101 protein-coding genes and 2 pseudogenes are annotated in these 110,924 nt (G+C 46.1%); 43 read left to right on the top strand and 60 right to left on the bottom strand.

Annotated elements, in window-relative coordinates; all coding sequences use genetic code 11:
• Positions 1 to 70 precede the first annotated feature (70 nt).
• From QUA47_RS30935 to QUA47_RS06460, 3 genes are all read right to left on the bottom strand, one after another.
• Entirely contained in the window at positions 71 to 292 is a 222-nt protein-coding gene (locus QUA47_RS30935; protein WP_445302487.1) for a DUF5615 family PIN-like protein, read from the bottom strand.
• Positions 293 to 295: 3 nt separating this feature from the next.
• Positions 296 to 637, bottom strand: a complete 342-nt coding sequence (locus QUA47_RS06465; protein WP_333430123.1) for a DUF433 domain-containing protein — start codon at positions 635 to 637, stop codon at positions 296 to 298.
• Between the two features lie 124 nt (positions 638 to 761).
• The gene (locus QUA47_RS06460) at positions 762 to 2,021 is read right to left on the bottom strand and encodes an NB-ARC domain-containing protein (RefSeq protein WP_333430122.1); all 1,260 of its coding nucleotides are present in this window, start codon (positions 2,019 to 2,021) and stop codon (positions 762 to 764) included.
• 352 nt (positions 2,022 to 2,373) lie between these two features.
• On the opposite strand from QUA47_RS06460, the gene QUA47_RS06455 reads away from it, so the two are divergent.
• The gene (locus QUA47_RS06455) at positions 2,374 to 2,715 is read left to right on the top strand and encodes a hypothetical protein (protein WP_333430121.1); all 342 of its coding nucleotides are present in this window, start codon (positions 2,374 to 2,376) and stop codon (positions 2,713 to 2,715) included.
• A 61-nt stretch (positions 2,716 to 2,776) separates the two neighbouring features.
• Here the strand turns inward: QUA47_RS06455 and QUA47_RS06450 are convergent, their stop codons facing one another.
• Positions 2,777 to 3,088 (bottom strand): hypothetical protein, encoded by a 312-nt coding sequence (locus QUA47_RS06450; protein WP_333284002.1) that lies wholly within the window; start codon positions 3,086 to 3,088, stop codon positions 2,777 to 2,779.
• A 235-nt stretch (positions 3,089 to 3,323) separates the two neighbouring features.
• Positions 3,324 to 4,025, bottom strand: a complete 702-nt coding sequence (locus tag QUA47_RS06445; protein ID WP_333284003.1) for an alpha/beta fold hydrolase — start codon at positions 4,023 to 4,025, stop codon at positions 3,324 to 3,326.
• 152 nt (positions 4,026 to 4,177) lie between these two features.
• Here QUA47_RS06445 and QUA47_RS06440 point away from each other — a divergent pair, with 152 nt between their 5' ends.
• Positions 4,178 to 4,657, top strand: coding sequence for an NUDIX domain-containing protein (locus QUA47_RS06440; protein ID WP_190662957.1), 480 nt, complete (start codon positions 4,178 to 4,180; stop codon positions 4,655 to 4,657).
• 568 nt (positions 4,658 to 5,225) lie between these two features.
• Positions 5,226 to 6,989 (top strand): hypothetical protein, encoded by a 1,764-nt coding sequence (locus QUA47_RS06435; protein ID WP_333430120.1) that lies wholly within the window; start codon positions 5,226 to 5,228, stop codon positions 6,987 to 6,989.
• A 246-nt stretch (positions 6,990 to 7,235) separates the two neighbouring features.
• Here the strand turns inward: QUA47_RS06435 and QUA47_RS06430 are convergent, their stop codons facing one another.
• Together QUA47_RS06430 and QUA47_RS06425 are read right to left on the bottom strand one after the other, a co-directional pair.
• A complete protein-coding gene (locus QUA47_RS06430; RefSeq protein WP_333430119.1) occupies positions 7,236 to 7,973 on the bottom strand; it encodes a class I SAM-dependent methyltransferase in 738 nt (245 codons plus the stop codon).
• Positions 7,974 to 7,980: 7 nt separating this feature from the next.
• Entirely contained in the window at positions 7,981 to 8,178 is a 198-nt protein-coding gene (locus tag QUA47_RS06425; RefSeq protein ID WP_333143062.1) for a hypothetical protein, read from the bottom strand.
• Between the two features lie 570 nt (positions 8,179 to 8,748).
• On the opposite strand from QUA47_RS06425, the gene QUA47_RS06420 reads away from it, so the two are divergent.
• Entirely contained in the window at positions 8,749 to 11,295 is a 2,547-nt protein-coding gene (locus QUA47_RS06420) for a mannose-1-phosphate guanyltransferase (protein WP_333430118.1), read from the top strand.
• A gap of 42 nt (positions 11,296 to 11,337) precedes the next feature.
• On the opposite strand, the gene QUA47_RS06415 is transcribed toward QUA47_RS06420, so the two are convergent.
• Positions 11,338 to 11,493: a hypothetical protein gene (locus QUA47_RS06415; protein WP_190736389.1), complete on the bottom strand. Its 156-nt coding sequence runs from the start codon at positions 11,491 to 11,493 to the stop codon at positions 11,338 to 11,340.
• Between the two features lie 9 nt (positions 11,494 to 11,502).
• On the opposite strand from QUA47_RS06415, the gene QUA47_RS06410 reads away from it, so the two are divergent.
• Entirely contained in the window at positions 11,503 to 12,060 is a 558-nt protein-coding gene (locus QUA47_RS06410) for a single-stranded DNA-binding protein (protein ID WP_333284010.1), read from the top strand.
• A 162-nt stretch (positions 12,061 to 12,222) separates the two neighbouring features.
• Here the strand turns inward: QUA47_RS06410 and QUA47_RS06405 are convergent, their stop codons facing one another.
• From QUA47_RS06405 to QUA47_RS06375, 7 genes are all read right to left on the bottom strand, one after another.
• On the bottom strand, positions 12,223 to 12,570 hold the full coding sequence (locus QUA47_RS06405) for a hypothetical protein (RefSeq protein ID WP_333402120.1): 348 nt from the start codon (positions 12,568 to 12,570) through the stop codon (positions 12,223 to 12,225).
• A gap of 935 nt (positions 12,571 to 13,505) precedes the next feature.
• A complete protein-coding gene (locus tag QUA47_RS06400; RefSeq protein ID WP_333430117.1) occupies positions 13,506 to 14,564 on the bottom strand; it encodes a potassium channel protein in 1,059 nt (352 codons plus the stop codon).
• 264 nt (positions 14,565 to 14,828) lie between these two features.
• Positions 14,829 to 17,663, bottom strand: coding sequence for an AAA-like domain-containing protein (locus tag QUA47_RS06395; RefSeq protein WP_333430116.1), 2,835 nt, complete (start codon positions 17,661 to 17,663; stop codon positions 14,829 to 14,831).
• 10 nt (positions 17,664 to 17,673) lie between these two features.
• Positions 17,674 to 18,201: a type IV pilin-like G/H family protein gene (locus QUA47_RS06390; protein WP_333430115.1), complete on the bottom strand. Its 528-nt coding sequence runs from the start codon at positions 18,199 to 18,201 to the stop codon at positions 17,674 to 17,676.
• A 106-nt stretch (positions 18,202 to 18,307) separates the two neighbouring features.
• On the bottom strand, positions 18,308 to 18,826 hold the full coding sequence (locus tag QUA47_RS06385) for a type IV pilin-like G/H family protein (protein WP_333402123.1): 519 nt from the start codon (positions 18,824 to 18,826) through the stop codon (positions 18,308 to 18,310).
• Positions 18,827 to 18,946: 120 nt separating this feature from the next.
• The gene (locus QUA47_RS06380; protein WP_006633489.1) at positions 18,947 to 19,507 is read right to left on the bottom strand and encodes a paraslipin; all 561 of its coding nucleotides are present in this window, start codon (positions 19,505 to 19,507) and stop codon (positions 18,947 to 18,949) included.
• 124 nt (positions 19,508 to 19,631) lie between these two features.
• Positions 19,632 to 20,177, bottom strand: coding sequence for an NfeD family protein (locus tag QUA47_RS06375; RefSeq protein WP_333430114.1), 546 nt, complete (start codon positions 20,175 to 20,177; stop codon positions 19,632 to 19,634).
• A 175-nt stretch (positions 20,178 to 20,352) separates the two neighbouring features.
• On the opposite strand from QUA47_RS06375, the gene QUA47_RS06370 reads away from it, so the two are divergent.
• The 5 genes from QUA47_RS06370 to QUA47_RS06350 all read left to right on the top strand — a co-directional run bounded on the left by QUA47_RS06370 (position 20,353) and on the right by QUA47_RS06350 (position 26,060).
• Positions 20,353 to 22,176 carry an AAA-like domain-containing protein gene (locus QUA47_RS06370; RefSeq protein WP_333430113.1) on the top strand — a complete coding sequence of 608 codons (1,824 nt, stop codon included), beginning with the start codon at positions 20,353 to 20,355 and terminating at the stop codon, positions 22,174 to 22,176.
• Positions 22,177 to 22,747: 571 nt separating this feature from the next.
• Positions 22,748 to 23,389, top strand: coding sequence for a type IV pilin-like G/H family protein (locus tag QUA47_RS06365; protein ID WP_333430112.1), 642 nt, complete (start codon positions 22,748 to 22,750; stop codon positions 23,387 to 23,389).
• A gap of 23 nt (positions 23,390 to 23,412) precedes the next feature.
• Positions 23,413 to 24,183, top strand: coding sequence for a sterol desaturase family protein (locus QUA47_RS06360; RefSeq protein ID WP_333430111.1), 771 nt, complete (start codon positions 23,413 to 23,415; stop codon positions 24,181 to 24,183).
• Positions 24,173 to 24,787: a rhodanese-like domain-containing protein gene (locus tag QUA47_RS06355; protein ID WP_333430110.1), complete on the top strand. Its 615-nt coding sequence runs from the start codon at positions 24,173 to 24,175 to the stop codon at positions 24,785 to 24,787. The genes QUA47_RS06360 and QUA47_RS06355 overlap by 11 nt, the downstream gene beginning before the upstream one ends.
• A 172-nt stretch (positions 24,788 to 24,959) precedes the next feature.
• The gene (locus QUA47_RS06350) at positions 24,960 to 26,060 is read left to right on the top strand and encodes an iron-containing redox enzyme family protein (protein ID WP_333430109.1); all 1,101 of its coding nucleotides are present in this window, start codon (positions 24,960 to 24,962) and stop codon (positions 26,058 to 26,060) included.
• Between the two features lie 182 nt (positions 26,061 to 26,242).
• On the opposite strand, the gene QUA47_RS06345 is transcribed toward QUA47_RS06350, so the two are convergent.
• Entirely contained in the window at positions 26,243 to 26,962 is a 720-nt protein-coding gene (locus tag QUA47_RS06345; RefSeq protein ID WP_333430108.1) for an SAM-dependent methyltransferase, read from the bottom strand.
• Positions 26,963 to 27,212: 250 nt separating this feature from the next.
• Between QUA47_RS06345 and QUA47_RS06340 the strand changes: the two genes are divergently transcribed.
• Positions 27,213 to 27,845: a hypothetical protein gene (locus tag QUA47_RS06340; protein ID WP_333284037.1), complete on the top strand. Its 633-nt coding sequence runs from the start codon at positions 27,213 to 27,215 to the stop codon at positions 27,843 to 27,845.
• Positions 27,846 to 28,068: 223 nt separating this feature from the next.
• Here QUA47_RS06340 and QUA47_RS06335 read toward each other — a convergent pair whose 3' ends face one another.
• From QUA47_RS06335 to QUA47_RS06325, 3 genes are all read right to left on the bottom strand, one after another.
• Complete coding sequence (locus QUA47_RS06335; RefSeq protein WP_190662935.1) at positions 28,069 to 28,311, bottom strand: ChaB family protein; 243 nt, start codon at positions 28,309 to 28,311, stop codon at positions 28,069 to 28,071.
• A gap of 64 nt (positions 28,312 to 28,375) precedes the next feature.
• On the bottom strand, positions 28,376 to 28,513 hold the full coding sequence (locus QUA47_RS06330) for a hypothetical protein (RefSeq protein WP_333284039.1): 138 nt from the start codon (positions 28,511 to 28,513) through the stop codon (positions 28,376 to 28,378).
• 176 nt (positions 28,514 to 28,689) lie between these two features.
• Positions 28,690 to 28,854: a hypothetical protein gene (locus QUA47_RS06325; protein WP_333430107.1), complete on the bottom strand. Its 165-nt coding sequence runs from the start codon at positions 28,852 to 28,854 to the stop codon at positions 28,690 to 28,692.
• 610 nt (positions 28,855 to 29,464) lie between these two features.
• On the opposite strand from QUA47_RS06325, the gene QUA47_RS06320 reads away from it, so the two are divergent.
• On the top strand, positions 29,465 to 30,262 hold the full coding sequence (locus QUA47_RS06320) for a hypothetical protein (RefSeq protein ID WP_333430106.1): 798 nt from the start codon (positions 29,465 to 29,467) through the stop codon (positions 30,260 to 30,262).
• 71 nt (positions 30,263 to 30,333) lie between these two features.
• The gene (locus QUA47_RS06315; protein ID WP_333402135.1) at positions 30,334 to 31,170 is read left to right on the top strand and encodes a DUF4142 domain-containing protein; all 837 of its coding nucleotides are present in this window, start codon (positions 30,334 to 30,336) and stop codon (positions 31,168 to 31,170) included.
• Positions 31,171 to 31,648: 478 nt separating this feature from the next.
• Here QUA47_RS06315 and QUA47_RS06310 read toward each other — a convergent pair whose 3' ends face one another.
• On the bottom strand, positions 31,649 to 32,017 hold the full coding sequence (locus QUA47_RS06310; RefSeq protein WP_333430105.1) for a Lin0512 family protein: 369 nt from the start codon (positions 32,015 to 32,017) through the stop codon (positions 31,649 to 31,651).
• 291 nt (positions 32,018 to 32,308) lie between these two features.
• Here QUA47_RS06310 and QUA47_RS06305 point away from each other — a divergent pair, with 291 nt between their 5' ends.
• Positions 32,309 to 33,223 carry a branched-chain amino acid transaminase gene (locus QUA47_RS06305; protein WP_333430104.1) on the top strand — a complete coding sequence of 305 codons (915 nt, stop codon included), beginning with the start codon at positions 32,309 to 32,311 and terminating at the stop codon, positions 33,221 to 33,223.
• A 190-nt stretch (positions 33,224 to 33,413) separates the two neighbouring features.
• Here QUA47_RS06305 and fghA read toward each other — a convergent pair whose 3' ends face one another.
• Complete coding sequence (fghA, locus tag QUA47_RS06300) at positions 33,414 to 34,268, bottom strand: S-formylglutathione hydrolase (protein ID WP_333430103.1); 855 nt, start codon at positions 34,266 to 34,268, stop codon at positions 33,414 to 33,416.
• Between the two features lie 195 nt (positions 34,269 to 34,463).
• On the bottom strand, positions 34,464 to 35,573 hold the full coding sequence (locus tag QUA47_RS06295; protein WP_190662928.1) for an S-(hydroxymethyl)glutathione dehydrogenase/class III alcohol dehydrogenase: 1,110 nt from the start codon (positions 35,571 to 35,573) through the stop codon (positions 34,464 to 34,466).
• A gap of 79 nt (positions 35,574 to 35,652) precedes the next feature.
• Here QUA47_RS06295 and QUA47_RS06290 point away from each other — a divergent pair, with 79 nt between their 5' ends.
• From QUA47_RS06290 to sppA, 3 genes are all read left to right on the top strand, one after another.
• Positions 35,653 to 36,336 carry an SDR family NAD(P)-dependent oxidoreductase gene (locus tag QUA47_RS06290; protein ID WP_333430102.1) on the top strand — a complete coding sequence of 228 codons (684 nt, stop codon included), beginning with the start codon at positions 35,653 to 35,655 and terminating at the stop codon, positions 36,334 to 36,336.
• A 144-nt stretch (positions 36,337 to 36,480) separates the two neighbouring features.
• On the top strand, positions 36,481 to 37,530 hold the full coding sequence (gene fni / locus QUA47_RS06285) for a type 2 isopentenyl-diphosphate Delta-isomerase (protein WP_333430101.1): 1,050 nt from the start codon (positions 36,481 to 36,483) through the stop codon (positions 37,528 to 37,530).
• 260 nt (positions 37,531 to 37,790) lie between these two features.
• A complete protein-coding gene (sppA, locus tag QUA47_RS06280) occupies positions 37,791 to 39,611 on the top strand; it encodes a signal peptide peptidase SppA (protein ID WP_333430100.1) in 1,821 nt (606 codons plus the stop codon).
• Between the two features lie 228 nt (positions 39,612 to 39,839).
• Here the strand turns inward: sppA and QUA47_RS06275 are convergent, their stop codons facing one another.
• Positions 39,840 to 40,109 carry a GlsB/YeaQ/YmgE family stress response membrane protein gene (locus QUA47_RS06275; protein WP_333037423.1) on the bottom strand — a complete coding sequence of 90 codons (270 nt, stop codon included), beginning with the start codon at positions 40,107 to 40,109 and terminating at the stop codon, positions 39,840 to 39,842.
• A gap of 299 nt (positions 40,110 to 40,408) precedes the next feature.
• Here QUA47_RS06275 and QUA47_RS06270 point away from each other — a divergent pair, with 299 nt between their 5' ends.
• Positions 40,409 to 41,596, top strand: coding sequence for a tetratricopeptide repeat protein (locus QUA47_RS06270; protein ID WP_333430099.1), 1,188 nt, complete (start codon positions 40,409 to 40,411; stop codon positions 41,594 to 41,596).
• Positions 41,597 to 41,719: 123 nt separating this feature from the next.
• On the opposite strand, the gene QUA47_RS06265 is transcribed toward QUA47_RS06270, so the two are convergent.
• A complete protein-coding gene (locus QUA47_RS06265; protein ID WP_445302486.1) occupies positions 41,720 to 42,406 on the bottom strand; it encodes a carbonic anhydrase in 687 nt (228 codons plus the stop codon).
• Positions 42,407 to 42,672: 266 nt separating this feature from the next.
• Here QUA47_RS06265 and QUA47_RS06260 point away from each other — a divergent pair, with 266 nt between their 5' ends.
• On the top strand, positions 42,673 to 43,488 hold the full coding sequence (locus QUA47_RS06260; RefSeq protein WP_333430097.1) for an MOSC N-terminal beta barrel domain-containing protein: 816 nt from the start codon (positions 42,673 to 42,675) through the stop codon (positions 43,486 to 43,488).
• Positions 43,489 to 43,507: 19 nt separating this feature from the next.
• Here QUA47_RS06260 and ylqF read toward each other — a convergent pair whose 3' ends face one another.
• Together ylqF and QUA47_RS06250 are read right to left on the bottom strand one after the other, a co-directional pair.
• Complete coding sequence (gene ylqF / locus QUA47_RS06255; RefSeq protein WP_333430096.1) at positions 43,508 to 44,362, bottom strand: ribosome biogenesis GTPase YlqF; 855 nt, start codon at positions 44,360 to 44,362, stop codon at positions 43,508 to 43,510.
• Positions 44,363 to 44,702: 340 nt separating this feature from the next.
• The gene (locus QUA47_RS06250; RefSeq protein WP_333216596.1) at positions 44,703 to 45,116 is read right to left on the bottom strand and encodes a universal stress protein; all 414 of its coding nucleotides are present in this window, start codon (positions 45,114 to 45,116) and stop codon (positions 44,703 to 44,705) included.
• 183 nt (positions 45,117 to 45,299) lie between these two features.
• Between QUA47_RS06250 and QUA47_RS06245 the strand changes: the two genes are divergently transcribed.
• Positions 45,300 to 46,499, top strand: coding sequence for a phosphoglycerate kinase (locus QUA47_RS06245; RefSeq protein ID WP_333216594.1), 1,200 nt, complete (start codon positions 45,300 to 45,302; stop codon positions 46,497 to 46,499).
• A gap of 198 nt (positions 46,500 to 46,697) precedes the next feature.
• The gene (locus QUA47_RS06240; RefSeq protein ID WP_333430095.1) at positions 46,698 to 47,414 is read left to right on the top strand and encodes a pentapeptide repeat-containing protein; all 717 of its coding nucleotides are present in this window, start codon (positions 46,698 to 46,700) and stop codon (positions 47,412 to 47,414) included.
• A gap of 226 nt (positions 47,415 to 47,640) precedes the next feature.
• On the opposite strand, the gene QUA47_RS06235 is transcribed toward QUA47_RS06240, so the two are convergent.
• The 4 genes from QUA47_RS06235 to QUA47_RS06220 all read right to left on the bottom strand — a co-directional run bounded on the left by QUA47_RS06235 (position 47,641) and on the right by QUA47_RS06220 (position 52,803).
• Positions 47,641 to 48,303 carry a response regulator gene (locus tag QUA47_RS06235; protein WP_333284143.1) on the bottom strand — a complete coding sequence of 221 codons (663 nt, stop codon included), beginning with the start codon at positions 48,301 to 48,303 and terminating at the stop codon, positions 47,641 to 47,643.
• Positions 48,304 to 48,616: 313 nt separating this feature from the next.
• Complete coding sequence (locus QUA47_RS06230) at positions 48,617 to 49,963, bottom strand: EAL domain-containing response regulator (protein ID WP_333284068.1); 1,347 nt, start codon at positions 49,961 to 49,963, stop codon at positions 48,617 to 48,619.
• A 585-nt stretch (positions 49,964 to 50,548) separates the two neighbouring features.
• Positions 50,549 to 50,818: a hypothetical protein gene (locus QUA47_RS06225; protein ID WP_333216588.1), complete on the bottom strand. Its 270-nt coding sequence runs from the start codon at positions 50,816 to 50,818 to the stop codon at positions 50,549 to 50,551.
• A gap of 80 nt (positions 50,819 to 50,898) precedes the next feature.
• A complete protein-coding gene (locus QUA47_RS06220) occupies positions 50,899 to 52,803 on the bottom strand; it encodes a serine/threonine-protein kinase (RefSeq protein ID WP_333430094.1) in 1,905 nt (634 codons plus the stop codon).
• 302 nt (positions 52,804 to 53,105) lie between these two features.
• On the opposite strand from QUA47_RS06220, the gene QUA47_RS06215 reads away from it, so the two are divergent.
• The 3 genes from QUA47_RS06215 to QUA47_RS06205 all read left to right on the top strand — a co-directional run bounded on the left by QUA47_RS06215 (position 53,106) and on the right by QUA47_RS06205 (position 55,460).
• On the top strand, positions 53,106 to 54,635 hold the full coding sequence (locus QUA47_RS06215) for a phenylacetate--CoA ligase family protein (RefSeq protein WP_333430093.1): 1,530 nt from the start codon (positions 53,106 to 53,108) through the stop codon (positions 54,633 to 54,635).
• Between the two features lie 85 nt (positions 54,636 to 54,720).
• Entirely contained in the window at positions 54,721 to 55,137 is a 417-nt protein-coding gene (locus tag QUA47_RS06210) for an element excision factor XisH family protein (protein WP_333402148.1), read from the top strand.
• On the top strand, positions 55,125 to 55,460 hold the full coding sequence (locus tag QUA47_RS06205; RefSeq protein ID WP_333402149.1) for a XisI protein: 336 nt from the start codon (positions 55,125 to 55,127) through the stop codon (positions 55,458 to 55,460). Before QUA47_RS06210 ends, QUA47_RS06205 begins: the two co-directional genes overlap by 13 nt.
• A gap of 42 nt (positions 55,461 to 55,502) precedes the next feature.
• Here QUA47_RS06205 and QUA47_RS06200 read toward each other — a convergent pair whose 3' ends face one another.
• From QUA47_RS06200 to QUA47_RS06175, 6 genes are all read right to left on the bottom strand, one after another.
• A complete protein-coding gene (locus tag QUA47_RS06200) occupies positions 55,503 to 56,240 on the bottom strand; it encodes a Uma2 family endonuclease (protein ID WP_333284082.1) in 738 nt (245 codons plus the stop codon).
• A gap of 153 nt (positions 56,241 to 56,393) precedes the next feature.
• Positions 56,394 to 57,488 carry a Rho termination factor (modular protein) gene (locus QUA47_RS06195; protein ID WP_333430092.1) on the bottom strand — a complete coding sequence of 365 codons (1,095 nt, stop codon included), beginning with the start codon at positions 57,486 to 57,488 and terminating at the stop codon, positions 56,394 to 56,396.
• Between the two features lie 602 nt (positions 57,489 to 58,090).
• Positions 58,091 to 58,804 (bottom strand): ParB N-terminal domain-containing protein, encoded by a 714-nt coding sequence (locus QUA47_RS06190; protein WP_333430091.1) that lies wholly within the window; start codon positions 58,802 to 58,804, stop codon positions 58,091 to 58,093.
• Positions 58,804 to 60,306 carry an AAA family ATPase gene (locus QUA47_RS06185; protein WP_333430090.1) on the bottom strand — a complete coding sequence of 501 codons (1,503 nt, stop codon included), beginning with the start codon at positions 60,304 to 60,306 and terminating at the stop codon, positions 58,804 to 58,806. Before QUA47_RS06185 ends, QUA47_RS06190 begins: the two co-directional genes overlap by 1 nt.
• A 182-nt stretch (positions 60,307 to 60,488) precedes the next feature.
• The gene (locus QUA47_RS06180) at positions 60,489 to 61,541 is read right to left on the bottom strand and encodes a fatty acid desaturase (RefSeq protein WP_333430089.1); all 1,053 of its coding nucleotides are present in this window, start codon (positions 61,539 to 61,541) and stop codon (positions 60,489 to 60,491) included.
• Between the two features lie 257 nt (positions 61,542 to 61,798).
• Positions 61,799 to 62,080, bottom strand: coding sequence for a hypothetical protein (locus QUA47_RS06175; protein WP_333430088.1), 282 nt, complete (start codon positions 62,078 to 62,080; stop codon positions 61,799 to 61,801).
• 120 nt (positions 62,081 to 62,200) lie between these two features.
• Between QUA47_RS06175 and thrC the strand changes: the two genes are divergently transcribed.
• Together thrC and purU are read left to right on the top strand one after the other, a co-directional pair.
• Positions 62,201 to 63,325 carry a threonine synthase gene (gene thrC / locus QUA47_RS06170; RefSeq protein ID WP_445302488.1) on the top strand — a complete coding sequence of 375 codons (1,125 nt, stop codon included), beginning with the start codon at positions 62,201 to 62,203 and terminating at the stop codon, positions 63,323 to 63,325.
• 260 nt (positions 63,326 to 63,585) lie between these two features.
• Positions 63,586 to 64,440: a formyltetrahydrofolate deformylase gene (gene purU / locus QUA47_RS06165; protein ID WP_333402157.1), complete on the top strand. Its 855-nt coding sequence runs from the start codon at positions 63,586 to 63,588 to the stop codon at positions 64,438 to 64,440.
• Positions 64,441 to 64,576: 136 nt separating this feature from the next.
• Here purU and QUA47_RS06160 read toward each other — a convergent pair whose 3' ends face one another.
• Entirely contained in the window at positions 64,577 to 65,566 is a 990-nt protein-coding gene (locus QUA47_RS06160) for a mechanosensitive ion channel family protein (RefSeq protein WP_333430087.1), read from the bottom strand.
• A gap of 309 nt (positions 65,567 to 65,875) precedes the next feature.
• A complete protein-coding gene (locus tag QUA47_RS06155) occupies positions 65,876 to 66,508 on the bottom strand; it encodes a hypothetical protein (RefSeq protein WP_190662902.1) in 633 nt (210 codons plus the stop codon).
• A gap of 150 nt (positions 66,509 to 66,658) precedes the next feature.
• Here QUA47_RS06155 and QUA47_RS06150 point away from each other — a divergent pair, with 150 nt between their 5' ends.
• From QUA47_RS06150 to QUA47_RS06140, 3 genes are all read left to right on the top strand, one after another.
• Positions 66,659 to 67,684, top strand: coding sequence for a YihY/virulence factor BrkB family protein (locus tag QUA47_RS06150; protein WP_333430086.1), 1,026 nt, complete (start codon positions 66,659 to 66,661; stop codon positions 67,682 to 67,684).
• Between the two features lie 231 nt (positions 67,685 to 67,915).
• The gene (locus QUA47_RS06145; RefSeq protein ID WP_333284101.1) at positions 67,916 to 68,578 is read left to right on the top strand and encodes a hypothetical protein; all 663 of its coding nucleotides are present in this window, start codon (positions 67,916 to 67,918) and stop codon (positions 68,576 to 68,578) included.
• A 92-nt stretch (positions 68,579 to 68,670) separates the two neighbouring features.
• Positions 68,671 to 69,330, top strand: coding sequence for a hypothetical protein (locus QUA47_RS06140; RefSeq protein WP_333430085.1), 660 nt, complete (start codon positions 68,671 to 68,673; stop codon positions 69,328 to 69,330).
• Positions 69,331 to 69,483: 153 nt separating this feature from the next.
• Here QUA47_RS06140 and QUA47_RS06135 read toward each other — a convergent pair whose 3' ends face one another.
• Positions 69,484 to 69,717: a hypothetical protein gene (locus tag QUA47_RS06135; RefSeq protein ID WP_333430084.1), complete on the bottom strand. Its 234-nt coding sequence runs from the start codon at positions 69,715 to 69,717 to the stop codon at positions 69,484 to 69,486.
• 215 nt (positions 69,718 to 69,932) lie between these two features.
• Between QUA47_RS06135 and QUA47_RS06130 the strand changes: the two genes are divergently transcribed.
• The 3 genes from QUA47_RS06130 to QUA47_RS06120 all read left to right on the top strand — a co-directional run bounded on the left by QUA47_RS06130 (position 69,933) and on the right by QUA47_RS06120 (position 71,888).
• Positions 69,933 to 70,097 carry a ribbon-helix-helix domain-containing protein gene (locus QUA47_RS06130; protein WP_333430083.1) on the top strand — a complete coding sequence of 55 codons (165 nt, stop codon included), beginning with the start codon at positions 69,933 to 69,935 and terminating at the stop codon, positions 70,095 to 70,097.
• Positions 70,098 to 70,150: 53 nt separating this feature from the next.
• Positions 70,151 to 70,357, top strand: coding sequence for a ribbon-helix-helix domain-containing protein (locus tag QUA47_RS06125; protein WP_333430082.1), 207 nt, complete (start codon positions 70,151 to 70,153; stop codon positions 70,355 to 70,357).
• A gap of 35 nt (positions 70,358 to 70,392) precedes the next feature.
• Positions 70,393 to 71,888 (top strand): IS5 family transposase gene (locus tag QUA47_RS06120; RefSeq protein ID WP_333430081.1). Its coding sequence is split into 2 segments (ribosomal slippage): positions 70,393 to 71,658 and positions 71,661 to 71,888, totalling 1,494 coding nucleotides; the frame shifts between segments, so codons are not numbered across the junction.
• Positions 71,889 to 72,122: 234 nt separating this feature from the next.
• Here QUA47_RS06120 and clpB read toward each other — a convergent pair.
• On the bottom strand, positions 72,123 to 74,738 hold the full coding sequence (gene clpB / locus QUA47_RS06115; RefSeq protein ID WP_333430080.1) for an ATP-dependent chaperone ClpB: 2,616 nt from the start codon (positions 74,736 to 74,738) through the stop codon (positions 72,123 to 72,125).
• A gap of 407 nt (positions 74,739 to 75,145) precedes the next feature.
• Here clpB and QUA47_RS06110 point away from each other — a divergent pair, with 407 nt between their 5' ends.
• Positions 75,146 to 75,838 carry a DUF2259 domain-containing protein gene (locus QUA47_RS06110; RefSeq protein WP_333430079.1) on the top strand — a complete coding sequence of 231 codons (693 nt, stop codon included), beginning with the start codon at positions 75,146 to 75,148 and terminating at the stop codon, positions 75,836 to 75,838.
• A 130-nt stretch (positions 75,839 to 75,968) separates the two neighbouring features.
• On the opposite strand, the pseudogene QUA47_RS30930 reads toward QUA47_RS06110, so the two are convergent.
• The 6 genes and pseudogenes from QUA47_RS30930 to polA all read right to left on the bottom strand — a co-directional run.
• Positions 75,969 to 76,320, bottom strand: a pseudogene (locus QUA47_RS30930) (transposase); the annotation flags it as partial.
• Between the two features lie 256 nt (positions 76,321 to 76,576).
• Positions 76,577 to 78,139 (bottom strand): calcium-binding protein, encoded by a 1,563-nt coding sequence (locus QUA47_RS06100; RefSeq protein ID WP_333430078.1) that lies wholly within the window; start codon positions 78,137 to 78,139, stop codon positions 76,577 to 76,579.
• A gap of 365 nt (positions 78,140 to 78,504) precedes the next feature.
• Positions 78,505 to 80,220, bottom strand: coding sequence for an ATP-binding protein (locus tag QUA47_RS06095; RefSeq protein ID WP_190662893.1), 1,716 nt, complete (start codon positions 80,218 to 80,220; stop codon positions 78,505 to 78,507).
• 421 nt (positions 80,221 to 80,641) lie between these two features.
• A complete protein-coding gene (locus QUA47_RS06090; RefSeq protein WP_333430077.1) occupies positions 80,642 to 81,163 on the bottom strand; it encodes a hypothetical protein in 522 nt (173 codons plus the stop codon).
• Positions 81,164 to 81,716: 553 nt separating this feature from the next.
• Entirely contained in the window at positions 81,717 to 82,289 is a 573-nt protein-coding gene (locus QUA47_RS06085) for a thermonuclease family protein (protein WP_333430076.1), read from the bottom strand.
• A gap of 11 nt (positions 82,290 to 82,300) precedes the next feature.
• Positions 82,301 to 85,324, bottom strand: a complete 3,024-nt coding sequence (gene polA / locus QUA47_RS06080) for a DNA polymerase I (RefSeq protein ID WP_333430075.1) — start codon at positions 85,322 to 85,324, stop codon at positions 82,301 to 82,303.
• Between the two features lie 203 nt (positions 85,325 to 85,527).
• Here polA and QUA47_RS06075 point away from each other — a divergent pair, with 203 nt between their 5' ends.
• Positions 85,528 to 86,859, top strand: a complete 1,332-nt coding sequence (locus tag QUA47_RS06075; RefSeq protein WP_333430074.1) for a J domain-containing protein — start codon at positions 85,528 to 85,530, stop codon at positions 86,857 to 86,859.
• A 48-nt stretch (positions 86,860 to 86,907) separates the two neighbouring features.
• Here QUA47_RS06075 and QUA47_RS06070 read toward each other — a convergent pair whose 3' ends face one another.
• The 3 genes from QUA47_RS06070 to QUA47_RS06060 all read right to left on the bottom strand — a co-directional run bounded on the left by QUA47_RS06070 (position 86,908) and on the right by QUA47_RS06060 (position 92,739).
• Positions 86,908 to 88,659, bottom strand: coding sequence for an EAL domain-containing protein (locus QUA47_RS06070; protein ID WP_333430073.1), 1,752 nt, complete (start codon positions 88,657 to 88,659; stop codon positions 86,908 to 86,910).
• A complete protein-coding gene (locus QUA47_RS06065; protein ID WP_333430072.1) occupies positions 88,631 to 91,030 on the bottom strand; it encodes a PAS domain S-box protein in 2,400 nt (799 codons plus the stop codon). The genes QUA47_RS06070 and QUA47_RS06065 overlap by 29 nt, the downstream gene beginning before the upstream one ends.
• A gap of 518 nt (positions 91,031 to 91,548) precedes the next feature.
• Complete coding sequence (locus QUA47_RS06060; protein ID WP_333430071.1) at positions 91,549 to 92,739, bottom strand: WD40 repeat domain-containing protein; 1,191 nt, start codon at positions 92,737 to 92,739, stop codon at positions 91,549 to 91,551.
• A 310-nt stretch (positions 92,740 to 93,049) separates the two neighbouring features.
• On the opposite strand from QUA47_RS06060, the gene QUA47_RS06055 reads away from it, so the two are divergent.
• Together QUA47_RS06055 and QUA47_RS06050 are read left to right on the top strand one after the other, a co-directional pair.
• Complete coding sequence (locus QUA47_RS06055) at positions 93,050 to 93,424, top strand: DUF1257 domain-containing protein (RefSeq protein WP_333430070.1); 375 nt, start codon at positions 93,050 to 93,052, stop codon at positions 93,422 to 93,424.
• A gap of 9 nt (positions 93,425 to 93,433) precedes the next feature.
• Positions 93,434 to 93,610, top strand: a complete 177-nt coding sequence (locus tag QUA47_RS06050; RefSeq protein WP_333430069.1) for a hypothetical protein — start codon at positions 93,434 to 93,436, stop codon at positions 93,608 to 93,610.
• Between the two features lie 29 nt (positions 93,611 to 93,639).
• Here the strand turns inward: QUA47_RS06050 and QUA47_RS06045 are convergent, their stop codons facing one another.
• Positions 93,640 to 94,263: a hypothetical protein gene (locus QUA47_RS06045; protein WP_333430068.1), complete on the bottom strand. Its 624-nt coding sequence runs from the start codon at positions 94,261 to 94,263 to the stop codon at positions 93,640 to 93,642.
• Between the two features lie 562 nt (positions 94,264 to 94,825).
• Between QUA47_RS06045 and QUA47_RS06040 the strand changes: the two genes are divergently transcribed.
• Positions 94,826 to 95,326: a pentapeptide repeat-containing protein gene (locus tag QUA47_RS06040; RefSeq protein WP_333430067.1), complete on the top strand. Its 501-nt coding sequence runs from the start codon at positions 94,826 to 94,828 to the stop codon at positions 95,324 to 95,326.
• A 190-nt stretch (positions 95,327 to 95,516) separates the two neighbouring features.
• Here the strand turns inward: QUA47_RS06040 and QUA47_RS06035 are convergent, their stop codons facing one another.
• Both QUA47_RS06035 and ilvA read right to left on the bottom strand, forming a co-directional pair.
• Positions 95,517 to 96,014, bottom strand: coding sequence for a DUF29 domain-containing protein (locus tag QUA47_RS06035; RefSeq protein ID WP_333430066.1), 498 nt, complete (start codon positions 96,012 to 96,014; stop codon positions 95,517 to 95,519).
• A gap of 164 nt (positions 96,015 to 96,178) precedes the next feature.
• On the bottom strand, positions 96,179 to 97,711 hold the full coding sequence (gene ilvA, locus QUA47_RS06030; RefSeq protein ID WP_333430124.1) for a threonine ammonia-lyase, biosynthetic: 1,533 nt from the start codon (positions 97,709 to 97,711) through the stop codon (positions 96,179 to 96,181).
• Positions 97,712 to 97,946: 235 nt separating this feature from the next.
• Here ilvA and QUA47_RS06025 point away from each other — a divergent pair, with 235 nt between their 5' ends.
• Positions 97,947 to 98,501, top strand: a complete 555-nt coding sequence (locus tag QUA47_RS06025) for a GNAT family N-acetyltransferase (protein ID WP_333430065.1) — start codon at positions 97,947 to 97,949, stop codon at positions 98,499 to 98,501.
• Positions 98,502 to 98,592: 91 nt separating this feature from the next.
• Here the strand turns inward: QUA47_RS06025 and QUA47_RS06020 are convergent, their stop codons facing one another.
• From QUA47_RS06020 to QUA47_RS06000, 5 genes are all read right to left on the bottom strand, one after another.
• Positions 98,593 to 99,162 (bottom strand): hypothetical protein, encoded by a 570-nt coding sequence (locus QUA47_RS06020; protein ID WP_333430064.1) that lies wholly within the window; start codon positions 99,160 to 99,162, stop codon positions 98,593 to 98,595.
• A gap of 188 nt (positions 99,163 to 99,350) precedes the next feature.
• Positions 99,351 to 100,208: a bifunctional class I SAM-dependent methyltransferase/HIT family protein gene (locus QUA47_RS06015; protein WP_333430063.1), complete on the bottom strand. Its 858-nt coding sequence runs from the start codon at positions 100,206 to 100,208 to the stop codon at positions 99,351 to 99,353.
• A 109-nt stretch (positions 100,209 to 100,317) separates the two neighbouring features.
• The gene (locus QUA47_RS06010; protein WP_333430062.1) at positions 100,318 to 101,949 is read right to left on the bottom strand and encodes an Hsp70 family protein; all 1,632 of its coding nucleotides are present in this window, start codon (positions 101,947 to 101,949) and stop codon (positions 100,318 to 100,320) included.
• A 20-nt stretch (positions 101,950 to 101,969) separates the two neighbouring features.
• Positions 101,970 to 102,752, bottom strand: coding sequence for an XRE family transcriptional regulator (locus QUA47_RS06005; RefSeq protein ID WP_333430061.1), 783 nt, complete (start codon positions 102,750 to 102,752; stop codon positions 101,970 to 101,972).
• Positions 102,753 to 102,763: 11 nt separating this feature from the next.
• Positions 102,764 to 102,976, bottom strand: a complete 213-nt coding sequence (locus QUA47_RS06000; protein WP_333062395.1) for a DUF2997 domain-containing protein — start codon at positions 102,974 to 102,976, stop codon at positions 102,764 to 102,766.
• Positions 102,977 to 103,058: 82 nt separating this feature from the next.
• On the opposite strand from QUA47_RS06000, the gene QUA47_RS05995 reads away from it, so the two are divergent.
• Positions 103,059 to 104,084 carry a low specificity L-threonine aldolase gene (locus QUA47_RS05995; RefSeq protein WP_333430060.1) on the top strand — a complete coding sequence of 342 codons (1,026 nt, stop codon included), beginning with the start codon at positions 103,059 to 103,061 and terminating at the stop codon, positions 104,082 to 104,084.
• Positions 104,085 to 104,168: 84 nt separating this feature from the next.
• Here QUA47_RS05995 and QUA47_RS05990 read toward each other — a convergent pair whose 3' ends face one another.
• Both QUA47_RS05990 and QUA47_RS05985 read right to left on the bottom strand, forming a co-directional pair.
• On the bottom strand, positions 104,169 to 104,567 hold the full coding sequence (locus tag QUA47_RS05990) for a DUF4112 domain-containing protein (protein WP_006633568.1): 399 nt from the start codon (positions 104,565 to 104,567) through the stop codon (positions 104,169 to 104,171).
• A 70-nt stretch (positions 104,568 to 104,637) separates the two neighbouring features.
• A complete protein-coding gene (locus QUA47_RS05985) occupies positions 104,638 to 104,976 on the bottom strand; it encodes a helix-turn-helix domain-containing protein (RefSeq protein ID WP_333078784.1) in 339 nt (112 codons plus the stop codon).
• A gap of 116 nt (positions 104,977 to 105,092) precedes the next feature.
• On the opposite strand from QUA47_RS05985, the gene QUA47_RS05980 reads away from it, so the two are divergent.
• Positions 105,093 to 105,791 (top strand): pirin family protein, encoded by a 699-nt coding sequence (locus QUA47_RS05980; protein ID WP_333430059.1) that lies wholly within the window; start codon positions 105,093 to 105,095, stop codon positions 105,789 to 105,791.
• Positions 105,792 to 105,900: 109 nt separating this feature from the next.
• On the opposite strand, the gene QUA47_RS05975 is transcribed toward QUA47_RS05980, so the two are convergent.
• The gene (locus tag QUA47_RS05975; protein ID WP_333430058.1) at positions 105,901 to 106,248 is read right to left on the bottom strand and encodes a DUF2442 domain-containing protein; all 348 of its coding nucleotides are present in this window, start codon (positions 106,246 to 106,248) and stop codon (positions 105,901 to 105,903) included.
• A 189-nt stretch (positions 106,249 to 106,437) separates the two neighbouring features.
• Here QUA47_RS05975 and QUA47_RS05970 point away from each other — a divergent pair, with 189 nt between their 5' ends.
• The 3 genes and pseudogenes from QUA47_RS05970 to QUA47_RS05960 form a co-directional block, all read left to right on the top strand.
• Positions 106,438 to 106,644, top strand: a complete 207-nt coding sequence (locus QUA47_RS05970; RefSeq protein ID WP_006633572.1) for a hypothetical protein — start codon at positions 106,438 to 106,440, stop codon at positions 106,642 to 106,644.
• A gap of 164 nt (positions 106,645 to 106,808) precedes the next feature.
• On the top strand, positions 106,809 to 108,452 hold the full coding sequence (locus QUA47_RS05965) for a trypsin-like peptidase domain-containing protein (protein WP_333430057.1): 1,644 nt from the start codon (positions 106,809 to 106,811) through the stop codon (positions 108,450 to 108,452).
• Positions 108,453 to 108,866: 414 nt separating this feature from the next.
• A pseudogene (locus tag QUA47_RS05960) lies at positions 108,867 to 109,937 on the top strand (ABC transporter ATP-binding protein); the annotation flags it as partial.
• Positions 109,938 to 110,924: the final 987 nt, after the last annotated feature.

The raw sequence follows: 110,924 nt of genomic DNA, 5'->3' as shown, positions 1-110,924 counted from the left end.
CTTTTAGGCGCTTTTGGTCTTCGGGTGTCATTTTTTTCCCTCATCTTTTTTCACAGTTTTACTAGCTTTTTCATTTTGGCGCTTTTTTCATATATTTGCAAAAGTGAGATGCACCCGATTCTTCTGCTGTAATAGCCGCGTTGATTCGGTTAGCAAAAGCTAAAACATCCGGGTCAGGAATTTTCTGATTCGCTCTACCTGCTTCTTGGACAGTCAAAACATCGTGTCCTAAAGCTCTCAGTAATTCTACAACAGGATAAGGGTATTGCTCATCGGCATAAAGACGTGCCATCGGCTACAAATCCTCGTCCATCACTTCATCGTTTTCCCGAATTTGTGTTTCAATTTCATCGGAGAAAGCTTCAGCATAGGCCCAAGCGTTAGCAATATCAGTAGCAGAGAGTAATCGATAGCTTGTGAGTAAGTCTGCTTCGCTATAACCCATACGACGAGCTTCTACAAGTCCCCAAACGGTGATGCGAGTTCCAGCAATGCAAGCACTCCCGCCACAGACATCAGGCGTTTTTTCAATACCACGCCAAGGAGTGATTTTGCCTTGAGTGAGGAGTTGAACGACTTGAGCTTTTTCGTCGTCAGAGAGTGCCAGGAGTTGAGGCTCTAATTCTTTCAGCGTCATGACAAACAATGGAATTGCGACTACCGATCATTCTATCGAACCGATCGCCCTATTTATCCGATCGCCCATTGCCACTTCTAGTAATTGGGGTGAAGCGCGACAATGTAAGCAATGGTTGTATAAATTACACTGTATGGGCGATCGCATATTGCCTCAGTACAGGTGAAATGGTGTAAAAATTTGCTTGTTGTTCTATCAAGCAGCGCCGCGATAGAGATTGCAGCGCATTTAGCAAATCTGAAGCCGGAATTCGGTCATTTTCTAGCAATTTTGCCCGGTTGATTGGCTGGCTTTCTTTCGCTAACAAGGAGATGACTTGTTTTTCCAGTTCGCATAGGCGATCGAACTGCTGCTGTAAAACATCTTTCAAATCTTCCGGCAACAATAGCGTATCATTTGGTAATAGCTCTGTCAAGCCTCCTCCCAAGTCTTGAATCAGAGTCGCCACGCTTTTTAACCATAGGGGGTTGCCTTGGTAGCGATGAATGAGTGCTTCACTGTTGTCGCTTTCTTCTAACCCATAATCTCTGAGTATTTCCCGTGCGGCGGCGATGTCTAAACCTTTGATTTGTAAGGTACGAAGGGCAGTATTTTGGCTTTTAACTTGAGTAACTTCTCTGGGTTGTTCCCAACCGATTAACATCAAGCAGCTTTGATGGGATAATTTTTCTATTTGTTTGAATAAAGAGCGATAGTCTTCGTATTCTGGTTTATATTTTCCTGCCAGTTCGCCGCTACAGAAAAGGTTGTGAACGTCATCTAAGATTATTAAACAGCGATGGTTTTGTAAATACTTAATCAGCGGTAAGCGTTTCTGGTTGGTTGGGGATGAATCTTGTTTTTCTGAATTTGAAAAAAGCTGTATTAGGTTAGATTGAAATTTTTCTATGGTGGGGAATTCGTCTAGTGTGTACCAAACTGCGTACTCAAACTCGTCTTTGATTTGTTGTACGAGTTGTACTGCTAGGGTGGTTTTGCCGATACCGCTAATGCCGGTGAGGGTATGGAGTTCGGGAGTGCGCGAGTAGAAATCGCCTAACTCCGGCATTTCGTTTAAATCTTGATATAGAGTTTTAGTTGGTTTTGAGTTAGATGTTTCTTGATTGGGTGGGTGTGAGTTTGGTCTATTTAGCGGGTGTCTAGCTTCTCCACAGATGTTGAAATTACCGATGGCTACAACATCTTGTGCAAAGTTTAAAGAATGAGAGACTTGGAACCTCTCCATTGTGGAGCGAAAATTTGTTTTACTGACATCTTCCCCTAACTCCTCTGAAAGTATCTGCCATAATTCCGAGCTGATTTCCCTGATGTGGCTTTCAGAACAGTCAAAGTCTGTCGCTATTTCTTTGTATGTCTCGCGTTGTAGAGTTCCCCGCAGTACCACTGCTTGTAAATCGTCAAGGTGCTGACCTGTTTTCTCGAAAACTATGCGCTCGGCCGGGGAGGGTTAACACTTCTTTAAGATTCCTCTGGCTAGCAAGATGTGAGAATTTTGTATATTAAAGCACTTTTTAACAAAATTGTACAACACTGTACAAAATAAATTTAAACCGAGTAAAAATTTTGCAAATTGTGAAGAAAATTGAACTTTTTTTTATAAAAACTATCCTGATTTCTAAGAACCATACGAGAAACATTAAAAAGTAAATTGAGGGATTAAACGCTTGTCGTTTACGTTTAACCCCTGTAATAGTGTATTAAGTCGCATATTGAGTATTAGGGCATGGTGTAAAGATATGAACGGGCTGATTAAGTTCTTAGATCATAATGGGATGCGTCCTATTATTGCTTTGGTTGTGATTATTGGTGCTCTTGCGATAACTCTCAAGAGTGATAAAATTTGTGTAGTGCAAGTAGAATACCCCCCAGCTACTTCAAGACCTGCTGCAACTCAACCCCAAATCATTTTTAGAGACAATCCTGTTTGCTCAAAGTATTTTGAAATAGCAGCATTGGTACTGGGTGGACTTCTGGGATTAACCGCATCAGGTAAATCGAGCATATATCAACCGGAAGATGAGGCAGCAAGAGAACAGCAAACAACATTGCCGAAGAACAAATCACCGAGGCAGGATTGATTTATGAGCTGGTAGGTTGGGTTGATGCAATGAAACCCAACCTCTTTTTCCACTCAGAATCTTACCCATTTCTACCATTCCAATGCGATGATTGCCCTAATAGCGATCGCCCCATCACCCATAAAGAGCGATCGCCCCTCACACCCAATACCAAACAATCCGATGATTGTACGGATAGCGAGGCCTGAGTAAAAAAAGAGCGATCGCCCCTCGCACCCAATACCACATACGGCGATGATTCTACGGAGTGCGATCGCACATAATCATCATCCCTAATTTGCGATCGACCTCCCGCATCAATTCTCCACAAAGCATCCGGCTGAAATTCGTTATCTGCGTCCAAGCGCACAGTAGCATTCTCGCCCAATTCCACCCAGCCAACCTCTAATTTGATTGTGTGGTTCGCCGTGACTTCGGAATCTTACCGATAATGCCACATAAAATATTTTTCAATCTATTCAGTTAGCGATAAAAATTTAAGCAAACATAGCATCGCGGGGGCGAGTTTTGCCGCACTAAACTCGCTCCTAATATAAATATTTAACTCAATCCTTCCCTTAAACCTTCTGCTTCTTCCTTCGCGTCCTTCGCGTCTTCGCGGTTCGTTTCTAACGCAAATATTCAATCCAAGTCGGCAAAACCTCCGGCGAACCGTACCACTTCCCCGGAGAACGAGGCGAATGCCAAACCCCCTCCAACACCAGATTTTCGGCCCCGTCCAAAACAGCAGCTTCCACCGGCGTAATTCCATCTCCCCAAGTTTCACCTTTCCCCACAGTCAACTCGTAACTTTTATAAGCCAGCCAAGTCCCTAAACCGCGCTTGCCAAAAACAGCCTTCCCAGCAGCGCACACGTAGCGCACCTGCGGGTGAAAAGCTCCCGGATAGTGAATTTTGACAAAATCTAGATTTTTGCGCGTCCACCGCTCTTGAGAGACGTGCGGCGTGCCTAAAGTGATTAAAGTATTCACATAAGGGTGAGCTTCCCACAAACCCGCGTCCTCAAGCACGTCGCCGTGAATCGTGTAAGGCTTTTCGCCCAAATAGATGCGAGAAATCCAGCCGCCGGCGGAATGACCGACGAGATTGATCTGGGGAACGCCGTATTGCTGTAACATTTGTTTGACTGTGCGATCGAGCTGTCGCAAAATTGGCACCATCGACCGCCCGCCAAAAGTTGGCAACCAATCTCCCTTGCCCAGAGGAACTGTTACTGTTGGGAAACCTCGATCGACCAGAGACTTTTCTAATTCGCGATAGTCGGAAGCAGCAGCAAAATATCCTGGTAAAATCACGGTTGGTAATGGCATTGTCAATTTTAGATTTTAGATTTTAGATTTTAGATTTTGCGGCCGGAGTGCTACGATCTGTTTTTCAAGTTCAAAGACGCTTGCCGAAGCATCCTTTGGATTGCTAACATCTGCCGCTGGTTAAACCTTTTGCTTAGGGAATATCTACTTCTATGGCTCGCGAGCCGATTCAAACATGGTATTTTACCCTAGTTGTCGTTCACTTAGAAGACCGTTTTCTACTGGTACAAGAGCGCAAGTACGAGCAGCAGTGGTATCTCCCAGCAGGGCGAGTGGAAAAAGGGGAGACTTTGCTCGAAGCTGCTATGCGTAATACCCTTGAGGAAGCGGGCATTTCCATCATCATTGAGGGAATTCTCCGGGTAGAGCACACAGTGATGCCTAAGGGTAATGTGCGCCTCCGAGTCATTTTTGTGGCTCGTCCACAAGATAAGACGCCGCCCAAGAGTAAGCCGGATGAGCATACTTTGTGCGCGGGCTGGTATTCTCTCAAGGAATTAGACCAGTTGTCGTTGCGGGGAGAGGAAGTTCGAGAAATGTTTCAATATATGGCAAGCGGCGCTCCAATTTATCCCATCGACTTGCTCACCATCGAGGGAGCTCCTTTTAAAAATTACCGCTATCGCTGGTGAATCCATCGATTTTGGATTTTGGATTTTCGATTTTCGATTGAATAATTACTTCCACGGATGAATCCGGTTGTGTAACCGAATTGGAAACAGGGGTCGATCGAACGGATCGATCGTGTTTAATGAATTAGTGGCCCTCCAGATCCCGGAAAAAGACGGTATAGCAGCGGTGCAGTCTGTTTTTGAGATCGCGCCAGTCCTGCCCGCCTGACGCCCGCTGACGATTCTCAACAATACCTGAGAAACCGTGTATAGGATTTGGCCAAAGGCATTCGGCAAGAAAAACAATGGTTTGAGCAATTAACAACGTCCTCACCCTATTTGCGGTTGCTATACAAGCGTGGAAGCAGGCAAAAAACCGGGTTTCTACGCTTGAGTGCTTGATGTGAGGGTCGCGAAATCTCAATAAAAGTCGATCGGGCAATTTCGATACCGACCGTGCTAAAATTATACCTTTGAATTCTCCAACAGCCTCTTTTAAAATCACTCAAAAAAAATATCAATTAATAACTATTAACTTCCAATTATCAATTCTCAATTACCAATTACCAATTCCCCATTCCCCATAGTCATGACTGACTCTTCCTCCCTAGCCAACACCCTTTCCGAACCGCTGCGCCAGCCTTATTGGTGGGCAGCCCTAGCTTCTGTCAGCCTTCACGGAGTGCTCGGAGTAAGTGCCCCGACGCTCTCAAGCGTACTTTATGGTGGAAATTCCTCAAAAAATATTCCCGGTTCTGTCGGCTTGGTAGAACTAACTCCCGCAGAAGCCGGCCGGCTGCCACAAACCGTACCACCGCGCGCGTCTAATACGCGATTTACGCCATTTTCGATCGCACCAGTTCCCCTTCGACCCGCGCCAAAGTTAGCCCCGCCCTTGCCCCCCCCACCTGATACCATCAACTTGCCCGCCATGCCGCCGGGAATGCCCCCTCCTGGGTTCTTTTCCCCTCTGCCTTATCCCTCTCTCCCGCCGTTAACGGCCGCAACAGCCCCGCCACCTCCCCAAACTCCATCATCCCCAACAGTCAGAACCCCCTCCCAGCCAACAACACCGACTATCATCCCACCCGTACCTCCCAGCGGTTTGATTTTCCCGCCCTTACCTAGTAATTTCGATGATCGCAATATCCCGCCGCCACCATCGCTGAGTGAAGCGCCCCAGCTTCCCGGTGGGGCCTCCGAAGATGAGGCAGAGACGCTCAAAAAGATCATAGCCAGTAGAGGGGGACTCCCACTATTTCCAGACGGAGCTCCAGTCTTTACCCCGGAATTCCCAATTGGCAGGAATGTGGGACCCGATGGAGTACCAAAATTGACTCAAAAAGATCCCAATAAAAGGAATCTCATCGCAGAAACTCCCGAAGAAAGAATCAGGAGACAACAATTTGAAGAGGGACAGCGACAGCTAGGACAGTCGGGCGAACCGGGTTCAAACTTACCCACCGACAGAGAGACACTGCTTGCGGCTGCAAATACCTATGTTGCTTTGTTTGAGAAATTCAAAAAGGCTTATCCTGACTTGGAAATGACAGGCCCGACTCCTGTGCCTGTCCCTTATCCCGTAACAGCTTGCTCGGAAAAACTCCAAGGAAGAGCTGTTTTTGGAGCAGTTGTCAGCCCTCAAGGCTTGCTCAAGGCCGAGCCTCAGCCGATCGTCCCCACGGGTTACGGTATTCTCGACAATGCGGCTAAAATTGCGATTATTAGCCCTTCTCTAACATTTGAAGCAGCCAGCACGCACAAGCTTTACCAACTGGCTGTCGAGTTTAAGTACGACGAAAAAGTTTGCAGTGGCATTCCTCTCACCCCAACCAGGCCCAACCCACCAGGCCAGCAGCCAGCGCCCACCCCGACATGGCCCAGCAGACCAACAGGCCAGCCGCCATCCCCAGCGCCTATTGAAGTGAAACCGCAGTTTGAGAAGCCGCCGGCCCCGGCCACCAAACCGCAGCCAGGGGCCAAACCGTCGTCGCCCGCACCCAAGCCTGCGGCTCAACCGTCACCCTCGCCTGAACCGAAACCAGCAGCGGAACAGTCGCCTTCTCCTCAACGGCAACCCGCCGAAGAGTCCCCGCAGCCGGAAGCTGCGCCATCTCCTGCCGCCGAAGAGTCTCCGCAGCCGGAAGCTGCGCCATCTCCTGCGGCCGAAGAGTCCCCGCAGCCGGAAGCTGCACCATCTCCTGCCCCGGAAGTGTCGCCCTCGCCGGAAGCTGCGCCATCTCCTGCCGCCGAAGTGTCGCCATCTCCTGCCGCCGAAGTGTCGCCATCTCCTGCCCCGGAAGTGTCGCCGTCGCCGGAAGCAGCGTCATCTCCTGCAGCTACCGAAAATTAATTGGGCATCGGTAATTGGCAATCCGGTAGGGGAATGGGTAATATCCAATCTGCTTGCTTGACTCTTGTGAGTTAGTAGTTAGTAGGGTGCGTCAGCTTGAATATTTGTTGCTTCTCAAACTAATTTCTACTTGCTGACGCACCCTACTTTATCCACTAAGAATGAAGTTGTTTTTCGTCCCCCCGAGCAGGCTTTGGACGATTGAAGTTTTGACTGCAAAGCTAACTACCTATTCCCCTTAACCTCTCAAGTGTATTGAACTTTATACATTTGAAATAAGTCGCCGCTTTGCTTTTTTACTACCTTAGCGCCCGCAGCTTTAATCATTTTTTCCCAATCTTCAATTGTCTCTAAAAATACTTCGCCGGCTCGATAAGTTTCCAAAATTGCCCAATCTTCTGCTAGAGGAGCATCGGGGTTGAGGACATCAAAAACAAAATGACCGCCCGGTTTTAGTACCCGCTTTACTTCTCCCATGACAATACTCCAATAGTCTATGGGATAGTAACAGCTAAAGCCTGTAGCGATGCATAAATCGAACTGAGCCTCCTCGTAATTTAACTGGTGAGCGGGAGCCCATTCTACGCCTTTGAACAGCTTAGAATTGAGCTGAGGGCCGCGAGCGTTTAAGGCGTCTCGCGCTGCGCTGCTGATTTCTTGACCGTAAAAATATGCCTCCCAATCCCGCCAAGGGTAGATGAGAAAGCTGACTCCGCAGCCAATGTCTAAACAGCGCTGATTTTTTTGAGGTTTGGCAATTTTCCAGAAGGGAGAAACTGTTTTTGCTTGGAGAGTTCCTGCAACTGATTCTAGGAAAATCGGCATTGCTTCGACTTCTTCGGGTAAAGCGAAAGCTTCTCCCCGGTATTCGCGATCGAATCGAGAAGCGACTTGCGACAGTAAAACTTGCCAGCTATCTGATTTTCCTTTAGCAAACCAAGTCTGCTCCTGACCCGCTACTGGGCGATCGGACTTTTTAGACATTCTTGAATTACCTTTTAGAGGCTTTGAGAGCTTTTGTAAAGTTTTGGCGGTAAGGCTTATTAAAAATTAACGCGGGCCAGAGCAGCGAGAGCTTCAGGCGATTTGTAAAACTTCTGTCGAAGTTAGTGCGATTGAAACCATTCCAAAATTTCCAAATACCGCCACCGTAAGCGATCAGCAATGCCAAGCTAATTAACGTACTCATTTAAAAAACCCCTAAGCAATGGATAGGATTTTGGGTCAGCTAGTCAAAGCGCTACCATTAATCTATCATTTATCAGACGCCAAGGCGCACCGATAGCCGTAGTAATTCCACCTTCAGAAAGAGACTTCAAAATCCCCGCTGGCGACAAACTTAAAAATAACACCCCCAAAATAGCTTTCACCGAGCAAGCAAGAAGGGACTTCTGCCAAAAGTCGAGGATTCTGAGGACTTATACGATTGAAGAATTGAAGAATTAAAGAATTCGGAATGACTCATGACAGAAGGGTTTCGAGCACGGGCCTACAGTTGCATTCTTTTTTTTAACTGGTATTACCCAACATCCCCTACAAATCCGAGCTCGACCGGGGGATGGGTGCGATGCCACCAGTTCTAATTCGGTTGAAATCGGTTGCTGTAGGGGGACGGCCTGACCGAACGGGATTTCCCAGACGTGTCACTACTCGAAGATATTTAAGTAAGAACTGATTGCTGGTGGTCGACGAATTACAGCAGGCAAACTTTTTCTAGCGGACAATGGCGGTAGAGAGCTTTCTAAGCAAGGAGGATTTTATGCGTGCAGTGCTAATGGCTGGTGGGTCGGGAACGAGGCTCAGACCCCTGACGTGCGATTTGCCCAAACCGATGGTGCCGATTCTCAATCGCCCGATCGCAGAACACATTATTAATTTGCTAAAAAGGCATCAGATCACGGAAATTATTGCGACGCTGCACTACCTTCCCGATGTCATGCGCGAATATTTTACTGACGGGGCAGAGTTTGGCGTTCAAATAACTTACGCTGTGGAGGAAGACCAACCGCTGGGTACGGCTGGTTGCGTCAAAAATATTGCTGAACTGCTCGATCAAACTTTTCTGGTCATCAGCGGCGACAGCATCACAGACTTCGACTTAACCGCAGCGATCGAATTTCACCGCAGCAAGCAATCCAAAGCCACGTTAATTTTAACTCGCGTTCCCAACCCGATGGAATTCGGGGTCGTGATTACCGAGGAAAATTACCGCATCAGTCGCTTTCTGGAAAAGCCTTCTAGCAGCGAAATTTTCTCCGATACAGTCAATACGGGTACCTACATTTTAGAACCCGAGGTCTTGGATTACCTGCCGGCAAATCAGGAGTGCGACTTCTCGAAAGACTTGTTTCCCATGCTACTGGAAAAAAACGAGCCGATGTACGGGTACATCGCCGAGGGTTACTGGTGTGATGTCGGCCAGCTAGATGTTTACCGGGAATCTCAGTACGACGCGCTGCGGGGAAAGGTCAAACTGGATTTGAGCTACTACAACGAAGTTCGATCGGGACTTTGGGTAGGTCAAAATACTTTTATTGACGATAGCGCGATCGTCGAAGTACCGGCCATGGTCGGCAACAATTGCCGGATTGGAGCCCGAGTTAAAATCGATGCCGGTACAGTGATCGGAGATAACGTGACAGTAGGGGCGGACGCCAACCTCAAACGTCCCATCGTCTGGAACGGAGCAATTGTCGGTGAAGACGCTCATCTTAGGGCCTGCGTGATTTGCCGGAGCACCCGCGTAGACAGGCGCGCTCACGTCCTCGAAGGTGCTGTCGTCGGTTCAATGTCCATCGTGGGAGAAGAAGGACAAGTGGGGCCAAGCGTGCGCGTCTGGCCGAGCAAAAATATTGAATCCGGCGCTCTGTTAAATCAAAATTTAATTTGGGGAGAACAAGCTAAGCGGAATTTGTTCGGTCAGCGTGGGGTTCAAGGACTGGCAAATGTGGATATTACTCCGGAATTTGCGGTGAAATTGGGCGCGGCTTACGGCTCGACTTTGAAACCCGGGACTGCGGTATCGGTTTCTCGCGACCAGCGGAGCATTTCGCGGATGGTTTCGAGGTCTTTGATTGCGGGTTTGATGTCGGTGGGAATAAATGTGATCAATTTGGAATCGACGGCAATTCCGATCGCGCGCACGGTTTCGTCTACGATATCAATTGCCGGCGGCATTCACGTTCGCATTTCTCCCGATCGCTCCGACCACATTTTAATTGAATTCTTCGATATCAAAGGCATCAATATTACTAAAGGAGCTGAGAAAAAAATTGAGGGGGCTTATTTTAAGGAAGATTTGCGGCGAGCTCTAATTCCGGAAATTGGAGAGATGACGTACTTTAACCAAGCTCTCGATGTTTACAACCGCATTTTTGAGCGGCAGATGAATGTTGAGGCAATACGCTACAGCAATACTAAGGTGGTAATCGATTACGTTTACGCGGTTTCTGGAGCCATTTTGCCCCAAATGCTTGCCAAGTTCGGCTGCGATGCGGTGGTCCTCAATGCCAGTCTCAAGCAGACTTCTCTAAGCAACGGAGAACGGGAATATTTGCTCGACCAACTCGGCCGGGTGGTGAAAGCACTCAGCGCTAATTTTGGAGTGCAGGTATCGGCTAACGGCGAACAGCTCATTTTGGTAGATGAGTCTGGGATAGCAATTCGCGGGGAAATGCTGACGGCGCTGATGGTAAATTTGATGCTGACTTCTCATCCCACAGGTACAGTAGTAGTGCCGGTTCATGCGTCTTCTGCGGTGGAGGCGATCGCCCGACGCTATCAAAGCAAGGTAATCCGCACGAAGGCGAACCCAACTGCTTTGATGGAAGCCGCTAACAGGAACCCGAATGTAGTTTTGGGCGGCAGCGGCCTTATGGGTTTTATTTTCCCGCAGTTGCATCCCGGATTTGACGGAATGTTCTGCATTGCTAAAGTGATAGAAATGATGACGATTCAGGAGCGATCGCTCGGACAGATCAAGGCGGAACTTCCCCGCATCACCCACCGCAGTTACAGCGTCCGCTGTCCTTGGACTATCAAGGGTTCGCTGATGCGACATTTAGTAGAAACTCATTCGCCCGATCGTTTAGAATTATTAGATGGAGTGAAGATTTTTAACTACAGCGACGACAATTGGGTATTAGTTTTACCCGATGCTAGTGAACCGACGGTTCATATCTTCGCCAACAGTGAGGATCGAGATTGGGTATCTGAAACGTTGAAGGAGTACCGCACCCTCGTTCACGATTTTGTCAGTCAAGCCGAGGCGGCGGTTCTCCAAGATAAATTTGGTAACAACGTGTAATCCGTCATCGGCGACAAATAATAGCGATCGGGCGCATAAAAATCAGTAATTACCAATTACCAATTGGCAATTGGCAATTGGCAATTCCCCAAAGCAAGACGAACAAGTCATCGGTACACGGATAGCTATTTCTTCCTTCTTCCTTCTTCCTTCTTCCTTCTTCCTTCTTCCTTCAACATCCAATTCCCAATTACGCACAGATAACAGATGAATAGCTGCATTTTGATGGCGGAAATAATTCAACAACCGCAACTCCGTTATACTCCTGACAATCAACTTCAAATCGCTGAGATGTTGGTGCAGTTTCCCGGCCCCAAACCCGAAGATCCGCCCGAACATTTGAAAGTGATAGGATGGGGAAATTTTGCTCAAGAAATTCACGAGAAATATCACGAGGGCGATCGCGTGATTATTGAGGGACGGCTGAGCATGAATACGATCGAAAGAGATGGTATTAAAGAAAAGCGCGCTGAGCTGACAGCTCAAAGGATTTACAGTGTCGGGGCTGATGCAATGAGTTCGGCTCCCCCTACTAGAACCGCCCCGGAACCGGCTCAAATTCGCGACAGCGCGCCGGCTAATGTGCCGAGCAATGTGGTTCCCATGAGTTCGCGAGGCCGCAGTTCTAACAGCGCTCCAGGTGGCGCTAACCGCACGTCTAGTTCGGATTGGAACTCGCATCAGTCTTCAAATTCTGAGTCCGATCGATCTTCGAGTTCGCCTAACGAGCCGGAAAATCCCGATTACGATCCGATTCCGTTTTAAAAAGTAGAGTGCGTCACTTTACGAGCGATCGCAAAACTTCGCCCTTCGATCGCAAGTGACGCACCTTAATTTAAGGGCGATCGCACTTCAGGAAAAAAAGGGCGATCCTCTTCGAGGGCTGCGCTAACGAATTTGGCTGAACTACGAGCTAAATTGCAAATTTTACAGCTTGATCGTCACAACTTTTTTCTTGCTTTTTTCGTCGCGCAGCACGACGGTATTGTAGGGTGATGTATCCGTCCCCAGCGGAATTGGCAGCTTAAAGCTGCTGCTCTTATGCTTAACTTCGCCTAAATCAATGCTTTTCGTTATATTGCCATCTGTTGCCAGATAAGCGGTAAGTTCGCCTTTATAATCTTCAATCAAAAAGTCTCTGAAGAAAAGGACTTCCCCAGCACCCTCGACATCGATACCAAGGATGACCGTACCGCTAAACGTTGCGCCTTTTTCTTGTTCATCAACCGTCGCCATTTTAATTTCCGAGGGGTCTTGACCGGACATATCTGCCATAAATTTTTTCTCCTGAGCGGAGCGCAATAATTAACAAGAATCTTACCTGACGCTAGGGGCGATCGCAAAACTCTTAGGACGTATTTCTGCATCGGTCTTGCTTCTCTCTGAGGTTAGAGAAGCCCGCGAGCGCGAATTATACCACCAATTCTCTCAATTCTTGAGTCAGTAAGTACAGACCGTTAAAATTATGTCTATAATACCCCCAAGTCTCGCCAACACCGCCGCGTTAATTAGATTCGATATTTAGCATCCTTAGTCGGGAGTTTTTAAGTGATAGGGTGGAGAATTAAGCCTGATGTTTTTGATAATTTAAGAGCGCTCGCCCTTAAAGATTATTCTTTCCAGTAACGGGTGAAAATCCGCATTACTTCTGGAAGCAATTGTTGTAACCGTTCATATTCCAGACCAATTAATCGCTGTGTTTCTTTCTGATCTATTCAATATGATTCAGAATGTCGCTCCTGTTTCTGTGTCAGGGTAAACGCATCTAATTTCTAAATTCCCATATATAGCGTTTGAGTAGAGACAAAAGCGCTACAGGTGGAAAAACTGTTCTCAATAAACAACAATAAAGCCGAGTTATTGCTCTAAAACCCCTCGTTATTGACAAGATGCGTTTACCCTGGTTTCTGTGTAAAAAAATGTCTCTTATGTTCTTTGACCACATACTGTTACTATTTTGGAGATGTCTATTGAATCTACAACAGAGGATCGCGAGATACTGCCTCAGCTATTGCTTATAAATGGGTACAAATTTTTAGCTCAACAGTTGTATTTTTTGTGGAGTAAAAGTTTGAGGACTGTTAGTACATTTGTAGGGGGGAAGTCCAGGTTAAAGAATCCCCGTGCGTTTACGCCATCGAGTGTCAATTGTTATGGGAAGCATTGATCGAGAGAGGACTTGCATTCCTGACTAGAAACTTGACATCGTATTAGTTCGGGGGCCGGGGGAGGCGAAAACTCAGGGGACTGAGGATTTGATTGAGAGTTCGCAGTTGTTCCGCAGTACCCAAACAAATCAGCATATCTCCTCCTTCGATCGCTGTTTCTCCGGTAGGCCCCACAATCAAATTCCCGCCAGCGCGCCGCACTGCTAAAACCAACGCCCCCGATTGCGATCGCAACTTGGCATTTCTCAAAGTTTGCCCGACGTAGACACAACTATTGGGATCGACCAGAAATTCTTCCATGTAAAAAGAACTATCAGTCCCGGTCAAAACACCGTCTAAAAAATCCATAACTTGAGGCCGCAAAGCCGCCGCCGCCATGCGCTTTCCCCCGGTAATGTAGGGGGATACGACGGCATCGGCGCCGCCCCGCTGCAACTTCTTTACAGCTTCTTCTGTGGTGGCGCGGGCGATCGCCCGTACCTTCGGATTCAGAGTTTTCGCCGACATGACAGTATATAAATTCTCGGCATCCGAAGGCAAAGCTGCTACTATGCAAATTGCGCGATCGATCCCCACATTCACCAAAGTTTCGTCCAGAGTCGCGTCTCCTTGGACAGCCGTGTACCCCAGCGCCAAAGCAGCCTCAACCGAGTGTACCGCCGAATCTATCACCACAAAAGAGATATATTCGGCCTGAAATTCCAAGGCAATTTGGCGGCCAGTGCGCCCAAAACCGCAGAGAATGTAATGCCCGCTCAAAGAATCTACCAATCGTCGCTGCTGCCTAATTCTTGCTCCTTCTTGAAAATATCCTTCAATCAGCGCTTCTGTAAAGCGGTTGACGATGAAACCTATCACAATCACGCCCATCAAAATCAGGCCTATGGTAAACATTCGCCCGCGTTTGCCGAGGGGGTGAAGTTCACCGTAACCGACAGTTGCTAGGGTAAATACTGTCATGTAAACGGCATCTAGCAAAGACCATTTTTCCACCAGGCAATACCAGAGAGTACCCGTGCATACAATGCCCCCAAGGGCGATGACTCCGTTTCTTAAGTCTTTTTGCAGGCGCTGGTACTTTTGTTCTAGAGTTGAATACACCGATCTCGCTGACCTATTACCTATTAGCTGCTACCAATTTTAACCATATCAGCCCTAGACGCAGGGGCGGTCAATCGATTTTAGATTTTAGATTTTAGATTTTAGATTGACCCCACGGATAAATGCGGGGGCTTGAGGATTTTCGATTTTAGATTTTGGATTGATTCCACGGAGAAATCCGGGGGCTTGTACCATCAAGAAATTCTTGGTCAAAAAGCCAGTTTCTGCCTAGATAGTTTGCTGCCCAACTCAACATTTTGACTCTTAACCCGGTTTTTTTTGCGTGAGTTCCGACTTAGTTCCAATCCCGTCGCAGAGGTGGCGATTGTTGTGATTTGCGCTCGGATTTGTCTGAAAATAATTGCGGGCTCCATCGCAACCCTGCAGCAACAAATCGTCAAGATTAAAATTCCACAGCATCACCGTACCGTCAGCGCTAGCACTAGCGATCGCCTTGCCGTCTGGACTAAAACTCGCACTCCAAACAGCATCCTTGTTACCTTTTAAAGTTTGGAGCAACCTACCGTCAATATTCCACAGCCTCACCATTTTGTCTGTGCTTGCAGAGAGCAACATTTGACTGTCGGGACTAAAGCTGATATTTGTCACTCCACTTGTATGCTTTAAAATACTTAGCGGTGTGCCGTCTTTGCTCCAAATTCTCGCCGTTCCCCCAGCACTTGCAGCCGCCAGCATTGCTCCGTCTGGACTGAAAGTTACACTCATAATTTTATCACTTTCCATCTGTAAAGTTCGGAGCAATTTGATATCGGTGCTGGCTTCAATTGACTGCTGTTTTTGCATTTTTTCCGCAACCTTTCTCAAACTCCAAAGTTTAACAGTGCCATCAGTGGCAGCCGCAGCAATTATCTGACCGTCTGGGCTAAAACTGGCGCTGGTTATCCAACCTCGCTCCACTTTTAAACTTGACAATTCTTCCCCGTTTATTTTCCATATTTTAACTGTTCCATTGGTACTTGCTGAAGCAATAATTTTACCATCGGGACTAAAAGAGACGCTTGTTATTTGACCGCTGTGTCCTTTTAAATTATGAAGCAATTCGCCATTTTTTTGCCAAATTTTGACAGTTTGGTCGTCGCTTGCCGAGACAAGCATCTGACCGCTAGGACTGAAAATTGCCATCCTAATTTTATCAGTATGCCCTGTCAAGGTTGCTTGCAAAGCTCCATTAGTTTGCCAAAGCTTAATATAATTATCATCGGTAGCAGTCACAAGTGTTTGACTGTCGGGACTGAAACTCACGAAAGCGAGGGTACTCGCTTGACTCTGCAAGCGGCGGCGTTCCCGAAAGTTGTAAACTGCCTGTTCCAGGGCGATCGCCACTCGCATCTGAATATCTGAACTCACTCCGAGCGATCGTTTCATTTCTGTAACAGCTCTGATGCTTTCTAGCAAAGCTTCTTCTTTTTTATCTGCGGCAAATAGCGTTTCTGATAGCAAACTGAGAGTGAGAATTTTGTTGTTTCTTTCTTCGATTGACGGTTTTACCCAAAAAGCTACTATCAGGATTGATATTAAGATGACTGCGGCTCCTGTAACTGTTTGCACTCTCAGTTGTTGCTCGCGCCAAAGTTTAACTGCAATCGCTTTTTTCTGCTTTTGTGCTTCGCTTAGTTCCTCTAGTAACTTTTTTTCGCGGCGCAGTTGTTCAATTTCCGTTTGGGTTTGTTTTTCGCGATCGCGCAATTTGGAAAATTCCGCTTCTTGACTCGCACCTAAAAATTGATAATCTTGGGTGCTCAAGCTTTTATTTGCCGCCCACTGTCGGGCATCTTCCAGTGCTTGACCGCGCAACAAGCGAGATTCGTCTTGACAATTTGTAGCTATCCATGCTGTTAGGGATTCAGCATAGGGGCGCAAGTCGCCGAGCGCTTTTTCTACCCAGTCATGGCTGAATATAGCTGCGTAAATGCGGTTGGATACGGTTAATTTTCCGGCTCGTTTTACTACTAATCCGCTCAGCCGCAATTCTGTTTGTTCGGGAGTATCATCCGCCCAGATTCCCCCACCCCCCTTTAACAAGGGTAATGCTGGCATTTTCTCGCCCCTGATTAAGGGGGGTGGGGGGGGATCGCAGGGTGGCAATATTTTTTGATATAGTCCTAATAACCTACTGGCGTGGTGGTGACTTCTGAGAAGGCGATCGCGAATTGTTTTGATGTGTACTGGTTCATCGGACGATTCCCAATTATCAATAATATGAGATTGCACTATCTCGCTAATTAATAATGGATTGGTAGTAAAATTTTCAGTTTGGCTTTCATCCGTTGAGTCTGATATAAGAGAAGCCGAAGCTAAGCTTTTTACATGGTGCAGAATCAGCTTGCAAAGCTTTTGAGTCAGAAAGGGCTGCCCTCCAGTCCAGTCCAAAATCTCTTTTAAAACCTCTTGAGGATTGTCTACTTTTCCCTCAAACCCCTTTGCTAAAGGCAGAGCTTCCTGTAATTTAAAACCGTGCAATTCAATAGCTAAACCGATATTAAAGGGCGTGCGAGTTGCATCGCTAATTAAATCCGATGGCGTAGCTACTCCCAGCAAAGCAAATGTAATGCGCTGGTATTCTGAATTGTGAGCGCGTTTATTGTAGCAACATCTAATTAATGCAAAGAAATCGTCTAGCGGTTCTTGGAAACTCAGAACGCTATCAATTTCATCAATAAAAATGACCAGGTTTTGAGAAATTTTGACCAGCAGCAACTCTTCAATTAACTCTCCTAAGCGCTGCACCGGCGGCATCAACTCTCTCTCCCGCCACCAAGTCATAAACTCGACTGGGTTAAACAGGTTGAAACTGCACAATAGCTTGTAAGCGACGCCGCCGTACCACTTATCTAGAGAGACTTGCTGGTTGCCAATGTCCGAAAGGTCGATCGTAGCACAGGCAATGCCATCAGCCGAGAGTTTTTGTACAGTTCGCACTAGCAAACTGGATTTGCCCATTTGTCGGGAATTGAGCACGTAACAAAACTCTCCGGCTTTGAGGGCTTGATAAAGTTCTGAGTCAGCTTGTCGCACTACATAAGTAGGTGCATTTTGCGGGAGACTGCCGCCGATTTGATATTGGTAATCGACTGTCATTATATTGCCTCTAGTCATAAGTTTGTCTCAGTTCTATGGTGCCTGTAGCACAAGCAATCTTACCATTTTGATTGGTGGGTTCTGGTGGTTTAATTGTACCAGGAGAATCAGATCGGCACAATATAGATGTGGTCGTTATTTTATTTTTAGAAGGATTTAACTCAACTTTTGTAGCAGTAATTACAAAAACTCCACCGACAAAGCTTTTAAGATCTTTATGCTTTGAGACTCCATAATTAAATGTTGCTTTTTTTGTTGTATGGTGGGAATATTTGTAATTTTCTGTCTCGGTTTTAATAATGCGAATTCTTAAAGCCTTAACAGAAGTGCTAAAAACACTTTTTTCGGCAAAATAGGCCTGCTGACGTTTGTTGATTAAGCTAATATACATTCTGGGTTCCCATTGCTTGTTGTTCCTAAGCTTAACCTGAAAGGATGGCACAACTAGCGAAGCCAATACTCCAATCACCATTAAACTCGCTAAGCATCCACCAACATTCGATGCAAGGCTAGCTGATTTATAATTTTGTTGACTCATGGTATTGTATCCTCTCTGTTTGTAGTAAAGACTTTAGTCCGGTAAATCTCAATTGAAGGCCGATTTTATCTTGTAATCGACTGTCATTATATTGCGTATAGTTAGATTATTTTGGCACTTGTGTTGTGCCTTTCCCACAAGCAATTTTACCATTTTCATAGGTGGGTTCCGCTGGTTTAATTGTACCGGGAGAATCAGCTTGGCAGAATATGGATATTGTTGTTATTCCATCTTTAGCAGCATTTGGCTCAACTTCTTTAACAGGAACTAGAAAGACACCGCCGACATAACTCTTAAGTTGTGGTTGCTTGGAGACTCCATAATTAAAAGCAGTTTGCTTTGTGGCGCGAACTGAATACTTGTAATTTGTTGTCTCCGTTTTTATCCCAAGTTCCAAAGCATTAACAGAACTGGAAAAAACACTTTTTTCGGCAAAATCTTCTTGCTGAGCTTTGTTCATTGATCTAACATACTGTTGTTCTTCCGACTGCTTGCTGCTATTGGTATTATTTAGATAAAATGGCAGAGCTATCCCATTAATTACTCCAATACCGGTTATAAGTAATAAGCATCCGCAACCGCGAGAAGCTGCATTGCGAACTATTGATTCTTGATTTTTAGTCATGGTTTTGTCTCCTTAAATGGTATATACAAGGCGAATTAAATTCGGCGAGGCAGAGCCTCTGGATCTGCGTTACCAGGAAGATCCTTCCTGGTAACGAGTAAAAGGAGGGAATACTAATCTCTAAGCTCGCAGCTTTTGTACTTCTTTCCGGTCAATGGATGTTGGCTGAACCACTTTACTGCCGATCGCAAAATCGCGCAATTCCACTCTTGTAAACTTCACACCCCAAGGATCGGTCGCTGTATCCAATTCCTCTACTAAAGCATTATTGATTTCATGGCGAGCCGTGTAAAGTTCCTCCATAGATAATGTCGCAATGTGAGTCCGAATTGAAAGAATCAGCATATTTAACATCGCTTCCTTGAGATTCTGCACTTTGTAGGAAGCTTTTTCTAAGTCAATTATTCGCCAGTAAACAATAAACTCAACGGTGATGGCAAGGCGATCGCGCGTCATGCATGGTTGCGGTGGCAAGTTTAAAATTTGCTCGCGCAGAGTTTGTTTATAGGCGACTGTTTCGACAAAGGGAATCAGAAATGTCAAACCAGGTTCGAGTTTCTTGCGATCGTACTTTCCGAAAATTTCAACTAAAGCCTCATCTCCTTGACGGACAATTTTTACGCTGCTGGCTAAGGATACTCCGGTGATTGCAAACAACACCATCAAAAAATACTGATACATAATGAATCTCCTGGTAAATAGTTGACAGTTGACAGTTGATAGTGATTTCTGAGTCTCTTAGAGAGGGACTTTGTTTGACAAGAAGCGATTTGAATCGCCGAGTCATAAAAGAGCCAACTCAGATTTAGCCGCTGATGTGAATTAATCTGTGAGGTATAACAATCAGCGTGTTTCCTTCGCGGCGCAAAACGTAAACTTTTTGTCTGGGTGCGATCGCCCCTTGGGAATCGTCATTGCGAGCTTTCCACGAAGCCCCTTCATAAATCACCATTCCGGTTTCTCCGGGGAAAATTTCGGAGATTGTTGTCGCTTCGGTTGCTTCGGGAATGACAAACTTTTTGCGAACAATGAAAATCGGTCGAATCCAGATGCTCAGCGCCAGGGCTATCCCCATCCAGTAGAAAATCTGCCAGTCAAAATCTTCATACATGATGTTCGCCCAACTAAACTGAAATGCTACCGATCCTCTCCACAGAATAAAGGATTCAATTAAAGCCGAAGCTCCCATCATTAGCAGGTAAAATCTGTATTTTTGGGGCTGAGTTTTGATGATTAATAGCTCCATCGCACTAAGCACAACTCCGAGCAGCAGCCAGAATAGGGGCGGGGTGAAGGCGAAAGCTGGTTGATTAGTTGCTGAGGCAAGCGACCAAATTAGGATAGAATACACAATGCTTTTACCTCGTTTTGATGGGATTCAACCTTGTTATTTCTAATCTAATCAGGCAGCTATTTGAGTTGGCGACTGAGTTATTTGAAAATTCATCGACTTTTCATCGACTTTTCATCGACTTTAGGGGCGGTTGGCATTTATGATGGTTTCAGTGTCTCGATTGTGATAAGCAATGCCACGATCGCTAAGGGTGCGCGAAGAGTGCATTCGCGCAGTTAAATCCTGTCTCCTGAGAAATGGCTTCCCCAGTCAGAAAATCCTGGCTGAGGATTTAGGGATGGCCCAATCTACTGTCAGCCATTTTCTGAATGGCAAACCTGTGGATTATGCAAATTTCATCGAAATTTGTCGCGGGTTGGGCCAGGAATGGCGCGATATAGCCGATTTTGACGCGAATTCAGAGCCAGAGGAGGTAGTGCTGGTGAGGGCAAAAGTGGCGATCGTCTTCGAGGGCTTTCCTTCGGATCGCTTCGCTAACGCCAACGCCCGTTGGCGAAGCCCTCGAAGAGGATCGACCTCAAACACCACCCTTTCTCAGCAGTTACACCAAGCTTTGAGTGCGGGAGGGCACGAAGTCTTTTTTATTAACAACAGCAGCGACTCAGCCTCATATTTAAAGCGTTGCGATTATTTGCTGTTGCTGATTTCCCAAGAATCTGCCGCTAGCGAAATGATATTGGAACAAGTGCAGCTAGCCAAAGAATTGCACAATTTAACTGCTCATAAACCAGCAATTTTACCGATTTTACTTGAATTAAATACACCGCTTTCTTTTGATTTACTGAGCTATTTAGCAGGAATTCAGCCCTGGCTGTGGCGCGGTGTTGGCGACTCATTTAAGTTATTATCACAAATTTTAACCATTATCAAAGAAGGTCGCACATCGTTAACGGCCGACCATGAATTGGCTGTAGAATGGAAAGTAATTACTAGCACCAAACAGTCAATAATTCAACCCCTGCCAGCAGCGCCGCCAGAATTGCCGGGAGGACAAGTTGAAATAGCTTCTCGTTTTTATATCGATCGCCCTCCGATAGAATCCCGCTGTTACGAGACGATCGCCCAACCGGGAGCGCTGATCCGCATAAAAGCACCCAGACAAATGGGCAAAACTTCCTTGATGGCGAGGATTTTGCATCATGCAGAACAGCAAGGTTCTCGCACAGTAGCGCTGAGTTTTCAGCTAGCCAATAGGAAAATATTCGCTAATTCAGATACATTTTTGCAGTGGTTTTGTGCGAGCATCGGTCAAGAGTTAGGAATGCTGGAGCAGTTGCCCAAGTGTTGGGAATTGGCAGATTTGATTGGCAGCAATCAGTGCTGCAAGGCTTATTTTGAACAGTATTTGCTTTCAGAATCCTCAAAACCCCTGACGTTAGGCTTGGATGAGAGCGATCGCCTGTTTGAATCGCCGGAAATTGCCGACGACTTTTTTGGGTTATTGCGAGCTTTACACGAAGAAGCAAAACGGCGAGATATTTGGAAAAAATTGCGTTTAATTGTGGTGCATTCGACAGAAGTTTACATCCCGCTGGATGTGAATAAATCGCCGTTTAATGTGGGGTTGCCCATTGATTTGCCTGAGTTTAATTCGCAGCAAGTGCAAGACTTAGCAGCGCGACACGGAATCAATTGGAGTGCTACAGAAGTGGCAGAAATGATGGCGCTAGTGGGAGGACATCCCTACTTGGTACGGCTGGCTATGTATCGCATTGCCCGTCAAGATGTGACTTTAAATCAATTGCTGAAATCGGCGGCAACCGAGGCAGGAATTTACAGCGACCATTTGCGCCGACATTTGTGGAATTTAGAAAAATATCCAGAATTAATCGAGGCGATGAGAGAGGTTTCGAGTGTGTCAAAGCCAGTCCGATTAAGGCTAGAAGTGGCGTTTAAATTAAACAGTATGGGGTTGGTGAAACAGGAGGGCAATTATTGCAGTGCGAGATGCAATTTGTATGAGGAGTATTTTCGCGATCGGCTAAATGGCAAATAATATCGAATTATTGAACCGCGAAGATGCTAAGGACACGAAGGAAGAACCCCCCCACCCCCAGGGCAGTTTCATTATCAGAAAAACCAGGATTTTGTAGGGGTAGTGCCAAGAGTGCCTACCCCTCCCCAGCGACGCGATCCATTGGCATTGCAGGGATAGGGCACGGACACGGAGGCACCGCCCTACGAAAAATGAAACCGCCCTGCCCCCTTGGGGGGAATGGGGGAGAGAAGAAGTAGATCGTTTTCTGCCGGGAAGGGAGTAATGAAAAGTCGATGAGAAGTCGATTAAAACTCACTCAAGTTCTCAAATAGCCACGTGATTTAATAAAAATAGAGTAGAAGCAAGGCGCAGTAGGCGAGGTTTGCAAGCCCCACCGCACTCAATGGACTGGATGAAAACGACGCTAACAATAACTTGCTTGTTTTTCTTGGCATCGACTGTTCGATTAGGCGATATTAGACAAGGTACGCCTGCACTCGCTGTTTGACTCTAGAATCCCCCTGTGTTTACGCTGGGGAGTATGTCAATCACTTGAAAACTACTCTGCTAACACATTTGGACAACCACCATGCAGCTTAAAAAAAATCCTCAACTCGATGCACTCAACAAACAAGCAGTATCGAGAACAACCATGCAGCTTAAGACAAACCCTCAACTCGATGCACTTAACAAACAAGCGGCATCTTCAGAAAAAAACCTTCCCCCTGACAAAAAAAGTAAATCTTGGGTAGGAATCTTACTGAGGATCACTTTTATTTACTTTCCTCTGGGCAGCATAATAGTTGGTGGGCTCGCCCTCCCTTCTGTTGTCGGTTGTGGTGGCGCGAAGAAAGCGAAGCAATCAGAAGGTAAACAATATGTTAGCGCAATGAACAAAGGTCAACAAGCAATATACGCCGAGGATGGCGCATTTTCCAATTCCGTTAATGCCCTAGGTCTCGGCATTAAAACTCAGACAACCAACTATAACTATTCAACCATATCTACCAAAAATTCTGCGTTTAGTTATGCTGTAGCCCGCAGCAATAATCTTACTAGCTATGTCGGGGCTGTATTTTTAGTACCTGTTTCCCAAGCAGCTAACAAAGAGCTGACTACTGTATCCATTCTGTGTGCAGCAAATTCTCCTGGAAATACCCAACCGTCTGCTCCTATCCTTCAGAATGGTAATCCTGTCTGCGCTGCTGGTAGTAGCGACGTATTTAAGTAAATATCGACATTAATCAGAATCTCATGTTACCTGAAATTGTCAAAGGCTTCATCGTCTTAGCTTGCATCTTCATTCCCCTCGAAAGAATCTTATCCTTGCACAAGCAAAAGATATTCCGTCTCGGATGGGCAACCGATGCCACTTATTTTTTTACAGGTCACTTTATTGGCAGATCCGGGGCTATTGTTGTGACTGTAATTTTGTCGCTGATAACTAATTTACTCAACCCGGAATTGCAAAGCAAAGTAGCCTCTCAACCTGTCTGGTTGCAGTTGGCAGAAGCAGTTATCGTTTCCGATATGGCATATTATTTCGCTCACAGACTATTGCATGAAGTACCCTGGCTTTGGCAATTTCATGCAGTCCATCACAGCATTGAACACATGGACTGGTTAGCCGCAGTGCGGGTGCATCCCTGCGAGCAACTCTTTACTCAGATTTGCAAAATTATGCCTCTTTACTGGTTGGGATTTACCAAGGAGAGTTTGGTGGTTTATGCTCTTTATTCGGCAGCGATCGCTTTCTTAATTCATTCTAATATTAAATTAAAATTTGGCATTCTCAAATGGTTTGTAGCAACCCCACAATTTCATCACTGGCATCACAGTAAAATTCCCGGAATCAACACCAAAAACTTTGCTGTTCAGTTGCCACTGTTAGATTTGCTATTTGGCACTATGTATATGCCAGCGAAAAAAATGCCTCATAAATATGGAATCTCTGATTCTATACCTGCTGGATATGTCGGACAAATATTATTTCCATTTTTAAGGATGATGAAAAATGCTAGATGAAAATGCAAAACCAGGTATTAATCGCTATTCTCGCCTTTTGCAAGTAATTATAGGTTTTGGCTTGACGAGTGTTGCTTCTGTGGGTGCAGTTGCCCTATTTCATCACATGGATATTCTAACTTTTATCGCCAGTTTAAATACGAAACAAGTAACTGTTGCCCAATTGCAGCAGGGTAAGTTGAAACCAGTGATTTTGATAGATGTGCGATCGCCAGAAGAATACGCGGAAGATCGCATCGGTGAAAGTCCCCTTGTTCCCATAATTGATATTGAGATGGGGTTCGGTGTCAAGCAGATTCAATCCATTGTAAAAGCTAGGGTTAAATCCGAGCGAACTCAGCCCGTAATTGTACTTTATTGTGCCAGAGGAGGGCGATCGGTTAAAGCATACAAACAGTTGGAAAAAGTCGCTCGGTATTCCCAAGAATCTGGAGGAAATGAGACTAATAAGATTAAGGATATTAGCCTGAATGTTGTTGTCCTTTCAGGCGGTATCAAAGCGTGGCGGCAAGCAGTGCCGGCTGCAAAAGATGCCCAGATATTAGCCCCAATTACTTTGCACACCTTCATAAAGTCTCCCTCAGTCACCCTGCTTTCGGAATGAATCGGGGCAGTTGTGACAAAATTGATTTCTGTCAAATCTCTATCAATAGAAAGGTGTATCGTGCTGACAGATTAGCTATCTTCAAGAAAAGTAGCCATTATCCTCAGCAATCTGCAACGGTTGGCTGTTTGGGCAGGCAGCACAATAATTAGAGTTAGCATAACTTTATTCCATGCAAAACACCCTAGAGATACTTCCTTCTTCCGACTCGCCGAGTCTTCCCAAAAAGCAACCCCCACCCCCAAATTACGAAGCAGCCGATCGGCAATTTGTCAATTTGCTAGAAGTCGAGGATTTAGACAAGACGGTGGCGGCAAAACCGTTACTTGTCAGCGATTTTGAAAGCGCGATCGCAGTGGCTGTTCGATCGGCTTATGAGGAACCGAAAGGCGATGAGGCCGCTCACCGCTTCTTGCAGCGCGTGCTTTACCGTATCAACCGCCTCAACTTGTTTTGGTACGACGATTTGCGCCGCTACAACAACGAACGCTCGCACTATTTGCGTTCCGTGCGCGATCGCATTGAGGAACCTTGGCAGCAGTGGGAACTGGCGCAAATCGACGTTGCAGCGCTGCAAAAATTGGCGGATGTCAAGCAAGCCCTGCGCGATCGCGCGGCCGCCGATGTCGATCCTCCGCTAACTGAGCTCGATCGCTACCAGCGGGAACAGATGACTGAAGAGGGATACAAACACCTGCTGGCGATCGCCTCTTTCGACGGTTTAGTGGAAGCCAGCCGCCTTTCTCGCATCCTCGGCGGCGCCGGCAACGAAATTCAGTGTACCCTTACCCGAGTGCTGATGGAAGAATACGGCGGCGGTCGCCTCCCGCGCAAGCACTCGACCTTTTTTGCTCAAATGCTGGCTGAATTCGATATGAGTACAGAACCAGAAGCGTACTTCGATTTAGTGCCTTGGCAAGTGCTCGCAAGCATTAATCACAACTTTCTGCTGACCGAACGCAAGCGCCATTTTCTGCGCTACAACGGCGGACTCACTTATTTTGAGGTGGCGGGGCCCGTCGCTTACCGCAATTATCTAGCCGCCGCCCAGCGTTTGGGCCTCTCGCAGGCTGCGATGGGTTATTGGGAACTGCACATCAAAGAAGACGAGCGTCACGGCCGCTGGATGTTGGATGAAGTGGCGATCCCGCTGGTTGATAGATACCCGCAGGAGGCTTGGGAGCTGGTGTTGGGGTACGATCAGGAGAAGTCGATCGGCGATCGGGCTGCGGCTGCTGTAGTGCGATCGATCCAAGCCACAGAGCACAATTAACAGCTATATCGTAGGGTGGGTCAGAGACGGATGCACCCTACGATATAGCACCGTTCTCAATAAGCCTTTGAGAAACAGGCAAGATGCCTGTTCCACAAAGAGTGTATTTCTTGTGGAACAGGCATCTTGCCTGTTGCTGACAATGTTGCAACATCTCAGATGCACCCTACCAGGCCTGTATTTTAAAATGCTGTCATTAACTGAATTAGCTCGATCGACAAATCTCTTTGCGACTTTTCTTGCTTCTTAAACAAAACTCCCGCCAGCAGATAGATATTTTCCGAATAAAAAGCCATTCCCTGTTCACGCAGAGTGGCGATCGCGCTTTTCACCTTTGGTTCCGAGCTATAATAGCCAAAATTTAAAGGTGCAATCTCAAAATTCGCAACCGAGTAGCCTCGATCCAAGGCATAATCGATCAAACCCACAGGATTAGAATAGCTAGAAACCATCAGCAAAACTTCATCACTGCCCAGAGATAAAAGTTTTTTAGCAATTGTACAACCATCACTCCCGCCGTGCAACAGTGGCTGGTAAATCTGATCATCCACCGCAGGCAAGTAAGGGGGATTTGAGATGACACAATCCGCCGACTCGTATAAAGGCGAATCAAAAAAAGAGCAATTGTTGACGGTGTATTTTTCGCTCAGTTGATATTCCTTAATTTGAGACTGAGCAATTTTCCAAGCTACATTATTTAGCTCAAATCCCTGTATTGTCCCATCAAAATCACTTCTCAGCAAAGACTTAATAACTGGACTTCCCTCTCCTGAACCAAACTCTACGATAAGTCGAGAATTGTCACTAGCATTTAACACTAAACTTTCCAAGCAGTGCGCGTAAAAATCAGATTCTTCCGGGCAGTGGAATACCTGTTTCAGAGGATGGGATGAAGTGAGCATAAATTCTGTAACAAAGTTGACTATTTTAAAAGTATCGAATAACTAATATCCCAGCCATCTGTCGCAAGAGCTATTTTATCAAATTCTGCAATCTCTGTCTTCCTGTTTTCTCGGGTGCGATCGAATAACTATTACTGCCGACAGATTATCAAATTAACTAGATTAATCCGATTGACAGATTGCCATTATATAGCGATTGCTGGTGAGATAGTACCTAAGCAAATAATTGTAAATTTTAATAGTGTCAGATATGACCTTTTTTAATTATTCAGTTCCGCCTCTGCGCCGGAAACAGCTTAACATCGAGGTTCAAGATTTAGAAGGGCTTTGGCAGGTTCAGTTTCCCCTTGGCAAAGATCGATTTTATTCACAATTTTATACTTGTCTCGATCGAACTTGCTTGCTGTGGAGTTTGCTGTTAATACCTATCTTCGGCACACCACAATTTTTTTCTGTGAGTTGGATGCTGCAAGCAGGTTTGTGGTCAGCGCTCAGCCTCGTAGGTACAGCAGCAATGGTAAGCATGACATACTCTTGGGTCAAAATAGAACGCCTGGCTTGGGTGCTTTACGGTTGGGTAATACTAATGTTATTAGGATTGCTGCTGACCGATTTAGCAATTTTTCTGCGTTGGGGAAAAGTGTTGGCGAATCTCTGTCCCCTGTGGTTGGGAATGAGCGGAATAGGGTATTTGGGGACTGGATTTGCAGTGCGATCGCGCGCGCTTTTAGCAGCAAGTTTATTTCATCTCTTGGGGATTTTGATTTTGCCTTACACGGGCGGTTGGTCTTTCCTATTTACGGGAACCGTAATGGTATTTAGCTTGCTGGTTTTAGCCGAATTGCAATGGGATATGCACCAGCCGATTAACAAACTGCATTAACTTCTGTAGCACCGCGATTCCAACAGGTTTCAACGTAAAGCATTAACCACAAGTGATGAGTACAGTGCTAATGACTGATTAGCTCATGCCCGCTAGAATAACGTCGCTGCAATGGGTTGGTAGTGAGGATTCTTCGTTCTCATCAAAATTTGAGGAATGAAGCCCTCACTAAACAACGGATAGGGGTTATGTTAGCGGACACGATATTACTGATGGCTGATAACTAATTGCCACCAGACTGTACAGATTTGCGGGTTTGGTTAGTATCGTCGCCCTTGTGATGCCACGTGCCACCTTCGCCTTGAACGTATTCAGATTTTACGCTGTTCCAAGCAACGCTAGTAGCACCATCGGCGCTCATTCCATCTTCACTAGCGCTCTTAAAAGCCGCCTGAAAAATTTGTTTCGCCCCTTGGGGGAGTTCTTGTGCTTCCGAAGGTAAGGTGTCAAATTGTTGTTCTGGCATAATGACCTCTAATTATTAAACATAATTTTAATCTTATATACAAGAAGCAACTACTTTCCTCTCTCTAAAAGCAAGTCTTAAACCGCACTTTTCTCATTCCCAAGACAGATGTAATATTAGATTTCTTCTGAATGGCGAAGGGAATTGACTTGCCGTTGCTGGTTGCCCCGGATTTGGGTAATTTCTTTTCTGAAACAGTCATTAATCTGATTTCGGCTTTTTCACTTGCGAATTTAGAAAAAGCGATGAACATTAGATAGCCAATTCTGGCAATCATTCGATACAGCCTACTTGATGTCTGCTTGTGAAATGTGTTAGAGAATAAGCGCTATCTGGCATAGTTTTGGGTTTACTATATCAGAGTTTAGCCGATCGCACTCACAAGCAATTCTGACGACTGCGCCGCCGTTGGTTAATTTCATGTCGCGCGGGCACGACTCGGATAGCCCTCAGTTGGCCTTCGTGTTTGAGGCAACTCAAATCCCAGTCAAAAGCCTTGCTGTTGGGGGGGTGCAGGTGTTCTGGCGACTCAGAGCGAGCCATCGGGCGTTTTGAGATAATTTAGTTTCCTGAGAAAGTGTGAGCGGTATGCTACGAGGGGCAAAATTGCCAGCAGCAAGTTAAGGAAAAATAGCGCTCAATAAAATTTAAAACTAACTCCTCTGGCATAGGACTAACCCAAAATTGACGGTGATAAAATCAATAATTTCTGGCTCAAAGCACCTGCTGCCGGGGAAAATTTATAGGAAGAGCCACGCGCTTGTCTCAGAAACCCGGTTGATTCGTATATGTCTCGTTACTCAACCAAAATTTTTCATATCAGCCCGGTTTCTATCCCCCGTACACAAATTTTGATTGAGCTAGTCGGCCGCTCAATCAAATTTCATCCACCACCTGAAATAAAAAGCCATTTTGTCAAATATTCCTAAAGATGAATGGCGAACTTGAAGCATACGTAATAGCTTATAAACTGTTAACGCGACGGTGTAATTAATCAGGGAAAAATTATAGAGGGAACGGGACTAAATTTGCTCCCTTACCTTCATTATTCCGCAGCGAAGGTTAGAAAATTTACACGTTACGCTGTCAATTTGACCCTGCGGTTTTGGCATCACAAGCGATCGCAAGACTCTACGTAAAAGCAAGCATTACCATGAAATCTTCTAAATTGTTGAAAGCTGTTTTAGCAAGCGCTTGTACTTTAGGTTTAGCAACGGTTTCCTTCGCAGTGCCTGCTTCTGCCCAGTCGGGCGGTGCAGGTGGCGGTGCAGGCGGCGGTGCAGGCGGTAGCGTCGGCAGTGGCACAAGCGGTACGACTGGCACAAGCGGTACGACTGGCACGGGCGGTACGACTGGCACAAGCGGTACGACTGATACCACAGGCACCGGTACAAGCGGTACGACTGGTACCGGCACAAGCGGTACAAGCGGTACAAGCGGTACGACTGGCACTGGTACAAGCGGTACAAGCGGTACGACTGGCACTGGCACAAGCGGTACAAGCGGTACGAGTGACACTGGTACAAGCGGTACAAGCGGTACGACTGGCACTGGCACAAGCGGTACAAGCGGTACGACTGGCACAAGCGGTACAAGCGGTACAAGCGGTACGACTGGCACCGGTACAAGCGGTATCACAGGCACGGGTACAACGGGTACAACCGATACGACAGGCACGGGTACAACGGGTACAACCGGTACAACTGGTACGACAGGCAGCGGCACAACGGGTACAACCGGCACCGGCACAACGGGTACAACCGATACAACCGACACTGGCACAACCGGTACAACCGGTACAACCGGTACCACATCGACGCCGGCTGATACTAATTCTGGAGTTTTGAGTGCTCGGCGCGATAGCCCCAACAATTTGGGGTGGCTGGGTGCCTTGGGCGCGTTTGGTTTGATCAACTTGTTTCGGAAAAACAGTACACCCTCCCATCGGTAGTTTCGGGCGATTCCCTACGGGATAGCTTCGCTTGACGTACTTTTGAAAACAACTTAGAGGCTTAGAAATTCATGACTTCACTCAATCGCAAAAGTTTGTTCAAAAAATTGGTAACAGTTGCCGGAATTGCCGGCGTTAGTTCCTTGGTAGCTGTGCCGGGATTCGCAGAATTAAACCGCCACACTAACGGCTTCAACCAGTCGGGCGATCGGGTTCTCGAGCTTGCTGATAACCAAGCCGACGATGCTACTCTTCCTAAATCTCCAAATAGCCCCGCCAACAACACTCCCGGCCGTTCTCCCGACAGTCCAAATACCCCCACCAACAACACTCCCGGCCGTTCTCCCAACAGTCCAAATACCCCCACCAACAACACTCCCGGCCGTTCTCCAAATAGCCCCATCAACAACACTCCCAGCCGTTCTCCCAACACTCCAACAGGTGGCGAAACTTCGCCTAATTCTCTCAGCAGCCAAGACAGAAACTTTGTCATGCAAGCAGGTCAACTTGGTATGCTGGAAGTGGAACTCGGCAGATTGGCAGTGCAGCGCGGTGCTAGTGCTGGTGTGAAACAATACGGGCAAGAAATGGTTGAGGAACACACCCAGGCTAATCAAGAACTGATGCAGGTAGCAATGCAAAAAGGCGTAAAACTGCCAACCGAAATGAGCAGCCAGAACACAGCTTTGATGGAGCGACTTTCGGGACTCTCTGGTACAAGTTTTGATGCTGCTTACAAGCAGGCTATGATCGAGAGCCACAATCAAGCTATTGCTCTGTTTCAGGCTCAATCTCAACAGGGACAAGATCCCGACTTGAAGGCTTGGGCCACCCAGAAGTTGCCGAACCTTCAGGCGCACTTGCAAATGGTTAACCAAATGTTGGCAGATACCAGCCAGCCCAAATAGGAGGTAGAGGAAGTAGAGTACGATTGCCTAAAAGCCAATCGCACTCTACCTTTGCCGATCCGAGAGGGAACAGCAATAGATTCTTTTAAACCCTATAATTTTTGAGAACAATGGAATATTTTCTCCGCAGCTTGTTGGGCAGCAATATTACAGCGACGTGGCTGTTATTAATCGTAGGGTTTTGCTGGATTGCTTACATACCCGGCCGCCTGAGAAATTAAAAATTATCCATTAAAACTTCAAAATTAACTAGCTAGGCGCAAATAAACCTTACCGTTGAACAGACTCAGTTATAGCGTGCCTCAGAGGCTCAGATTTTCTACGATATTTCATGCCATATCTCTGAGGCACCCTACAAATTAGCCTAAATTAATCATTTTTTAACACACAGGCGTACGATCGCCCGATCGCCCAAACAAGCAAATGCGATCGGGCGATCGTATTTAACCGCAGATTTATTCAAACAACACAAAATTAATTAGTCGTCAGTTTCCACAAAAACACTCACAGCCGCCACAGCAATTAGCATTTCATCATTTTTATCATTCAGAGAGGCGATCGCCCTTCCTGCCACAATCATGCCTCCTTGCTCCACAATCAGAGTTTTGCTGCCAAAAGGCAGCACCGCCAACACCTCCTGTTCCCGCACTTGTTCCGGGTAAGGAACAGCCACCTTTACCTCAACAATCATCTGATTGGGGTCAGTCAAACCCGCCACTTCCCAGACGCCTAGGAGAGCATTATGGGCGATCGCATTCCGTACAGCCCTTGCACAGGCTACAGTCGGTTCCTGCCCGTGCTGGTCTACCCCCATCCCCATTTCGATGATGAAACATTTACGTGCCATAGTTGCCCCTTGGTTGATTTTTGTTTGTAGTCGTTAGCGAAGCCCTCGAAGAGGATCGCACTCTTTCCCCAAACAATTATCAACCTAATAGACGGCTTTTGATATTATTTTATCAATCGCTCTAACAACAAAAGAATAATACCAGTCTCAAAAAAATCCAACTGTAAGCAAGCTTCAAACCCTTATCAAATCAGCCATTCTCAATCTCAAATCTCAAATGGTATAACTTATGGTAATATAACCAAATTCAGCTTTCCTAGCGGACTGCCCAACTCATCGCCAGCTTGAATCATGGATAGTTTTCTACCAATTGCCTACTTTCAAAACCAATTTCTCCCCTTTACCGACGCCAAAATTTCCATAGCCACCCACGCACTGCACTACGGAACCGGAGTCTTAGGCGGGTTGCGGGGAATTCCCGACCCCCAAAATGCCGATCGAATATTGCTATTTAGATTAGACCGCCACTGTCAAAGATTAAGTCAAAGTGCCAGCTTCCTTCACTGCGATTTACCCGCCAGCAAAATCCAACAAATAATCATTGATTTTGTCCAGAAAAACCAACCAACAAAATCATTTTATATCCGCCCTTTTATCTACACATCAAGTTTAGGAATTGCCCCGCGACTGCACAACGTAGAAACAGACTTTTTTGTCTACGGATTAGAACTTTCAGACTATTTACCCAAAGAAGGAGTCAACTGTAGAATTAGCTCTTGGTACCGCCAAGAAGACCGCAGTTTGCCCTTAAGAGGTAAAATTAGCGGCGCTTACATCACCTCAGCTTTAGCTAAAACAGAAGCAGTACAATCCGGCTTCGACGAAGCTATTATGATGAATTCTCAGGGAAAAGTCAGCGAAGCTTCAGGGATGAACATATTTGTCGCCAGAAACGGTAAATTAGTTACTCCAGGTTTCGAGCAAGATATTCTCGAAGGAATTACCAGAGACAGCGTTATAACTATCGCTAGAGACTTAGGAATTGAAATCACAGAAAGACCAGTTGATAAATCAGAATTGTTGATTGCAGACGAGATTTTCCTGTGCGGAACCGCAGCCAAAATTACGCCAATTAACCGAGTAGAAAACTATCAATTGCCCCAAAATAGACCCATCACCGAAAAGATTTTGGACAAACTAACCGGGATTATCGAAAATCGCGACAGCAAGTACAAAGACTGGGTATTTCCGATTAATATTAATTAACCGAAAATACCTGCGATCGTAGAAGCAAGTTCACTCGTTACCAGGCTCTACCTGGTAACGCAGATCGGGAGGCTCTGCCTCCACATTTGATGGCAACCATGCGAGGCAGAGCCTCTGGATATCGGTTCCCAGGCAGAGCCTAAGAACCAGTTGTTGTGGAGCAGGCATCTTGCCTGCTTCCTGCTAGGAACTACCCGCACAAAACAGCCGCGTGATGGCGAATGTGCTCCTCCATAAAAGTAGCTATAAAATAATAGCTATGATCGTAACCTTCCTGCATCCTGAAAGTTAGTGGCTGTCCCGCTTTTGCACAAGCCTCGGCGAACACTTCCGGCAACAACTGCCCGTCAGCCAGATACGAATCAGCAGTGCCGCAGTCAATCAGAATCGGGCGGTTGTATTGCGCCTCAAGTACCAATTCGCTAGCATCCCAAGCCCTCCAAAGCTGTTGGTCGCTGCCGAGGTAGTTTGCAAAAGCTTTTTGCCCCCAATGGCAGCGCATTGGGGCGGAAATAGGCGCAAAAGCGGAAACTGAAAGATAGCGAGATCCATTTTTCAAAGCGCAAATTAAAGCCCCGTGTCCGCCCATCGAATGACCGAAAATTCCCTGTTTTTCGGGTATCGCTGGAAAATTTTCGGTGATTAAATTGGGCAATTCATCAACCACATAACTGTACATCCGATAGTGAGAATTCCAAGGTGCGGCTGTCGCATCAACATAAAAACCCGCACCACTTCCTAAATCCCAATCTTCATCTTCGCCAGGAATGCCAGTATTGCGCGGGCTAGTGTCGGGCGCAACCAGCATTAACCCGTATTTTGCCGCAAATTGTTGCGCCCCCGCTTTTGCCATAAAGTTTTCTTCCGTGGAGGTTAAACCTGAGAGAAAATACAAAACTGGTACGGGTTGAGATAAAGCTTGCGGGGGCTGGTAAACAGCGAATTTCATCTCGCTGTTGCAAGCAGAGGATTGATGGCTATAAAAGCCGAGTTTGCCACCGAAACTTTTCTGTTCTTTGTGCTGTTTTAGGGATTCTGATATCATATTAATTCTATTTCATTTGTGAAGGAATTTTTTTTATTAACCGCAGAGGGCGCAGAGGACGCAGAGGCAGAGAGAAAAGAGAAGTTATGTAGGGTGCAGCCGTGTACCTTACGGCTATAGATAGCGCGTAAAACCACTTTTTGTAAGTCCTGTCTTCCTTCTTCCGTCTTCTCTCTTCCTTCTTCGTTCAAAAACTCAAAATGTCAACACTGTGCGAATTACTTCGCCTTTGTGCATTAAATCAAAAGCTTCGTTAATTTGGTCGATGGGCATTACCCGAGATACCAAACTATCAATATCAATTTTACCGTCCATGTACCAATCAACAATCTTAGGAACATCAGTTCGGCCTTTTGCCCCCCCAAAAGCCGTGCCTTTCCAAACGCGGCCAGTTACTAGCTGAAACGGGCGGGTACTAATTTCTTGACCGGCTGCCGCTACCCCGACAATTACGCTCACGCCCCAACCTTTGTGGCAGCATTCTAAAGCTTGGCGCATCACATTAATGTTGCCGATACATTCAAAACTGTAATCAGCTCCACCTTTAGTTAAATCTACCAAATAAGGGACTAAATCGCCTTCCACTTCCCGGGGATTGACAAAGTGAGTCATGCCGAATTTTTCCGCCATCTCTCGCTTGTCGGGATTCAAGTCTACGCCGACAATCATGTTAGCTCCCACCAGGCGAGCCGCTTGAATTACATTCAAACCCACGCCGCCCAAACCGAAAACTACCACATTAGAACCAGGCTCTACTTTCGCAGTATTTATGACAGCGCCGATGCCAGTTGTTACGCCGCAGCCGATCAAACAAACTTTATCAAAAGGAGCATCTTCGCGAATTTTTGCTACTGCAATTTCCGGCAATACTGTATAATTAGCAAAGGTAGAAGTTCCCATGTAATGGTAAAGTTTCTGCCCATCTATAGAAAACCTACTCGTGCCGTCGGGCATCACTCCCTGGCCTTGAGTCACGCGAATTGCTTGACAGAGATTAGTTTTGCGACTCAAACAATATTCGCAGTTGCGGCATTCGGGAATGTAGAGAGGAATTACGCGATCGCCCACTTTGACACTCGTGACTCCCGCCCCAACTTCTGCGACAATCCCGGCTCCCTCGTGGCCTAAGATAGCAGGAAACAAGCCTTCAGGATCGGCACCGGAAAGAGTGTAAGCGTCAGTGTGACAAACACCCGTGGCTTTAATTTCCACCAACACCTCTCCAGCCCTGGGCCCATCTAGATCAACCGTTTCAATGCTCAAAGGTTTGCCGGCACTGCGAGCAACGGCTGCTTTAACTTTCATGCTTTTCCCCTGCGATCGATTTGTCAATTCACCAGTCAATATGTATTCTATTACTTAATGTCAAACTTGGAGCAACTCTATGACAAAATTAATTGTAATTACCGGAGCTAGTCGCGGTCTCGGTCTTGCCATGACCGAAAAGTTTATTGAATTGGGACATACAGTTTTGGGATGCGCCCGTTCTTCAGAAGCGGTGGAAAAACTCAACCAAAAATATAGTGCGCCCCATCATTTTACTTGTTTGGATGTCACCAACGACGAGCAAGTAAAAGCTTGGGCAACAGAAATTTGGGCAAAAAATGAGCCGCCAGATTTGCTAATTAATAATGCAGGTGTAGCTAATCATCTCGCCCCTCTTTGGAATGTCAGTAACGAAGAATTTTCCCAGGTAATTGATGTTAATATTAAAGGTACGGCTAATGTAATTCGTCACTTTGTCCCGGCAATGATTGCTCGGAAAAGCGGCATAATTGTCAACTTTAGTTCGGGTTGGGGAAGGTCAACTTCGCCGGAAGTCGCGCCCTATTGCGCTTCCAAGTGGGCAATAGAAGGACTTACGCGATCGCTCGCTCAAGAATTGCCCGCAGGTATGGCAGCAGTTCCTTTGAATCCGGGGATAATTCACACGGATATGCTCGAAATTTGTTTCGGAGAAGATGCGGCAAGTTACACATCAGTCAAAGCATGGGTGCAAAAAGCAGTTCCTTTTTTACTCAAGTTAAAACCTTCCGATAACGGAATGCCGCTGACTGTTCCTGGATAATACAGCAACCCTGGCAGGATTTACGCACCTCTCTATTTTCTTCTCCTCTGCGCCCTCTGCGCTCTCTGCGGTTCATTAAAAAATTCAAAAATGAAATAAAATTGCTATATTCCCAAATCACAACTCTTTCGCCAAATAGCCATTGTGAACTTGCCGCTAACCTCCCCCTCGCAAACCGAAACCCGCAAAGCAGACCACCTGCGGATTTGCCTCGAAGAAGACGTACAATTTCGCGAAACTACCAGCGGCCTCGAACGCTACCGTTTTGAGCACTGCTGTTTGCCAGAACTCGATCGCACCCAAATCGATTTAACCTCCACATTTCTCGGCAAAAAACTAGCCGTTCCCCTGCTAATTTCCTCGATGACAGGTGGCACAGAATTAGCCCAGACAATCAATTATCGCCTCGCCGATGTCGCTCAAGAATACAAACTAGCAATGGGAGTCGGTTCTCAGCGAATCGTCGTAGAAAATCCTCAACTAGCTCCTACATTTGCCGTCCGTCGCCGCGCTCCCGATATTCTGCTATTTGCCAATATCGGAGCAGTTCAATTAAACTACAATTACGGTTTGGAAGAGTGCCAAAAAATTGTTGATACTTTAGAAGCAGACGCACTAATTTTGCACCTCAATCCGCTGCAAGAGTGCGTTCAAACCGAAGGCGATACTAACTTTAAAGGACTGCTAGATAAAATTGCCAAATTGTGCGATAAATTACCAGTACCAGTTATTGCTAAAGAAGTCGGCAACGGTATTTCAGGAAAGATGGCAAAGAAATTGCTCGCCGCTGGGGTAGGTGCGATCGACATTGCCGGAGCAGGAGGCACTTCTTGGGCCAAAATAGAAGGAGAGCGAGCTAAAGATAGCAAGCAGCGCAGGTTGGGCGCAACCTTTGCCGACTGGGGAATACCGACAGCCGAGTGCATTGTCAGCACCCGCGCCGTAGCGCCGGATGTTCCTCTGATTGCCTCTGGAGGCTTGCAGAATGGATTGGATGCAGCGAAGGCTCTCGCTCTTGGCGCGGATATTGCGGGACTGGCGCGGCCGTTTCTGCAAGCGGCAGCGGAATCGGAATCAGCCGCAGCCCTCCTAGCTGAGGTTTTAATTGCAGAAATCGCTACCGTGATGTTCTGTACGGGCTGCGCTAATTTGGATGAGCTAAAACATTCTGGGGTTTTGGAAAGGTTAAGATAAAAGTGAGTCAGCAGTCAAAAGTCATTAGTCAGCAGTCAAAAGTCATTAGCTAATAACTAACGACAGCGGATAATTGCTAAATCCTAGTTGCAGGAATTACCAATAAAATTGTTTTCGCGCTTCATCGGAATAATATTTTTCCGAGTGCAGTGCGAGCCTCCCGCTCACACGCTCGGTATCATTCCGCTTTCACCCGATTTGCTCTCACTAATAACTAATGACTAATGACTAATAACTAATCACTAATTACCAATTATCTAATGAAAGATTTCCTAAAATATACCTGTGCAAGTTTACTGGGAACCTTCCTAGGACTGCTGCTGCTGGGCAGCATCGGATTGGGAGGACTGGTAGTGCTAATTGCTATGGCGGCATCGTCGTCCAAAGATTCGGGCCCGCAAGTTAAAGATAAGTCGGTATTGGTATTAGACCTTTCTTTAAATATCACCGACAGCAAACCGAGCCGTAGCACTGGCGCGGCGATTGAAGAAGTGCTTTCGGACGATTCCGGCGATACAGTGACGCTGCGGACTGTTTTAGACACGATCGAATCGGCTAAAAAAGACCCGAAAATAGTTGGCCTTTATCTCCAAGGTAGCTCAAATTCGAGCAGCAGCGGGTTTGCCAATCTCAAAGAAGTTCGATCGGCCTTGCAGCGTTTTCGAGATGCCAAAAAACCCATTTTTGCTTACCAGATGGACTGGAATGAGCGAGATTATTACCTCGGTTCCGTTGCTAATACAATAGCAGTCAATCCTTACGGCGCTTTGGAAATCAACGGTTTTAGCAGTCAGGCAATGTTTTTCACCGGTGCTTTGGAGAAATACGGCGTGGGAGTGCAAGTGACTCGCGTCGGGAAATACAAGTCAGCCGTTGAGCCGTTTTTGCTCACAAAAATGAGTCCCGAAAATCGCCAGCAAACTCAAAAGTTGCTCGGAGATATGTGGGGAGAATACCTGCAAACTGTCGCCCCGAGTCGCAAAGTGACTGTTCCGCAACTGCAAGCGCTTGCAGATAATGGCGGAACTTTGATGGCTGACGAAGCTCTAAAAAGCAAGTTAGTTGATAAAGTTGTATACTTTGACGAAATATCGACTGAACTTAAAAAACTCACAGGAATCGATGGCGAAAACAAATCTTTCAAACAAATTAGTTTGAAAAATTACGCAAGAGTTGCTGAGAATAAAAACTCAACTCGCGCTAACAATAAAAACCAAATTGCTATACTTTACGCCGAGGGAGAGATTGTAGACGGCGAAGGGGGCCCGACTCAAGTAGGAGGCGATCGCATCGCTCAAGAAATGCGGAAAATTAGAGAAGATAACGACGTAAAAGCAGTGGTTTTGCGCGTCAACAGTCCAGGAGGCAGCGCGACGGCGGCCGAAGTCATTGGGCGCGAAGTTATGCTGACGGGCAAAAAGAAACCCGTTATCGTTTCGATGGGCAATTTAGCTGCTTCCGGCGGCTATTGGATTTCGATGGGTTCCAGCCGCATTTTTGCCGAACCCAATACGATTACCGGTTCGATCGGCGTTTTTGGAATGCTGTTTAACGCCGAAAAGTTGGCTGCTAACAACGGCCTGACTTGGGACGTTGTGAAAACCGCCCGCTTTGCGGATACTAACACGGTTTCCCGTCCCAAAAATCCTCAAGAATTGGCGAATATTCAGAGGATAGTCGATCGCATTTACGATCGATTTATTACTAAAGTCGCCGACTCCCGCAAACTGCCGAAAAACAAGGTACAAGAAATTGCTCAAGGCAGGGTGTGGTCTGGTACGGCCGCGAAACAGTTGGGTTTAGTCGATGAAATTGGCGGTCTTGAAGATGCTGTCAGAGAGGCGGCGAAGCAAGCTAAACTCGGCGACGATTGGAAGTTAGAAGAATATCCAAAACGCCGCACTTTGGAGGAGCGAATTTTGGAAAAAATTTCAGGCGTTCACGTTTTGAAACCAGCCGCCAAACTCGACCCGCTAACGGCCGAATTTAAGAAAATGCAAGATGAATTGGCTGTGATCAAGTCGATGAACGACCCGCAGGGGGTTTATGTTCGCTTGCCTTTCAATTTGCGGATTGATTAATTAATACCAACTCCGGGATTTTTACCCCTTTATTCTTCAGTCCCCTCTGTTCGGACGAAAGTTTTGCTCTTGAACCGTTGCAAGCGCTGAGTCCGATCGGGGTTTTTAACGCGGATTTGGTAAAAGTAGGGTGACGCATCCTACCAACAACTGAAAAACCCGGTTTCTTCAAGAAACCGGGTTTATGAATACCCTAAAAGTCGATCTACTGGGAATTGGCAATATTTATTATGCTGCACGCTGAGTTAACAATCCCCAGATGAAAAGTAGAACGATCGCACCTACAACTGCAAAAGCTATGCTGGGTAGAGTCAATGCTCCGAAGGATGCTCCCCCGCTCGTCCCCAGTAAGACTTGACCTAGATAACCTCCCACTAGGGCGCCCAAAATTCCTAAACCTGTTGTTGCCAGAAAGCCACCGCCTTGAGTTCCCGGGTAAATGGCTTTGGCGATCGCACCGGCAATCAGTCCTAAAACGATCCAAGCAATAATTCCCATTTCTCTTTCTCCTGAATACTTAAACTTTTCTCGTGCCTTGTCTTATGTTCTTAGAATAACAACCGCTATCGAGCCTTTACCTCTACCGTAGGGAGGAACCGAAAGTGGTAGGATTTCTCATCAATCGTCCCAGTTTGAGGCTTTTTAATATCTCAAAAGAGTTAACCCACTTTTTCTACGGAATAAAGGTACTTATGCTCAAACCAAAAGGGAAATATGAGAATCTTTTCTGGGACTGTTTGTGTTTTACTGGTAAAAAAATTACAATAATTTTGTGAAACGAGGAAAGTTTGCGCCCGATGGATCTGACTCTGTGCATGATTGTGAAGAATGAAGAGGCAACACTGTCGCGGACTTTGGACAGCGTTAAGGGTGTTGTTGACGAAATGGTGGTAGTGGATACGGGATCGGGCGATCGCACCCGTGAAATTGCCCGAGAATGCGGGGCGAGGGTTTATGAGTTTGAATGGTGCGACGACTTCGCAGCGGCGCGCAATGAGTGTCTGAAGCACGCGCAGGGCGACTGGATTTTGGTGTTGGATGCCGATGAGGTTTTGGTACCGGAGATTCAACCTCAAATAAAGCAGGCAATTGCGAGCGATCGGCTGCTGCTAATCAATCTCATCCGTCAAGAAATCGGTGCCTCTCAATCTCCCTATTCCCTAGTGTCGCGCTTGTTTCGCAATCGCCTCGATATCCGCTTTTCTCGCCCTTACCACGCCATGGTAGACGACAGCGTGGCTGAGATTTTGCAGAGGGAACCAAAATGGAAAATAGCTTCTCTCCCCGATGTGGCGATTTGGCACTCTGGTTATCAAAAAGATGCGATCGCCGCAAAAAGTAAATTCCAAAAAGCTCAAGCAGCAATGGAACGCTATATAGCTTATTATCCAAACGATGCTTATGCTTGTAGCAAATTAGGCGCTTTGTATGTAGAAACCGGGCAAATTGGACGCGGAATTAATCTATTAACCAGGGGCTTGACTGCTGCGGCCATTGATGATTCTATTCTTTACGAACTCAACTATCATTTGGGAATTGCTTATCGCCAGCAGCAGCAGTTTGCCAAAGCAAAAGAACACTATCAAGCCGCAATTAATACAAATGTGTTCCCGCCCCTCAAGTTGGGTGCTTACAATAATTTGGGCAATTTGCTCAAAGAGGAAGGAGATTTGAAATCTGCTGAAAAAGCTTACAAAGCAGCTTTAAAAATTGACCCCAATTTTGCAGCAGGTCACTACAATTTAGGACTGACGCTGAAGGCAGCCGGAAATTTAGCCCATGCGATCGCCTATTACCGACAAGCGATAAAAATCGATCCCGAACACGCGGAAGCTCATCAAAACTTGGCAGTAGCCTTGCTGAAAATTGGCAAAATGCCAGAGAGTTTAGCAGAATTCAAAAGAGCGATCGCCCTTCACGAACAGCGCCGCCCATTTGAAGCAGAACGCCTGCGCCGGGGACTACAAGAAATGGGTTTAATGTAACTGAAATTATGGCTTTTATGGGCGGGCAGGATGCCCACCCTACAATCAAATTCTCGGATTGTGGAACAGGCATCTTGCCTGTTCATTAAAAATATTCCAAGATAGGAGATGCAACCAGCAAAATCAAGCAATTATCTCTACTTTGCCGCTATCCAAATCGTAGCGGCCCCCAACAACTTTAAGCTTGCCAGCTTTGAGTGCTTCCGCTAAAATAGGCGATGAGGATTGTAACTTATTTACATTCATTTTCACATTAGCTCTGACTGCGTTATCCCACGCATCGCCTGTTTGACCATTGGTGGAATCAACTGCCGGTTTAATCGCCGCCACCAAAGTGCTAATGTGACCCGGCACAGCTTTGCCATCTAAAGCTGCTTTGACAGCACCGCAGCGTTCGTGACCCAGAATTACTAATAGTGGTACGCCTAATTCTAAGGCCGCATATTCTATATTTCCGAGAACCACATCGTCGAGAAAATTGCCAGCTACTCGGATATCAAATAAATCCCCCAATCCTTGGTCGAAAATAATTTCGGGAGCAACGCGCGAATCAGAACAAGCCAGGATGGTTGCAAACGGATGTTGACCCTGTGCTACTTCTACAATTCGCGATCGAGCTTGGTCGGGAAATGTCCGTTTTTGCTCAATGTAGCGTTGATTCCCCTCCATCAATTTCTGAAGAGCACTGTTAGGAGTAAGCTCAGAGATTGCCTCGGCCTTTGCTGCTTCGGCTTGTAAAAACGCAGGTGCCAAGCTTGCCGCCAGCATCCCTGCACCAGCCTTCAACATTAAATTACGTCTCGAAATCATGCCTCTACTTCCGCTTTCAGTCATTGCTTATAACTCGGTTCAATTGTTTAATTTTTTCTATTTTATAGCATAATATCTACCACAAGCTTAGCCCGAATTATTTGATTTTTCTTTACACGCCGCTCCGACCAAATGTAAACTTCAAAAAAGTGGCCAATTTTTATTTACTTGATATTTTATTTCACCCTGTTAACTGCGGTCATCCTTCTGTCGGCAGGGGATGCTAGAATGTATCTAAAACGACAATTATTTATCAATGGCTCGAAATGTCCTACGTCGCCAGCATTCATATCTATCCGGTCAAGTCCCTTGACGGCATAGCAGTCAGTCAAGCAACTATTCTAGCCAGCGGAGCTCTAGAAGGCGATCGCTCTTTTGCAATCTGCGATGCAGCCGGAGAATTTGTTAACACTAAGCGCAACAGCGGAGTCTGTTTTCTACGCTTATCCTTTGACATCAAAAAGAGAATTGCCGGCCTGAAAATACAAGACACCGAACAAGAATTTTTTTTTCATGTAGATAGAGAACGCCCGGGAATAGAATCTTGGTTGAGCAACTACTTCGGTTTCCCCGTCAAGTTAATTGAAAACTTGCTGACAGGTTTTCCCGACAATACCGCTGCACCAGGGCCAAGCATTATCAGTACCGAAACAATTGCCGAAGTTGCATCTTGGTTTCCGAGAGTTTGCGTTAACGAGATGCGCCATCGCTTGCGAGCTAATATTGAAATAGGAGATGTCCCGGCTTTTTGGGAAGACCAACTTTTCTCACAAGCCGATGAAATTGTTAGGTTTAAAATAGGGACAGTAATATTTGAAGCTATTAATCCGGGTCAGCCATATATCCTATCTACGCGAAATTATGGGGCGAAACCAGGCGATCCCAATTTTAAAAATATACTAACAGCCAAGCAGAAGGAAATCATGCCTGACTTGGTAAAAAAAGGGCATTTAAATCACTTTAGTCGGCTGATTGTTAACACACGAGTCGCACCTCACGCAGCAGAAAAAATATTACACATAGGAGACGAAGTTCACATTCTCAGCGCCCGCAACTCTCTACTGAATACCCTTTCTGATTAGTTGTAGGGTACGAATCCGATCAAGCAGGCGGCAACTCCAAAGTAAGTTGACCCAAAACACCAGTTCTAAAATCGTTTAACATCTGCCGCGCGGTTCGTTCGACATCTCCTTTATACCTGTCTTTTGCTACCTCGTGCAAATAATCTTCACCATTACTAGAAGCTGGATCTAATTTATACCTGGATTTGAAACCAGATATTGATATCAAAGTCTCATCCGCCGCTTGCAGCCCCCGGAGCAAATCTACCATCGCTGCTGCTACTACCTGATTGTCGTAAGCTGCTTCACCAATATCTTCGCAAATAGCTAATTTTATGGCATTTTCTTGATTGTTAATTCGGGTTGGGATCACTCCGGGGGCGTCTAATAATTCAATTTCGTCAGAAATGCGAATCCATCGGAGCGATTTAGTTACTCCAGCTCTGCGAGCACTATCTACCACTCTCCGCCCTAACAGCCGATTAATTAAAGCAGATTTTCCGACATTGGGAAATCCCATTACCACTGCGCGGACTGGACGGGGCAGCATACCTCGATCGAACCTTCTTTGATTTAGCTGCACCCCAGCATTCTGCACTGCATCCGCCACAGCGTCTACTCCGTGACCGTGCTCGGCATTGGTAAAATACGCAGTTTCCCCCTGGGCCTCAAACCATGTTTCCCACGCCTCGCGCGATCGAGGCGTAATCATATCCATGCGGTTGATGACCAAGACTCGCGCCTTGCCGCCCACCCAGCTCGGCATTTGGGGGTGAAAAGTAGCCAATGGAATGCGGGCATCTCGGACTTCGAGTACCACATCTACCCGCTTTAGCTGTTCTTTTAATGCCCGTTCCGCTTTGGCAATGTGACCGGGATACCAGTGAATTTTCATAATATGAAGGAAGAAGGAAGAAGGAAGAAGGAAGAAGGATGAGTGTAAGGAAAGAGAGAATCACAAAGGAAGGAACTAGGGAGGCAATCAGGAAGTAAGGAATCAAGAAGTAAGGAGGGAAGAGGGAAGAGGCAAGAGGGAAGAGGGAAAAGAAAAAATGAAAAAGGGAAAATGAAAAAGTAAGCTGTTAGGTATCTAACTTACACTGCTGAAATTAAGTAAAAAGAAAGAGTTTTCTTTCTGGCTTCTTCCTTATTTCGTCTTCCTTCTTCCCTCTTCCTTCTTCCTTCTTCCCTCTTCCTTCTTCCTTCTTCCTTCTTCCTTCTTCCTTCTTCCTTCCTTAAGGCACAATCAAAACTGCACAAGGAGACAGATTGATCACCCGATTGGTAACGCTGTCAAACGCCCCCTCATCGGTTAAACCCATCCCCCGACAGCCCATCACAATCAAATCGGCCCCAATTTCGTCAGCCACATCGCAAATCGTGAAAGCAGGTTTGCCTTCCCGTTCGATGATTTCAGCTTCAATTCCCTGCTGGGAAAACATCGATTGGGCCTCAGAAAGAAGTTTGGCGACGGCTTCGGGGGAAGTCATCACCTCTCGCGCCGGGGCGCCGGCCTCCTCGGCTGGGGGCTCGACTACCGAGAGAATAACTAAGCGAGAGGCGTAGGTTTTCACGATATTGACCACCTTTTCGGCAGCTTCGCGGGCTTCTCGGCTTTGATCTACAGGAAATAAGACAGTCTTGAACATACTGCGCATCTCCGGGACGCGGACTCCGATAAAATGTTTACGTTGAGCCAATCAGTGCCGTTTGTTTCATCTTCCGTTTTTTGTACGGACGCGGTTGAATGCGTCCGAGGCCCAAGTGCAAGTGACCAGTGCCGCCATTTCAACGGAATTCCACAAAAACACACATATTAGGAGGTTAATCCTGTGACAAAAAAAACTGTAGCAAATTTATCGGCATCGGACTTATCGGGCAAACGGGTACTGGTGCGGGCGGACTTTAACGTGCCGCTCGACAACGGCAATATCACCGATGATACTCGCATCCGGGCGGCTCTGCCGACAATTCAAGATTTAGCGTCCAAAGGCGCTAAGGTCATTTTGTGCAGCCACTTCGGCCGTCCCAAGGGTGTGACGGAGAAGTTGCGCTTGACACCGGTTGCTAAACGGCTGTCGGAATTGTTGGGTAAAGAAGTCAAAAAGACTGATGACTGCATCGGCGATGAAGTCGCTGCTACAGTCGCCGCGATGCAAGATGGCGATGTGGTTTTGCTAGAAAATGTGCGCTTCTACCCAGAGGAGGAAGCCAACGACCCGGAATTTGCTAAGAATTTAGCCTCTGTGGCCGATTTGTATGTCAACGATGCTTTTGGTACGGCTCACCGGGCTCACGCTTCTACAGAGGGCGTTACTAAGTATCTGAGTCCTTCTGTGGCTGGGTTTTTGATGGAGAAGGAACTGCAATATCTCGGCAGTGCGATCGACAATCCTCAGCGTCCTTTAGCGGCTATTATCGGCGGTTCTAAGGTTTCCAGCAAGATTGGAGTCATTGAAAAACTGCTCGAAAAGTGCGACAAACTGCTGTTGGGCGGTGGCATGGTTTTCACGTTCTACAAAGCTCGCGGTTTGAGCGTTGGCAAGTCTTTGGTGGAAGAGGACAAGCTGGAATTGGCTAAGTCTTTGGAAGCTAAGGCGAAGGAACGGGGAGTTACTTTTCTGTTACCTACTGATGTGGTAGTTGCTGACAAGTTTGCTGCTGATGCTAACACTCAAACTGTCTCAGTTGAAAGCATCCCCGACGGTTGGATGGGTTTGGATATTGGCCCCGATTCTGTGAAAACTTTCCAAGATGCTTTGGCCGATTGCAAAACTGTAATCTGGAACGGGCCGATGGGCGTGTTTGAGATGGAGAAGTTTGCTGTGGGAACTGAAGGAATCGCTCATTCTTTGGCTGGACTTACTAAAACTGGTACTACCACAATTATCGGTGGTGGTGACTCGGTGGCGGCTGTGGAACAGTTGAATTTAGGTGAACAAATGAGCCACATTTCTACTGGTGGCGGTGCTAGTTTGGAGCTGCTCGAAGGTAAGGAATTGCCTGGTGTTGCTGCTTTAGATGAAGCTTAATTAAGTTAAGTAGGGCGGGCTTTGCCCGCCTTGCTGGAAGCAGGTCTAAATCCTGGGCTGCGAATCATGTTTTTGAAGATTTACCGCAGAGGGCGCAGAGAATGCAGAGCAAGAGAAAAGAGAGAAGGATAAAGGATATCGGTTTAAAGTCTACAGTTTGCTAGTATAATTTGTTTGAAGTAGCAGTGAGGTTTGTTTGTGAAACTTAAACTCTTGGCAACTGTAACGGCCTGTTTAGCTTTGTTTGGGCTGCCAGATCCCGTTAAAGCTCAAAATCCAGATCATGTTAGGCAATTGCTGGAAAGTAAAGAGTGCGAGGGCTGTGACTTGAGAAATGCTGATTTGTTCAAGGCTAGCTTGTACAGAGCTAATTTAAGAGGAGCGGATTTAAGCGGAGCAAATCTCTATGAAGCTAATTTGCTAGAAGCGGATTTAAGTGATGCTAATTTGGCAAATGCTAACTTAGTTAATGCCGAGATGTACGGTGCTGAATTGAAGGGGGCTAATCTGCGAAATGCGGATTTGTCTAATGCTTTTTTGGGGCGAGCGAATCTGACGAGTGCGGATTTGGGCGGTGCTAAACTTTTTAATGCGAATCTGGGGGAAGCTTATCTGCTGCAAGCTAATTTGTCGAATGCCGATTTGAGGCGATCGCTGTTGTTTAGAGTTAATTTGCATCGTGCAAATTTAAGCGGAGCCGATATGTCTTTCGCCGATGTGCGCGATACTAATTTGCAGAATGCTATTTTGTCAAATACTAGACTTCCTGGGGCTCAATTGACGGGGACAAATATTGATGCGGCGAATAACGTGCGGCAGGCTGATTTGCAACGTGCCAACTTGCGAGGTACGAATTTGGGGTCAGGGGTTTGCGTGATAACTAATTTTCCTTATTGTGTTTTCAATGTGGAATAATCTGCTTGCTGAGTGCGTCAGCCTCCATTTTTTTTGCAGCTACGGGGCTTTTTGATGCCGCCCAAAAACGGATAGAAGCCCCCGACTTTAGCCGTGGAAAGATCAAAATTTTAGACTAAAGTTCCAGCTCCCAGATGAATCTCTAGAGTAAATCTAAAATCTAAAATCTAAAATCTAAAATCTAAAATCCACTGACTGGCTGGCGCACCCTATGTTGATCTCCGAGCTAAGTTTGAGGTGGTTTGTATCCTCTTTCTAGGGCAAATCTCACAAGCTGGGCACGATTTTCTAACTGTAATTTACTGAAAATACTGCCTAAATGAGCTTGCACAGTCCGGGGGCTAATAAACAGCCGATCGCTAATTTGTTTGTTAGTATAACCCTGGATTACTTCCCAAAAAACTCTTTCCTCGGCTGGTGTTAAAGGCAAAGGTGCAGGTGCTGGCAATACTGCCACCACTTGTGGTTCCACCGCCCTGCTAGAAGTTTGAAGCAGTCGGACAATCTCGGCGTGAATGCGGTGAGAGCGCTCTAACTGCGCTTTTACCTTAGCTAAGATTTCTTCAGACTGAAAAGGTTTTACCAAATAATCGTCAGCTCCGATCGAATGACCTTCAACTTTTGACTCCAACTCGCCTTGACCCGACAAAAATATAAAGGGGACTAACTGTCCCAAACGGGTAGTTCGCAAACGGCGACAAAACTCAAACCCGTCCATTTCCGGCATCATGACATCTGAAATTACCAAATCTGGGGGGGCATTTTCAAAAATCGAGAGCGCCTCAACCCCTGAATTAGCGCATTCCACCCGATATCCTTGACTTTCCAGGTACATTGCTAAGACTGTTTGACAGTCTGCTTCGTCGTCAACCACTAATATTCTTTCCATGACAGGCTTGCACCAATTCCAGTTGGACAGTTCTTGAAACTGCCAGTCCCAAAGTAGGAACTTAAATGAGTTTACCTGCTGCCACTTAATAAAGGCTCGCAATTTCAAGACGCCACAATTTCTCAAATAGTCCAATTAGGGGCGCCGATCGCATAAAAGGGGAAGCAGTAGAGGAATATAGGGAACAATCTCCTTCTTTGATTCGCCGATCATCAAAAGCTACAACTTTTTATGAGGTAGCGTCAACTTTTATGCAGAAAATAGAAGGTAAAAGAAAGAATTTTATCCTATTATACAGAAATCTTGGTGACACTTACACTATTCCTAGACCCGACATTGAAAGGTTTTTAGATTTTTCGGGTTCGGACACAGGTACAAAAGGGACAACGCCAGCAGGTCCTGCTGCTGGGGACGGCGCGAACAAACTCGGGCCGGCAACCAACATACTTTCAATTATCGCTGCTGGTTCGGGGCGGCTGAACAGATAGCCCTGCATGATATCACACTGATGTTGTTTCAAAAAATCTAGTTCTGCTTCTGTTTCCACTCCCTCAGCAATTACAGTCATATTCAAACTGTGACCCAGTAAAATTACTGCTGTAGTAATAGCAGCATTTTGAGTATCTTCGTTGGCATTACGGACGAAAATTCGATCGATCTTTAAACTGTCAAAAGCAAATTGCTTGAGATATCCTAAAGTAGCGTAACCGGTGCCGAAGTCGTCAATAGCAATCCGAATTCCTAGAGCTTTAAGTTCGTTTAAAGTAGCGCCTGCTACTGTCGCATTTTCCACCAAAGCGCTTTCGGTCATTTCTAATTCTAAATTAGCAGGATCTAAACCTGTAGTTTCCAATATTTGCACGATTCGCGCCTTGAGTTCCGGGTCTGACAACTGTCGCGCAGACAAATTTACTGATATTGTAAAGGGCGAAAACCCTGCAGCCACCCAACTAGCGGCTTGAGCGCAAGCTGAAAGCAGTACCCACTCCCCAATCTGAATAATTAAACCTGTTTCTTCTGCTAAGGGAATAAATTCGACGGGAGAAATTATACCTCGATCGGGATTTTGCCAGCGCACTAAAGCTTCAGCGCCGATAACTTGGCCGGTAGCAATATTCACTTGTGGCTGATAGTATACCTGAAACTCACCTTGTGCCAAAGCGTGGCGCAGCAAAGCTTCGAGAGCAAACTTTTCAGGAGAGAGAGTCGTAACCTTGGTGGAGTCGTTAACTAAATCTTTGAGTCTGGCTTCTGCTTGGTGAAGCGCGACTGTCAGCGGTTGAGTAATAGTTTGCCGTTTCAAGACGCGAGAAGCAATGGCTCCCAGCAATTCAGCCTTGGTAAACGGTTTTGTCAGGTAATCGTCTGCCCCCAAATCCATCCCCCGACGAAAATCGGTTTTATCACTTTGAGCCGTGAGGAAAATAAATGGAATTGTTGCAGCTAGCGAGTTTTGCCGCAGAGTCCGCAACACGTCATAACCGTCGAGTTCCGGCATCTGCACATCGCACAAAATTAAATCGGGTATCTCCGAAAGTGCCATCTGCACCCCAGCTCGACCGTTTTCAGCCGCAATGACCCGGTAGCTGTGAGATTCCAGGAGTTGCAGAAGAGTTTCCCGGATTAATTCGTCGTCTTCAATCACCAAAATTTTGAGCATGATACTTAGATAACAGATGGCACTATATATCTGAACCTGACTAACTCTAGCATACTCAAACTAGCAAATTAATACTTCAGCTAATTAGCCAATAAATGATAAGCCAAATGGCTGAATATTTCACCTCGGTTCTTAAGTCACAATCAAATAACTGCCCAAATAGGGAAGATTTCGATCTTTTTCAAGAGCAGAAAACTGTTGCGCCCGAATCGTTGAATAAACTTTTATTACAAAATAGCCGAGATTTCTCATAAAAAAAATTTCAGCTAACAGTTTAAGTGCGCGGATGCCGGAAATTAATCCGGCAATCACTTATATGATTTCCGGTTAATTATTCATAATTAGTCTGTATTTGTACTGACAACTATAGTCTTATCTCAATGGATGAATCAGGAGGCAGAGTCCTGAGCGCGCCCAAAAAAGGATACTTGCTTTCAGACAACAGTCGTGGAGAGATAAAAATTTTAGATTAAGGTTCAACCTGCCAGATTCATCTGTGAAGTGAATCTAAAATCTCAACTCTCAAATCGACTAACGGAGAACTTAATTATGCTTCTCTAACCGGAAATCATATTATCCACGACCTTAATTCACAGGCTTAGTGGAATTCGCGCAAAACTTTTCATCTACAATTGCAGAATTGATAGTGACAGCGTGCATGGATGATGACGGAATTATCCGGTCTTGCGGAACTACCACGGTCTTTTTACAAACCAGCTCGCTACTGCCTACAGAGGCAAAGTTCCAAGCATAAAATTCGGGAGTGCTGACTGTCGCATTGGCCGGATGTAAACCTAGTGCAGTCACTAATACTAACCCAAAAGTCACTAAAGCTACGATCGCGAATCTCAGCATATTCTTTGTTTGAACCCGACAACTTGTCTGATTGGTATTACCTTATTATTGCCTGGGTGGATAGAGAGCGTCAATAGCAGTTATTCCGCCGTCAGGTTCAACTCGTAAGCGATCGGCTCAGATGCTTGAGAAACTACCACGAATTCATAATAACCAGCATCATCCAGCAATCCAGACCAACTAAGCCCCTCTGCATCTTCCAGCAAAGCTCGCGCGCCCTTTGTCCGCCCCGGAGTATAAATTGACAGTAGGGTAGATTTGCGCGGTGCTTGCAAATTCACGCGCAAAGTTTGATTTTGAGCGAACCTGGCAATGTAAGCTTTCCCTTCTCCGGGTTTGAGATTGCCTGTGAGGCGTTTGCTGTTCGATAGGCGGTCAAATTCAACGCTTTCGATAGTTGCTCCAGCTTGTAAGGCTTCGAGTTCGTCGGCGGTAATGGCTTGCCAAATTTGTCCGATCGGCAAACCAATGAGATTGCGATCGCGCCGCTGTTGTGGAAACCAATAAAAGAACCTAGCATCAGCCAAATCGTAGAGAGCCCGACTGCTCAAATTCAGGTTGTTAACCTCACTTTTCCAGCGATCGATATCTGTGGTGTCGTAAGTGCCCAACCGCGCTCTAGCGTCGCTGCTGAGATTTTCCAGCTTGTCGAGCAACTCGTCGCCGATTTTCTGCCACCTTTCGCGCCACTGGCGATCTTCCTCGCCTTCTTTTAACAATCGTCCCCCCAATTCCGGGTATTTGGCATAGAAAGTCTCGTCCACAAGGTTGACGTAACCGTTATAGAATCGATCGTCAATTTTGAGCTTTACAAAGCGATCTTGCAAAGCATCTTCTTGCTGCTGCTTCGGGTTTGGAGGCTGGGGAACTTTCTGCACTTTTGATTGTAGATTTAACAAAGAATTGCCCGCCAACCAGCCAACTCCCCCCATACTTGAGAGCACCGCCACCACGAACAAAACCATTTTCCAAGCAGGCATTTTTTGCTGATTGCCAATAGCAGCAACTCGCACCGGAGTTCCCGGCAGTTTTGGCGTGGGGGCGGGCACGGGTATAGGCGAGAAATCCGGCGGCTGCGTGATCCCAAAATCCGGGGCTGGTGGCAAAGGTGGCTGTAAAGGCGGATTGCCGGAGAGAGCAAGCATTACCTCGCGAGCTGAGGAGTAACGCTGGCTCGGCTGTTGAGCAAGCATTTTATCCAGCACCATGGACAAATTCGGAGACAGAGAACATTCCGCCCGCCAGTTCCAATTCAGCGTTTGGCTGTCGAGCAACTGATGCGGTTCCTTCCCAGTCAGCAACACCAAAACCGTGGCCGCCAGAGCGTACAAATCGCTGTGGGGAGAGACAATGCCCATCTGCATCTGTTCGACGGGAGCGTAGCCGAGCTTGCCGATGCGAGTCGCGGGGCCGGGAGCGCCGTTAGCCTCAGCGAAAAGAGACTCTACGGTGGCGGCGACTTGTTTTACTCCGCCGAAGTCGATGAGCACTGGCATTCCGTCAGAACTCCGCAGAATCAGGTTGTCGGGGGAGATGTCGCGGTGAAGCACTCCCAAAGAGTGAATGTATTCGAGCACTGGCAAAATCTGGAGCAGCAGTTGATTGATTTCTGCTTCTATGAACCGCAAACCCTGACGCTTGCGAGCGTCGAGCAGGAAGCGGTAGGTTTGGCCGGGCACGTAGTCTTGGACGAGAAATAGGTAGCCTCGATCGCTGATACTGACGCGGAAGAGTTCGCGAAAGCGGGGGATTTGATTGTGTTGCAGCTTGTAGAGCACTCCTGCTTCCCGCTCGAACAGTTCCTCTGATTTTTGTAAAGCGTAACTTCCATGTACTTGGGGCGCAAATTCTTTTAAAACGCAGGGTTCGTTAAATCGGTGGGCATCTTCAGCGAGGTAGGTGCGCCCGAAGCCTCCGTGTCCCAATTCGCGGACGATGCGGTAGTGGTTGTTGAGAGTTATGCCGGGGTAGATGGGATTGTTCATTGGAACTTGCTGCGTCGGATTTTCACGCTTGACTGAGACTAGGAGTTTTGGGCGATCGCTGAATTAATCTTGACATAGTGTGTCAGTGTTTATTAGTCGATCGGCAGCTTGGCTATCCCCTGTGGTTATTGTGAAAACAGCGGTTTCGTGCTATTGAAGTTTATCCACTGCGCCATATTTTCGATGGATCTCAAAATGTGTTCAAATTTTTAGTGTCCAGCCCAATGTGCGATCGGGCGTTAGCGCTACTAATTGAATCTTGAGCGATCGAGGTGCAAAATACGCATTTTAAGGAGCAAATCATGCAGCCAGAACAGCGTCAGCGAGCAATTGGGGGGTTTGAAGAGTTTTTGAGGGCGCCGCTTGAGGAACGATTGCAACACCAGCAGAGTCGAGTTGCCGAATCCGGGGCGATCGCGCTTTTTCAAAAAGTCGCGGCCACAGTACCAGCTTACCAGACTTTCCTAGCTGCACTTAACATCAATCCCGCTTCAATTCAAACCTTTGAAGACTTTCAAAAATTACCGCTAATTACCAAAGAGAATTATTTACGCTGTCACCCGCTACCTCAGTTGTGTTACGAGGGGAAATTAGAAACTTGCGATTTCATTGCTGTTTCATCTGGTTCGACAGGAAGCCCGACATTTTGGCCGCGTTTTATCAGTGACGAGTTGCAAATAGCTGCTCGTTTTGAACAAATATTTCACGACAGTTTTTACGCGGACAATCGCTCAACTTTAGCTGTGATTTGCTTTGCGTTGGGAACTTGGGTAGGCGGAATGTACACGGCAAATTGCTGCCGCTATCTAGCGAGTAAGGGCTATCCAGTTACAGTTGTGACGCCCGGGAATAATAAGACTGAAATATTCCGAGTTGTGCAGGAACTTGGGGAGCATTTTGAGCAAGTAGTTTTGTTGGGATATCCGCCATTTATCAAGGATGTGATTGATAGCGGAATTGCTGGGGGTGTGGAGTGGCAAAAATATCGAATTAAGATGGTGTTTGCCGGGGAAGTGTTTAGCGAAGAATGGCGGAGTTTGGTGAGCGATCGCACTAATTCTGACAATCTATATTACAACTCTGCGAGCCTTTACGGTACTGCGGATGCGGGCGTTTTGGGCAACGAGACACCGCTGAGCATTTGCATCCGCCGCTTTTTAGCAAAGAAGCCGGAAGCAGCACGCAATTTATTCGGGGAATCGCGGTTGCCAACGCTGGTGCAGTACGATCCGAAAAGTCGCTTTTTTGAAGTGAATAATGACGGCACGCTGTTATTTTCGGGCGACAATGGCATCCCGCTAATACGCTATCACATCTCGGATAACGGCGGTTTAATTTGTTACGAAGCAATGCTCAATTTTTTGGCTGAATGGGGATTTAACCCTGTGGCACGTTTGCAGCAAGCAGCAGGTATGAAAGTTTCTGATTTCCCCAGAGGAATTCGCTGCTTGCCATTTGTCTATGTATTCGGGCGATCGCACTTTACCGTTTCCTACTTCGGTGCCAACATTTACCCGGAAAATGTCACCGTAGGTTTAGAAGTTCCCACCATTCGGGAATGGGTGACTGGAAAATTTGTGCTGCAAGTCAAGGAAAATGCCGATCAAAATCGGTTTTTATCGGTGGTTGTGGAATTAGCAGCGGGGGTGGATGGCGACGAGGAGATGAAGCAGGCGATCGCATCTTCAATTCTCGCGCAATTGCGGCGGCTAAACAGCGAATTTGCTAATTATGTGCCGCCCGAATATCAGTTACCTGTAGTGACATTAACGGAGATGGGCGATGCGGAGTATTTTCCGATTGGGGTGAAGCACAGATACACGCGGCAGTAAGTAGTTTGAATTGATGAGCTATCAGTTTTCCAAAGTCTTATGTTATTCTATAATTAGGGTGAGATTTGATGGTTCAGCTTAAAATATGCCAGCAAAAGACATCTACCACAATACTGTCAGAACAGCTCTAGAAAAAGACGGGTGGACGATAACAAACGATCCGCTACCCTTAAAAATTGGCAAACGTACTCTCAACGTCGATTTGGGTGCAGAAAAACTATTTGCTGCCGAAAAGCAAGGTCGCAAAATTGCTGTAGAAGTAAAAAGTTTCGTAAGTGCTTCACCCGTTCATGACTTAGAAGAAGCTGTTGGACAGTATATTGTCTATGAAGATATTCTAGAGCGCTCGGAACCTGAACGGATAATATATCTGGCAATCCGTGCAGAAGTTTATGCACAAATTTTTTCGGAACCTATCGGGCAGGTTTTGTTAGAAAAAAAGAGATTTAAATTAATAGTTTTTGATTCATTAAAGGAGACAGTTGTCAGATGGATAGACTAGATGAATATCGCGGATTTATTCAGAAAATCTTAGATAGTTATGCCCAGATTCCCTACCAATACGGAGAAATTAAAAGCAGCGTTATTGTTGACCGCGAACAAAACAATTTTTTACTGATGCACGAAGGCTGGCAAGGGCCTCAAAGAATTCACGATTGTATCGTTCATGTCGAAATTATCGACGGAAAAATCTGGATTCAACAAGATGGTATAGAAACGGGAATTACCGCAGAACTTGTAGAATTAGGAGTGCCTAAAGACAAGATAGTTTTAGGGTTTCATCCATATCATGTTCGGCAACATACGGGATATGCGATCGCCTAAACGCGCTTACAATACAGAAACTTAGAATAAAAAGGACGATCGCTAAATTGTATCGGGATCAATATTTAATTCTCGCAGTTTCGCGGCCAGGCGATCGGCTCGTTGAGCTTCTTGTCCGGCTCGTTGAGCCTCTTCGTCGGCTCGTTCAGTCTCCCTTTCTGCAACCTCTTCAGGAGTAGGGACAAGCTCTCCTTCTGCGGTAAAGAAACGCAATTTTCCGCCACAAATTCCGAGACTCAAATCGAGCTGCTGACTCCGCAGATGTCCGAATTCGTTCGGTGCAATTGGTTCATATTCCCCGTCAACTAAATGAAACCCAGCTAATTCTAAAGTTTCTGGGTCAAACCAAAAGTAGTCGTGAGTGCGAAAAGTATCTTGATAGAGTTGTCTTTTAAAGTTTTTGTCTATATCCGCTGTTTTGGGAGACAGGATTTCAACGATAATATTGGGGTACTTTCCCTCTTCTTCCCAAACTACCCAGCTTTTCCGAGTTTTTCGTTCAGTTCCGAGTACCACAAAAAAGTCTGGGCCTCGGAAGTCTTTCGATTTGAGTTGCTTGGGACTGTAATAAATGGTGAGGTTTCCAGCAGCATAAAAATTGTTTCTATCTCGCCACAGCCATTCTAGACAGTTGAGGAGTAGGATTATTTGTCGGAGATGCAGTTCTGTTTCCACGGGAGATTCGTCACTGTATAAATCGCCTGAAGGAAAGATAACATTTTCTGGTATCTCTTGTTCTAGTATCTCTTGGGTAGTAGCTAATTCTGCGGTTGCGGACATGGCTGCTTGGTGAGGAGTAAGAGGTTTTGTGTCTATTTTAGCAAGCTTTTCATATCTCTGCCGAGGACGATTCTGAAAGCCCGATCGCGCTTTTTGCCCAAAAACGCGATCGAACAGCCAATAATTAGTTTTTAACTATTAGCAACTACCCTTTTATCTGCCGTCAGCTTGTCTGAGAGCCTCCAGAATTTCCGGTCGTTTCATGCGCGCGTAGCCCCGCACTTTCCTGTCTTTGCCGATCGCCTTCAACCGTCTCAGCGAAAGACTTTCGTAGTCTTCTTCTGGGGAGGGGGACGGAAACGGCAACTCTAACTGCAACTGCGGTAGCTGAGGTTTCTGCTGTGCTTTCGACTGCTTCTTCGACTGTGTTTTTGACTGCTTCTTCGGCTGTACCTCGGGCTGTCTTTCTGAGTTAGTCGCTGCGGCTCCCAGTTGGCCGCGGAGCGTTTCAATTTGATTTTTCAGGTCATTTTCTACGTCTTCAATGGCTTCGGAAACAAACTGATTAATTGTTTGGACTGTGCGTTCTAATTTTATTGACAGCAGTCTTTCCAGTTCATCCAACTGTCTCAAAGCACCTTCAAGATTTACCTCAGAAATAACAGCCGATGTTGGCGGAAGGTTGCTGCTCGATTGTTCAATTTTTTTAGCCATTTTATCTACCTTTTCATGAAATGCTTTTTCCACTTGTTCGAGCAAATGCTTAATCTGTTCTATTTGGTTACGCTCAAAATTCTGCTCAGTTAGAGCTTTTACGTGCTTTTTTAGCAGGTCTTCATTTTTTTTTACAGATTGTTCTATTTGTTTTGTTAGACTATCTACCTTTTTTTGAAATGATAGCTCAAATTGTTGCAGTAGAGTCTCAATTTGTGCAGGTTTCTGAGTCGGTTGCGGAGCTAAATGTTCCATCTCTGCTTGAGCAACAGCTACCTCCTCGTCGGTCATTTCAAATACCCACGCCCACATTTGCTCGATGCCGAGTTCTTTAGCAACAATACACCAATCTGAGCCGCAAACAACTTCATATTCTTCTTCGTTGCTGTAAGCTTCTGTTCGACGTACAATTAAAGGAATCAAATTGCTGCCTTGCTCGATCAGACTTCTCCTGAGAGCTTCGCGACGTTCGCGAGGAATTTCGCCCTTCTGAAGCTCTGGTACTGCAATTTGGGAAGTGTAAATCTGACTGTGACTAATTGGCTTAATCCGCAAATATTCAACTATTCGGTTTTGATCGGACGATCGATCCATCTTGTTACAAGTCCCCTTTTGTCATTAAAATCTGGTGTGTAGGTATTTATGGATGTTCGCACTTTACAGCCTGCGTTTTAAGGGGTGCAGGACTAACCCAAGGACTCTAATTGTAAGGTGCGAGACAAACACCTTACCCAGACCGTGGTAAGTTAAAGGGTTTCTTGGGCTGAGTCTTCCCAGTCTGCGATCGAACTCGGTTATCTGGGGGAGATATGGCGTTGCTGCTGTAACTGTGTGACTGGCTGTGCGGTGACAGCCCGGGCGATGGCGTCCCGCCCCGCAAGCTACGGCAAAAGTTACTGCAATTCCTAAAAAAGCTACTGTGATGAGTTTAACTGGCTGTGGGACACCAAGGATACAGTGCTTTACTCATCTTTACTTTTTTTGGCGTCAGGGCGATCGGGCTGGCGTTGCGAGTTGCGATCGCAATTCGATTTATACGATAGCCAGCTTTAATATCCCCTTTATTCTTTAGTCTCCAGCGAGAGGGGCGAAAGTTTGTGTAGGATGGGTTTCAACCGCCGAGTCATATCGGGTTTTTCAACTTTTGTCGGGCGGGCTTTGAGCGCCCCAAAAATGCAATTGAGATGGCTGAAAGCTTATAAATATTTTTGCCACTTGTCAATAAGCTTAATCATTGTTTTCTCGCCTAACCCTTTACCTTTCATGCGTTCCAACACATTTTCAAAAGATGCAAACTGCTGCAAATCTCGCTCTTTGATGATTTGTTCTATTGTTTGAGCTTTTATGCCAGCATTTTTCAAATTTGTAGCCAATTTGAATTTATCTTGAGTGTTTAGTGCTTCCAACAGCGGAACAGGTTTGGGAATCCGACTTTCAACATCTTTAACCCTCTCTATCAGCGCCTGTTTTTCCCGCGTATACTCGGCTTTCAATTCATTAATTCTGTTTTCCAATCGAGTTTCAATATTTGTCAGCCGCTGTTCAAAGCTGGAGGACTGTTGGGGAACCTCACTTACAATTTTATTCTCAGTGCTTGCGGTTTTTCTGAGAATTTCAAGTTGTTTGAGGAGAAGCTCTTCATTTTCTTCTTCCAGGATGAATGCTCCGATTGTCTCGCCTTTTTGAGGTTCTATTTCCTTTGCTCTCGCCGCCGCATAGTATTCAAAGTCTCCGTCTACTATCTCGTAGGCATCCATACCGTTTCGGCGGACAATTATTGGGTTAATCAATCCTCCTGACTCTAAAATCAATCTCGCTAATTTCTCCAAATCAGCCTCGGCAAAATTTGAACGGGGTACTGAGGATGTAATTTTTTTAACTGCAACCAGTGACGGAGATAATTTTTTCATTAGTTTTTACCTATTTTTTCCAAAACTTCGAGTGCTAGCATTTCAAATTCTTGGGATGCGATGCAATCAGGCTTAAAGTCTAGCACTGAAATGGGATCGGCGATTTCCATATTTCCCACGATTTGAAATTGTTCTGCACACTTTGCTAAATCGTCTCTCTCGTAAATTACGCTGTCCATGATTTCAAAGCCGTAGCGTTTGGGAATTGCCTCCCTCCGCTTGGGCAAACTGTACTGTACAAATTTACTATTAGTTGAGATTTTGCAAGAGAGTACGCCTAAAACTTCTAGAGGTTTCTTGCCAATTTGTTTTTTGAATCCATTAACTTTTTTAATAAAATCCTTGACATTAATCAGTCCTTGATTCGCAAAAGGTTTTAAGTCAGAAGGAATAATTAAATAATCGGCCGCAATTAGGGCAACTCTAGCATAAAAATTCAACGATGGCGGCGTATCGATCAGTACAATATCATATTTATTCTGTACTTCTGCTAGTTTCTGAATTAAAATCATTCGGCTGTAATCTAGTTGATTGAGTTCCATTTCATATTGCATTAAATCAATGTGGGAAGGAACCACATCTATTTCTGGATGGCAAAAATTAGACTTGCGAGCTACTTGTGCAATCGAGAAAAAGTCTTCTGATTGCAAAACTTGAAGAATATTATTATCTTTCAAATCATCTTGTTCTTCATCCTCAAATTTTACTAAACCCGTCGCAAAGGTTGTATTAGCCTGACTGTCTAAGTCTATCACCAAGACTCTCTTACCTTTCTTGCTCAGCGCAGCAGCTAAATTGACTACTGTTGTAGTTTTGCCCACGCCACCTTTGTTATGGTAAACTGCAATAACTTTCATACTATTTTGCCTTTTTTGGGGAACGGTTACATCGGATTTAACTTGAGGCTTAACTGGATAATTTTCAGGTATTTGTTCCGGTTCAGAGATTTGACTTGGCTCAGGTTCTGCGGTGGCGGGATTCTTTGGCTGTACTGGGACTTCGCTAACTAACTCAGGACTAACCAAATTAATTTTACTATCTTCCAGTTCGAGATTATCGGGATTTTTTATAAATCTTAAACGATCTCTGCCAATTAAAGCGATAATTTCATCAATTCTATTTTCAATGTCTTGTCCAGCACACTTAAATACTAGCGGAATATCATCGGCTACTCTTTGGTAAATTCTAATTTCTTTACCGTTAGTTATGAGTCCGTAGCTGATGCTCAAACTTGTTAAATAGCGATTGAGTTTTCGTAGGTGGCGGTCTAAATTTTCCTTCGGATGTTTTGCCTCCATGACTACACTCATCGGCGAGTCTGCATCGACAACTATGGGGATAACTTGGGTTGCAAAGGAGAGGAAGTCTAGACGAATATTCCCAAATGCTATTTCTTGGTGCCAAGTGTCGGGCGTATAGCCTAACTTTGGTAGCAGATAGCTGACAATGAGTTTGCTTTCTACTTCGCTTTCGTTGCGACAGTTATTGGGATTGAAAGTCATTCGATTTTAGATTGTAGATTTTAGATTTTAGATTGGGAATGACTGATTTAATAATGGTACGGATTTTGATATTGACAGTAGGGCGCGCATTCCGCCCCTTACAAAGGCTATGGGTTGTAATATCGAAAAACCCGGTTGTGTTTGACAAACCGGGTTTTTCGGGGAGTGATCGCGCTTAAAAACTACTTGTTTTGAGCGTTAAATTCCTGCAATGTCTGATAGCCGCCAGCCGGATCGTATAGGTGACAGTTGTCGGCAATCCGCTTCATTAAAGACCAAGAAAATTCTGTTTCGTAGAGATGATCTTGCCAATTTTCCTTTAAGCTGCTGTGGGCGAGGCGCAAATTGTACCAGGGAATAGCAGTTGAAAGGTGGTGGGGAACGTGCACGTTAATGTCGTGGCACAGAAACTCTACCCAGCGGGGATAATCGCAGTGAACTGTTCCCGATAGTTGCGCTTGGGCTTCGTCCCATTCTTCCGGTTCTTTAAATGAAATGTCTGGTGCTGTGTGGTGGACGATCGTAAAAGTGCTCATCCAGAAATGGTAAACCAGCCAGGGCATCAACCAAAATTTGACAAATCCCCAAATGCCTGTGGTTGCAATTAAAACCGGGAATCCGATCGCAGCACCGATTAAAACGACAAAAACTGAAAACCGCACTTGTTCTTGTTGCTGTTTGCCTTTGAAGCGCCACCACATAAAGTGCACTTTTGCCCAGTGGGCGATCGAGCCGATCCACCACATCCGACCGAATATTAAACTATAAGCTATTTGTAATGCCTTGGGAGCAGCAGCGTAGTCTTCTGCTGTCATCGGTTGCCAAGCATTATCCTCGCCAAGTTTGTTGGTGTGTTTGTGGTGGTAATTGTGGCCGTGCCGCCATGCGTGAAACGGATAAATTAACGGCAAGAATGCGAGATGTCCGACTAAATCGTTTACCCAGCGGCGGTTAGCAAATGACCGGTGCCCGCAGTCGTGCCCGATCACAAAAAAACCGGTTAATCCGGTACCTGTGAAAATCCACATTAGGGGTAGTAGAAACCAAGGAGAGACTGCTATGCCCCAGTAACCGACCGCAACTAAAAGAACGTTGACGATTACTTTTGTCCAAGCTTTGCGGGGGTTTTTGACGAATACTTCCCGCGGCAGGGTTTTGAGAATATCTTTCAGGCGCAGGTTGGAGGTGTCACTTGCGGATGTCAAATTTAGTGGTTTTTCGATCGATGCTGTCATAAACTGATTTCGATTCTCCGTATGCCATGAGGATGGCTTAACAAATTAGCGCAATAAAAAAGCGCCGTAAAAGGTCAGCTCGTTGCCAGCAAGCAGCAGACGAGTTGAGCTGTAGGCAAGCGCGTTTTAGCAAAAGCTAGCGATCGCTATCCGCAGTTAGGAATTTCTAGCACTTTTGGCAAAAAATACTGCGGGTAGCAAAACATTCGTTTTTATAACACAGGGGCAGCACAATTAGCATTAACGACTGTTGTCTGCTAATTGCTGTTGCTGCCAGAAATGGGGTCGAGAGCCCGCAAGCCAGCGATCGAGCGTTGCTGTTTGAGGCTTTGCACTTCCAGCAGCAAGGATTCGATTTCCGCTTGCAAGTGCAGGAACTTAACTTGCTGATCGGCTTGGTAGGGGCACTTCACCAAATCTACTTTGCGGGCAAAAGTGGTCGATAGGGTAGAAGAACTAGCCATTTCGGGATTGCTCGCGGTAACTTGAGGCCGGGAAAGAGTGGATGAATTATTTGACATTAGTAATTGAGTAGACATATCTACACATTCACACCATTAAGTTACTTTAACCTGAACCGATCGTATTAAACATCAAATTAACCGATCGAGCTAAAATTAGTGTAAATTCCTTAGCCATTGCCTAAAACCATTGACACCGTGACCCTGATTCTACCTGCTACTGACTCTGCTGCTAACTCTGCTGCCCGCGCCGCCTCGCCCAAGCGCTACGGCTGGCCCGGCTTGATCGAAGCTTATCGCCCCTACCTGCCGGTCACAGAAACCACACCGGTAGTGACCCTCCAAGAGGGCAATACTCCCCTGATTCCAGCACCGGCGATCGCCTCTCTCATCGGTCGAGACGTGCGCGTCCTGGTCAAATACGACGGCCTCAACCCCACTGGTAGTTTCAAAGACCGGGGGATGACAATGGCGATTTCCAAGGCGAAGGAAGCTGGTGCCGAGGCAGTAATTTGTGCCAGTACCGGCAATACTTCGGCCGCCGCCGCCGCCTACGCCCGACGCGGGGGGATGCGAGCTTTCGTGTTGATTCCCGAGGGTTACGTGGCTTTGGGCAAGTTGGCGCAAGCTTTGCTTTACGGTGCGGAAGTCATTTCGATTGGCGGAAATTTCGATCGAGCCTTAGAAATTGTCCGCGAAATGGCTGTTAACTACCCTGTGACCTTGGTAAATTCGGTGAATCCTTACCGCTTGGAAGGTCAGAAAACCGGGGCTTTTGAAGTGGTGGACGCTTTAGGCGACGCCCCCGACTGGCTGTGCATTCCCGTCGGAAATGCGGGAAATATCACAGCATACTGGATGGGTTTTTGTCAATACCACCAAGCCCAAAAATGTTCGCGCTTGCCACGGATGATGGGATTTCAAGCCGCCGGGGCTGCGCCTTTGGTAACGGGCGAGGCTGTGGCGAACCCGGACACCCTGGCGACGGCAATTCGGATTGGGAATCCGGCTAGCTGGAAACAGGCGATCGCAGCTTCCGAAGCCAGCCGCGGCGGTTTTGCCGCAGTCACCGACGCCGAAATTCTGGACGCTTACCGTTTGTTAGCATCGCAGGAAGGGATTTTCTGCGAACCCGCGAGTGCAGCTTCTGTGGCCGGTTTGCTGAAGGTAAAAGACCAAGTTCCAACTGGGGCGACGGTGGTTTGCGTGCTGACTGGTAACGGTTTGAAAGACCCGGATACCGCAATTAATCACAGCAACAATCTGTTTAAAAGTGGCATTGCTCCGACTTTGGATGCAGTAGCTGGGGCGATGGGATTTTAGAAGAAGGAAGACGGAACAGGGAAGAAGGAAGAAGGAAGATCGAAACAGGCAAGATGCCTGTTCCACTCTCCGTTAAAATCTCTTGTGGGGTGGGCATCTTGCCCGCCCGTAAGCCCATAGAAACACGCAAGATGCTTGTTCCACTCTCAGTTAAATCCATTGTGGGGTGGGCATCTTGCCCGCCCCTAAGCGTATCAATAAACCCCTGTGAGATCGCTTTTTTCTCGATCGACTCAGCGAGACAATTTTGTCATTATATTATGACTAGCCCTACTGCAACCCTGTTAATTGCCTGTCCCGATCGCAAAGGACTCGTCGCCTTACTTGCCAATTTTATCGCATCCCACAATGGGAATATTATCCACGCGGATCACCATACAGATTTTACCGCTGGATTATTTCTAAGCAGGCTAGAATGGCAATTAGATGATTTTGACTTAACCACCGAACAAATAACGCCTGCTTTTAGTGAAATAGCCAAGGACTTACAAGCCAACTGGCAATTGCATTTCTCCCATCAAATTCGGCGGATCGCGGTTTTTGTAAGCCGTCAAGATCATTGTTTATTAGACTTGATTTGGCGACAGCGAGCGCAAGAAATCAGAGGTGAAATTCCGCTGATAATCAGCAACCATCAAAATTTAAAGCCTGTTGCCGCACAATACGGTATCGACTTTGAGTATATTCCCATTACTAAAGACAATAAAGCTATTCAAGAAGCACAACAGTTAGAAATTATTAAAAAATATAATATTGATTTAGTAGTTTTGGCTAAATATATGCAAATCTTGAGTCAAGACTTTATCAGAAAATTTCCCAATGTGATTAATATTCACCATTCATTTTTACCCGCGTTTGTGGGTGCAAACCCCTACGGAAGGGCTTATGAAAGAGGGGTAAAAATTATCGGTGCAACAGCCCACTACGTTACACCAGATTTAGATGCTGGCCCGATTATCGAACAAGATGTTGTGCGCGTCAGTCACCGCGATGAAGTGTCTGATTTGGTTCGCAAAGGTAAAGATTTAGAAAGAGTTGTGTTAGCAAGAGCCGTGCGATATCATTTACAAAATCGTGTTTTAGTTTATGGCAATCGGACTGTGGTTTTTGCTTAAAAATTAGGCATGAGATCAATCGGGTTTGTTACTCCTTCGATCGCTCGGTGATTAATATAAATTCCAGTTGCACGAGCCAAGTGCAGCGAATCCCAAAGTTTGCTCCACTGGACATTTTTCATGACTTGTGACGCGGTTAAGATTTTCCGTTGCCGTCTTGTTGCGATCGCCCTTGGGTCAGTTTCCGCACAGAGCCACTAATACGACGAGGTTTCGGAACTTTACGTTTGCCTGCTGGCCATCCTTCACGCTGCTCGGAGCGATCGCCATCGGTTTCTTCGGTTCGATCGTGCAACAAGATGTTCCGCGTGGGATAAGGCAAATCGATGCCGTTTTCCACATATAGCTTTTTTTTAATAGCACAAATTACCTTGTCGCGCGATCGCAGATCGTCAATTCGGCGCGGCGGAGCAATCCACCACCGAACGCGGAGATTGACCGTACTTTCTGCTAGATCCATCGCCAGCACATCGGGTGCAGGAGCTTTTAAAACCTCCTTCAGGCTGTACAGTGCTTCTAGGATTAACTGCTTGGCGTGGTCAATATCGTCGCCGTAACCAATACTAATATCGTATTCCATGCGGCGTTGATCGAAAGCGGTATTCACTGTCACCGTATTCGTAAACAATTCGGCATTAGGAATGACAATCCGCCGACCATCATAAGTTTGGATTGTGGTAGCGCGGGTCTCAATATTTTCTACCGTTCCCTCAAAGTTTTTAAACACAATTTGGTCATCGATTCGGAACGGTTCCGTCAACAGAATTAGGATACCGGCTAAAAAGTTTTGCAAGATCTCGCGAAATGCAAAACCAATCGCCACCCCGCTAATTCCCAGCAATTGCACCAAATCCCCAGCTTTCAATGTAGGAATTACAATCGAAAGAGCAATAAATAGACCGACTAGAACGATCGTACCCTGCGCCAACCGTCCTAACACCAGCCCCAAATTTCGAGCTTGGTGGTGGTTGCGGGTAACTCGCCTGACCACTCTCTTAATTTGCCTACCCACAAAGTAAAAAATTGCAAAGACAATTAATGCCAGCACAATATTGGGCAGCATGATCATAAAGCTGTCGATCATGCTCTGAATCTTTTTCCAGACTATGGATATCTCTGCCTTCATGAAGTTTCCTCGCGCATCAGCCGTTGTCGATAGTAGTAAAATTTAGCTCGATTAAGTTCTATCTAAAGGCTGTAGATTACTACGACGCGAGGCAGATTTTTTGGCAGTTTTCAAAATTTTGAATGCGGATTATAGGTTGGGATATAGTACAGTTAAATCGATTAGTAAACTTCCTGTAGGTGCGGAATAATAAAGAAGCCGATGAATTAATGCCGCTTAATTGCAGGAAAAACAAAAACAAGGAATCGCTGACTAAATCCCACCTGCCGATGGTAATCGCCATGCCGACACTTCCTGAATTTTTAACTCCTAATTCCCAAAGGGCGGTAAATCGAGTAACTGATTTTTAGAAGGTGGAAGCTGGGCGGGTTTTTTGCCTGGGGCGGAAGTTTGGCGGATTTCCAGAGCTGTTTCGCCAGGATTTGCAGTGCGAGTAGGTACTATCTCCAAAGAATATACTGTCTCGGTTTTTGCAGGAGCGGGATTTTGGGCTTTCGTGAGCAAGTCAACAGCATCTCCGAGGGCGCTAGTTAAATTTTTGCTAGTTTCGGCGTGACGGGCTTCTTCTTGTTTGAGGGCTTGAGTGAGTTGTTTAACTTGTTCGATCGCCCGATCGCGCTCTTCGAGAACTTCTGCTAACTTAGCTTTAAGTTCGCCTACTGTTTGCAGTTGTGCGATTTCCTGCTGGCGAGCAACCCCAGCATCATCCTCTTCGGGCACAATGGGGGAAAAATTTTGTAACTGCTCTATTTGTGCTTCCAGAGAAGCGATGATTTGTTGAGTTAATTTAGCATCATTCCGCCGCTGCTCGGCTTCGGTATTGTAGAGTTGGCGCCACTGAGCCGCACTTTCACCGGCCTCATCGCGATCGCGCGAAACTTCTGTTAACTGCTGTTGCAGCCGCTTGATTTCATCTAACCACTGTCTGACATCCTGAGCCATATTGATTTTAGATTTTAGATTTTAGATTTTAGATTTTAGATTAGCAACGGCAAATTGGTAATGGCTTAATTAATTAACGCTCCTTATTTCCAGTTGCCCGATCGTCCTGCATCCATTTTCCCTTTTCTAGTTCCCCCTCTCCTGTGCGCTATGAACATTTCTTACTCGTTGCGCTACCTGATTTTAGCTTTGTTTAAGGCGCTTTTAAGCTTGCTTCGAGCTCTCAAACGGAAATTTGGGGGTTTTTGGCTGTTTTGTCGGTGTTTGACTTGGGGTACGCTCAAGGAAGTCGGGGCGAAGGCGGGAGAGCAGCGTTTGCCGGGGCTGTCTGCGGAAATGGCCTACAATTCTATGCTGGCGCTGTTTCCGGGGCTGTTGGCCATGTTATCTGCGATCGCTCTCTTTGAACCTTTGCAGTCAACACTTTATCAACTCGCCCGTCTTTTGGGCGAAGTTATACCCGATGACGTGCGGAATTTGATTGCTGGCTTAATCAAAGAAATTCTCTTAACTCGGAGTAAAGGGCTGTTTTCAGTGAGCTTTTTTGGGGCGATTTGGATATTTTCTGGAGTAATGAGCGCCGCGATGGCTGCACTCGATCGCATCCATGAAATCCCGATCGATCGAACTAGACCATTTTGGAAAGCCAAACTTATTTCTCTGGCGCTGAGTATCGGTACAATAGTGCTGTTAATTCTAGCATCGGGAGTAGTATTTGTCAGCGACTTAATTGTACAAGCTATTGCCCGCCAGAGTTGCCTGCTGGAGTCGGTCGCCAATTGCGATTTAAAAGATGTCCAAAATTGCTTGCTCCTCGCCGGCAATTGCCCTTTGGAGTCGCAACTGTTAGGTGCTTGGCGGCTGTGGCGGTGGCCGATTTCTTTGGGAATTGTATCACTGGCTTTTGCTTTTGTTTACCGCTACGGGCCTAGCCGCCGTCAACCAGATATTCCTATTTTTTCGGGAGCTGTTTTGGCTGCTATTTTGTGGGCGCTATTTTCAGCTTTATTTCGGTTTTATGTTTTGCATTTGGGCAATTTCACGTGGACTTTCGGCACAATCGGAAGTTTTATTGTGTTGCTGCTGTGGCTGGAGATTTCTTCTTTGGTGATGCTGATAGGCGCTCAGTTGAATGTGACAGTGGGAAAGGCTATGAAACAATCAAAATTAAAATAATTTGTTAATTTTGAATTGTTAATTGTTATTTGCCGGATGCTGGCTTACCTACGGAGTAAAGTGCTGAGAATGCCCGCAACAAAAGAAAGAAAAATCAGTATCCAAATGACACCACCGGGAATGAATGTCAAGAGGCCAACACCTCTGAGAATCCAAACTAGGAGGGTGAGGCCCAGGATAGTCAAAAAGATGCGGGTAGATAGTCGCATTTGAAATCTAGGAGAATTAGTCATGTTGAATGTTAAAGTTTTGTCTGGATCAATGATAGCTGCTTTGCTGGCGATCGGCAGTTACCTCACCTTAATTTCCACTCCCGGTTCCACTGTTGCGCTGAGGGCTACAAATGTGCTAGGAGAAGCGGCAAATGCTGCTCAAAAAACACCTTCTGCAAATTTAACAATTTCCGATCGCACAATTGGAGCGGCGAAGGTGGGGATGACTTTCGGACAATTGAAAAAGACTTTGGGTTCCACAGCACAGTTTAAGGTACAGTCTCCTTTTATGGTAGACTTTGATGCTGTGGCTGTCAGTCAGTCGGGAAAAGTGCAATATCGGATTATCTATGCTGCGGGTACAAAGCTAAAAGATACCGATGTCATTGAACTTTTGATGACTGACAATTCTAGTTATAAAACAGGTCAGGGCGTCGGGCCGGGAATGACTTTGAAACAAGCTGAGGCAATTTACGGCAAGGCGACTTTATCTTATAACGTGGATAATGAAATGAGAGAAGGGGTTGTATTTGCCAAGCAACCCACTAGAAACATTATGTTTGTTCCCAAGGCTGAAGGGAAACAATTTGCGGGAGTTTATGGCGCTGGTCAAGGGGGGTTTTATCAGACTAATAAGTATCAGCCGAATGCTGTGATTAAGTCTGTGATGGTGCGGCAGTAAGTTATCAATCCTGGACGAAAAACCCCGGTTTCTTAACGTAAACGAAAAAGATACGGGTAGATAGTCGCATTTGAAATCGGGGAGAATTAGCCATGTTGAATGTTAAAGTTTTGTCGGGATCAATGATAGCTGTTTTCCTGGCGGTCGGCTCTTATCTGGGAGCACTATCGAGGCCCGGTGCCGCTGTGGCGCGTGTGGGTACAAAGGCGCTGCCAGAAGTGGCAAAGGTTGCTCAAAAAACACCTTCTGCAAGTTTAACAATTTCCGAGCGCGGAATTGGAGCGGCGAAGCTGGGGATGACTTTCGGAGAATTGAAAAAAGCTTTGGGTTCCACGGCACTGTTTAAGGTAGAGCGTGTTATGGTAGACTTTGAGGGTGTGGCTGTCAGCCAGTCGGGAAAAGTGCAATATTGGATTATTTATCCTGGTCGTACAAAGCTGAAAGATGGGGATGTCATTGAAGAGTTGATGACTGACAATTCTAATTATAAAACAGCTCAGGGCCTCGGGCCAGGAATGACTCTCAAACAAGCTGAGGCAATTTACGGCAAGGCTACTTTAGGTTATAACACGAGCTATGAACCGGTCGAAGTACTTGTCTTTGCCAACCAACCTAATAAAAAAATTATGTTTGCTCCCAAGGCTGAAGGGAGGCGATATGCGGGGATTTACGGGGCTAGTCAAGGCAGTTTACATCAGACGAATAAGTATCAGCCGAATGCTGTAATTCGCCAGGTGAGGGTGGTGAAGTGAATTAGTAGAGACAGAAACCCACAGTTTTAAAGACTCAGGCTACACAAACCAAGTCCGCCTGCGCGGGTTCAAGAAAGAAAGGACGATCGCACTTATCAAAAAAAGTGCGAGCGCAAATCTTTATTTAACTGAAATCGCCGCGAAAATTACCATTTATAACGCGCTGGTGACGGGATTGGAAGGGCAGCCCAACCCCGATAAACTGTGACTGTCCCCACTGCGATCGAACACAACCTCAAACTTGACGTGAGGTATAGTTTGTTGCAAAAACTGAAAATGCCCGTCTGCATCTGAACGACTGCGGAAGCGGGCAACAATAATCCATTGCTGAGTGGGTAACAGACGGGCGATCGCCCAACAACACAAGCGTTGTTTGTATGTCATCATAGAATTTGTCTCCATTGAATGTTGGAGCCAGAGCCAGCCCGGAACCTTGGACAGTAAGGGGCTGGCTTTTGACTTGTTAGGGCTTGAGCCTTATATACACTAATAGCATAAGTTGATGTCATTGACATCAAATGACACAAAAAGAGATCAAAGGGTGTTGGAGTGTAAGATTGAAGACAATTGAAGTAAAACCATGCCTGCCAATGCCTTCACGAATGCGAGTCACAGTTACACTGCCAGAAGACGTTCATCAAGCCTTGTCCGAATGGGCCGAAGAAGAAGATAGAACGCTCGCAAACCTGCTTTCCCATGTGGCAGCTAAAGCAGTCAGAGAACGCCAAGAGCAGAAAAAAGATAAATCAGAAACCGATCGCCCTTAAGCGATGGCCACGGCGTAAGATGGACTGTGTTGAAATGTTTTGCAGTACAATGAATGGCTTCACGGGGACGAGTTACCGCATACTTGCCAGAAGAGATTCAAAAAGCTCTCGAAGAATGGGCAGAAGAAGACAGCAGATCCGTTAGCAGTTTGGCCACCTACCTGCTGACTAAATCGGGCTTGCTGGATAAGTGCAGAAAGGTTACACGGCTTGGTTATGCGATCGTCCGATCAAGGAAAGTGTGCAAGATAAACAGGTAAAATAGTACAAAAGCCTTGCATCACCCAGTGCGATCGTGTACAGAAAAGCTGAGCTTGCCTCAAGTCCCCCATCCGAGTTTGAACTGCCCTTTGGAGGAAGGTTGTCATCAGACAACCGTTGGGTAAAAATGGCCGAACTAATTCCGTGGTCAGAGTTTGAAGCAGAATATGCCCAAAACTTCCCCACAGAAAAGGGCGCACCAGCCAAATCATTTCGGATGGCATTGGGAGCATTAATCATCAAAGAAAAACTGGGAATTAGCGATCGCGAAACGGTAGAACAGATTCGCGAAAACCCCTATCTGCAATACTTTATCGGTCAATCAAGCTACAGTAATGAACTCGCATTTGACCCATCTCTATTAGTACACTTTCGGCAACGAATCAGTCCGAACCTCATCAATAAAGTCAACGAACGCATGGTCGAAAAAATGCGCTCTATCACCCCAATCAAACCCGAAAAAAAAAAGGCTTCGGACGGCAAAAATGAGTCACCCAATCGCGGTAAGTTGATCGTAGATGCTCCCTCGGCCCCAGCCGATATTAGTTATCCGACCGACTTAGGACTATTAAACGGAGCCAGAGTTCATACAGAAAAAATCCTAGACATTCTCTATAAACAAATCAAAGAAAAAACCCATAAAAAACCAAGAACCTACCGTAATCTCGCCCGAAAAGATTACTTAGCAGTAGCCAAACAAAGACGATCCACCCGAAACAAAAGAAGACAGGCAATTAAAAAACAACTTCAGTACATCAAAAGAAACCTAGCTCATATTGAACAGCTAATCGATTTAGGTGCGACCCTAGAAGGTCTGAATAAAAAGCAATATAAAACTTTGCTAGTCCTCACAGAAGTCGCTCGCCAACAACAGTGGTTATTTGACAACGATAAACAGAGTATTGAGGATAGAATAGTAAGTTTAAGTCAACCCCATATTCGTCCTATAGTCAGAGGAAAAGCCGGGAAAAGCGTAGAGTTTGGAGCCAAACTGTCAGCCAGTTGTTTTGAAGGATATGTATTTTTAGACCGGATGAGCTGGGATAACTTTAACGAATCAGGGGACTTAAAAGCACAAGTAGAAGCTTATTATAGATTTACAGGATATTATCCAGAGTCAGTTCATGCAGATCGCATTTATCGTACAAGATCAAACCGAGCGTGGTGCAAAGAAAGAGGAATTAGGCTCAGTGGGCCCCCTCTAGGAAGACCCCCAGCAAAGGTGAGTAAATCAAAAAAGAAGCAAGCGTTGGAAGATGAGAGAATTAGAAATGCAATTGAGGGCAAGTTTGGGGCTTGCGGAAACGAAGATTCGGTCTAAATCGAGTGATGGCAAAACTTGATAATACATCTGGTACAGTTATTGCAATTAGTTTTTTGGTAATGAACCTTGCTACCTGGTGGCGTCGGCTTTTTTGTGTGTTTTTATGTCTATTTGGAAAAAGAACACCTGTTTTTGGGTGGAAGATAATCCCCACTTATAAATGGGGTGACTCGATACAGAAAAAACTTATATTTAACTCTGTTTGAATATATCGATCGCTCCTGTTCTTAGTTTGCGATCGATTATTCAGCAAACCCTAAATCTGTTCGAGAACGCCAAGAACAGAAAAAAGATAAATCAGAAAGCGATCGCCCTTAAGAACGATCGCCCGCCATCCCATCCGCGTCCATCCGCGTCCATCCGCCTACATCTGCGGTCAAAAAAAGAACCATCGCCTCAAAAAAATAAGGTGGGCCGCAGCCCACCCTACTTAACTTAAATTATTTCGCAGTCACCAACTGTGCCGGCAGTCGCTTAAACGCCAACCTTTCATTCTCGATATCCACAAAAATGGTATCGCTGTCAGCAAAATCTCCCCGCAAAATACCCTTCGCCATTTGCGTTTCCAACTCGCGTTGAATTCCCCGCTTCAATGGCCGCGCACCGTAAACCGGATCGTAACCAATTTCTGCTAAGAAGTCGATCGCAGATTCCGACAGCTTCAGAGACATTTTGCGATCGGCTAACCGTTTTTCCAAGCGCTTCACTTGCAACAGCACAATCTGCCGCAGTTCGGTCTTACTCAAACCGTGGAAGATAATCATCTCATCAATCCGGTTCAAGAATTCCGGGCGGAAAGTTCCGCGCATCGCTTCCATCACCCGACTCCGCATTTGTTCGTTATCTCCCGCCACATCTAAAATGTATTGAGAGCCGACATTCGAGGTCATAATAATCACAGAATTCTTAAAGTCTACCGTGTGACCTTGAGCATCGGTAACGCGGCCGTCATCCAGAATTTGCAGCATGATGTTGAATACATCAGGGTGCGCTTTCTCGATTTCATCAAATAGAATGACGGAGTAAGGACGGCGGCGCACAGCCTCCGTTAATTGTCCGCCTTCATCGTAGCCGACGTATCCCGGAGGCGCACCAATTAACCGCGAAACCGCGTGTTTCTCCATGTATTCCGACATATCAATTCGCACGATCGCTTCTTCCGTGTCGAACAGATAAGACGCTAATGCTTTGGCTAATTCGGTTTTACCCACACCCGTGGGGCCGAGGAAGATAAAACTCGCAACCGGACGATTTGGGTCGGCTAAACCTGCGCGCGATCGCTGAATTGCATCTGCAACCGCCGTCACCGCTTCATCCTGTCCGATTACCCGCTTGTGCAGTTCATCTTCCAAGTGCAGAAGTTTCTGCATTTCCGATTCAACCAACTTGCTGATCGGAATTCCCGTCCACTTAGAAATAATCTCCGCAATGTCGGATTCGGTGACTTCTTCCCGCAGCAGAGTTTGACCTGTGGTTTGAGTTGCTGTCAGTTGAGATTCTGCTTCTTGCAGTTGTTTTTGCAACTGAGTTAACGTGCCGTATTTCAACTCAGCAGCGCGGTTCAGGTCATATTTTAATTCAGCTTGCTGAATTTCAATATTCACCTTATCAATCTGTTCTTTAATCTTTTGAATGCTGCCGATGACACCTTTTTCCGATTGCCACTGGGCATTCAAAGCGTTTTGCTGTTCCTTGAAGTTGGCTAAGTCTTTTTCCAGTCTTTCCAAGCGTTCTATCGAAGCAGAGTTACTTTCTTTTTGCAGCGACAGTCTTTCCATTTCTAGCTGCAAAATCCTGCGGTCGATTTCGTCTAGTTCTTCCGGCTTGGAGGTAATCTCCATTTTGAGTTTAGCGGCTGCTTCGTCCACCAAGTCAATGGCTTTGTCTGGCAGAAAGCGATCGCTAATATATCGAGTAGACAAAGTAGCCGCCGCCACTAGGGCGCTGTCAGAAATTTTCACGCCGTGGTGAACTTCGTAGCGTTCTTTCAAGCCCCGCAAAATCGAGACAGTATCTTCAACTGTCGGCTGGTCAACATAAACTTGTTGAAAACGGCGTTCTAGTGCCGCATCTTTTTCGAGGTACTTGCGGTATTCGTCGAGAGTTGTAGCGCCGATACAGCGCAATTCTCCCCTCGCTAACATGGGTTTTAGCAAGTTGCCGGCATCCATCGAGCCTTGAGTTGCGCCGGCACCGACAACGGTGTGAATTTCATCAATAAATAAGATGACTTTGCCGTTACTATCCATCACTTCTTTGAGTACCGCTTTCAAGCGTTCTTCAAATTCTCCCCGGAATTTTGCGCCGGCAATTAACGCGCCCATATCTAAGCTAATTAATTGTCTGTCTTTGAGAGATTGCGGCACATCTCCGGTGATAATTCGCTGGGCGAGTCCTTCGGCGATCGCAGTTTTGCCGACTCCCGGTTCCCCAATCAATACCGGATTATTTTTGGTGCGACGGCTCAAAATTTGAATCGTGCGGCGGATTTCGTCATCCCGTCCGATTACCGGATCGAGTTTGCCTTGACGCGCGGCTTCAGTCAAATCTCGGCCGTATTTTTCCAGCGCTTCGTATTTGCCTTCTGGATTTTGATCGGTCACTTTGTTCTTCCCCCGGACTTGGGTAATGATATCTTTGAGCTTGCCTTCATCTAGTTTAAATTCTTGTAGTAGGTTTTTGCCAAAACGATCGTCCTTAACGTAACCTAGTATCAAATGCTCGATCGAAATAAATTCATCGCCGTAGTCTTTGCGATAAGTTTCGGCGCGATCGAGCAAAGTGTCGAGAGAACGACCTAGATAAACGTTGCCGCCGCTTCCTGAGATTTTCGGCTGGCGGCTGATAAACTCATCAGTGCGATCGCGCAATTTTGCTACAGAAACTCCCGCTTTGTTAAATAAGCTGCTAGCGAGCCCCGATTCTTGTTCCAGCAAAGCTTTCATCAAATGTTCGCTTTCTAGCTGCTGCTGCTGACCTGCTTTGACGATTTCGGGGGTGCGCGCGAGGGCTTCCCAGGCTTTTTCTGTAAATTGGTTTGGATTATTCGGTTGCATAAATTTTAATTCCCTGAATTGAAAATGATGGCTGCTGTAGGGGCAATTGCTCGCTCGCCCGTACAATTGTCATTTTAGGGAGTTGCGGAGGGGGGGCGGATCGGTGTTCCCCTATCTGTAGATAGGTATTTCCGTCCTTTGTCGCAGTCTCTGGCAGCCAAAAGCAAACTGTCGCCCCTAAAAGTTGCACTCTTGGATAAAAGCAACTCTCACATTAAAAATGCTTTCTAGTGCCACTTGAAAAAACTGCACATTCTTAAACAGTCTCTTGCGGAAAATTGAGAAACACTCATGTAAATAGGAGAGAGGACTTGAGAAGCGTCACAGTCCTATAGCTAAACCCAAAGCGTTATTGTTTTACGCATCAATAACAGCCGCTATAACTCTCAGAACAGGACAATATAGCTATGAAAATTTTACCTTTAATTTCGTTAGGTATTATAGCAAGTGCCGCGATGGCAGTCGCCCCTGAAGCTTTGGCAAGTACCTGGCGTGCCGCACACCGGATGTCTGGTTTTTCCGCCGACAGCAATTACTACTTGTATCTAGAAAGTTCCAGAGATACAGGAGCGGGAATTCCCAAAGCAAAATTGCAAATTGTCAAAGTTGCTGCAAATTCCTGCATCAAAAATGGGTGTATCCAAACTCAATATGGCGAGCCAGACTCGAATAAAAGCACTAAAATGGCAGAAGATGACTTGCTTAAAAAAAGTTGGAATAGCAGGGAAAGTTTGAAGTTAACTCCTCCTCAAGGTGGAACTAAACTGAACATTATTTCTCGTACTCCCGGAGCCAATGGAAGCGAGACAGTCGCCGTCAAAGTCAATACAGCAAAGCCTTTACAAATTCGTCTGGAACAGCGGCAAAAAACTGCTTCTCCTGGCAAAGAAAGCGCGGCAATGCGTCTTGTAATTAATCATAACGGTCGGCAGCGTGTCCTCGGCTCGCTGAACAATTTTCAAGATTGGGTGTTCTCTTATTCAATCCGAGAAGTTCGTTTGTCTCCGAACGGGCGCAATGTCGTTGTCCTGGTGGACAAGACAGAACGCACTTTTGAAGGAGTCTTGAAAACTACTGTTGTACAAGGCTTTGTTCTTTAGGCTTGCTATATTCCCAGGTTTTGACCTGGGAATTATCAAAACTTACGCAGAACCCCTATCTCTAAGGTACACGCGGCGCACCTACAGATAGAGTCTGTGCGTCACTCCCGATCGGGTTGTTAATTATTCTTTATTTTGATAATTGATATATAGCAACCGCTTTGGTCGGCGCCGGAGGCAAGGCGTAGGACCTCCAAGGGTCGCATCGCGTAAACAATCTCTCCCGATCTAATTGTTTGCGGATGCGACTCCCCGACCAAGACTCTTCTTTGTTCAATTCTGTTCAAATCAGGGGAGTACGGCGGTAAATACAACAATCTACACCCTACACTTTGAATCAATTCCTCAATTCGACCACCTTTATGAAACGTGGCATTATCCATCACCACCACCTGTCCTGTCACAAGTGTTGGCAGTAAACAAGTTTAAGGCCAAATTTCAAAAACTGTTCGATTACACGCTCCAACGACGGTAAAAGGGGCGGCGGAGGTTCGGACAAGACAGATTGGCGGGGTTGTTGCCGATCGAGAAACAGTCTCTGCGATCGGCAACAACCATTTTTGGGCTTCTCAGAAAAATTGAAGTTTGCTCAGTTCGCTGTTGCTTTATTGTGAAGCAAGCGGTAAAAATAGGTTGCGAAAATGCAATAACTGTGCCTCTTAATGCCAAAGATTGTTGGCCAATTTTAATCATGTTCCCTGAGTAAAAGTGATTTCACAAATGACCACTTTACTATCTCTAGACCGAGATGAAATCTTCAGAACCGATGAGATTGGGAGCAATACCTATCAAAGAAGCTAAAACTTCACCGCTGCCAGCTACTGTAATTAATGTGCCGTCAGTTCCCGGCGAAATTGATAGCTGTCGGAAGGTCAAACCATTGATTAATTGCACGGTATCTTGAGACTTGACGAAATCAGCGATCGTATCAACTCCCAACCCGGCACCTAAAACAAAGACATCGTTGCCCCCGCCGCCGACTAGAATATCGTTTCCCAAACCGCCGTTGAGAGTGTCAAAACCTTTGCCACCATTGAGGACATCCCTGCCGTCGCCCCCGACAAGGATATCGTTGCCCCGCAAACCGGTGAGTACGTCATTCCCTTCCACACCGTTGATGATATCGTTGCCGCTGATGCCACTCAGGATGTCGTTGCCGTCCGTGCCGTTGATGTTGTTATTAGGAGGGTTATTGCCTGGAGTGTTGCCGATGTCAGAAACAAAGACATCGAAGGTATTGTTAGTATCTCCCGGCACGAGGTTGGAAGCCTCTGAATCAAACGCTACTCTGTGCCCATCTGCAGAGATGGAGGGGTCGAAGGAGTCATTGTTTCCCTGATTGCCTGCAGAATCTACAGAAACGCGGGTGGTGGTATTGGTGAGCGTGTCCCGCACGAAGATGTCTGTCTTTTCGTTAGTATCCCCCGGCACAAGGTTGGTGGCATCTGAATTAAACGCCACAAACCGACCGTCGCCTGAGATGGAAGGGGTGCCGGAGCCACCGTTCGCCTGATTGTCTGCTGAATCTACTGACAAGCGGGTGGTGGTATTGGTGAGCGTGTCCCGCACAAAGATGTCGTAGGTGTCGTTAGTATCCCCCGGCACGAGGTTGGAGGAATATGAATGAAACGCTACAAACCGCCCGTCGGCTGAGATGGAGGGGCTGAAAGACCCGCTGATTGAGATGCTGCCTATGGATACGGAGGTATCGTTCCCCTGATTGCCTGCGGAATCTAGAGAGACGCGGGTGGTGGTATTGGTGAGCGTGTCCCGCACGAAGATGTCGTAGGTGGCGTTAGTATCCCCGGGCACAAAGTCGGCGGAAGCTGAATAAAACGCCACAAACCTCCCGTCGGCTGAGATGGAGGGGAAGCCGGAACCCTTGTACAGCTCAGTGTCCGCCTGATTGCCTGCTGAGTCTACAGAGACGCGGGTGGTGGTATTGGTGAGCGTGTCCCGCAGGAAGATGTCAGCGTTATCGTTAGTATCCCCCGGCACGAGGTTTGTGGCATCTGAATCAAACGCCACAAACCTCCCGTCGGTTGAGATGGAGGGGCGGAAGGAGTCTGCATTCGCCTGATTGCCTGCTGAGTCAACTGAGACGCGGGTGATGGTATTGGTGAGCGTGTCCCGCACGAAGATGTCCCGGCTACGGTTAGTATCCCCCGGCACGAGGTTGGTGGCATAAGACTCAAATGCCACAAACCGCCCGTCGGGCGAAATGGAAGGAGAGGAGAAGGAGAATGGGCTTTGATTGCCCTGATTGCCTGCTGAGTCAACTGAGACGCGAGTAATATTCATAAGCCCTGAATATTTCAATAGTCTGGATGTTTTTATTTCGTAGTCTGAAACCCTCAATTTTCCCTTGGTAGCTTGATTGCCTTGAAGCCTTGAAACCCTTATTCTAGGGTTGGCAATCAAAAATTGTCCCAAGTATTGATATTGAAGAGTACAACTTTGGAGATGGGTTTTGCGATCGCACGGCAATTGGGGCTATTTACACTTTATGCCCTAACCGCCTTGGCGGTTGCTATATCAATAGATTTTAAAATTTCCCTCTTCCTTCTTCCCTCTTTCTTTTTCCTTGAATATCTGCCTCCTGACTATTGACGAATGCTCAATCCTTAATCCGTGTATCCGTGTCAAAATCCCTATCTTGCCTGACTTTATGCCTGCATTACCACCCGTTCCGGGAGACTGACAATAAAAGTTGAACCTTTACCGTCCTCGCTTTCGACGCTAATTTCGCCGCCGAGAATTTGACACAAACGCTGGCTAATTGTCAATCCCAAACCCGTGCCTCCGTACTTGCGGGTAGTCGAGGCATCAGCTTGAATAAAAGGTTTAAATATCTGCTCTAATTGCTCGTTTGTCATCCCAATGCCGGTGTCGCTGACTCTAAAAATTAACACTTGAGAACTGTAGTTTGAACCCGAGTAAAAATCATTATTTTTATTTTGTTTCGCCGGTCTTGATTTTTCAATTATAATTCTTTCGACGCCGATAGTAATGACGCCTTTTTCGGTAAATTTGGCAGCATTGCTGAGCAAATTGAGGAGAATTTGCCGCACTTTCGGTTGGTCGGCGTACATTGTGCCGAGTTCGCCTTTGGTTTTCAGTGCTAAAGCATTGCCTTTTTTCTCTACTAGCGGTTGAGCCGTAGTCATCACTTCTTCAATCATGGTCGCCACGTCGAAGTTTTCCAAATAAAGGGTGACGTGACCGGCTTCTATTTTGGAAATGTCGAGGATGTCGCTGATCATATCCAGCAGGTGTTTGCCTGCAGTTTGAATTTTTTCTAAGTCGGGGAGAAAATCTTCGGAACCGGAATCTTGAGCATCTTCTTGCAGCATTTCGCTGTAGTTAATGATGGCATTGAGGGGGGTGCGGAGTTCGTGGCTCATGTTCGCGAGAAATGCACTTTTGGAGCGGTTGGCAGCTTCGGCGGCTACTTTTGCTTCGTGCAATTCTTCTGTGTATTCCGCTACTCTTTGGATCAGTTCGTTGAGGGAAATTGCTAGCATTCCCACTTCGTCGGAAGTAGTGACGGGTACTTGCAAATCAAAGTTCGATTCTTCTGTGACTCGCTGAGCGATGAGGGTGGTGGCTTCTAGGGAGCGAGCGATCGCCCCGCTGGTGTATGCTGCTAGAATTGCTGCGATCGCACCTGATATCAAGAGAGAGCCAACGAGAATGAGAGTTCCGAGTTTTTCGGCATTTTCGTAGGTTCTAAATGCCTCGTCTGCTTTCTCGCGAAATTGGCCGGCCAGTTGGGCTGAATCCTCGGAAAACTCTTTGAGTTTCAAAGCAGTTTCGCCCGCCACAAAATTGTTCAAGTTCTGCCCCAATGCCTGCTGCTGCTTCGGATTCAAAGCAGATAATTTCGCAGTAGCCAACATTTTTTGTACTTGTTGAAAGTATGATTCTACGGTTTTGCCGTTGACTTGAGCGAACTGTTGAAGCTGTTGGTAGTCTTTGGCAATCTCGGGATTCTTCGTCTGCGACGGGGCTTGCAGTTGTTCGAGGATGCCGCTCATCTGAGCAACGCGAGTCAGGAATTCCGAGCGTTGGCGATCGAAAATTTGCGGTTTGGCCGTCAGACTCGCCAGCTCTTGCTGCTGAATTCTGACTTCCTGCACCGTGTTATTGAGGTTTGTCAGGATTTCCGCTTTCTCTCGGTCGATCGCTAGTTTTTCTCTAACTTGCTGTTTGTGATAGGATTCTACTCCCCGTCCCGCCACAGCACCTAAAACGGCAATACCAAGGACCAAGGCGTATCCGCAGCCGATTTTCTGCCTGATACCTAAGCGGCCCAACAGACTTTTCACGCCTATTTGAGGAGGGTTCTGCAGTTGATTTTTCAAAGCTAAGGTTAAAGACATGGGCAATGTACTCGTCACCTTTGAGAGGCACCATCTATATTCTAATTGATGCCTGCCTGAGGGTAAATAAAGTTCTGGCTTCAAGTCAGGTTTCGGCAGTTATGGGGTCTTTGCAGGGTTCCACAGCTCGATCGGCTTGACACTTTGGAGGAGTTATGCGTAACAAGTTATAGCAGAAGGAATAAGGCTCTTCGGCTGCCTTCGGCTCCCTTCCCTTCGGCGATACGAGCGGGCAAGTCGCTCAGAGTAAAAAAAGCAAGAAGGAAGAAGCAGTCAAAGACATGGTTTCAGTCATTAAGAACGTACTCACCGTCGGGCGTGGTTGCGATATAAGTCGCGAGTTATAAGTTGCAAGTTATGAGTTAGATTTCTGATTGAAAACTCTACTCTACTCGCAACCCACAACTCTCTCGCTGTTCCCCTACTGGCAAAGTCGAAATTGTGCTATCTCCGCAGGAATTCTTGAAGCATTAGGTACGTTGGCAGAGGCAGGAACGAAGATTCCCAGGCCGTAACTGCAACCCTCTGCAGTCGTGCATTCGCCCGGTTTAGCACTGATTTGATATTCGCCTTGGGATGGGGGAGTAAAAGAGATTGACGCCAGTTCGCCTGTTTTTTGACTGACAGCGACTTCCTGACCGCTTGCATCCTTGAGAGCTAGGCTTAAATCCTGGCAATTTCCGTCGCAAGTGGCAACAAAAACATACTCCACATTAGGATGCAACGTCGCTCTAAAAGGAGATGAAACTTGCTTGCGAACTTGGCCCAGCAACGGCACAAATACTAATTTTTGACCGTTGCCTTTCCGCTGGTCAACTTCTGTTTTCAAGCGACAAATAACCGTTTTTTGGTTGTCGGTCAGTTCTTGAGCAATCGCATTTCCTACAATTGCAGTACCGAGGATCAGCGCAAGACCGGAAATAACCAGATGTTTGAAATTCATTGATGTCCCTTAAAGTTAATTTTGGGTGATTGCAATAGACCGCTTTTGTCAGCAGTCTATTAGTTTATCTGGAGCCTATCACATTTGTTGACTTTTCCGAAAAAACAGGTCGGAGAAAAGTGCGATCGAACTCAAGTCTGGTTTGAGATGAATCTGGCGTCAGCTATCGCCGAAACTCCACAGATTGCAGAGCGTAGGAGCAGAACCTCGTCCTGATTGTATTGTACTAAATTAGGACGATCGCCATCAGTATCTAGAAACCAGGTTTCTGGGCGGATGCCTCGCAGCTCAAGCTACGATTTATAGTAGAGACCGGGTTTAACAAGACCTGAATCTGTCCAAGACTGTAAATCTCTGATACAGGTTCCCAGATTCCCTGTCAACAACATAATACAAATTTAAAAAAGTCTTGCTACCATCCTCAATCTTATACCAATTATTAAAATTCAAAGCGAACCGTAAGGACACGGCATTGCCGTGTCCCTACTCAAGATCCCTCCGTTAAATCCGTTAAATCCCTTCTACAATCCATTGCCTAACTTCCTTCTTCCGATCATTTATCACTCTTCCGAAATTTCCACGCAGGAACAAACTTAGAATCTCCCCAAACGCCGCGACGCTTTTTCTTAGCTTCGGCTTCCGCTTGTTCCAAAACACTGGCACTCGGACAGTTTTTCAAGTAAGGACGGTAAACCATTGCTAATCCTTCGCGGATCAAAACTTCTTGGGCAAATGTGCCGTTTGGCAAACGAACTTCGCTAACTTTGCGGCCGTAGCGGTCAGTATCGGTGACGGTCAAGACAACGCGACCCCCCCCTTTTTTGACGAGCTGCTGCATTCTTTGGTGCGCTAAATTTCCCCACTTAAATTGATTTTTTAGTGCTGATGCTTTGCTATTTTTCTCAGCATTTGTGTGCGCGACTTCCGGTGCATCTACACAGGCAAAACGCACTTTGATATCTTTTCCGGCGCTATCGCTGGCGACAAGGGTGTCGCCGTCGCTGACTCGCTTGACAGCATAGTTGTTGGGCGCTAACTTTTGTGGACACCCGAATAGTAGCAATAGCAGAGCAACTGCACTTAAGGTTTTTATTGTTGGGAAAAGGGGGATTTTTGTTGGGCTCATATTTCTCTGTTTTATTTAGTTTCCATCCAATTTTTCCCAGCGTGGATGTCAACTATCAGCGGTACGCTAAGTGGCAGAGCATTTTCCATCGCAGTTCTAATTTTCGGTTGCAATTCTTCCCATTCATCGGGAGGTACTTCAAAGATTAATTCATCGTGAACTTGCAGCAGCAGCCGCGCCTGATAGTTTTGCAAAATTTTGTGTACTTCAATCATGGCAAGTTTAATGATATCAGCACTAGAGCCTTGAATGGGAGCGTTGGCTGCGGCCCGCAAAGATTGGGCGTCATCTCTGCTGACAGATTTAAGTCTATCCGAGTGAATGTCTTGGGGATTGCGGCCTTTTAAGTCGAGGAGGCTTTCGCTCTCGAATTTTAAATAGCGGCGGCGGCCTAGAATTGTGGTAACGTATCCGAGGGCGATCGCCTCTTTTTTTACTTTCTCCAAAAATTCAAAAACCTTAATGTAACGCTCGTTAAATCGCTTAATAAACTCTTTCCCGTCTGCTGAAGTTTTGCCCATCGAGCGCCCAAACTTAATCGCCCCCATACCGTAAATTACCCCAAAATTAATCGTTTTGCCAAACCGTCTTTCGTCTGGCGTTACTTCCTCTTTTTCAAACAGCAGTTGAGCCGTTACGGTATGCACATCTCGGTTATTTTGGTAAGCTTCTATTAACACAGGTTCTTGACTCAAGTGAGCCAAAATTCGAAGTTCAATTTGAGAATAGTCAGCCGACACCATCAGCCAACCTTCTTCCGGCAAAAAAGCCTTGCGAATTTGTCGCGAAAACTCGGTGCGGATGGGAATATTTTGTAAATTTGGATTGGAAGAAGAAAGCCTTCCCGTACCAGTTGCAGTTTGGTTGAAATCTGTATGCACTCGCCCGGTTTCTGCACGCACTAACTGTGGCAAAGCATCGACATAAGTTGATTTCAACTTGGATAATGTTCGGTGTTCTAATAAATCGTCTACAATCGGGTGGTCTCCTTGCAATTTATCCAAAACAGCGGCGTCTGTAGAGTATCCCGTCTTCGTTTTGCGAGACTTTTTCTGAAACTCATCCGGGATTTTTTCTAACAATATCTCGCTGAGTTGTTTTGGGGAACCTAAATTAAACTTTCTCCCCGCTGCTTGATAAGTCTTTTCTTCTATTTCTTTTAAGCTCTTTTCTAGCTGTTGCGATAGTTCTTGCAGGTAAGCTGAATCAATGCGAATTCCGCAGAATTCCATTTCTGCTAAAACAGGTTCTAGGGGCTGTTCTACTTCCAGCAGCAACTTGTGCAAAGATTTATCGGGAAAGTTATGTTCGTCAGCTTTATCTAATTCACTTCTCAGTTTACCTACTAACTGAAATGTGGTGTGAACATCCATGCCGCAGTAGTCGGCTACTTCTCGAATGCTAATGTCAGCAATTGTTTTGTTTTTCGGCACTAATTCATTGTAAGTTTTGCCAACAATTTTTAAGTAGTGCCTTGACAATTCGCTGAGGCTGTGGCTGGTTTCGGGATTGAGTACGTAACTGGCTAGCATGGTGTCGAAGACGACTCCGGCTAGTTTGATTCCCTGACAGCGCAGGATCGATCGATCGAACTTAGCATTTTGCAGCGCCTTCGGATAATTCTCGCTTTCCAAAATCGAACGCAAAGCATTTAAAACTGTGGCTTTATCCAAGTTTTTGCCCGTTTTATGTCCCGTGGGAATGTAAGCAACATCCTCTTCGCCTGTTCCCCAACAGCAGCCAATTCCGACTAATTCGGCGTCTCGCGGTTCGATGGCGGTGGTTTCGGTATCCCACGCCACGGGTGAGGCTTTGTCGGTGAAGGTTTGCAGCAGTTGGACTAATTCGTTTAACTGTTCGGTTGTTTGAATTATTCGGGGTTTAATTGGCAGTTTGTTTTCCTGCTGCGCGGCTAGGGTTTCTGCGGGACTAAAAAACCACAACGCATCGTCTTCGGAACTTTCAGAAGTTGCAGGTGACTTATCTATTGTGGGGTGGGCATCGGGTTCGCCCTTTTCTACTGTGGCTTCTACACTCTTTTCTACTGTGTCTTCTACGCCCTTTTCTACTACGGTTTCTTCTACACCGCCGAACCTTTTTTGAATTTGTTTTACTTTGCTTAAAAATGTCTTAAATTCTAATTTTTCCAGCATCGGGATCAAGGCTGCTTCATCAAAACCTTTGAGCTGGCAATTTTCTAAGTCTACTTCCAAGGGCACGTCTTGGACAATTGTCGCCATGCGTTGAGAATGATAAGCAGCTTCTTTGCCTTCTTCTAGCTTTTTCTTAGTTGCTCCTTTAATCTCGTCGATGGCTGCATAAATGCCGTCGAGGGAATTGTAAGCTTCCAGCAATTGCAGGGCGGTTTTGTCGCCGATGCCTTTAACTCCGGGGATGTTGTCGGATTTGTCGCCGCAGAGGGCTTTGTAATCTACTACTTGTTCTGGCAAAATGCCGAGTTTTTCTTTGACTGCTTCCGGGCCGTATTCTTGGGATTTGCCTTTGCCCGATCGCCTGAGTTCATCGGTACTCAAATATAATACGCCGATTTGTTTTTCGGTGTCTACTAATTGAAACAAATCTCGATCGCCCGTGAGGATTTTGACCTGATAACCGGCCGCGCTGGCTTTGTTTGCCAAAGTTCCCAAAACATCGTCCGCCTCAAAACCGGGAGCAGTTATTGCAGGTAAATTCAAATAGGTGAGCAATTCTTGCAGGTTTTTGATATCCGGCTTAAAATCTTCCGGTGTTTCGGCTCGACCGGCTTTGTAGGTGTCGTCTGCTTCGTGGCGAAATGTGGGTGTGGCGAGGTCAAAGGCGATCGCCATGTACTGGGGGTCGTGGGCCGCCATTACTTCCAGTAGCGACTTGAGAAAGCCAAAACAGACGCTGGTGGGAATGCCCGTCGTAGTTCGCAAACCCCCATCTCGACTTTTGGCAAAGGCGAAGTAGGAGCGAAAGGCCAGGGAGTGACCGTCAACTAAGATGAAGATGGGAGCTTGATTTGCCGACACAGACACAGTTACCGATCGCACGAAAGGATTTTCTCATTGTACTCAGTTGTCAGTCGGCATTGATCGACCGGAAGGATGGCCGAGAGACTTGAGAACGGTTGACAGTTGAGGGGGTCTCGGCTTACTGTGCAGCTTGGCTGAGAATAGTAGAAGATGTTAAGTGGGATTCCCTACCGGATAGCTTCGCTTCACGCGAATTTACAAACACCTGCAGATCGAAGCCTATGGCTGACATTAATCGATGCTACGAAATCCTCGAAATTGAGCCTGGAGCTTCCTTAGAAGAAATTAAGCGCGCTTACAGGGATTTAGCGTTTGTGTGGCATCCCGATCGGTTTGCCAACAATGACCGCCTGCAACAAAAAGCTCACCAAAGATTAACAGAAATTAATGAAGCTTACCAGCAGTTGGTGTTGTTTCTGAGTCAGCCTGAATCATCGGGGTCGATCGAAAAACAGTTTCCGCAGCCACCGCCGCCTGCGCCGGAAAAGCCGCTGAGAAGGCCTTCTCGAAAATCAGTGGCTAGGCCTGGTTCCCAGCGCAGTCAAACCCGCCCAAAAACCGCCTCCAAAAAATTTCAAACTCAAAAGAACTCTTCAAGCAAGAAACGATTTACCACTCACAGCCGTCAAGCGTGGCGGGGCAGAAAGCAACCAGGGCGAAGCGTGGCGAGGGAAGCACGGCCATCTCAACACTATCGAAAGCTTACCTCGAAAAGGAAAAAAGAATTTTCAACTCAATACTCACAACCGCGAAGCGCGCCGAGGGAAGTGCGGCCATCTCAACACTATTCAAGCTTCCCTTGGTGGCCGCTGGCAATCGCCGTGGCGAGTTACGCTTTGACCGGTTGGATTTTGACGAGATCAGCCGCCCCGCTGTGGATGTGGGCTTTAATTTGTGGTGCCGATTGGCTGTGGGTCGCGATTTTGCTGGCGGAGGGTTCGGCAACGCCTAGAGTGTGGCTGGCAGCGTTAGTTTTAGGTGGGGCGGTGGGGGGGTCGATCGCCGGTTTTCAGGCGGGAGGAATGGAAACAGGGGCTGCTTGGGGCGCCGTTGGGGCTGGTTTGGGGGCGATCGCCAGTTCCGAGGCCGAGTCGCGGGCTGTGGCTGCTGTTTTGGGTGTAGGGGGAGTGGTGACAGTGGTGGGATTGATGGCGGGAACAGATTCTGGGAATTGGGTTAAGGTGTTGGCGGCGGCCGTGTGTTGGGCGATTGTCGGCTTGACGTGCGGGCTGGCGGCGGAAGTAGGTGGGAATTCTGACGGCCCCGTCGGGCTCGGAGGTGCGATCGGGCTGGGGATTGGGGCGTGGGGTGGGGTGTGGGCTGGGGCGGGTTCGGGGGCGATCGTCCAAGCTTTCGCTATCGCCGGGTCTAAGACTGTTTATGGGGCTTGGGCTGCGATCGGCATTATTGCTGGAGTTGTGGCGCGGATGGTAGCTGCAGAAAGGTTGAGCCACAACGGCAGCGGGCTTTATACGTTTATCCTGTTGGTGGCTACTTCGGGTTTCGGGCTGTGGCTGGGACGGTTGGTTGGGCGAGCGGATCTTTTGAATTAATCATTAGTCATCAGTAATTAGGGAAAATTACCCATTACCCATTACCCATTATCCTATTTTATAGAAACTGCCAAGACGATTAGGAGTTTCTTGTTTGCTGAAACCTGAGTTTAAAGTTGCTGCTTCCTTCTTCCTGCAGCATAACTCCCAGCACTTATCGCTTTTGAGCAGCGCTTCAAACTCAGCCCTTGGCAAAGGCTGGCTGAAAAAATAACCTTGAATTTCGTCGCACTCGCGATCGCACAAAAAATCTAGTTCCTGCTCATTTTCTACCCCCTCAGCAACCACCCTCATGTTCATGCAGTGTGCCATTTGAATAATAGCTACTGTAATCGCTGCATTTTGGCGATCGTCTGCAATATCCCGAATAAAACTCTTGTCAATTTTTATCGCATCAAATGGAAAGCGTTTTGGATAACTCAAAGAAGAATATCCCGTCCCAAAATCATCAATTGCTATCCTAATCCCCAGATCCCTCCACACCGTAAAAGCTTTAGCTGCTGCTATTTCGTCTTGCAAAACCAGACTTTCCGTCAGTTCTAATTCCAAACACTTGGGATCGAGACCAGTTTCTGTTAATATCTCCCTGACTCTTTCCGTGAAATTTTTGCGCTCGAATTGACGGGCTGACACGTTAACTGCCACTCGCAGGGGCGGCAAACCTGCTCTTTGCCATGTTTGAGCTTGCCTGCAAGCAGTCTCTAATACCCATTCGCCCAACGGTGCAATCAAGCCCATTTCTTCAGCCATTGGAATAAATTCCCCCGGGGAAACTCGCCCCCGTTCTGGATGATTCCAGCGCACCAAAGCTTCAGCACCAATCATTTTACCTGTTTTAATTTCAATTTGCGGCTGATAGTATACTTCAAATTCTGAACTTTTTAAAGCATGGCGCAGGGAAGTTTCTTGAAGAAGTATATTGATGAAATAACTGGCATTTTTTGCACTGTAAAAATGATAAGTGTTACCGCCTTCTAGCTGAGATTGATACATTGCTATATAAGCATTTTTCAGCATTTCATCTCCGTCGATGCCGTCCCCTGGATACAAACAGATCCCCATACTAGCAGTGACATAGACTTCGCAATCTTTGACAATCATGCCTTGGGATACAATATCTAAAATGTTTTGAGCAATGTTAGCCACATCCTGTTTTTCTTCAACAGGTTTGAAAATCAGCGCAAATTCGGCAGCTTCCAAGCGAGCAACAATATCAATGTTTTCCATGCAGTTACTTAGCCGCTGGGCGATGGTACAAAGCACAGAGTCGCCGATATCGTGTCCCAAGGTACTGTTAATGCGGTTGATTTTATCTAAGCTAAGCGTGACAAGCGGAACGACTCCTGACAATTCTTTTTGACCATCTAATATTCGGCTTAACTTTTCTCGCAACAATGAACGATTCGGCAGATTGGTCAAGCTGTCATACTGATGTCGGTAGAGGGCGAGTTGAATAGTTGTGTGCAAGTTTTTTTCTTCAAATGGCTTGACAATATAGCCGAACGGTTTTGTACTATTGACTCGTCGCAAAGTATTTTCATCGGCATAAGCTGTCAGATAAACTACTGGAATTTGAAATCGCGAACGAATTTCTTCGGCTGCGGTAATACCGTCTATTTCTCCTTGCAAGTTAACATCCATCAAAACTAAATCGGGTCGGAATTTGGCTGCCGATTCAATCGCTTCTTCTCCCGAATAGACCATACCAGTTATTCTATATCCTAGAGAGATTAAACTGTCGGAAATGTCTTCCGCAACGATGCTCTCGTCTTCAACTATCAAAATTTTTTTCTGGGACACTAAATTCTCTCCTATGAGTGTATTTGGGTTGGGGAAAGGTTATTTTAAAATTCGTGCCAGCAGTGTCTAAGAGCTCTATTTTGCCCCGGATCAGCTTGACTAAAGACCCGACCAGTCGCAAACCCAAAGTTCGGGCTTTTCGATAATCTAAGTCTTGAGGAAAACCAATTCCGCTGTCGCTCACGCTTAGGACGCAAAATAGGTTTTTATTTAAATAAAAATCTATGTTAATTTTACCTTTTATTTGTCCTTTAAAAGCATATTTAAGGGCATTTGTCACAAGTTCATTAATAATTAATCCGCAAGGAACTGCCGTATCAATATTGAGAAAACACGGCATAATATTTGTTTCTAAATTAACGCATTCTGCATGAGTTTCATAAGCTTGGAATAAATTGTGGGCGAGATTTTGGATATATTCAGCAAAGTCAATTTTTGACAAGTCTTTGGATTGATACAATTGTTCGTGAACCAGAGCCATTGAGCTGACTCGATTTTGGCTTTCTTTTAACATTTCGCTAACGCGGCTGTCTTGGATGTAGCGGGACTGAAGTTTGAGCAAACTGGAAATAACTTGGAGGTTGTTTTTGACGCGGTGGTGAATTTCTTTGAGTAGAACTTCTTTTTCTGCAAGGGATGCTTTGATGCCATCCTCGTCGCGCTTGCGATCTGTAATGTCCCGCACTACTGCTTGAATTACTTTTTTCCCGTTAATTTCCATTGCATTTAACAGCACTTCAGCGGGAAATTCTGAACCGTCTAACCGTTTGTGTAACCAGTCAAAGCGACAGCTACCTGTTTTCATTGCTGTCGATATTCTCTGTGCTGCTAGACTGGATGAGTCTTGTCCAATCGGCTGAAATTGCGGCGAAAATTGGCTTAATTTTTTACCGTAAAACTGCTCTTTATTCCTGCACCCAAAGAGGGTTATGGTGGCGTGGTTGCAGTCAAAAATTTCGTCTTCTTCCAGTAGCATTACTGCGTCGCTGGTGGCTTCGTAAAGGCTGCGGAATTTGCGTTCCGACTCTTGCAAAGAAGCGATTAATTGGGTTTTTTGAGCTTCGGCGCATTTGCGGTCGGTAATGTCTATCCCTACTGAAACTGCTGCGGTTCCCTGATGATATTTCTGAGCTACTATCAAATAGTTGCGGACGGAACCGTTAATTTCTATTTCTATTTCTTGCCAGGTTTGCTGACATGAACTGTTAAAAAAGTTTCGGATCAGTTCTCCAAAAGTCGAGCCTTTGTCGAGAAAGTTGATTTCTTGACCTACAAAGGTTTCAGGAGACAGGTTGAACGAGGTTGCTAAGTGCTGGTTGACTCCAATATACCGCAAATCTGAACTGATCCAAGAAATCAGTCCGGGCACGGCATCCAACACGGCCCGAAGTTGGTCTGTAGCTTCTTGGAGTGCTTCTTCCGAGCGCTTGCGATCGCTAATATCTGTCGCCGTTCCGCACAAGCCTAAAATAGCGCCGTTTTCCGCTTGGTTGACGATGCTGTTGACGCGCAGGTAGACGGGAGTACCGTCTTTGCGAATGTGTACTGTTTCGTAAGGAGAATTAGCGATTTGTGACTGAATTTTAGTTCTCGCTAAAAGTTGTGCACATATTTCTATTGGTCTAGTTTTTTGCTCGGGAACTAAAAAATCGGTGAAGCTGCGTCCGATCATTTCTGGCGGTTCGTAACCGTAGATGCGTTTGGCGGCGGAATTGACAAAAGTCAAGAGCCCTTGAATATTGATCGACCAAATCAATTCTTGGGAGGTTTCTACGAGGTTGCGGTACTTTTTTTCGCTTTCGGCAAGCGCTGCATTGAAGACTGCCGTCTGCTGCTGAAGTCTCTCTTGTAATTCTTGATTTGCCGTTTCCAGAGTTGCGATCAACTGTTCGCGCTCGGTAATTTCAGTAGAAACACCCACTGCCCCAACCACTTCGCCGTTTCCATCTCGCAGCGCTGATGATCGAATTTCGTGGAGAAAATGTCTCTCTCGGACGTTCCAAGTACGATCGTTTCCTGCTAATACCTGGGCAATATTTTCTAAGATATCTGGCTGGCTGCTGTAAACTTCAAAAATCGATAGCCCGACAGTTGCACCTAGTTTGAGTCCCAAATTTTCTAATCCTTTCCCTGCTGCAAGGGTTAACTTGCCTTCTCTGTCTGTTGCCCACAGGAAAATTGGGGCACAACTGACAGCGGCGTGAAGGGTTTCGTTGGCTTGTTTGAGCCGATCGATTTCTGCGTGAAGCAGATCCTGAGTGGTGTTTAATTCTACCGTTAGTCGATCGGCTTTTTGCTGCCAACTGGCAGCAGTATCGCACATTTCTGCGAAATGGCGGGAACGACAGAGGGATTGGTTGCAGTGTGACATGGTTACTCTAGGGCGCACTGTATATTTAACCCCAGCCTATCTTTTAAGCATAAACTTTTTAAGTCAAATATTACAATTAGCAGGAATACTCATCACACCAATATGCGATATATTAAAGCTACTTTAAAGGATTCAGAAATTGCGGCTCGCTCAGGCTTTCGGGGGACAGTTCACAAATTGATAATAAGCTGCATAATGCCTGCCAGTCGGTATTTTTACGGTAACTATTTGTAGGAGTGCAAAAAGAAGTTCCGCAATCCTCGGCTTGCACAAGAACGGAGATTGTAAATTTATTATATTTGTTTGCGTAGATTCACGCACCGAGGAATCTGGAATCTGGAATTTGTAAATATAGCCAGCGCCTGAATGGTTAGGAGGTACTTAATTTGTGAAAATCATGAGGTCGATTCCCTCTTCTTTCTGCCTTATTCCTTCTTCCCTATTCCCTATTCGCTATTCTCTATTTCTTCCATCCGCTACATCCGTTACAGAATCCGTTGCCGAACTTCCTTCTTCCTTCAATTAACTCCCCAAATTTGGACAGTTTTGTCTATACTGGCGCTGATAATAGTTTCACCATCGCTGCTAAAAGTAAGACCAGTAACAGAGTTTAGATGTCCGCTGAGAGTGTGAATATTTTCGCCGGTACTGGCATTCCAAAATTTGATATTACTATCCGCACTAGCACTGACAACAGTGCGTCCGTCGGGACTAAAGGCGATCGCGTTTATTGAGTTAAAATGCCCGGCCAATGTGATTGAACTATCTGGATTCGATAGCTGTCGCAGTTGAATGTTTCTGTCCCAGCCACCCGTAGCCAAAGTCTGCCCGTCTGGACTGATAGCCAGACAATTCGCATAACCCTTAATTGTTTGGGAGCATTCTCTGCTGCGGAGGTTCCACAGTTTAATTGTACCGTCAGAACTGCTGCTAGCGAGAGTGTGTGCGATCGGGCTAAAAGCAAGACTAACAATTCCTGCTTTATGAGAGCCCCAAGTTAAAAGACTGCCAAAAGTACAGATTAACTTTCCCGTCTCTAAATTCCAAATTTTGATAGTAGTATCTGCCGAACCGGTGGCGATAACTTGACTGTCGGGACTGACGACAATTGCGCTAATTTCCCCTTCATGTCCGAGGGAAGTATGCCGCAATTCTCCTCCCTGCCAAATTTCGATCGCGCGGTGTTTTGGAGTATTTCTGCTCCTCACAAACACTTCGCTTTCTTTGCAAAGCACAAAATTTTCTTGAGCGCGGGGATACTTGTCAACAGTATAGAGTATTTCTCCTGTATCTACATCGCAAATTCTAATAATTTTCCCGTGCAAACTCGCCGTGTAATATCCTCCGGGACTAATCGCAACATTTGTCCCAGTTTTGACCGTGCGGATGCAGTCAAAAAGCTTGTAAGGCACAAAGTCTTTTAAAGCTTGACGCACTAGAGGTTCTGTCCTAGAGCGCAAAATTAAATAGGCAACTCGCTGCACTTCTGCTGCGGGGTCAAGCAGCGCCTCAATTGCTAAATTTAAACCAGCGCCTCCGTATTTAGGAGCATCTTTAACGGCGGCAATCCGCGACTCGATACTAGGGCTGTTGAAGCGCTGCTTGACCCCGGCCATACCTCCCAAAACTGCGCCGGCGATCGGGATTTGACTTTGGCCGCCGAGGACGGCATCATATTCTCTAGGTGGGTTAGAATTGTCGGCCATCATACGATTTTAGATTTTAGATTTTGGATTTTAGATTGAAGAATTGGGAAACAATGATTGCCTAAGGGTTGGGAGCTTGCCTAAAGTTGCTTTTTTCTCTCGGTATGGTATCAATTTAAAACTTAAAATTTGCTAATTACACGACGCTGGACACAAAACCGCCAGAAACCGAGTTTATGTGCAGATGCTATCCTGCCCAACCCCATATTTCTCGTATAAAGCGGGTTGAATAGCGCAAGTTCTAACTTCTTGACTGGTGCTGTTTATGCTATTATAATCAAATCAGCGTTTTACACAAAAATCCGAAAGTGATATGTCACACTTCACAACTATCAAGGTTCAGATCAAGAACGGCGAACTGCTGCATCAAGTGTTGGAAGAGTTGGGTTATCAAGTAGAGTCCAATGTGCAGGTACGGGGTTATCGGGGTGACAAAATTAATGCCGAGTACGTGATTCGGCAATCCAATGGTTACGATTTGGGTTTTCGCCGCAGCGGAGAGGATTACGAATTGGTGGCGGATTTTTGGGGCGCTCGAATTAATCAGCAGGAATTTATCAATTCAATTAGTCAAAAATACGCGCGCAAAAGTTTGATGGCGGCGGTGGAGTCAGAGGGTTTTCATGTTGAAGAAGAGGAAACTTTGGCAGATGGAACGGTGAGAGTTGTAGTTGGTCGATGGGTTTAAGACTCCCGCTTGATTAACTCGTTTTTAGGTATCAAGAGGAATTACCATGTGGCGATCGGCGATCGTACTAATTATCCTCGCGCTTGTAGTTGGCCTGGTTGGCGCGATCGCCCTTGGAGCATACCGCTGGCATCTCGGTACAAAGGAACTGCCAGCAAATCTGGAAGCTGCGCGATCGCCGATTAAACCTGTCACATTTGATGGCGCAACCTTTATTACAGGGATTTTGGATCATCTAATTCCACCCGTTTAACCTGCTCTAAAGGTAGATCTAGCGCTTCGGCAATTTGTTGGTCGCTCAAGCCAAACTGCCGTAATTTATCAATTGTTTCAATCTTAGTTTGATTTTGGCTTTTCTGCTGCAAGTCGGGATTTTTCGGCTGACTTTTATCGGGGGTAGGAGTAGAAGGATTAGGACACTTGTTAATGTAGCTAATTTTGTTACTATTTTTAAAAGTATTTTTATTACCAAGATTTATATTATGATTTATTTGCCTTTCTATAACGGATTCAAGATTACTTTTTTTGACAGGTTCGCCAAACACTTCAGATAACATTTGCAAAAGCTCGTAACTGGCTTTTTTAACGTGCTGGGAGCTATAACCATAAGTTTCTGCAACGTCAGCATATCTTTGACGATTCAGTATTCCTGCGATAATCCTCCGCTGCAAGTTATTTAGACGTTTACCTGTGTTGGTATAGACAGCTTCATCGACAAATTGCAATATCTGAGGACTGTCCATAGGTGGCATGGTGAGATAGGTATGGTTACTATACCAAACTTTTTCCAACTTTTTCCAACTTTTTGAGCTTCGCATCCCCATTTTAGGAAGTTCCAACTTTTTCCAACTTTTTTTCCTTTACATTTTTTGTGCGATCGGTCTAGGATGGAAAAAAATTAGGAGGTGATTTATGGGAAGAGATCGAGTTTGGCCAAGAACTTGGAATACTTACTCTGAATTGCCTGGGTATCAAGTTAAGTTTAACGTTGATACATCATCAGGTCTTGTAATAGGCTTCCTGGTAGCACCTACCAGTGAGTCTGATCCAGATCACAACCATGTTCATTATTGGTATAATAACCAATTACGGCAATCTGGCTACCAAATGAAGAGTGGAGGTAGGCATTTTGCTTCGAGTTTTTCTGATTATGTGATCGAGGATATAGGGCAAAAACTGCCTGAGCTCTTGATGAAATAGATGGCAGGAGATATATACTGTTTATATATAGTATATGGGGGTAAAACCCCTGACAAGTGGTTCGTTTAGCCGTTGACTTTTTCAGAACGGTGAAAGGCATTTATTCAGATGTCTACAAAGGGGAGATAGCAGGGCGTATAACTGTTTACATCTGAGTTTTACTTAACAGCATTAGCAATAAATATTAAATACTGAAACCTCATGGCTGATCCACTTGCCTTAGCGAAAATCGGACCTAATGCCGACCTGAGCGGTGCCGACCTGAGCGATGCCGACCTGCGTGGTGCCAACCTGCATGGTGCCAAACTGAATGGTGCCGACCTGCGTGATGCCAAACTGAATGGTGCCGACCTGGTTACGGCCAAACTGGATGGTGCAAACCTGAGTAGTGCCAATCTGAGTAAGGCCAACCTGCACCTTGCCTACCTGCAAAATACCAACCTGCAAAATGCCAACCTGCAAAATGCCAACCTGGGTAATGCCTACTTGCCTGGAGCCGACCTGCGTAGTGCCGACCTGCGTAGTGCCAACCTGAGTCAGGCCGAGCTGCCTAATGCCGAGCTGCCTAATGCCGACCTGCGTGATGCCAACCTTAGTAAAACCGACTTTACTTCTGCCGACCTGAGTTATGCCGACCTGCGTGGTACTAATCTAGAAGATGCCGATCTGGAGTGGGCCAACCTGCAATTTGCCAAAAGGTAGGGTTTGGGCATGAGTTTCGCGATCGCATGATTCGGGACTACTTCCTGTTTACGTCTGCCTTGGCGATTGCTATAAATTAATGGTGTAGTTGTAAGTGATTCAAGCTGTTGAATGTGTGACTAATGTTCAAAGCTCGCCCTAACGAAAAAACCAAAGCGCGCTCGCCCTAATTCAAAAACTAATATCGCTCTCATTCCATCACATCATCTGTTGTCGGTTCACCAGGGTAAAAATCCTCGCTAAAAATTTCTTCTAACGTATACTGACAATTCTCTGGAAAAGTTTTTCGCGGCAGATTTGTTTCTCCAGAAGCTAATGCCATTCCTTTGATGTAAGCTGTCTGGAGAGCTTCTTGTAGGTAAGGTTGGAGACTTGGATTCTCTTTGAGTAACTCTAATATATCGATACGCTGGATGCAAACTGTATTCACCCAACTGCGACTTCTTTTTGATACTTGATATTCCCATTTAAGCAAATGTCCAATCAAAATACTCAAGCGGTTTCTTAATTCGGCGCGTTGTTGTTTTCCCAATGACTCAATCTCCTCGATTAAATTAGGTAGGTCAATTTGACTCCATTCTCGATGTTTGAGGAGTTTTGCTTGTTCCTGAGTCCAAGCATAAAAATCTGTTTCATAAAGACTTTGTATTAAAGTTCCCGGTATTTGTTCACTTTGTGGTGTTTGCATAAAAATATCAAAATTTAGTGTTCTTTCCTAAATTATACTTAACAGCTTCATTATCCGGCTGATTTCTTAGTCTCGCGTTGCGAGTAATTCGTTTTTGTAGGGGCAATCCCCCCGTGGTTGCCCCGGTTTCAACTTCATAAAGAGGGTAACTTTCCCAAAAAACCCTACCTCAAAAACAACTTATACGCCGGATTCTGACTCTCATCCCCATACTGATAGCCCAGCGTATCCAAAAAAGCCTGCCATTCCTGCATCTCATCGGGCGGTACTTGAATTCCCACCACAATTCGCCCGTAATCAGCGCCGTTATTCCGATAGTGAAAAACGCTGATATTCCAGTTAGGACTCATCGAGCTCACAAACTTCATCAACGCACCCGGACGTTCTGGAAATTCAAAGCGATAAAACAATTCGTGATGTGCCAGCATCGAACGCCCGCCCACCATATGCCGCACGTGCAATTTCGTTAATTCATCATCAGTTAAATCCAAAGTGTTGAAGCCACAATCTTCAAAACTTGCCGCTATCTTTTCCGCATCGGCACGGTTTTGAATTTGTACACCTATAAAAATATGTGCCTCTTTTTCATCCGCAATTCGATAGCTAAATTCAGTTAAATTGCGTTTGCCCAGACATTCGCAAAACCTCCGGAGACTTCCCGGTTGTTCTGGAATTGTGACTGCAAAAATGGCTTCGCGGCGTTCGCCAAACTCGGCTCTTTCTGCTACAAAACGCAGGCGATCGAAATTCATGTTCGCGCCGCACGCAACAGCAATTAATGTTTCTCCTGCGATTTGTTCCCGTTCCACGTAAGCTTTCGCACCTGCGATCGCCAAAGCGCCGGCAGGTTCTAAGATCGATCGCGTATCTTCAAAAACATCCTTAATCGCCGCGCAAACATCATCCGTATCCACCAAAATAATCTCATCCACATACTCCTGACACAACCGAAAAGTTTCCTCCCCCACTTCCCGCACAGCAACGCCATCAGCAAATAAACCCACCTGCGACAAACGCACCCGTTTACCCGCTTTCAGCGATTGATTCATTGCATCGGAATCGATGGGTTCGACGCCAATAATCTTAATTTCCGGCCGCAACCGCTTGACATAAGCCCCAATTCCCGAAATCAATCCACCGCCGCCAATTGCCACAAAAATCGCGTGAATTGGTTTTTGATGTTGCCGCAGAATTTCCATGCCGATCGTACCCTGTCCAGCAATCACGTAGGGGTCATCAAAAGGGTGAATAAAAGTCATACCTTTTTCCGCCTCTAATTGGCGCGCAAAGGCGTAGGCATCGTCGTAGGTATCCCCATGCAAAACGACCTCTCCACCCCGGGATATTACCGCATTTACCTTCACCTGCGGCGTCGTTACGGGCATGACGATGATGGCGCGAGTTCCCAGGTGGCGGGCGGCGAGGGCGACTCCTTGGGCGTGGTTGCCGGCGGAAGCTGCAATGACACCTTGTGCTAGCAAATCCGGCGACAGTTGCGCCATTTTGTTGTACGCACCCCGCAGTTTGAAGGAAAACACCGACTGCATATCCTCTCGCTTCAGCAAAAGTTTATTGTTGAGCCGTGCTGATAGATTCGGGGCTACTTCTAGGGCTGTTTCTTGAGCAACATCGTAGACGCGGGCGGTGAGGATTTGTACCAGGTAATCGCAAAGCATGGGGTTAGCAGGTTGGTTGATGCCGGATGGTGGGATAATTGTACGGCACTTGTGTTAGTATTTTGCGGGGAATTGGCGATCCTCTTCGAGGGATTCGCTAACGGGCGATCACAAGTTTTCAATCAAAAATTTTCGCTTTACGAACATAATAAGCGTGAAGACTATGAATAATATTTCGTTTTGACCGCTTACCCCGGTTATAAAATCCAGTTTGTGAGCGTATTAGTCCGTAATCCTTGATTTAGTATGTAAATTCATGGACGTACAAATTACAGATTTGCGTGCTGGCGACGAGCCAAAAATTCAACAGGTAGCTAAATTAATAGTTGAAGGTTTTAAAGAGCATTGGCCCGGTGCTTGGTCCGATCTAAATTCTGCTTTGCAAGAAGTGCAAGAATCTTTAGGAGCCGATCGCATCAGTCGAATTGCTGTCGGCAACAGCAATCAAGTTTTGGGATGGATTGGCGGGATTAAACAGTATGACGGTAATGTTTGGGAACTGCACCCGCTGGTAGTGAGAACAGAATTTCGCGGACAAGGAATTGGTCGATCGCTCGTAGCTGATTTAGCAGCAGAAGCTAAAAACCGGGGAGGGATCGTGCTGTGGGTGGGTACCGACGACGAAGACAATCAAACAACTCTTTCAGGCATCAATCTTTATCCTAACGTTTGGGAACACGTCGCCAAAATTAGAAATTTGCGCGGTCATCCCTACGAATTTTATCAAAAAATGGGTTTTGCGATCGTGGGAGTGATGCCCGACGCGAACGGAATTGGCAAGCCAGATATTTTCATGGCAAAGCGGTTGTAAAGTTTAATGTAGGTTCTAAATTTACTAAATGGTCGCTTGCCAATTCAACACTTAGCAAAATTAGTTGTTGAAAGTTTCCCAGAAAATCGGTCTAGTCTGGACGTGCGAAACCCGTTAGAGGGTCGCTGATAAACAAACCCAGAACTAACGAATCCATCACCGTATCCCAGACAGGAGTCAAACGCTCTGCATCGTCAACCCAGTAATCAAAAGTAATCAAACACTGAACATTAGAACCCAATCCAATACAGATTCGCGAATAAGCTTCCCGCTGTTCTGGAGGGTCTATAAACTTAAATTCAGTCCAAACAACGCGGGCCGTTTGCCGCTTCAATTGGATAATTTCCCCAAAAGCGATCGGATTTCTGGTATCATCTTCAACCACCTTCTGTAATAGCGGCACCAGCGGAAAATCGGCCCAGTTACCAGGTGGTAGCAAATTAAACGAAACCTCCAAACGACAATCATCATCCGGCGGCTTTTTATCTGTAAATCGGAACGAGTTTGTATCGGGTTCAAAATGCCAATCTTCCGGGACATCAAAGCGAACTGCACCTCTTCCTGCTACAAAAATTCGAGTTCCAGGCTTTGACTTCCAATTGTGGTCTTCTTTAAGCTCTAAGGTTTCCTTGAGCCATTCTTGCTTTTTGCGCTTAGACATAAACAGAACACCAAATTGCTGCTAATGTGTAGTTTTAGACCTTGCAAACACATTTTAACTTTATTTTCGTCGCCGTTTGCTCAAATATAACAATCCTTACAAAAATTATGAATTCCTCTCTTCTCTATTCCTCTGTGTTCTCTGCGCCTCTGCGGTAAAAAAAAATTCCTTTCACAATTTGCTAAGTTTTATTTTCCACTCTTGGGAACCACATACCTAATTCCGCCTTTATTCCCAGCCGCATCGCCCTTATAACGCGGGATAACATGAATAGCCGCATGAGTGCGACTTTGACCAGCCTGTTTATTAATATTTATTCCCACATTAAACCCGTCAGGCTTAAATTCTTTAGTTAACATCTCTTGTACCTTATTAGCCATAAACCAGCAAGCCGATTGCTCTCGAAACGGAAGTTCAAAATAATTGGCAACGTGACGCTTGGGGATGATTAAAACATGACCTTTGCTGGCGGGATAACCGTCAAACATCGCATAAGCTGTTGCTGATTCAGTTAGCAAAATTAGGTTTTTATACGGATTGCAGAATATGCAGTTATTAGTAGAATTTCTTGGATGGTTGTAATGCACGTATTTGTAAATTTCGCAATACTCATCTAGGTGAACTGGCTTAAATGGAAGTTTGACAATGCACTGATATGTAGGTTTTTTGTGGACATAATGTTCTCGAAAGCCTTCTTTTTTGATATCCCTTCTCACCGCAAAATACGCATTCCCTCCTGGTTTCAACAGGTGCGACACTTCCATCAGGACATTAGCTTGTTCTTCAGGAAACAAAACATTCAAAACATAAAAGCAAATGATTGTGTCGAATTTATCTTCGGGGAATTCCGGGAAATAATAAGGGTCATAACCCGTAATATCGAAGCCTTTTTGCTGCAACAATTTCACATCGCTGCCGAAGCCGCACCCAAAATCTAAGACTTTCCCTTGCAGCAAGTTTTTATCCAATAAAAATCTTGCCGGGAATGATAGGGAAATTCTTTCGATTGCCGTCAGGTGGCTGAATTTATTTTGTTGCTTTTTCATGGCGGCATAAATTTGATTTAAATCGATATTTTTCAGTCCGCGCACCATCCGGACGATAGTTTTTGTAGTAGTGATTTCAAGATCCGAATGTTATCTAAAAATTTTACCATTATTGGAGTTTGGCGATCGCCCCTTTTTCCACCAACACCTTACCAGTCACCAAATCCCGCACCGTCGCCAACAAAACCCGCCTCTCATCCACCTCAAAACTCACCGAAACCCTGTCAATTCCCAATACCCCAGGCGGGTTCAAATGCGCCACACAAACTTGCTGGTGGTGGCTTTCCAGAGACCGAAAATCCGTTTTTTTGTTGAGCCAACTGCTCGTCATTTGCCCTTTTTCGTTAAAAATAACCTCCGCTTGCGATACCTCCGCAACTTCCCCAATATCTAACCGAATTTCCCTTTGCCCTTCAATTGCCACTTGCAGCGTCAACTCTTCGGAACTTTGACAGGGATACTTCATTTCCTTGCTAAATATCGGCGAATAAGCATAAGCTTTAGCATAAGGTTCCCAGAGGCGAATTGCATAGCTGTGGCGCAAATAATCGTCAACACTCGCTAATTGTGTCAACGCTAAAGCACCGTGTCCCACTGCTTCAAAAGGCTTATCTCTTTGGACTTTTTGCCGCCCAAAATACGAAACCACTAAATTAGATATAGCCGGAATTAAAGAAGTCCCTCCTACCAACAAAACCTGTTCGATATCTGCTTTGCCGATACCTTTTCCCATTGCAATGCTCAGCACTTCATCTAAACTTTCCCGCAACTGTTCTAACAACTGCCTAGATTCCATAATTTCCTCAAGCTTGTCTCGGTTTAGCTGCAAGTCGTAAGACATAAAATTTTCATCGTCAAACCAGCTTTCCTTCGCCTCATTAACTTGAGAAAGTTGAATTTTTAATTTTTCCGCTATTTCTAATAAGTTTTGCCAGCCAACTGGGCCGACTTCTGCCCGCGACGAACCAATTTGCCGCAAATAATCTTCGACAATCCAGATGTCAATATCTTCGCCGCCGACATAAGCATCGGATTTTGCCAACACTTCGGCACGCACCCCCCCCAGCCCCCCGTTGGTAAGGGGGGGAGCGAGATTTCTCCCCCCCTTGGTAAGGGGGGGTAAGGGGGGGGTTAGAGCAGTACGGACTAAACTTAAATCTAAAGTTCCGCCGCCAAAATCAACTACTAAAACTAGAGAGCCGGGGCGTTGTACTGCATATCCCAGGGCGGCGGCTGTGGATTCATCTATTACCTGAACTTCCGCAACTCCCAAACTTTCTCCTAAGTCGCGAAACCAATCTAGATATCGCTCAAATGCTCCGACTGGTACTGTAAAAATTACTTTGTCTGGCTGTATATTGTGTAAATATAATTGTTTCCAAATAGTCTTAATAAACTGTTCTGCTACTGATTCCGCTGTGTAGGTGTCGCCGTCGATATTGCGGGGCGGCGGCTGAAAGTCGGCAGCTAAATTGCGTTTAAAAGCTTTGAAAAAGCGGTCTGGCTGGGATTGCCCCAAACGCTGCGAGCGCACTTTTTCTCCCAGCACCAACTCTCCGGCATTTTTCACAAAGACTAAAGTCGGCACTACAGATATTTCTCGAATATCTCCGCTCAAATTCTTCGTTTTAAAAATGCGGGACATCTCGCCCAAGCGCAAAGTTTCTGGTGTTTGCGTATCTGGGTTAATAATGCACACAACCGTATTGCTGGTGCCGAAGTCAATGGCAACTGTAGTCATGTTGATTTATAATTTAAAATTTAATTTTTCATGCCCGCTGGAAGGGTACGACTAACTTTAGCAGGAGTAAGAATTCGTTCTCCCTCTCGATAGCCGACAAACCGAATATAAACTAATTCTCCTTCGGTTATATCCTCAACATCCGGCTGGTGGAACTGCGGATTGTAAGCAGTTTGTTCCCACGCAGAACCAATCATTTCAAAATCCCAACTTGATAAAAGATTTTCTAAGGGAGTAAACAAAGCGGAGAGATTTCTGGCGGGCATATCCGGCTTGGCTTCTGCCATTTTGCGGGCGGCGGGATAGTTTGTTAACAAAGTTTGCAACTGTTCAAAGGTAGCGCGGCGAAAATCGGCAGTTAGTTGAGCTTTTTGCTGCTGCAATTCCGATCGCAGCCGGAAACACTGCTGCCTCAATTCTTCTATTTCGCTGCGATCAGTTGTGATTGTAGCCGATATTGGCAGTGCGAGCAAAGTGCGATCGAACTCTTGAAAATTCAAATTCAGCACTGTTGCCAGCCGCCTCAGTTGGTCTACGGTGAGTTTTCCCACGTCTCCCTGCCGGACTAAGCGCACTCCAAAGCGACTTAAGCCTGCTTTTTCGCCTAAGTCTTGCCAATCGAGAATGTCTAGCTGATTCATGCGTTCCCGCAGAATTTTATCGTACTTAAACTCGATCGCATCTCCCGCCTCAGATGCAGCATAAAGGTAGACTAAAATTAGAAAAATGCCCCCGACAGCTAGCGCGAAGCTGAAGGCAGGCACTGTTGTTACATCAACTGTTGCACCGATGAACTCAAACATTTTTAACTCTTCTAAACTTGTTTTAAAGTCTGCGTTTGTTCAACGGTCAAATTTTCTTCGCCTTGATAATATTCTGGTAGCAAGTCTTGAGATTCTACTTCTCCGAGGGCTTTTTCAATCCCGGCGGTGGTTTCGGTGCAGCTAGAACCGGTGGCGTTGAGGACGGTTTCGGTAATTTTGCCGTCTTTGCCGATTCGGTATTCTATTTGGCGGTATTCTGCCATAATTCTGCCTCTTAGTTTAATGCTTGAGTGTTGACTGCTGAGTGTTGAGTTATATTATAGATTCTATTTACCAATTATTCTAATGAATTTTTGTAGCGACAATGCAACCGGGGTTTCGCCGGAGATTATGGCGGCGATTGCAGCGGCTAATTGCGGTGCTGTGATGTCTTACGGAGATGATGAATATACACAGCGTTTGCAAGTTAAATTTTCGGATTTGTTCGAGACATCCGTGACTGTTTTTCCTGTAGCAACAGGTTCGGCTGCTAATGCGCTAGCCCTGGCGGTTGTCACTCCTTCTTACGGGGCTGTTTACTGTCACGCGGAATCTCATATTAATCTAGATGAATGCGGCGCGCCGGAGTTTTTTACAGGCGGTGCAAAGTTAGTGACACTAACAGGAAATCATGGTAAAATAGAGGCAGAGATTTTAGGAAAAATACTCGATCGCGCTGGTGCAGGTGTCGTCCACCACGTACAGCCCGCAGCCGTCAGCATCACTCAAGCAACGGAAGCCGGCACAGTCTACAATCCAGCAGAAATTTCCCACATTTCGGAAGTAGTTCGCGCTCACAATTTGCACCTGCACATGGATGGAGCTCGCTTTGCCAATGCGGTTGTCAGTTTGGGCTGTTCTCCGGCTGATGTCACTTGGCGCGCCGGTGTGGATATTCTCTCGTTTGGAGCGACAAAAAACGGTGCGATGGGTGCGGAAGCTGTGGTTTTTTTTAATCAAGAATTAGCAAAGACTTTCCCTTTTTACCGCAAGCGCAGCGGGCATCTTTTCTCGAAAATGCGGTTTTTGTCGGCGCAGTTGGAAGCGTATATAACGGATGATTTGTGGCGGAAGAATGCGGCTCATGCAAATAATATGGCAGCCAAATTAGCTGAAGGTTTGGCGGAAGTTGAGGGAGCGAAGTTTTGCCATCGGGTTGAAGCGAACGAGATTTTTATTCAACTTCCCGAATCAGTAATTACATCGGTTTTAGCTGAGGGTTTTCTGTTTTATCGGTGGGATGAATGTACTGTTAGACTGGTAACGGCTTTTAATACTCTGGAAGCGGATGTTATTGCTTTGGTGGAAGCTGTTAAACGCTATTCTGTATAGATTGTAGGTTGGTAAGGGCGGGTGTATTGAGCATTTTTGTGATAGCAAATATTATGTTAACCCGCCCTGGCTGGCGCTACCCAGCTAGAGTTTAATCGATTGAGAAACAGGTTCTGCAACTGCGGCTAGTTCGGGTTCAACTGCTTCGAGGTGCTCTTCTAAAAGCGCCAGATTTCTCATGTTGGATTTATAAAAAGCATCAAAGATATCTCCGACTAAAGGTACTGAACCAACGACGGCTTCTAGACCGATATTGTAAATCATTTTCCCGAGAGTTTTTTGGGGAAGGTTGAATCGAGTTGCTAAGTAAATTAGGTATGCGGAAAACGCGGTATCTACGATATCCCCAGCACCCGGAACTAAACCGATAATAGGGTCTAAGCCTATGCGAAATTTGGTGCCGGGGATGCCAATGGCGGTATCCATCAGGCGGCTGAGTTTGCGGATGCGATTGAGGGTGGCGAGACGCTCTATGTTGTTCATATTATTATTGTTGAACTAGGTTGAAAGTTTGAAATCTGTCGGAAGACGGAAAAAAAAATCTAGAAACTGCTCATTTTCCATCTTCGCTAATATGCTGAATTCCCCATTCGTGCATGGCATTAATAATCGGTTTGAGACTTTCGCCCAAAGGCGTTAGCGAATATTCAACTTTTGGCGGCACTTGCAGGTAAATTTCCCGATGCACAATTGCGTCTGATTCCATTTCCCGCAGTTGCTGCGTCAGCATCTTCTGAGTAATTCCGTTGACAGCTCGTTGCAGCTCGTTAAAACGCTTCACTCCTTGAAACAACTCCCGCAGAATCAAGACTTTCCAGCGCCCGCCAATCACATCTAGAGTGCGTTCTACAGGGCAATTTGCTCGATCGACCTTTACTTCTTGGACTTGCATAGTATCTTTTTGGTAAGTATCGCACTTTTAAGTGCGTACTATCCATAATAACTTGACTCGGTTTAAAATAAAAACATCAAAGAAACACCCGATAAATTTCACTGAGGATTCAGAAAATGATTACCGTCAGAAAAAGTGAAGCAAGAGGACACGCTAATCACGGTTGGCTGGACAGTTACCACACATTTTCTTTTGCAGGCTATTACGATCCAAATTATATGAATTTTCGATCTTTGCGGGTAATTAATGAGGATGTCGTTAGCCCCGGCAAAGGTTTCGGCACTCACGGACACAGTGACATGGAAATCATTACTTATGTATTAGAAGGAGCATTAGAACACAAGGACAGTTTGGGTACCGGTGCAGTGATTAAACCCGGTGAAGTACAGCGAATGAGTGCAGGTACGGGGATCAAGCACAGCGAGTTCAATAACTCGCAAACAGACCCGGTTCATTTGCTGCAAATCTGGCTGTTACCCGATACACAGGGTTTGCCTCCGAGTTACGAACAGCGGGAGTTTCCCCTAGCAGAAAGGCACGGAAAACTGCGTTTAGTGGCGGCACGAGATGCGAGAGATGGTGCTGTAAAAGTGCATCAAGATGTGGATTTGTATGCGGCTGTTTTGGATAAAGACTCGCGGGTTTCTCATGCTTTGCAGCCGAATCGCCACGCTTGGGTGCAAGTTGCTCGCGGCTCGGTTTTGCTCAACGGTTTGCCTTTGAAAAATGGCGACGCTGCGGCGGTTAGCGGCGAGTCTGAATTGGCGATTGAAGCTACGGAAGATGCTGAATTTTTGCTGTTTGATTTGGCATAGAATTACACACGAAATCCCCGGCTTCTTGGAGAAGCCGGGGATTTTAGATCGTTCGGCGATTGAAATCGCTTCTTGTTAAACAAAGTCCGAGCAGAGTGGGACTAAGAAATTAATCAGCCCTCCAAGATTTTGTCCCAAAAATACCTGCTAGAAGTTCGGGAATGCCAAAATCAACATCTAAACTTTCCCAGTGTACGCTGCTACCGGAAGGGGGTAGCCAAACATCAGCAAACTGTTCTGGTGAAGCGCCTTCTAAGCCTTGTGCAAGGCTTGGAGGAAAACAGAAAAGAGCACCGTTTTTTTGTTCGATCACTATTAAATCTTCAGACTGATTGTAATACATGGATTCGCCACCCGGTTCTGTAGCCTCAGCGTTTTTCCATGCTGGCTGGGCTTTGGTTATTTGCTCTCGGAGATTTTCCTCAGTTAACTGTTTGTCCCAGTTTCTAAATACCATGTATTTCTTGCCATCGGTTTTGTTAAGTTTGGATACTTGATTATTGCTGCATGGGATTGTGTTAAGCGGACTGTGAAGGAGATGATACTTAATAATGGGTTACTACTTAGGAAATAAGTAAATAGGAGGAAGAAACTAACTTTTATGTGTGGTATTTCTGGTAAGGGTAAATGTTTAGGATAAATTTTTATGGAACAACAGCCGATCGCCAGAAAGCATCTTGTTTGGAGCCTCATCACTGGTTTAGCAGTTGGCGCGATCGCAGGCGCACCCCTCGGCTGGATGGCTAATGGGAAATATTCCGACCAGCGTTTGGCTGAATTCATCATTTGCCAAGAAAAAAATAGAGATAAGCCAGTTGCTATGGTTGAGTCTATTTGTGGTTCCCGATTCTAAATTTTTCTGGTAGCCAGAGGGCTGTGTCAAATATTGTGAGGCTTGTGCGAATGTCGAAAGTTCGATCGTCGCGCAGGCATTTTGGCGTTGTCAACCGTCAATCTGCCACAAACCGGATAACTTATGCGTCAGTTGATATCTGGGTATGTTAAATTGACACAATAATGAATTACAGCAGAACAATTCCGGCTATTTTGAGTGCTACGATCGCCCTGAGTTCGATCGCCCTCATCCCACTCACATCACCTCAAATCGCCCTCGCATTAACCGCCGACCGAGTTAAAACCGTTGCCCAACAAATTACTGTTCGCATCCAGGGGACAAAAGGCGGTTCAGGAGTAATTTTAGAGAAACAAGGCAGCACATACTATATTCTCACAAACTGGCACGTTGTCGATAAAGCAGGCGATTACGAGGTGGTAACTCCGGACGGCAAAGCTCACTCTGTATACTATAGCCTCGTGCGGCGAGTGCCCGGGATGGATTTAGCCGTCGTACCTTTCAGCAGCACTCAAAGCTACCCACTGGCTCAATTAGCCAATTCCGCAGCAACTAAGGGAAACAAGGCTTATGTGGCCGGCTGGCCGATATCCGGCGGTTCTCTGAGACAGCCGATTTTCATCGCCACGGAAGGTCAGCTTACCGGCCGCCAAACTCCTTGGAACGGTTATACTTTGGTATACAATAACTTAGTGAGAGCGGGAATGAGCGGCGGGCCGGTGCTCGATGACGCAGGCCGAGTTGTCGCAATTAACGGCATTGTCAGGTTAGAGGACAATTCTGATAAAATCGTGGCTGCGGGAATAGAAATTAATACTTTCATGAAATGGCGATCGACTATTTCGCTGCCAGTCGTTCCCCAATCTCCTACTGCCGGGAACCCGAAAACTCCGGCGAATAATGCGCCCCGCACGCCTGCAAGTGCGATCGCCTTTGCTGCTACAAATACCCTCAAAGGGCCTTCGGAAGTTGTCAGTTCCCTTGCCCTAGCTTCCGCTTATTTTACCACAGGAAATAGCAACGGCACAATCTCAGTTTGGAATTTTCCCAGTGGGCAATTAAAAACTACCCTGCAAGGTCACACGGAAGCAGTAAACGCATTGGCCGCGAGTGCGGATGGCAAGGTGTTAGCTAGCGGCAGCGACGACAAAACTGTGAAAATTTGGAATTTAGAAACTGGCGCGGTTGTACGCACTTTGAGCGGGCATTCCAATGCTGTTTCGAGCGTTGCCGTTAGTCCCGACGCTCAATTTGTAGCCAGTGGCAGTTGGGACAAAACCATTAAGATTTGGAACCCGAAAACAGGGGAGTTGCTGCGGACTTTGACCGGGCATTCTGGGTTGGTGAATGCTGTTGCAATTAGTCGCGACAACAAAACTTTAGCTAGCGGCAGCAAAGACGGTTCAATTAGGTTGTGGAATTTAGCTAGCGGTCAAGCAATTCGCACGATTAGCGGCAAAAACTTGTCTGTTTTGTCGCTAGCTTTTACTCCCGACGGCAAAAGTTTAGCGGCGGGAAACAGCAACGGTACAATCGGTTTGTGGAATGCCGGAAATGGGCAGTTAATTCGTCGTTTGAGCGGGCATACTGACGGAGTTTGGTCGGTGGCATTCAGTCGGGATGGCACTACGCTGGTTACTGGCAGTTGGGATAAGAGTGTGAGACTTTGGGATGTGCGATCGGGGGATTTGAGAGGTAATTTGAGCGGTCATGCTGGCTACGTTAGTGCTGTGGCGATTAGCAGCGACGGTAAGACGATTGTGAGTGCGGGTTGGTTGGGGGAAATTAAGATTTGGAAAAGGAGTTGAGATTTTTTTGAACGAACCGCTTTCGTCGCGTTACGCGGAGGGGCGCGTAAGCGCTACTCAACCTAGAAACAGCCCCGCCTCTGTAGCGAAGGCAGCTAGTGGAGGGTTCGCTTAGGCACGGACTCTACTGGTAGGGTGCGTCAGTTGGTAGCGATTCGATGTACATCGGCTAATCATTTCCGGGCTCCGCCCCCCTACTACCTAGCATTTTGTTTCAAACTACGATCGACCCTTATGATAGATTTGGTTCTTGCCAGACTACACTGGAAGACAAAATCAAATTAAAAATTTCTCCATAAATTCGATCGAACCGCCGATCGGGCGGGACTCTCAACTTCGTGGAACAGGCGTCCGGCCTGTGGTTGGCAAAGTAAATCTAAAATCTAAAATCTAAAATTGCGTGACTTCTGACAAATGATTGAAGTAGAACACTTAAGCAAAACTTACGGTTCGACCGCAGCGATCGCGGACGTGTCTTTTTCGGTCGAATCAGGAGAAATTCTGGGGTTTTTGGGGCCAAACGGCGCTGGCAAAACCACAACCATGCGGATTTTGTCGGGATACTTGCCAGCATCCAGCGGTACGGCCCGCATCGCAGGCATGGATGTTCACGAAGACTCGATGGCCGTCAGACAGCGCATCGGCTATCTGCCGGAAAACCCGCCACTGTATCCAGAAATGAGTGTGGAAGGGTTTCTGTTTTTTGTGGCAAGGATTAAGCAAGTACCTGCGGGCGATCGCGCGCGACGAGTTACCTCCGCGATCGAACGCTGCGGCCTGGTTGATAAACGCAAAGTTTTAATCCGCAAGCTTTCTAAAGGATTTCGCCAGCGCGTCGGTATCGCCCAGGCGATCGTCCACGACCCCCCGGTAATTATCTTAGACGAACCAACCGTCGGCCTCGACCCCCGGCAAATCATCGAAGTCCGCAATTTAATCAAAAGTCTTGGGGGCCAGCACACAATCATCCTTTCCACGCACATTCTGCCGGAAGTCAGCATGACTTGCAACCGCGTCACCATCATCAATCGCGGAAAAATCGTCGCTGCGGGTAGTCCCGAAAATTTGATGGGAGAGTTGGCGGTGGGAGAGGGTTACGAACTCGAAGTTGAAGGCGAGGCGGATTTGGTAAACAGTCTGCTGTTGCCTTCTTTGGAACAATTGCCGGGAGTTCGATCGATCGAATTGATTCCAAGCCAGCAATTTTTAGTGAATCGCTACCGCCTGCGGGCAATGTGCGAAGCCGACATAGAACCCGGACGAGAAATTGCCACAGCTATCCTCGCCTCTGGATTTGGACTCTGCGAAATGCGTCGCTCTCGCGCTACTCTGGAAGATGTGTTTTTAAGGCTGACAGCGGCTGAAAAAAAACCGGAAGAAAATCTGGTTCACACCGAACCAGAGGTCGATCGAAATCTGCAAGAAGCCGCAACAACTCAAGACTCGATCGCGGATTCTCATCAATCCGAATCGCAACCGATTGTCGAAAATCTGCAAGTTTCAGATAGGCAAGAATCTCTCTATGATTCTCATTCAGCATCGGAACCAGTTGCAGAAACTGAAGAGTTGCTTTATGATTCTCAACCAGAATCAGAACCAGTTCCAGAAACCGTAGAGTTGAGAGAACATCCTCAACCAGAATCAGAACCAGTTCCAGAAACCGTAGAGTTGAGAGAACATCCTCAACCAGAACTAGAATCAGTTCCAGAAACCGTAGAGTTGAGAGAACATCCTCAACCAGAATCAGAAGCAGTTCCAGAAACCGTAGAGTTGAGAGAACATCCTCAACCAGAATCAGAACCAGTTCCAGAAACCGTACAGCCGATTAAAGGGAAGCATCTCAGTTTGGGTGTCACAGGAACCAGATCATCTTACTCGCTACAGATATCTAAACAAGCAAGCAGGATGCTCACTTTTGTAAAAAATGTTTTTTACAAAAGTGAGATACTCCCGATAGAACCTTCTCCACCAGAACCGATTGTCCAAAATCTAGAAGTGTCAGAAACCGTAGAGTCGATCGAGCATCCTCAACCAGAACAGATTGTCGAAAATCTGCAAGTTTCAGAAACAGTAGAGTCGCTCGACTATTCTCAACCAGAATCCGAACCAGTTGTAGAAACAGTAGAGTCGATAGAGCATCCTCAACCAGAACCGATAGCCGAAAATCTAGAAGTTTCACAAACCGTAGAGTCGATCGAGCATCATGAACCACAACCGATAGTCGAAAATCTAGAAGTTTCAGAAACAGTAGAGTCGATCGAGCATCCTCAACCACAACCGATAGTCGAAAATCTAGAAGTTTCAGAAACAGTAGAGTCGATCGAGCATCCTCAACCACAACCGATAGTCGAAAATCTAGAAGTTTCAGAAACAGTAGAGTCGATCGAGCATCCTCAACCACAACCGATAGTCGAAAATCTAGAAGTTTCAGAAACAGTAGAGTCGATCGAGCATCCTCAACCACAACCGATA

Source organism: Microcoleus sp. MON2_D5 (assembly GCF_036701905.1).
Lineage (GTDB): Bacteria > Cyanobacteriota > Cyanobacteriia > Cyanobacteriales > Microcoleaceae > Microcoleus.
Note: the sequence above shows the minus strand (reverse complement) of the source record. Positions and strands in the feature narration are given on the sequence as shown.

Excerpts from the sequence above, each read along its gene's own strand:
- QUA47_RS06000 (WP_333062395.1), bottom strand. The coding sequence starts at position 102,976 with ATGGCAGAATACCGCCAAATAGAATACCGAATCGGCAAAGACGGCAAA.
- QUA47_RS06210 (WP_333402148.1), top strand. The coding sequence starts at position 54,721 with ATGCCAGCAAAAGACATCTACCACAATACTGTCAGAACAGCTCTAGAA.
- QUA47_RS06370 (WP_333430113.1), top strand. The coding sequence starts at position 20,353 with ATGCCACGATCGCTAAGGGTGCGCGAAGAGTGCATTCGCGCAGTTAAA.
- QUA47_RS05995 (WP_333430060.1), top strand. The coding sequence starts at position 103,059 with ATGAATTTTTGTAGCGACAATGCAACCGGGGTTTCGCCGGAGATTATG.
- purU (WP_333402157.1), top strand. The coding sequence starts at position 63,586 with ATGACTAGCCCTACTGCAACCCTGTTAATTGCCTGTCCCGATCGCAAA.
- QUA47_RS06175 (WP_333430088.1), bottom strand. The coding sequence starts at position 62,080 with ATGTCTACTCAATTACTAATGTCAAATAATTCATCCACTCTTTCCCGG.
- QUA47_RS06380 (WP_006633489.1), bottom strand. The coding sequence starts at position 19,507 with ATGTATCAGTATTTTTTGATGGTGTTGTTTGCAATCACCGGAGTATCC.
- QUA47_RS06125 (WP_333430082.1), top strand. The coding sequence starts at position 70,151 with ATGGCTTCACGGGGACGAGTTACCGCATACTTGCCAGAAGAGATTCAA.
- QUA47_RS06160 (WP_333430087.1), bottom strand. The coding sequence starts at position 65,566 with ATGAAGGCAGAGATATCCATAGTCTGGAAAAAGATTCAGAGCATGATC.
- QUA47_RS05990 (WP_006633568.1), bottom strand. The coding sequence starts at position 104,567 with ATGAACAACATAGAGCGTCTCGCCACCCTCAATCGCATCCGCAAACTC.
- QUA47_RS06220 (WP_333430094.1), bottom strand. The coding sequence starts at position 52,803 with ATGAACAATCCCATCTACCCCGGCATAACTCTCAACAACCACTACCGC.
- QUA47_RS06330 (WP_333284039.1), bottom strand. The coding sequence starts at position 28,513 with ATGACTGTTTCAGAAAAGAAATTACCCAAATCCGGGGCAACCAGCAAC.
- QUA47_RS06305 (WP_333430104.1), top strand. The coding sequence starts at position 32,309 with ATGGATAGTTTTCTACCAATTGCCTACTTTCAAAACCAATTTCTCCCC.
- QUA47_RS06205 (WP_333402149.1), top strand. The coding sequence starts at position 55,125 with ATGGATAGACTAGATGAATATCGCGGATTTATTCAGAAAATCTTAGAT.
- QUA47_RS06320 (WP_333430106.1), top strand. The coding sequence starts at position 29,465 with ATGAAATCTTCTAAATTGTTGAAAGCTGTTTTAGCAAGCGCTTGTACT.
- QUA47_RS06075 (WP_333430074.1), top strand. The coding sequence starts at position 85,528 with ATGGCTGACATTAATCGATGCTACGAAATCCTCGAAATTGAGCCTGGA.
- QUA47_RS06315 (WP_333402135.1), top strand. The coding sequence starts at position 30,334 with ATGACTTCACTCAATCGCAAAAGTTTGTTCAAAAAATTGGTAACAGTT.
- QUA47_RS06015 (WP_333430063.1), bottom strand. The coding sequence starts at position 100,208 with ATGAAAAAGCAACAAAATAAATTCAGCCACCTGACGGCAATCGAAAGA.
- QUA47_RS06035 (WP_333430066.1), bottom strand. The coding sequence starts at position 96,014 with ATGCAAACACCACAAAGTGAACAAATACCGGGAACTTTAATACAAAGT.
- QUA47_RS06065 (WP_333430072.1), bottom strand. The coding sequence starts at position 91,030 with ATGTCACACTGCAACCAATCCCTCTGTCGTTCCCGCCATTTCGCAGAA.
- QUA47_RS06355 (WP_333430110.1), top strand. The coding sequence starts at position 24,173 with ATGCTAGATGAAAATGCAAAACCAGGTATTAATCGCTATTCTCGCCTT.
- QUA47_RS06135 (WP_333430084.1), bottom strand. The coding sequence starts at position 69,717 with ATGATGACATACAAACAACGCTTGTGTTGTTGGGCGATCGCCCGTCTG.
- QUA47_RS05980 (WP_333430059.1), top strand. The coding sequence starts at position 105,093 with ATGATTACCGTCAGAAAAAGTGAAGCAAGAGGACACGCTAATCACGGT.
- QUA47_RS06385 (WP_333402123.1), bottom strand. The coding sequence starts at position 18,826 with ATGACTAAAAATCAAGAATCAATAGTTCGCAATGCAGCTTCTCGCGGT.
- QUA47_RS06435 (WP_333430120.1), top strand. The coding sequence starts at position 5,226 with ATGACTGACTCTTCCTCCCTAGCCAACACCCTTTCCGAACCGCTGCGC.
- QUA47_RS06295 (WP_190662928.1), bottom strand. The coding sequence starts at position 35,573 with ATGAAAGTTAAAGCAGCCGTTGCTCGCAGTGCCGGCAAACCTTTGAGC.
- QUA47_RS06350 (WP_333430109.1), top strand. The coding sequence starts at position 24,960 with ATGCAAAACACCCTAGAGATACTTCCTTCTTCCGACTCGCCGAGTCTT.
- QUA47_RS06150 (WP_333430086.1), top strand. The coding sequence starts at position 66,659 with ATGAACATTTCTTACTCGTTGCGCTACCTGATTTTAGCTTTGTTTAAG.
- QUA47_RS30935 (WP_445302487.1), bottom strand. The coding sequence starts at position 292 with ATGGCACGTCTTTATGCCGATGAGCAATACCCTTATCCTGTTGTAGAA.
- QUA47_RS06140 (WP_333430085.1), top strand. The coding sequence starts at position 68,671 with ATGTTGAATGTTAAAGTTTTGTCGGGATCAATGATAGCTGTTTTCCTG.
- QUA47_RS06325 (WP_333430107.1), bottom strand. The coding sequence starts at position 28,854 with ATGGCTCGCTCTGAGTCGCCAGAACACCTGCACCCCCCCAACAGCAAG.
- QUA47_RS06345 (WP_333430108.1), bottom strand. The coding sequence starts at position 26,962 with ATGCTCACTTCATCCCATCCTCTGAAACAGGTATTCCACTGCCCGGAA.
- QUA47_RS05965 (WP_333430057.1), top strand. The coding sequence starts at position 106,809 with ATGAATTACAGCAGAACAATTCCGGCTATTTTGAGTGCTACGATCGCC.
- QUA47_RS06200 (WP_333284082.1), bottom strand. The coding sequence starts at position 56,240 with ATGTCCGCAACCGCAGAATTAGCTACTACCCAAGAGATACTAGAACAA.
- QUA47_RS06365 (WP_333430112.1), top strand. The coding sequence starts at position 22,748 with ATGCAGCTTAAAAAAAATCCTCAACTCGATGCACTCAACAAACAAGCA.
- QUA47_RS06390 (WP_333430115.1), bottom strand. The coding sequence starts at position 18,201 with ATGAGTCAACAAAATTATAAATCAGCTAGCCTTGCATCGAATGTTGGT.
- ylqF (WP_333430096.1), bottom strand. The coding sequence starts at position 44,362 with ATGAAAATTCACTGGTATCCCGGTCACATTGCCAAAGCGGAACGGGCA.
- QUA47_RS06225 (WP_333216588.1), bottom strand. The coding sequence starts at position 50,818 with ATGCTGAGATTCGCGATCGTAGCTTTAGTGACTTTTGGGTTAGTATTA.
- QUA47_RS06155 (WP_190662902.1), bottom strand. The coding sequence starts at position 66,508 with ATGGCTCAGGATGTCAGACAGTGGTTAGATGAAATCAAGCGGCTGCAA.
- QUA47_RS06010 (WP_333430062.1), bottom strand. The coding sequence starts at position 101,949 with ATGACTACAGTTGCCATTGACTTCGGCACCAGCAATACGGTTGTGTGC.
- QUA47_RS06090 (WP_333430077.1), bottom strand. The coding sequence starts at position 81,163 with ATGAATTTCAAACATCTGGTTATTTCCGGTCTTGCGCTGATCCTCGGT.
- QUA47_RS06335 (WP_190662935.1), bottom strand. The coding sequence starts at position 28,311 with ATGCCAGAACAACAATTTGACACCTTACCTTCGGAAGCACAAGAACTC.
- QUA47_RS06020 (WP_333430064.1), bottom strand. The coding sequence starts at position 99,162 with ATGTCTAAGCGCAAAAAGCAAGAATGGCTCAAGGAAACCTTAGAGCTT.
- QUA47_RS06420 (WP_333430118.1), top strand. The coding sequence starts at position 8,749 with ATGCGTGCAGTGCTAATGGCTGGTGGGTCGGGAACGAGGCTCAGACCC.
- QUA47_RS06230 (WP_333284068.1), bottom strand. The coding sequence starts at position 49,963 with ATGCTCAAAATTTTGGTGATTGAAGACGACGAATTAATCCGGGAAACT.
- QUA47_RS06440 (WP_190662957.1), top strand. The coding sequence starts at position 4,178 with ATGGCTCGCGAGCCGATTCAAACATGGTATTTTACCCTAGTTGTCGTT.
- QUA47_RS06180 (WP_333430089.1), bottom strand. The coding sequence starts at position 61,541 with ATGACAGCATCGATCGAAAAACCACTAAATTTGACATCCGCAAGTGAC.
- QUA47_RS06130 (WP_333430083.1), top strand. The coding sequence starts at position 69,933 with ATGCGAGTCACAGTTACACTGCCAGAAGACGTTCATCAAGCCTTGTCC.
- QUA47_RS06290 (WP_333430102.1), top strand. The coding sequence starts at position 35,653 with ATGACAAAATTAATTGTAATTACCGGAGCTAGTCGCGGTCTCGGTCTT.
- QUA47_RS06340 (WP_333284037.1), top strand. The coding sequence starts at position 27,213 with ATGACCTTTTTTAATTATTCAGTTCCGCCTCTGCGCCGGAAACAGCTT.
- QUA47_RS05970 (WP_006633572.1), top strand. The coding sequence starts at position 106,438 with ATGGAACAACAGCCGATCGCCAGAAAGCATCTTGTTTGGAGCCTCATC.
- clpB (WP_333430080.1), bottom strand. The coding sequence starts at position 74,738 with ATGCAACCGAATAATCCAAACCAATTTACAGAAAAAGCCTGGGAAGCC.
- QUA47_RS06110 (WP_333430079.1), top strand. The coding sequence starts at position 75,146 with ATGAAAATTTTACCTTTAATTTCGTTAGGTATTATAGCAAGTGCCGCG.
- QUA47_RS06455 (WP_333430121.1), top strand. The coding sequence starts at position 2,374 with ATGAACGGGCTGATTAAGTTCTTAGATCATAATGGGATGCGTCCTATT.
- QUA47_RS06100 (WP_333430078.1), bottom strand. The coding sequence starts at position 78,139 with ATGAATATTACTCGCGTCTCAGTTGACTCAGCAGGCAATCAGGGCAAT.
- QUA47_RS06185 (WP_333430090.1), bottom strand. The coding sequence starts at position 60,306 with ATGACTTTCAATCCCAATAACTGTCGCAACGAAAGCGAAGTAGAAAGC.
- QUA47_RS06040 (WP_333430067.1), top strand. The coding sequence starts at position 94,826 with ATGGCTGATCCACTTGCCTTAGCGAAAATCGGACCTAATGCCGACCTG.
- QUA47_RS06275 (WP_333037423.1), bottom strand. The coding sequence starts at position 40,109 with ATGGGAATTATTGCTTGGATCGTTTTAGGACTGATTGCCGGTGCGATC.
- QUA47_RS06190 (WP_333430091.1), bottom strand. The coding sequence starts at position 58,804 with ATGAAAAAATTATCTCCGTCACTGGTTGCAGTTAAAAAAATTACATCC.
- QUA47_RS06405 (WP_333402120.1), bottom strand. The coding sequence starts at position 12,570 with ATGGCAGATATGTCCGGTCAAGACCCCTCGGAAATTAAAATGGCGACG.
- fghA (WP_333430103.1), bottom strand. The coding sequence starts at position 34,268 with ATGATATCAGAATCCCTAAAACAGCACAAAGAACAGAAAAGTTTCGGT.
- QUA47_RS06265 (WP_445302486.1), bottom strand. The coding sequence starts at position 42,406 with ATGATTTCGAGACGTAATTTAATGTTGAAGGCTGGTGCAGGGATGCTG.
- QUA47_RS06425 (WP_333143062.1), bottom strand. The coding sequence starts at position 8,178 with ATGAGTACGTTAATTAGCTTGGCATTGCTGATCGCTTACGGTGGCGGT.
- sppA (WP_333430100.1), top strand. The coding sequence starts at position 37,791 with ATGAAAGATTTCCTAAAATATACCTGTGCAAGTTTACTGGGAACCTTC.
- QUA47_RS05985 (WP_333078784.1), bottom strand. The coding sequence starts at position 104,976 with ATGCAAGTCCAAGAAGTAAAGGTCGATCGAGCAAATTGCCCTGTAGAA.
- QUA47_RS06270 (WP_333430099.1), top strand. The coding sequence starts at position 40,409 with ATGGATCTGACTCTGTGCATGATTGTGAAGAATGAAGAGGCAACACTG.
- QUA47_RS06360 (WP_333430111.1), top strand. The coding sequence starts at position 23,413 with ATGTTACCTGAAATTGTCAAAGGCTTCATCGTCTTAGCTTGCATCTTC.
- QUA47_RS06260 (WP_333430097.1), top strand. The coding sequence starts at position 42,673 with ATGTCCTACGTCGCCAGCATTCATATCTATCCGGTCAAGTCCCTTGAC.
- QUA47_RS06145 (WP_333284101.1), top strand. The coding sequence starts at position 67,916 with ATGTTGAATGTTAAAGTTTTGTCTGGATCAATGATAGCTGCTTTGCTG.
- QUA47_RS06195 (WP_333430092.1), bottom strand. The coding sequence starts at position 57,488 with ATGGATCGATCGTCCGATCAAAACCGAATAGTTGAATATTTGCGGATT.
- QUA47_RS05975 (WP_333430058.1), bottom strand. The coding sequence starts at position 106,248 with ATGGTATTTAGAAACTGGGACAAACAGTTAACTGAGGAAAATCTCCGA.
- QUA47_RS06215 (WP_333430093.1), top strand. The coding sequence starts at position 53,106 with ATGCAGCCAGAACAGCGTCAGCGAGCAATTGGGGGGTTTGAAGAGTTT.
- QUA47_RS06410 (WP_333284010.1), top strand. The coding sequence starts at position 11,503 with ATGAATAGCTGCATTTTGATGGCGGAAATAATTCAACAACCGCAACTC.
- QUA47_RS06085 (WP_333430076.1), bottom strand. The coding sequence starts at position 82,289 with ATGAGCCCAACAAAAATCCCCCTTTTCCCAACAATAAAAACCTTAAGT.
- QUA47_RS06005 (WP_333430061.1), bottom strand. The coding sequence starts at position 102,752 with ATGTTTGAGTTCATCGGTGCAACAGTTGATGTAACAACAGTGCCTGCC.
- QUA47_RS06025 (WP_333430065.1), top strand. The coding sequence starts at position 97,947 with ATGGACGTACAAATTACAGATTTGCGTGCTGGCGACGAGCCAAAAATT.
- QUA47_RS06060 (WP_333430071.1), bottom strand. The coding sequence starts at position 92,739 with ATGATGGCCGACAATTCTAACCCACCTAGAGAATATGATGCCGTCCTC.
- QUA47_RS06395 (WP_333430116.1), bottom strand. The coding sequence starts at position 17,663 with ATGACAGTCGATTACCAATATCAAATCGGCGGCAGTCTCCCGCAAAAT.
- QUA47_RS06445 (WP_333284003.1), bottom strand. The coding sequence starts at position 4,025 with ATGCCATTACCAACCGTGATTTTACCAGGATATTTTGCTGCTGCTTCC.
- QUA47_RS06430 (WP_333430119.1), bottom strand. The coding sequence starts at position 7,973 with ATGTCTAAAAAGTCCGATCGCCCAGTAGCGGGTCAGGAGCAGACTTGG.
- QUA47_RS06095 (WP_190662893.1), bottom strand. The coding sequence starts at position 80,220 with ATGTCTTTAACCTTAGCTTTGAAAAATCAACTGCAGAACCCTCCTCAA.
- QUA47_RS06465 (WP_333430123.1), bottom strand. The coding sequence starts at position 637 with ATGACGCTGAAAGAATTAGAGCCTCAACTCCTGGCACTCTCTGACGAC.
- QUA47_RS06310 (WP_333430105.1), bottom strand. The coding sequence starts at position 32,017 with ATGGCACGTAAATGTTTCATCATCGAAATGGGGATGGGGGTAGACCAG.
- QUA47_RS06250 (WP_333216596.1), bottom strand. The coding sequence starts at position 45,116 with ATGTTCAAGACTGTCTTATTTCCTGTAGATCAAAGCCGAGAAGCCCGC.
- QUA47_RS06235 (WP_333284143.1), bottom strand. The coding sequence starts at position 48,303 with ATGGAAAGAATATTAGTGGTTGACGACGAAGCAGACTGTCAAACAGTC.
- QUA47_RS06055 (WP_333430070.1), top strand. The coding sequence starts at position 93,050 with ATGTCACACTTCACAACTATCAAGGTTCAGATCAAGAACGGCGAACTG.